This is a genomic window from Phyllobacterium myrsinacearum, assembly GCF_014138285.1.
GTDB classification, from domain to species: domain Bacteria; phylum Pseudomonadota; class Alphaproteobacteria; order Rhizobiales; family Rhizobiaceae; genus Phyllobacterium; species Phyllobacterium myrsinacearum_A.
In genome coordinates this window covers 1-115,343 of the sequence record NZ_JACGXN010000006.1, presented here as the reverse complement: position 1 = coordinate 115,343, position 115,343 = coordinate 1, and the positions used below count along the sequence as shown (strand labels likewise).

Below are 115,343 nucleotides of genomic sequence, written 5' to 3'. Positions count from 1 at the left end.
TCGCTTATCTCATGCGCTTCTTCGCCCTGGCCATGAAACCGGTCACAACGGCAATCGGGCAGCTGTCACGCGATCTCAATGAAGCGGCGGCCGTATCCGGTGCAGGTCCGCTGCGCCGTCTCATGACAATCACCGGGCCACTGACCGCCCCCGCTGCCGTCGCCGGAGCCTTGCTTGTCTTCATGAGCGCATTCAACGAATTGACGGTCTCCGCCCTGCTCTGGTCAAGCGGGCATGAAACACTCGGCGTCGTGCTGTTCAGCCTCGAAGAAGCCGGACTCGGCACACACGCGGCGGCCATTGCAGTAACGACCATTCTGATCGTCGTCGTACTTTTAGCCGTGCTTGATCGTCTCGGTAAAAGGCTGCCGCCCGGCGTCCTGCCCTGGCGATAGATCAGCCGGGGATGATCCAGGCGTCGGCAATGGCGACATGTACGGTTTTGCCGGGCTGCAGTGACGAGGCGCTGTCCAGCGTCAGGCGCTCGCCATTGGCGAGTTCAAGCCGGGTTTCATATACGGCACCGCGATAGGTGCTTTCCTGCACGTTGGCCGCAAGTCCGGCGTCCGCAAGGCTGAGGGCCTCCGGGCGCAACAGCAATGAGACGGCATCAGAGCCATTGGCTGTCCCCCGCGCTAAAAGGCGATAACCTGCCACATCCACAAGAGCCGACGACTCCTGCTTCTCTACAACGGTGCCGGAAACCGGTGTGCCGCGTCCGATAAAACCGGCCACGCGCCGATCAGCCGGGGAGTGATACACTTCCGTCGGCGACGCTATCTGCAGGATATTCCCCGCGCTCATCACCGCAATGCGGTCGGAAAGCGCCAGCGCTTCCGACTGATCGTGTGTGACATAGACAATAGTCGCGCGGGTGCGGCGGTGAATATCGCGGAAAGCCTCTATCATCGAGGCACGCAAATGCATATCAAGATTGGCAAGCGGTTCATCGAAAAGGATGATTTTCGCATCGGCAACCAGACAGCGCGCCAGCGCCACACGCTGCCGCTGACCGCCCGACAGTTCCTCGATACGCCGGTCAGCGAAGCCGCCGAGGCTAACGCTTTCCAGCACGGCCTCGACACGTTGGGCAATCTCGCCCTTGGCGATTTTGCGGGTCTTCAGGGGATAGGCTACGTTTTCAGCAACATTCATATGCGGCCACAGAGCATAGGACTGAAAGACAACACCGACACCGCGCTCCTCAGGCGTTTTCTGGCGATGCGCATCGGCGATCAGGTCCTCGCCGAAATGGATGGCACCGTTATCGGGTGCCTCAAAACCGGCAATGAGACGCAGGAGTGTGGTCTTGCCGCAACCGGAAGGTCCCAGCAGCGACGTGAACGAGCCTGCCGGAAAATCGATGGAGATATCTCTGAGAGCAACCGTCCCGCCGAAGCGCTTGGTGAGATTCTGGATGTGGATGTCGGTCATGCGCCGCTTTTACAATGCTTTTTCATGTTTGACACGGCCTATGCGCCAATCCCGTTACAACAATGTGACGGGGCAGCGGTTCCGCATAAAATCCTTTGCCGAATAAGGCCCTATCCGCCACCCGTCAAAATTCCCATCAAAACCCGTCAAAAAGAGTTGCACACCTCATTTCGCCGAACTAGTATATCAGGCGGAGGAGATTTCTCGTGGTAAAGATGACGCTTGAAGACGTCGCCCGAGAAGCCGGTGTCAGTCTTGCAACGGTTGATCGTGTTGTGAACGGGCGGAATGGTGTGCATGCGCGCACCATCGAGCGCGTCAACGCGGCTATCAAAATGCTCGGATTTCATCCGGATCAGCACGCATCGCGGCTTGCACGCGGACGCGACTACGATTTCCGGATTATCCTGCCGACCGGCGAAAACGAATTCATGCAGGCGCTCGATGCGGAGTTCCGTGCAACGCGCGAACGCCAGTTGCTGGAACGCGTGCGGCTCTCCATTCACTACGTTGATACCTTCGATGGCGAAGCCCTCGCACTCGCGCTTGAACGGCTCCCCTCGGGTATCGATGGCGTCGCCGTCGTCGCTCTGGACCATCCCGCAGTCACCGAAGCCATCAATGCGCTCGCCGACAGGGGCGTCGTTGTCCTGACGCTGGTTTCAGATGTGCCGAATTCGCGCCGTGCCCATTTTGTGGGAATCGACAATTACGCCGCCGGGCGCACCGCTGCATCGCTGATTGGCCGGTTCGTCGGACCACGCAGGGGCAAGGTCGGCATGATTGCCGGTTCACTGGCCCTGCGCGATCACGTGGAAAGGCAGTTCGGGTTCGAACAGGTCATTTCCCGCGAATACACCAATCTTGAAGTTCTGCCTGTCCGGGAAGCGCGCGACGAGAATGCGCGCGTGGAGACCGTCGCGCGATCGCTGCTGCGCGATCATTCCGATCTGGTCGCCATCTACAATGCCGGTGGTGGCCAGGCGGGGGTGCTCGCTGCGCTCGAAGCTACCGGCCGTGTATCCGACGTGATTTTTGTGGCGCATGAACTTACCGCGTCGACCCGCCGTCATCTGGTGCGCGGCACCGTGGACGCGCTCATCAATCAGGATGTCGGACACATGGCCCGCAGCACCGCGCGGATTCTCACCGCGCTGCGAGAAGGCCGCCCGATTGTGCCGGGTCAGGAACACATCCGCATCGATATTTTCCTCAGGGACAACATGCCCTGAACTGTGAACGGCGTGGCGTCTACCCGAGACGCCCACATGAATTGGAGGAGACGAGACATGAAGACGATCAAGGGACCAGCCATTTTTCTCGCGCAGTTTGCGGGTGATGCGGCACCGTTCAACTCATTCGAAGCGATATGCCGATGGGCAGCATCATTGGGCTACAAAGGCATCCAGATTCCTACCTGGGATGCGCGACTGTTCGATCTCAAGAAGGCTTCGGACTCCAAGACCTATTGCGATGAAGTAGCAGGCATTGCCCATTCGCATGGCCTTGCAATCACCGAGCTTTCGACCCATCTGCAGGGCCAGCTTGTCGCTGTTCATCCGGTTTATGACGAACTGATGGACGGTTTTGCCGTGCCCGAGGTGCATGGCAATCCCAAAGCGCGCCAGGAATGGGCGGTGGATCAGGTCAAGCGCGCCGCACGTGCCTCCAATCACCTTGGCCTGAAAGTCATGCCGACATTCTCGGGTGCATTGGCCTGGCCATTCCTCTATCCGTTTCCGCAGCGGCCGGCCGGCCTCGTGGAAGCGGCCTTCGATGAACTGGCCAAGCGCTGGACGCCGATCCTCAATTATCTCGACGAACAGGGTGTCGATGCGGCCTATGAAATCCATCCGGGCGAAGACCTGCATGACGGCATCACCTACGAGATGTTCCTGGAGCGCGTGAACAATCATCCCCGCGCCAATCTGCTCTATGATCCTTCGCACTTCGTGCTGCAGCAGCTCGACTATCTCGACTACATCGACATCTATCACGAGCGCATCAAGGCTTTTCACGTCAAGGATGCCGAGTTCAATCCGACAGGTCGTCAGGGCGTTTATGGCGGCTTCCAGCCCTGGGTAAATCGTGCCGGACGTTTCCGTTCGCTGGGTGACGGACAGGTGGATTTCGGTGCCGTGTTCTCAAAGTTGACGGCTTACGACTTTGACGGCTGGGCAGTGCTGGAATGGGAGTGCGCACTCAAACATCCCGAAGACGGTGCGCGTGAAGGTGCCGAATTCATCAACGCACATCTGATCCGCGTGACCGAAAGGGCATTCGATGACTTCGCTGGCGCAGGAACCGACGACGCGGCCAACCGCCGTCTCCTTGGTCTGGTATAAGAACGGAAGGAAGCGGCAATGGCTATTGAAGCAAGCAAACAAAAGGCAGCAACACGGCGCATTCGCATCGGCATGGTCGGAGGAGGGCAGGGTGCCTTCATTGGTGCCGTGCATCGTATCGCCATGCGCATCGACGACCAGTACGAACTCGTCGCCGGAGCACTCTCCTCCGATCCTGAACGTGCCAAGGCTTCGGCGAAGGAGCTCGGGATCGCGGAAGACCGTGCCTATGGTTCTTTCGAAGAAATGGCGAAAGCGGAAGCCAAGCGCCCGGATGGCATTGAGGCGGTGGCTATTGTTACGCCGAACCATATGCACGCCCCCGCTGCCAAGGCTTTTCTGAAGGCCGGGATCCATGTCATCTGCGACAAGCCGCTGACGACGACGGTCAAGGATGCCAAGGAATTGGTGGCGCTGGTGAAAAAGACCGGCAAGATTTTTGCCGTGACTCACAATTACACCGGATACCCCATGATCCGGCAGGCCCGCGCCATGGTTGAAAAGGGAGTGCTCGGCACAATCCGGCTGGTACAGGCCGAGTACCCACAGGACTGGTTAACCGAAAAAGCCGAGGACAGCGGGTCGAAGCAGGCGGAATGGCGTACGGACCCGAAGCGCTCGGGAGCTGGTGGAGCCATCGGCGATATCGGCACCCATGCCTATAATCTTGCCTGTTTCGTTTCCGGCCTGACACTGAAGCAGCTTTGCGCCGAACTCACCAGCTTCGTCGAAGGCCGAAAGCTCGATGATGACGTACAGATACTGATGCGCTTCGATGGCGGCGCAAAAGGTATGCTCTGGGCAAGTCAGGTGGCACCCGGTCACGAGAATGGCCTCAAACTGCGTGTCTATGGCACAAAGGGCGGGCTGGAATGGACGCAGGCCGATCCGAACTATCTCTGGTACACGCCGTTCGGCAAACCCAAACAATTGCTGACCCGCGGCGGAGCCGGTGCTTCACCGGAAGCCGCCCGCGTGACGCGCGTCCCCGGCGGCCACCCGGAAGGGTATCTCGAAGGGTTCGCCAACATCTATACGGAAGCCGCGCAGGCAATCATTGCTGCCCGGACAGGCAAGAAAACGCCAAAAGATGTAATCTATCCTACGGTCGAGGACGGTCTGATTGGTATGGAATTCATCGAAGCGGCTGTGAAGTCGTCGAAGGCTGGCGGCGTCTGGACGAAGGTATGATGGAAGTGTTGATTTCACCCCCCTCTGTCCTGTCGGACATCTCCCCCACAAGGGGGGAGATCACATCGGCATCAAGGATTTCTCGTAATTTCCAACATCGAAGTTTGGCTAACACGGTCATGAAGGCTGATCTCCCCCCTTGCGGGGGAGATGTCCGACAGGACAGAGGGGGGTAATGGAAAGATGACTTCACCCTCGGCCACGCAATCAACCCTGCTGCCGGTCCTGGAAGCCCGCGGCATCGCCAAGGCTTTTGGGCCGGTGGAAGTGCTCACCGATATCAGTCTCACCATCCAGCCCGGAGAGGTGCATGCGATCATCGGTGAGAATGGGGCGGGCAAATCCACGCTGATGAAGCTTTTGAGCGGCCATCTGCAGCCAACCCGTGGTTCGGTTGCAATGGACGGTGAAGATGTGACCCTCACAGGTCCTGTCGACGCCGAACATCGCGGTCTCGTGTTGGTGCATCAGGAAATCCTGCTGGCACCGCATTTGACGGTCGCGCAGAATATCTTCATGGGCCGCGAACTGAGGCGCGGTCTCATGGTCAACGACCGGGAGATGAACCGGCTGGCGGCGGAAGCGGTACGCAAGCTTGGCGCGGAGATCGACCCGACAACGACCGTATCGCGGCTTTCCATTGCCCGGCGGCAGCTCGTGCAGATCGCCCGCGCACTGCAGGTGCCGCACCGCGTGGTGATCTTCGATGAACCCACTGCATCTCTCACCCCGTATGAGACCGAAGCGTTGCTCAAGGTCATCCGCAACCTGCGCGACCAGAACGTTGCCGTGCTCTATATTTCTCACCGCCTGCCGGAGGTCGGCGCCATTGCCGATCGCATCACCGTGCTGCGCGACGGCAAGCTTATCGCGACACGCAATGCATCGGAATTGCAGCCTGTCGACATGGCCAAGCTGATGGTCGGGCGCGACATGTCAAAACTTTACCCTGAAAGGGAAGAGACGGCGACGCATGAGACCATTCTGGAAATCAGCAACTTTGATGTTTCAGGTTATGCCCGCGACGCATCTTTCACCCTGCGCAAGGGAGAAATCCTTGGCTTTGCCGGATTGATCGGCGCCGGACGGACCGAACTGCTCGAAGGCATTGTCGGACTGCGCCCCGGGCATGGACAAGTCAAATTGAACGGCAAGCCAGTCAGGTTTCATACGGTGCGAGACAGCATGGCGGCCGGGATCGTTTACCTGAGTGAAGACCGCAAGGGTAAGGGACTTCTTCTCGCGCAGAATCTGCGCACGAACCTCACCCTTGCCTCGCTCCAAAAATTCACCAAAGGACCCCTGATCGAACGCAAGCGCGAGGAACAGGGACTGGACAACGCCATTGCCGAATTCGACATCCGGGCGCGGCGGCGCGATCTGCTGGCGGGTCAGCTTTCCGGCGGCAACCAGCAAAAGCTGCTGCTGGCCAAAATGATGCTGCTGGATCCCAGTATCGTTATCATCGACGAGCCAACACGCGGCATTGATATCGGCACCAAGGAACAAATCTACAAATTCATCGCTGATCTCGCCAAATCAGGAAAATCGGTCATCGTCATCTCCTCCGAGATGCAGGAACTGATCGGCATCTGCCACCGCATCCTTGTCATGCGCTCATCGCGTATTGTCGGTGAGGTTGCCGGGGAGACGATGACGGAAGATGAAATCGTGGTCTACGCCACCGGCGTCAAAACAAACGAAGCAGAACTTTACGCAACGGGGTCCGCATGAGCGATACGCAACCAAACACCGACACGCGCGGCTTCGGCCGCAAGCTGGCGGATATCGACAAGACGGCAATTGCGCCATTTCTGGCACTTGCCGCGCTGTTTGTTCTGGGCGCTCTGGTCAATCCAAGCTTCATCGGTATCGACAATATACTGAACGTGCTGACCCGCTCGTCCTTCATTGCTATCATTGCGGTTGGTGCAACCTTCGTGATTTCCGCGGGCGGGCTTGATCTTTCGGTGGGCTCGATGGCTGCGCTTGTTGCGGGTGTCATGATCCTGTTCTTGAACTCGGCGGCAATCGACGGCAATTTCGCCATGCTGGCAGCCGGTGTTGTCATCGCCATTGGCGTCGGCGCGGGAGCCGGTCTGGTGAATGGTGCCGTCACGACCCTGGGGCGCATCGAGCCGTTCATCGTGACGCTTGGAACAATGGCCATCTATAGGTCCGTGACCGTGTGGCTGGCCAATGGCGGCTCGATAGCAATGAAATCCAGTGAAATGCGCAATCTGTTCCGGCCGGTCTATACGGGAACATTTCTCGGGTTGCCGATACCCGTATGGATTATCCTTGCCGTTGGCCTGCTGGGCGCTTTTATTCTCTACAAGACCTCATTTGGACGGCATGTGATCGCAGTCGGCTCCAATGAAGACGTGGCGCGTTATTCCGGCATCCACGTCAATCGTGTCCGCGCCATGACCTATGTCATTCAGGGCATCTGCGTGGCCATCGCGGTTGTCGTTTACGTGCCGCGACTTGGCGCCGCAACTACAACCACCGGTATGCTGTGGGAATTGCAGGCCATCACAGCGGTTGTCATTGGCGGCACAGCGCTGAAAGGCGGCGTCGGGCGCATCTGGGGCACGATCTGCGGTGCGTTCATGCTGGAGATCGTCGGCAATATCATGGTCCTGTCCAACTTCGTCAGCGAATACCTGATCGGAGCGGTGCAGGGCGTTATCATCATTATTGCGATGCTTGTGCAGAGGACGCTGCAACGCAAGGGATAGTCAAGTTTGGGAGGGGGGAACAAGGGCCACCCACCGACCGAGGAACAAGGGCCCGCACAACACTTGGGAGAGAATTATGCGTAAACTCATGTTGGGTCTTGCCGGGGCGTTGCTCGCTTCGAGCATGACCCTTGCTCACGCCGAGGACAAGAAAGTCAGCATTGCTGTCTCCATTCCGGCTGCCGACCATGGCTGGACGGGCGGCGTCGTCTATCACGCTGAACGTGCCGCAAAGATCCTTGAAGCCAATCATCCAGGCCTCAAGATCATCATCAAGACTTCACCGGATGGTGCTTCACAGGCCAATGCGCTGGAAGATCTGACCACGCAGGGCATCGATGCCCTGGTCACCCTGCCGCACAATTCCGACGAGTTGACCGACCCTATCCGTCAGGTCAAATCGAAGGGAGTTTTCGTCACCGTGGTTGACCGTGCGCTTTCCGATCCGACGATTCAGGATCTGTATGTCGCCGGCAACAATCCGGAACTCGGCCGCGTGGCTGGCAAATATTTGAAGGATAAGCTCGGCACGGGCGACGTTGTCGTCATCCGCGGTCTGCCGATTGTCATCGATGAAGAACGCCAGAAGGGCTTCGACGAAGCCATCGCCGGAAGCGGTATCAAGGTGCTCGACAAGCAGTTCGGCAACTGGTCGCGCGATGATGCCTTCAAGGTCATGCAGGACTATCTGACCAAGTTCCCGAAGATCGATGCCGTCTGGTGCCAGGATGACGACATGGCTGTCGGCGTACTCGAAGCCATCAGCCAGGCCAAGCGCACCGATATCAAGATGGTTATCGGCGGTGCAGGCATGAAGGACATGATCAAACGGGTCAGCGACGGCGACGCCATGACACCGATCAATGTTCTCTATCCGCCATCCATGATCGCGACGGCACTCGAACTGACAGTGGCCAATTTCTACGATCAGGTTCCGGTGCGCGGCAAATATATCCTTGATGCGACGTTGGTTACCAAGGAAAATGCCAAGGAATTTTACTTCCCGGATTCGCCTTTCTAAGGCGAACACCACCCAAAACCGGAAAAGGCCCTCACGGGCCTTTTTCTTTTGTGCATCACTCAAGAATTTCAAAACCAAACGTCAGGGCTGGCGCCGGGGAGGACTCTTGCCCCGACGCCGACCCTGTTTGCTGCAAGGGTAAGTATGGCGGGAGCAGCGGTCATGCTTCGGCCAAGTCTTGCTGCAAAATTCCTGTCACTGGTTCCGATTGCCTGAGGCAACCGGGTTGAGCGCAGTTTTCATGAACTTTTTCAAGCGCCAACTAACTTGACTCGTTGACTCCTCTTTATGTTGAGTAATAAATATGACCACACGAGTCAAGTTTGAATATCCGCTTCCGGACTGGTCCGGGGCGACAGCACGAAAAGGCTGGCCACAATGTCACGACGTCAAATCATCGATCTGCAGGTCCGGCTGCCAAGGTTGGCGCCCATCGCACGAGAGATCATGCCGATTTCTCAATCTGACATGCGCGTCTATGGCAGCGAAATCCTGTTCGATGGGTCCAATGAAGTGGGTATCGAACATGCCGGTTCGCTCTACCGCCTCAAAATCACCCGCCAGGGCAAGCTCATTCTCAACAAATAACGTATTGATAGGCATCCAGAGACCATGACTGATACGCACAAGCCAGAACCCCACGACATCCGGCAGGCACGGGCAGACAATCCCAAAATGCGCGAGCGTGATCTCGCACAGCAACTGGGTATCACCGAGGCTGATCTGGTTGCAGCCTTTTGCGGTCTCAATGTTATTCGCATCACGCCGCGCATCGAGACCTTCCTGACCGAGATACAGACTTTGGGCGAGGTCATGGCCCTGACACGCAACGAAAGCGCCGTACATGAAAAGATCGGCGTCTATGACAAGCCGATCGTCGGCAAGCATGCATCCATGCTGCTTGGCGAGCAGATCGACATGCGTCTGTTTCCCGATAGCTGGGCACATGGTTTCGCCGTTGAAAAGCAGGACGGCGAATTTACCCGCCGCAGCCTTCAATTCTTTGATGCGACCGGTGAGGCAATCCACAAAATTCATTTGCGCCCCGTCTCGGATCTCGATGCCTACCACGCGCTTGTTGCCAAGCTGCGTCTTGATGATCAGTCCCAAAGCATCGAACTGACAACTCTCCCGAAGCCCGAGGAGAAGACCGCGGAAATTCACGAGCTTGATGCGGACGGCCTGCGGGACCGTTGGACACAGATGAAGGACGTGCACGAGTTTTTCGGCATTCTACGCGCGCTGAAGATGACCCGTCATCAGGCAGTGCAGGTGATCGGACAGGACTATGCTTGGGCGCTGGATCGTGATGCGTTGACCGCCATGATGCACCATGCGGCGCAGGAGCAGATACCGATCATGTGCTTTGTCGGCAATCGTGGCTGCATCCAGATCCATTCCGGCCCGATCGCAAACATCAAGCCGATGGGACCATGGCTCAATATTCTCGATGAAACGTTTCACATGCATCTGCGTCTCGACCACATTGCTGAACTTTGGGCTGTGCGCAAACCTACCAAGGACGGCCATGTGACATCGCTCGAAGCCTATTGCGCTGAAGGCGAAATGATCATCCAGTTTTTTGGCAAGCGCTATGAAGGTTCAGGCGAACGGGAAGACTGGCGCCAGCTTGTTGAAAACCTGCCGCGCATCATGCGTTCGGCCGCTTAAGGAAATGAACATGTCTGTTAAACGCCAGAGCAAGCCGACGAGACTTCTTATTGCGACTTCGCTTGCCACGGTGATGGCATTGGTATCCCCGCAAGGCATGGCTTCTGCAGAAGAAATAACCGGACGCCTTCCCGATGCGGCCCGCGTGGTGTCCATTGGCGATTCCATTACTGAAATCGTCTATGCGCTGGGAGAAGAGGGGCACCTTGTCGGCCGCGACCAGACAAGTACCTACCCGGAAGCGGCGCAGAAGCTGCCAAACGTCGGCTATATGCGCGCGCTGTCCCCCGAAGGAGTCCTCTCCATCAATCCGACAGCGATCATCGCCGTTGAAGGCAGCGGCCCCAAGGAAACCATCGACGTCCTGAAGAAGGCCAGCGTGCCCTTCGTTTTCGTGCCGGAAGATTATACGGGCCAAAGCATCTCGGCGAAGATACGCGTGGTGGGGACGGCACTTGGGGTTGATGACAAGGCGGAAAAACTGGCCTCGCAGGTCGAGAAGGATCTGCTGGCGGCCGAAGACGCAACGAAAAACATCAAGAACCGCAAGCGAGTCCTGTTCGTCCTCAGCGCTCAGGGTGGCAAGATCATGGCGTCAGGCACCAAGACAGCGGCCAACGGCATCATTGCACTGGCCGGTGCCGATAATGCGATCACGGAATATCCCGGATACAAGGCCTTGACGGACGAGGCGATCATTACGGCCAAGCCCGATGTCATTCTGGTCATGGATCGCGGTGGTGACCATTCTTCCGACAATGCCGATCTTCTTGCCAATGCGGCGATTGCCGCAACACCTGCCGGCAAAGACAAGAAGATCATCCGCATGGGTGGTCAGTATCTGCTTGGTTTTGGCCCACGCGCACCCAAGGCAATCCACGAGCTGGCAGAAGCCATCTACGGCAATGAACTGAGCCAATGAGTGAGGCAATCTTGAGAAAGCCCGCCGTCCTTGCTTCCGCACAGGGCGGTAAGAAACCACGCCCTGATGGTGACCGGTCGGCACTCGCCCGGTCAGTGATCGCGTGCCTGTGCGTCGCGCTCATTGCCACCATCCTTTTCAGTCTTGCCTTCGGTGCCTCCGATGCTTCGGTTGTATCCGTCGTGAAGTCCCTGATCGCAGGATCCGATATCACAGACAATGCACTTTCGGTCCGTGACCGCATCATTATCTACGATATACGCCTACCCCGGGTCATCCTCGGCACCCTGATCGGCGCTTCACTGGCCGTATCGGGTGCGGTCATGCAGGGATTGTTTCGCAATCCGCTGGCTGATCCGGGTATCGTGGGCGTTTCCGCAGGTGCCGGGCTCGGTGCCGTCAGTGTCATTGTTCTGGGTGGAACGTTTCTCGCCCCTGTCATTGCGATATTCGGACTTTACGCGCTGCCGCTTGCCGCCTTTTTCGGCGCCCTGATCTTTACGCTCATCTTGTACCGTGTCGCAACACGGCGCGGGCAGACGTCCATCGCTACCATGCTCCTCGCTGGTATCGCGCTTGGTGCCATGGCCGCCGCCTATATCGGTGTGCTGGTCTACGTGGCCGACGACAAGCAATTGCGCGATCTCACTTTCTGGGGTCTCGGATCACTGGCGGGAGCAAATTGGGTCAAGATTGCAGCGTCGGGCCCGCTGATTGCGCTGGCCCTCATTATTTCGCCATTCCTTGCCCGCGGGCTGAATGGCCTGGCACTGGGCGAAGCATCGGCCAGCCATCTCGGTATTCCTGTTCAGCGCTTCAAACGCATCGCCATTGTCACGGTCGCTGCGGCCACCGGCGCATCGGTTGCGGTGAGTGGCGGCATCGGCTTTGTCGGTGTCGTCGTCCCGCATCTTCTGCGCCTCGTGATCGGTCCCGATCATCGCTATCTCCTGCCGGCGGCGGCTCTGCTCGGCGCCAGCCTGCTGCTGATTGCCGATGCGGTCAGCCGGACAATCGTTGCTCCATCCGAATTGCCGATCGGTATTGTCACGGCCGCCGTCGGTGCACCGTTCTTCCTGTGGATATTGCTGCGTCGCCGCGGCATTCTGGACCTCTGACCATGATCCGTGTTACCAATGTCTCCGTATCCCTCGGCCGAAGCAGAATTGTCGAGGACATATCCTTTGATGCAGAGGCAGGCGCATTCACTGTTATCGTCGGCCCTAACGGATCAGGCAAAACTACCCTCATGCGCGCGCTCTCGGGCGATCTGCCGTATGACGGGACAATCAGCATCAACGGCGCGCCCATCAACCGGTTGAAGCTTTGGCAGATGGCAACCATGCGGGCGATCCTGCCGCAATCCACTTCGCTGTCCTTTCCGTTTACCGTGCGTGAGATCGTCAAGCTGGGAATGACCAGCGGCCGTTCCGGCGCTTCGCGCCACAGTATGGATACGCTGCCTGACGAAGCACTCGAGCGTGTTGATCTTGACGGCTTCGGCGGACGTTTTTATCAGGAACTCTCCGGCGGCGAACAGCAGCGCGTGCAACTGGCGCGCGTTCTCTGTCAGGTCTGGCAACCGGTGCTGGACGGCCAGCCGCGTTTCCTCTTTCTCGATGAGCCGGTTTCGAGCCTCGACATCAAACATCAGCTTATCATCATGCAGATTGCCCGCGATTTTGCCGATCGCGGGGGCGGGGTCATCGCGATCCTACACGACCTTAACCTTACCTCCATGTTTGCCGACCGTATTGTGGTTATGCATGGGGGACGGGCTGATTCTGTGGGTACACCTATGGAAGTCTTGACGGATGACCGTATCTTGCGTGTTTATGAATGTGCGCTCAAGGTGGGTGGTCTGCCCGGCAAATCCGTACCGTTCGTTCTGCCGCAGTCCGCAGTACTCTGAGTAATTGAAGATATCGCCATCTACCTATTGACTGCAGATGACGATTTGATACTAAATATAGATGTTATGGTTCTACCGAGTCGCAAGACCGGGAGCTAAGAGGGAAGCCGGTGAGATGTCGTTGACATTGATGCCGGCGCTGCCCCCGCAACTGTAAACAGCGAGTTGTTGTCGACAATGCCACTGAAGCCCAGCTTCGGGAAGGCCGACACCAGCGCCGACCTGTGAGCCAGGAGACCTGCCATAACATGATGAACGTCCACGGGCGGGGTGTCCCGGTGTGTCGCTTGCAATGGTCAGCCGCAAGCTGACTCTCTCTTTGCACGCGTGCGCTCGACCTTTGCCCCCAACTTTTGGGGTATAAGCACATGTCTCTTTCTCTTGAAACCACCGGCATCGATGGACTTGCGCCCGTTCGTCCCGGCGAAACACAATCATCATTCACCGAGCCCGGCTATCGTGTCATTCGCCGCAATGGTTCGGTGACACTGTTCGACCCGCTGAAAATCACCGTTGCCCTGACCAAAGCCTTCCTCGCTGTTGAAGGCAATGTCGCCGCCGGCTCGCGCCGCGTGCATGATGTCGTCGAAGGCTTGACCTCCGACATTGTGACAACCTTGAAGCGCCGCAGCAGCGAAGGCCGCCTGTTCCACATCGAGGATGTGCAGGATCAGGTCGAGCTTGCCCTCATGCGCAGCGAAAACCACAAAGTTGCACGCGCCTATGTTCTCTATCGGGAAGAACGCGCGAGAGAACGAGCGAAGCTGGCGGAACCGGTGGCCAAAACCGGCCCGTCACTGAGCGTTACCCTACTCGACGGAACCAAAGCTCCTCTCGATGCGGTACGGCTTGCGCGCATCATCGACGAAGCCTGCGAAGGACTTGAGGGGGTGAGCGCCGCGCCGATCCTCAGCGAAACCCAGCGCAACCTTTATGATGGCATTACGCTCGACGAACTGTCGCTTGCACCCATTCTGGCAGCGCGCACCCTCGTTGAAACCGAACCGAACTACTCCTTCGTCACCGCCCGGTTGCTTCTGGACAAGCTGCGCCGAGAAGCCTTGAGCTTTGTCTTCGGCCGTCCTGAACAGGCGACCCAGCACGAAATGGCCGAGCGGTATGCCGATTATTTCCCGGCCTATGTAAAGGCTGGCATTGAAGCGGAATTGCTTGATCCGGAACTGGCCCGCTTCGATCTGCGGAAAATATCCGCAGCCCTGAAGCCGGAACGCGACCTGCAGTTTCAGTATCTCGGCCTGCAGACACTCTACGATCGTTATCTCCAGCAGACACGCGGTATCCGGTTCGAGTTGCCGCAGGCCTTCCTGATGCGCGTTGCCATGGGCCTCGCCACCCGCGAGATCGACCGGGAAGCACGCGCCGTCGAATTCTACGACCTGCTGTCGTCCTTTGACTTCATGGCATCCACACCGACATTGTTCAACTCAGGCACGCTGCGTCCGCAGCTGTCCTCCTGCTTCCTGACCACCGTTGCCGACGATCTCGATGGTATTTTCAAGGCGGTGAAGGACAACGCGCTTCTGGCAAAATATTCCGGCGGCCTTGGCAATGACTGGACGCCGGTGCGTGGTCTTGGCGCCCATATCAAGGGCACCAACGGTGAAAGCCAGGGTGTTGTTCCGTTCCTCAAAGTGGCCAATGATACGGCCATCGCCGTCAATCAGGGCGGCAAGCGCAAGGGCGCTGTCTGCGCCTATCTTGAGACCTGGCACGTCGACATCGAGGAGTTCCTCGATCTGCGCAAGAACACCGGTGACGACCGCCGCCGCACCCATGACATGAACACGGCCAATTGGGTGCCTGACCTGTTCATGAGCCGCGTGGAAAAGGACGAGCCATGGACCCTTTTCTCGCCCGACGAGACACCTGATCTGCATGATCTCTACGGCGCGGACTTCAAAATTGCCTACGAGGCCTATGAAGCCAAGGCTGCGCGTGGCGAAATGCGCGTCTCCCGCGTGGTGCGGGCTCTGGATCTCTGGCGCCGAATTCTCACCATGCTGTTCGAGACCGGCCACCCATGGGTCACGTTCAAGGACCCCTGCAATATCCGCTCGCCTCAGGGGCATGTTGGCGTAGTGCATTCTTCGAACCTGTGTACGGAAATTACCCTCAACACATCGAAGGATGAAGTTGCGGTGTGCAACCTCGGCTCGATCAATCTTGCCAACCACATTGCAGCCGAAGGTCTCGATCTTGAGCGTCTGGCGCGCACTGTGGCAACAGCCATGCGCATGCTCGACAATGTCATCGACATCAATTTCTACACTATTCCGGAAGCGCGCCATTCCAACCTGCGTCACCGTCCGGTCGGTCTCGGTTTGATGGGTTTCCAGGATGCATTGCAGGCATTGCGTATTCCCTACGCCTCCAACGAAGCCGTGGCTTTCGCCGATCTCAGCATGGAAGCCATTTCTTATCATGCCATTTCGGCGTCGGTTGACCTCGCCAGCGAACGCGGCAGCTATCCAAGTTTCGGCGGCTCGCTCTGGTCAAAAGGCATTCTCCCGATCGATTCCATCGAACTGCTTGATCAGGCCCGCACGGCAGCCGGTGCCAAGCTTTCGATGGACCGCAGCATTACCCTTGATTGGGAAGCCCTGCGCAAGAGAATGATGAAAACCGGAATGCGCAATTCCAACACCATGGCAATTGCACCCACCGCAACGATTTCGAATATTTGCGGTGTTGCCCAGTCCATCGAGCCCGCCTATCAGAATCTCTTCGTCAAATCCAATATGTCGGGTGACTTCACCGTCGTGAATGCGGCCCTCGTGCATGACCTGAAGAAGCGCGGCCTGTGGGACGAGGTGATGATTTCGGACCTGAAATATTTCGACGGTTCGGTTGGTGAAATCGACCGTATCCCGGACGACCTCAAGGCCCTCTATGCCACAGCGTTCGAAATCGACAGCGCATGGCTGATTGCCGCGGCCTCGCGCCGGCAGAAATGGATCGATCAAGCCCAGTCCCTCAATCTCTACATTGCAAACCCAAGCGGCAAGAAGCTCGACGAGCTTTATCGCCTCGCCTGGAACAGCGGCCTGAAGACGACCTACTACCTGCGCTCGCGCTCGGCCTCGCACGTAGAAAAGTCCACGTTGAAAGGCACCGATGGCAAACTCAATGCCGTCGCCGCCAAGCCGATTGCCGAACCGATCATTCTGTCGGAACCAGCCGGTAATGCCTGTTCGATCAATGATCCTGACTGTGAAGCCTGCCAGTAGAATTATGCACCCCCCTCTGCCCTGTCGGGCATCTCCCCCACAAGGGGGGAGATCACATCGATACCAGCCATCTCACTTGGTTTGGCAATAATGCCACCGGATGGAAATATTGATGAAGGCTGATCTCCCCCCTTGTGGGCGAGATGGGCGACAGCCCAGAGGGGGGTGCTCCAGTTCTCAACATCAATAACAACAAGGACTGACAACATGCTTGACTGGACCAACACCGAAGCTGCCGCCAACTCGGCACGCGCCATCCACCCCGCCCTTGCACCGGATCAGGCACCCGCCGCCGATGCCACGGGTCTTGGCGATATCGTACGCGGCGGTGGCCGTGTACGCGTCGATGACAAGGCGATGATCAACTCACGTGCCGACGTCAATCAGTTGCTGCCGCTCAAATATCACTGGGCCTGGGAGAAATACCTTAACGGCTGCAACAATCACTGGATGCCGACTGAGGTATCGATGCAGGCGGATATCGCCCTGTGGAAATCCAAGGATGGGCTGACTGATGACGAACGCCGCATGATCAAGCGCAATCTCGGTTTCTTCGCGGCATCCGAGTCACTTGTTGCCAACAATATTGTGCTGGCCATCTATCGGCACCTGACTAATCCGGAATGCCGCCAGTATTTGCTGCGTCAGGCTTTCGAAGAAGCCGTTCATACCCATACGTTCCAGTATATTGTCGAAAGCCTTGGCCTTGATGAGGGTGAGCTTTTCAACATGTACCGCGAAGTGCCTTCCATCACCGACAAGGCGGCATGGGCGCTCAAGCACACGCAGAACCTCGACAATCCCGACTTCAAAACCGGCACACCGGAGATGGACCAGCAATTTCTGCGTGATCTCGTGGCTTTCTACGTCATTTTCGAAGGCATGTGGTTCTATACGGGCTTTGCCCAGATCCTGTCGCTCGGCCGACGCAACAAGATGGTCGGCATTGCCGAACAGTATCAGTACATCCTGCGCGACGAGAGCATCCACATGAATTTCGGTATCGACGTGATCAACCAGATCCGTCACGAGAATCCGCATCTGTGGACGAAAGCCTTCACCGAAGAATTGCGCGGGATGATCCGGGATGCCGCAGAACTCGAGGCTTCCTACGGCCGCGATACGATGCCACGCGGTTTCCTCGGGCTGAATGCTGCCCTGTGTGAAACCTATATGCACTTCATCGCCAACCGCCGCTGTGCCCAGCTTGGCCTCGCCCAGGTTTTCCCTGATACGGACAATCCGTTCCCGTGGATGTCGGAAGCCATGGATCTGAAGAAGGAAAAGAACTTCTTCGAAACCCGGGTTATCGAGTACCAGAACGGTGGAGCGCTGGCATGGGATTGATGAACACGATGCCCGCTCCCGAAGACGTATTCGTCGCGTGGCTGATGCACCAGCCGAGGAATGCCGATCTTGTCGTTGCAGCCAGTGCCGAGGTTGCACGGCTGCAGTCCTATGCCAGCCATCCGGGTGCCAAACGACTGCATGACCTCTTTTGTGCACTGATCCGCGAGAAGAAAGCATCGGCCCGGCCGCAGAGCTCGCAGACCAAGCAATGAAACGGAAGGTTCTCATCATCGGCATCGGGGCTGGAAACCCCGATTACGTCACCATTCAGGCGGTCAATGCGCTCAATCAGGTCGATGTGTTTTTCATTCCGGACAAGGGTGCCCAGAAGGAACAGCTTGCGCGTATCCGCCGCGAGATTTGCGAGCGCTTTATCACTGACCACGACTACCGCATGGTCGATTTTGAAACGCCCGTCCGTCATAAGCCGTCTTCAACCTATCGCGCCAGTGTCGAAGATTGGCACGACAAGGTCGAGGCGACCTATGAGCATCTGCTGCTTGAGGAACTTGGTGACGGCGAGTGCGGGGCGTTTCTCGTCTGGGGTGATCCGTCACTCTATGACAGCACGCTGCGGATTCTCGATCGGCTCAATGCCAAGGGTGGCTTCGAGCTGGAATATGACGTGATACCGGGCATAACCGCCATTCAGGCGCTGACGGCGAAACACAAGGTCGTCCTCAACCGTATCGGCGAATCCATCACCATCACCACGGGTCGCAAGCTGGAGGAGGGGTTTCCCAACAATTCGGAAAGCATTGTCGTCATGCTCGATGGCGATGGCGCGTTCAAAAACATCAAGGAAGACGTCGACATCTATTGGGGTGCCTATGTCGGCACGGAAGACGAGATTCTTCTTTCCGGGCGGTTGCGTGATGTTGTCGATGAGATCGAACGGCTGCGCACTGTCGCACGGCAACAAAAAGGCTGGATCATGGATACGTATTTGTTGAAACGGCCCGACCAAAATTAGCGTATTGCAGGCGTCTTGGCTGCTCATGACAGGATGCCGCAGCTACGACAGAACGTGCCGCCAATAGAATTGATTTGTTGACATAAAGATATCTTTATGTGAGTTTATGCTTCTCATCCCAAGATGGCCAAGAGGCGTTTGAGTTATGAACATTGCAGTCGATAATCTGTTCGGTCCCATGGGCGCTCCACGGGATGGCTCGGAGGTGTTTGAAGCGCTGACCAAAGCGGCGCAGGAGCGCATCCTGATTCTCGACGGGGCCATGGGCACGCAGATTCAGGGCTTGAGCCTGAACGAGGATGATTTTCGCGGCGACCGCTTTACCGATTGCTCCTGTCACCTGCAGGGTAACAATGATCTTCTGATTCTGACGCAGCCCCAGGCTATCGAGGACATCCACTATGCCTATGCCATGGCTGGTGCAGACATTCTCGAAACCAACACGTTCTCGTCCACGACCATCGCCCAGGCTGATTACAGCATGGAAGAGGTCGTCTATGAGCTGAACCGCGATGGCGCACGTCTTGCCCGCCGCGCGGCGATCAAGGCCGAACAGAAGGATGGAAAACGCCGCTTCGTGGCCGGGGCACTCGGACCGACGAACCGCACTGCGTCCATTTCGCCTGACGTGAACAATCCCGGCTATCGGGCGGTCACCTTTGATGATCTGCGCATTGCCTATGCGGATCAGGTGCGCGGCCTGATGGACGGCGGGGCCGATATTATCCTGATCGAGACGATCTTCGACACGCTGAATGCCAAGGCGGCGGTGTTTGCTACGCAGGAAGTGTTCGAGGAAAAGGGCGTTACTTTGCCCATTATGATCTCCGGCACGATCACTGATCTCTCAGGCCGCACCTTGTCCGGGCAGACGCCGACGGCGTTCTGGCATTCCGTGCGCCATGCGGAGCCATTCACCATCGGCCTCAACTGTGCGCTCGGCGCCAATGCGATGCGCGCCCATCTGGCTGAAATCTCCAGTGTGGCCGACACGTTCGTCTGCGCCTATCCGAATGCCGGTCTTCCCAACGAATTCGGGCAGTATGACGAGACTCCCGAGGCCATGGCGGAACAGCTGGAAGGCTTTGCCAAGGAGGGGTTGCTGAATATCGTCGGCGGCTGTTGCGGTTCGACGCCGGATCATATCCGGGCGATTGCCGAAGCTGTCAGCAAATATCCGCCGCGCCAGATTCCGGAAATCTCCACGCATATGCGTCTGTCCGGCCTTGAGCCGTTCACGCTGACCAAGGACATTCCGTTCGTCAATGTCGGCGAGCGCACCAACATCACCGGTTCGGCCAAGTTCCGCAAGCTGATCACCGCAGGCGACTTTGCGACAGCGCTCGACGTCGCACGCGATCAGGTGGCCAATGGCGCGCAGATCATCGACATCAACATGGATGAAGGCCTGATCGACAGCGAAAAGGCGATGGTCGAGTTCCTCAACCTCATTGCCGCCGAGCCGGATATCGCCCGCGTACCCGTCATGATCGACAGTTCCAAGTGGGACGTCATCGAGGCCGGTTTGAAATGCGTACAGGGTAAGCCGCTCGTCAACTCCATCTCCATGAAGGAAGGCGAGGAAGCTTTCCTTCATCATGCCAAACGCGTCCGTGCTTATGGTGCCGCCGTCGTGGTCATGGCCTTCGATACGGAAGGGCAGGCTGACACGCTGGAGCGCAAGGTCGAGATCTGTACCCGCGCCTATGAGCTTCTGACCAAGGAGGCGGGTTTCCCGCCTGAGGATATTATCTTCGATCCGAATGTGTTTGCTGTTGCCACGGGTATCGAGGAACACAATGGCTATGGCGTTGCATTTATCGAGGCGACGCGTCAGATCACCGAAACGCTGCCGCATGTGCATATCTCCGGCGGCATCTCAAACCTGTCCTTCTCGTTCCGCGGCAATGAGCCCGTTCGTGAAGCCATGCATGCGGTATTTCTTTATCATGCGATCCAGGTCGGCATGGACATGGGCATCGTCAATGCCGGACAGCTGGCGGTCTATGAGTCCATTGATCCGGAATTGCGCGAGGCCTGCGAAGATGTCGTGCTCAACCGCCGCGACGACGGGACAGAACGGCTGCTGGATTTGGCCGAGCGCTACAAGGGATCAGCAGGCAAGGAAGCGCGTGAGCGCGATCTCGCCTGGCGCGAATGGAGCGTGGCGGACCGCATTTCCCACGCTCTGGTCAATGGTATCACCGAATTCATTGATGTTGACACGGAAGAGGCGAGGCTTGGTTCCGCTCGGCCGCTGCATGTGATCGAAGGCCCGCTGATGGCCGGCATGAATGTGGTCGGCGATCTCTTCGGTGCCGGCAAGATGTTCCTGCCGCAGGTGGTGAAATCTGCCCGCGTGATGAAACAGGCTGTGGCTTTGCTTCTGCCGCATATGGAAGCGGAAAAGCTTGCCAATGGCGGCACGGGCGAACGTGAAAGCGCCGGCAAGGTGCTGATGGCGACGGTCAAGGGTGACGTGCACGACATCGGCAAGAATATTGTTGGCGTCGTTCTCGCCTGCAACAATTACGAGATCATCGACCTCGGCGTCATGGTGCCTGCCACCAAGATCCTGCAGACTGCAAAAGAGCTCAATGTCGACATTATCGGCCTGTCCGGACTGATTACACCATCGCTCGATGAGATGGTGCATGTGGCATCCGAGATGGAGCGCGAAGGGTTCAACATTCCGCTGCTGATCGGCGGGGCCACGACAAGCCGCGTGCATACGGCGGTGAAGATCAACCCGCGCTATCACAAGGGGCAGACGGTCTATGTGACCGATGCGAGCCGTGCTGTCGGTGTCGTCTCCCAGCTTCTCTCGCCGGACACCAAGGGCGGCTTTGTCGATAACATCCGCAGCGAATACACCAAGGTGGCCGAGACCCATGCCCGCAACGAGGCCGACAAGCAGCGGCTGTCGCTGGAAAAGGCGCGGGCGAATGCACACAAGATCGACTGGTCGGGCTATGAACCACCGAAGCCATCGTTCTTGGGAACTCGGGTATTTGAAAATTACGACCTCGAGGAATTGTCGCGGTATATCGACTGGACACCGTTCTTCCAGACGTGGGAGTTGAAGGGCCGCTATCCGGCTATTCTACAGGATGAAAAGCAGGGCGAGGCAGCGCGGCAATTGTTTGCCGATGCACAGGCCATGCTGACCAAGATCATCGACGAGAAATGGTTCAATCCGAAAGCCATTATCGGTTTCTGGCCAGCCGGTACCGTTGGTGATGATATCTGTCTGTTCACCGACGAAACCCGCAAGAGTGAACTTGCAACCATGTACACGCTGCGCCAGCAGCTGTCGAAGCGTGATGGCCGTCCGAATGTCGCCCTGTCGGATTTCGTCGCGCCGGTGGCGAGCGGAAAACAGGATTACATCGGCGGTTTCGTTGTAACGGCAGGCATCGAGGAAATTGCCATTGCCGAACGGTTTGAACGGGCCAACGACGATTATTCGTCCATTCTGGTGAAGGCGCTTGCCGACCGGTTTGCGGAAGCATTTGCCGAATTGATGCACGAGAAAGTACGTAAGGAATTCTGGGGTTATGCTGCCGATGAGACCCTGAAGCCAGACGAACTGATCGGCGAGCCCTATCGCGGCATCCGTCCGGCACCCGGCTATCCGGCGCAGCCCGATCACACGGAAAAAGACACGCTGTTCAGCCTGCTTGACGCAGAAAAGCAGATCAACGTTCGCCTGACGGAGAGTTATGCCATGTGGCCGGGCTCGTCCGTTTCGGGCATCTATCTCGCCCATCCGGAATCCTACTATTTCGGCGTGGCCAAGGTGGAGCGCGATCAGGTCGAGGATTATTCCAAGCGCAAGGCGATGCCGATCGAAGAGGTCGAGCGCTGGCTTGGCCCCATCCTCAATTACGTTCCGGCCCCGCGGGTTCAGGCGGCAGAGTGAAGGTAATTGCGGGGAGGGGCTCCCAGCATGCGTTTGAACATGGTGGTAAAGGCGGGAACGCTGTTGTAGCCAAGATCAAGCGCAACACTTGTTACCGCCTCGCCTTCGGTCAGACGCGGCAAGGCTGACAGCAGACACGCCTGCTGCCGCCATGTCGAAAGGCTCAAGCCCGTTTCCTTGCGGAAGATGCGCGTGAAGGTGCGGCGGCTCATTCCCAACTGATCAGCCCAGCCATCGATATTGGTATGAGGCGAGGGGTCTTTCAGAAAACCCCGGCAAAGCGCCGCAAGCCGTGCATCCTCCGGGAAAGGCAGGCCCAGCGGGCGTTCTTCCAGATTGGGGATCTCGTGCAGGAGCAGCCCCATCATGAAGATCGTGCGCGGGCTCGTTTCCTGTTCCGCAGGCGAGGCCACGACTTCGCGGATCAATGTATCCATAAGGGGCGTCAGGGCCACCACATGCAGATGGCTCTTCAGCCCCTCGACGGCTTCAGGGCGGACATAGATGGAATGCATGGCGACATCACCATGCATATCGACCGCATGCCCGATCCCGGCCGGAAGCCACAAGGCATGGTGTGGCGGTACCATCCAGCGGCCGAATTTGGTCGTGACCATTACCACGCCGGTCATCGCGTGCAGCAACTGGGACAGGCTGTGACGATGCTCGGGGACATGACATCCGGAGGGATAATGTGCCAATCCGGCAACAACATCCCCCTTCGACTGCTCGAGCCACTCAAGCCGCTGCAGATGTACGCGCCCCAGCTCGGTGCCGTGGAAACTCATCTCGGGAAATTTCAAATACAGCATGGTTTGGCCCACTCGCGAAAGAAGTAGACCAAACCACGAAGGCAGGTTTCATGCAACAGGTATATCAGGGTGGCGAAGGGTGACGCGAAGCACGCAATCAAAGCCCTCATTCTCCGATGGAACGCCCGATATGACCGATACATCCTTACCTGCGCAGCGCTCATCCGCTGAAATAACTGCCTTCGGCATCATTTTTGCCGTGAGCTTCTGCCATCTGCTCAATGACATGATGCAGTCCATGCTCTCCGCCATCTATCCGATGCTCAAGACCAATTATGGACTTGATTTCAAGCAGATTGGCCTGCTGACCTTGACATTCCAGGTTACGGCTTCGCTGTTGCAGCCTGTGGTTGGAACCTATACCGACAAACGTCCGATGCCCTATTCCCTGCCGGTCGGTATGGGCTTTTCGCTCGTCGGCCTTGGTTTGCTGTCGATCGCCACGCACTATTCGATGCTGCTGATTGGCGCCGCCTTCATCGGCATTGGCTCTTCCATTTTCCATCCGGAATCTTCGCGTGTGGCGCGTCTGGCATCCGGTGGACGCCACGGCCTTGCCCAGTCTCTGTTTCAGGTCGGCGGCAATTTCGGTACGGCGCTCGGGCCTCTGCTCGCTGCCTTCATCATCCTGCCGCGCGGCCAGCAAAGCATTGCCTGGTTCTCGGCAGCAGCACTGATTGGCATGATCGTCCTGTATCAGGTCGGTAACTGGTATCAGCGCTACCGCGCCGCCAACTCGAAAAAACCGCCAGCCAGCCGCGCCCTGAAACTGCCGCGCCGCAAGGTGACGATGTCGCTGATCATTCTCACGCTGCTGGTTTTCAGCAAGAACATCTATCTGGCAAGCATATCCAGCTACTACACGTTCTATGTGATCCACAAATTCGGCATCACGGTGCAGCAGTCACAGCTGATGCTCTTCCTGTTCCTTGGTGCTGCTGCTGTCGGCATCATTGGCGGCGGGCTGGTCGGTGACAAGATCGGCGTCAAGACCGTCATCTGGTTCTCGATCCTTGGCGTACTGCCCTTCACGCTGTTGATGCCCTATGCAAACCTGTTCTGGACCGGTGTGCTGACCGTGTTCATCGGCCTCATCCTGTCTTCTGCATTCCCGGCCATCGTGGTGTTTGCTCAGGAACTGGTGCCGGGACGGGTTGGCATGATTGCGGGTATCTTCTTCGGCTTCGCTTTCGGCATGGCCGGCATAGCCGCCGCCGTTCTCGGTGTCGTCGCTGACAACAAGGGCATCGACTTTGTCTATATGATCTGCTCGTACCTGCCATTCCTTGGCCTGCTGACCATCTTCCTGCCGAGCATGCGTGAGGTGAAGGGTGAAAGTGCAGTAATGCCAGCCTAGGTATCCCTGCGATTGTTGCGGCGCTGCGACAGTTGCGGAAATAATGAGGCTTCAACCTTAGCGGGTCCGGATCGCAGATGATCCGGGCCCGTTTCCAATTGGTTCAATGATTTCAATTGGTAAAGATGATTTCTTTATTCATATTTTTTTACTTAGAGCAAAACCTTCTGGAAGCGTTCTAAATCATTGTAGTTGTGTGCTATTTCAGATCACTTTAAGTCAGATGCATGACTTTTCAACCGCGTATGAGCACCAAGATCAATGGTTTCTCGGTCGTGGGAGGGCTGCAACAGCGCTCCTGGGACGGCGTTGTGGCTGATCTTTTCAGCGTGGATTGTGCCCCGGATGCCAGTGGCCAGTACGAGGCCAGAGACCCGCGGCTTTTCATTGTTCTCGATGGTTTGAAGACAGGCAAGTTCAACGTACGGCTTGGCGCCGAGAGCAAGGATCTGGCCGGTGAGGGCGTCACCAATCCCATGTGCTATGTGCCCGCCGGAATGCCGCTCTGGGCACGGCTCGACAACGTGAAACACATCCGTCACATCGACCTGCACTTCAATGTGAAAAGCCTCGTCAAACGTTTTGGAGAGGACATCGACCTGACGGCCATCACGCGCCCGCGCCTGATGTTTTCCGATGCCCGGATCCTGTCGCTCGCCAATCTTCTCGCTGGCGAGTGTGCCAATAACGAACCGCTGCATCAGCTCTACGGTGAAAGCCTTGCGATCGCCGTGTTCTCTGTCCTGTTCGACATCAAGGCCAAGACCGAGCGCAAGCGCAGCCGGCTTGCGCCATGGCAATTGCGCCGTGCCACCGATTACATGGAAGCGCACTGGATGCAGACGATCCGTTTGCAGGAACTGGCAGAACTGACCGGATTGTCACAATCGCATTTCGGCCACGCCTTCAAGGCATCCACCGGAATGCCGCCACACCAGTGGCAGATGAGCATCCGCATCCGGCGTATCGAAGAGATGCTGCTGCGAACCAGCCACAGCCTCAACCACATCGCAGAACTGGCGGGCTTTGCCGATCAGGCGCATTTCACGCGCGTTTTCCGTCAGCATACGGGGCTCACTCCAGCGGCGTGGCAACGTTCACAGAAATAGCGTGAGAAGCCCGACAGGCGCCGGACTTTAGCCCAGAAACATTCAATGATCCGTGTTTTCAGACAAGACCCACTGATATAGTTGAGTTAAATATTCATAATATCTTTCAAGCGGCATGACGATACCTGCGCGGATGGGCGGCGTGCAGGACTATTGGATCATTTGGGGCAATACACAATGACAGTAAAGAACAAGGTCCGCTGGGCAGGTTTTCTCCTAGCCGGTACGGCACTCGGGCTCCTGCAGCCGGGCATCGCCATGGCGCAGGAACCCGTGCTTCTGAAAGAAATCGTCATCGACGGCGGCGGCACCGCGACCGGCCCGGTCAAGGGCTATGTCGCCAAAAAGACAACCGTGGGCTCAAAATCCGATATGGCGATTACCGCCATTCCACAGTCGGTTTCCGTGGTTGGCCAGCAAGAATTGCAGGATCGCGGCGTCAAGAAGGTTGACGAAGCCTTGCGCTATACAGCAGGCATCACCGCTTCGCCCTTCGGTGAAGACCCGGATACGGACTGGATTTTCATTCGCGGCTTCCAGGCCACCCAGACCGGCATCTTCCTCGATGGCCTGCCGCTTTTCGGCTACGGATTCGGCGGCTTCCAGCTTGATCCGTTCATGCTGGAGCGCGTTGAAGTTCTTAAAGGCCCTGCTTCCGTACTTTACGGCGGCGCCAATCCGGGCGGTATCGTCAACATGGTCAGCAAGCGCCCGGAAAAGGACCGCTTCGGCCGTATCGAAACCGGCGTCAACCAGTACGGCAATGCCTATCTCGGCGTGGATGTCGGCGACAAGATCGATGAAAATGGCGTGTGGACCTACCGCTTCACCGGACGGATTGCCGGGGGCGAGCAGCAGACGGATTTTGCCAAGGATTTCCGCGGCTCGGTGATGCCGCAGATCACATATGAACCGTCAGCTGACACAAAAATCAATGTCTTTGGTCAGTTCTCGGCGCTCGACCAGACCCACGCCGGCGGCGCGTTTCTGCCTTACGTTGGTACAGTTATTGACGCCCCATTCGGCAAGATCAGCCGCAAGGCCAATTTCACCGAGCCTGGTATCGATGACGGCACCAACCGCCAATACATGATCGGTTACGAAGCTGAACACACATTCGACAACGGCTGGAAGCTCAGCCAGAACGTTCGCTACGGCCATCAGAACAAGAAAGAAACCAGCCCTTATCCGTATGGTTACGTCGATCCCGCTTATCCCTATGGCGGTGGCCCGAACCCTACGACACCCGACAATCAATTGTATCGCATTGGCTTCAACCACGACACCAAGGTCGATACGTTTCTGATGGACAACCGGGCCGAGAAAGAATTCACGACCGGAGCCCTCGAACACAACTTCCTGTTTGGCGTCGACTACAAGTATTTCAAGATCGATCAGGTTCAAGCTTCGGGCGGCGCTACGCCAATCAGTGCGAACAATCCGGTCTATGGTACACCGCAGGGCCCGACCAGCGTGTACCTTGATCAGGTTCTGAAGATGAACCAGATTGGCGTCTATGCACAGGATCAAGTGCGGTTCGGCGATGGCTGGCTCGTCACCCTGAATGGCCGGTACGATTACGTCAGCATCAAGTCAGATTCGGCAGAAGGCCCGTTCTTTCCGCTGGGGCCAACCTACAACTATAACAAAAGCGCCGTGAGCGGCCGTGTCGGCCTCGGTTATGAGTTTTCCAATGGCATAACGCCCTATGTCAGTGCCGCAACATTTTTCAATCCTGTGATTGGCACCACCCTGGAAAAACCCCTGAAGCCGGAAGAGGGGTATCAGTTCGAAGCGGGTATCAAATACGCACCCGATTTCGTTGATGGTTTGCTGACTGCATCGGTTTTCCAGATCACCAAGCAAAATGCCCTTTCGCGCATTCCCGGCACCTTCATCGACACACAGTTGGGTGAGGTCACATCGACCGGGCTGGAACTGGAAGGTAAGGTCAATATCGACCAGAACTGGAAAGCTCTGGCGTCGCTGACTGTGCTCGATATGGATATAACCAAGGATGAAGATTCCGCATTGGTTGGTAACTGGCCGACAATCGTCCCTAAAGTGTCGGCATCGTTTTGGTTGGACTATACGGTTGACCAGGGTCCCTTGGAGGGCGTCAATCTCGGGGCAGGCGTCCGCTACCAAGGCGAATCCTATGCCAACAAGACCAATACACTGAAGGTTCCCGATGCCACATTGTTTGACGCGACAATCCGGTACGAGAAGGACACCTGGGGCGTTGCCCTCAATGTTACCAACCTTTTCGACAAAGCCTATGTGAAGGGATGCGACGGAGAGGCGGTCTGCGGCTACGGGGACGGCCGGACGATCACGCTGTCAGCCCATACCAAATGGTAGTCAAAAAACAGCTTTCATAAACACATGCTCATTCGGACACCCGCGATGCTTTAGCATTGCGGGTGTTTCGTTTGGCAGGCCCTGCTGACTTGTTTTGTCAGGAGGTGGTTTGAAAACCTGTTCCGATCACCATATAAGGAAAACAATTCTTCCAATGATGGTCGGGTCTCTTATTTCATTCCCCAGAGACGTCACGACTGAAAATTCCGTTCGGACAGGTCTCATGTCATCAGCCATATCGGTTTCCAATCTGCACAAAACCTATGATTCAGGTTTTGAGGCACTCAAGAACATCAATCTCGATATCCATCACGGCGAAATCTTCGCATTGCTTGGGCCAAACGGTGCGGGCAAGACAACGCTGATCAGCACCATCTGCGGCATCGTCAACCCGACATCGGGAACAATCCTCGCCGATGGCCACGATATCCAGAAAGAATACCGCGCTGCACGCACCAAGATCGGCCTTGTGCCGCAGGAACTGACAACGGATGCGTTTGAAACGGTATGGAACACGGTAAGTTTCAGCCGGGGCCTCTTCGGAAAGTCATCCAATCCCGCCCATATCGAGAAGATTCTGAAAGAGCTCTCGCTCTGGGACAAGAAAGACAACAAGATCATCACGCTGTCGGGCGGCATGAAACGCCGCGTCATGATTGCCAAGGCGCTCTCGCATGAACCGGAGATCCTGTTCCTTGACGAGCCGACCGCCGGCGTCGACGTCGAGCTGCGGCGTGACATGTGGAATGTGGTGCGCGCGCTGCGCGAGTCCGGTGTAACCATTATCCTGACGACCCACTACATCGAAGAAGCCGAACAGATGGCCGATCGCATCGGCGTCATTAACAAGGGCGAGATCATCCTTGTTGAGGAAAAGAGCGAACTGATGCGCTCACTGGGCAAGAAACAGCTTCGGTTGCAATTGCAGGAGGAGCGCAAGGCCGTGCCGGAGGCACTTGCCAAGTACGGGCTCGAACTGACACCCACCGGCTGCGAGCTGATCTACAGCTATGATGCGCACAAGGACAAAACCGGCATTGCCTCCCTGCTCAAGGATCTGGACAAGGCGGGCATAGGGTTCAACGATATTCAGACGAAGCAAAGTTCTCTTGAGGAAATCTTCGTCAATTTGGTGAGAGAACGCAAATGAACCTCCACGCTATCCGTGCAATCTACCTGTTCGAAATGCATCGCACCTGGCGCACGATCATGCAGAGCATCATCTCGCCTGTCATTTCGACCAGCCTGTATTTCGTCGTCTTCGGTTCGGCGATCGGCGGGCGAATTCCTGAAATCAACGGCGTCAGCTACGGCGCATTCATCGTGCCGGGGCTCGTCATGCTGTCGCTGCTGACGCAGAGCATTTCGAACGCATCCTTCGGCATCTACTTTCCCAAATTCACCGGAACGATCTACGAACTGCTGTCAGCACCCGTCTCCTATTTCGAGATCGTTGTTGCCTATGTCGGTGCGGCAGCGTCGAAATCGATCATTCTCGGCGTGATCATTCTGGCTACGGCCGCATTGTTCGTGCCGATGCGGATCGAACATCCGTTTGTGATGGTGCTGTTTCTGGTACTGACTGCCGTTACCTTCAGCCTGTTCGGCTTTATCATCGGCATATGGGCTGATGGCTTTGAAAAACTGCAGCTGGTGCCGTTGATGATCGTCACGCCGCTGACATTCTTGGGCGGAAGCTTCTATTCCATCGACATGCTTCCACCATTCTGGCGCACAGTCACCCTGTTCAACCCAGTGGTCTATCTCATCAGTGGCTTTCGCTGGAGCTTCTACAGTGTGTCAGATGTGCATATCGGAACCAGCCTTGGCATGACTGCCGTGTTCCTCGTTGTCTGCATTCTGATTGTTCGCTGGATGTTCAAGACGGGATACCGATTGAAGAGCTAGGCTACTCTTCCCAACGCTGAGATGGATCGCGATCATCAGTCGTATGATTGCGCTCCTCCGAGCAGAGAAAATCGGCGGAGGTTTCTTCCGGCTTCACTGCGGGAAATATGTCATCGCCCCGGACAGCATGGTAAGCCTTGCTCGCCATTGGCGATCGTTCTTCAAACAACACCTTGACTGCAGGACTTGGCATTTCCCGGGCCTCACACGTTACGCTCTACCAGAGTTGAGCATGATGTCGGAAAAACTGGCCTCGAGTCGAGTCCTTTCACCGGCCCCAAAGCCCGTAGATGACCAGAGCAACGAACAGGGTCACAAAGGCTGCAAACGCAATATGCAGTTTTACGAGAAGGCTCTTGGTTCCTGAAATGCGAAGATGCAACGGCCGGGTCTTCTCCGGACGGGCGCGCAGGCGCATCCGCGCCAGTATATCGTCCAAGGCCTTGCAACCATCGAGTTCATCCTCATGGGAGGCTATAAACCGGAACAGGGCTGCATCAAAAAGCAGATAGCCGGTGAGGAACAGCGTGATCAGGCCGCCAATCATCATGAGGGGCCATAACCCGGCAAACAGAGCGCCGCCCTTGTCGGCAATGATTGAAGTGCCGACCATGAGAATACAGGTCAGCACGCCATAGGTTACCGCCCTCTGTCTCAGATGATGAGCGAACTCTGCCGCATCTTCCTCCATTGGCACCTCTTTTCCGGCTTGAAACAAACAGCCGCAGCCATCGTATTCTATGACTATATATGATTAGCCACAATCGGCATGTTCCAGGAACAACACTCGAAAATGTGTCAGGAAGCAGCGTCAGGATCTTGATCTTATAGCGTAAAGCGGCGGAACACTCCTTGCAGGGCAAACGCAGTGGCTATGGCAATTCCGCCGGCGATCGCCACGGGAACTGCGGCCATCGTCCAGCCACCGCGGTCCACAAGACTGCCAACAACCACTGGTCCGATCATCTGGCCAAGATTGCTGCCCTGCATCACGAGACCAACTGACATTGCTGCGAGGTGTGGTTCAGGCACCGCTCTTGGCGCCGCACCCATCATGGCCGACGGCAAACAACCACCCACACCTGAAAAGATGACGCAAAGACCAAAGATCACCCATGTAGGCGCCGGAAGGATGAACACGGCGATACCCGTGACTGTCATGACAGCGCTTGCACCGGCAAGCAGCAGCGCGCGGGGTACGCCCCGGCGCAACGCGACGCCAGCACCGATATTGCCGGCGATATTAGCGGCGATGGCAAACGCACTCATCACGCCTGCCGTTGCATGCGACACACCGATCCGTTCAACCAGCAAAACCGGCAGGAAACTGAACAGCGCAAAGAATTGCAGGCCATACATGGCGAACATCAGCGCGAGAAGCAGCGGGCCGGCCGACGTAAGGGTTTTGCGGGCATTTTCTGCAATGATCGCAAACGTTGCCGGGGCACTCTGCGATCTCTCCCGGGGTACCAGAATGTGGACAAGAACCGCAAAAAGGCTAGCAACGGCCGCATTGGCAAACCAGAAAACGCGCCAGCCATCAATGGCAATGCCGAGCAGAAGCGCCAGTGCCATTCCAGCCGGCATGTAGCAGCTCCAGAATGCGAAGACGAGGTCGCGATCCTGTTTGGTTGCAACGCGATTGAGGATGGCTGACCCTGAAATCACCACCAGAAGCAACCCGGTTCCTTCCAATATCCGAGCAGCGAGCAGGATGCCGAATGTCTCGGTAGAAGCGCCGATCGCGCTCCCTGCCGCGATGGCGAACAACCCGGCAACAAGCAGATTCCTGTCGCCAAAACGGGTCGTGGCGGCACCTACGGGGATGCCGCCCACAACGGCGAGGAGGGCGAAAATCGACATGACCCATCCGGCCTGCTGAAGATTGAGATGAAAATCAGTGCGCAAGGCAGGAATGGCAATAGCGGCTTTCCCCACCTGAAGCGCTGCAACAACGCCGCTTGCAATGACAAGGATTGTCGAAAGGCGATTGGTTCTGGCGATGGGAAGGCTGGCAGTGTCAATTTCTGTCACGGTGCATATCCAAAGTTGATATCCGTTGGATATTGTCACGGTCGCTTCATCGATGATATTGACAAAATATGAGATGATATGATCGATTTAATCGATCATGCTCGATGCACTGACTCTGGACCAGATGCGTATGTTCATTGCCGTCACCGAGACGGGGAGTTTTCGCGCAGCCTCAACTCAACTGTCCCGCGTACAATCTGCCATCAGTCATTCGATAGGCGGTATGGAAACGCAGCTTGGTGTCATGCTGTTTGACCGCTCCGGCCATCGCCCCGTTTTGACGTCGGAAGGACAGGCGTTGCTCGCCGATATTCGGGCCATCCTGTTGAAGGTCGATACAATGCGAGCCCGCGCCCGCGGATTGGGCGAGGGACTGGAACTCGGCATCTCCATCGCACTTGACCCGCAGTTTCCCGTCGAGCTTGCAGCCCATGCATTGAAGACGATGCAGGATGCCTATCCCTCGGTTGGAGTGCGATTGACAATCGCCCCTATGGGAACCCCCATCGCAGCCCTGCGTGAACGCCGCTGCACTATTGCCATTATGGCATTTGACATGCCGGATCCGATGATTGAACTGGAAGAACTGGCTTTTCTCTGGCGTGTTGCTGTGGTTTCGCCTCATCACCCCTTGGCAATACGCGCGGCGCAGGGACCTGTCATCACTGCTGCAGAACTGGCTGATCACGTTCAAATCGTTGGCGAAGACCCGTCGCATCTGACACAGGGACGTGATTTTCATGTGCTTTCGCCACGAACCTGGCGGGTCAGCGACAACGACACCAAGCGGGTGCTCATCCTGAAAGGCATCGGTTGGGGTAACCTTCCCATCTGGCTGGTTAAACAGGATCTGAAGGAAGGACGGCTGGTGCGGGTGCCCACCGCCGAATATGGCCGGAATGGCGAAACGGTGTTGCGCGCCTATATAGCGCACCGCTGCGATGAACCGTTGGGACCGGCCTCACGGCTGTTCCGAAAATCCCTTGTCGAACAGGTAAAGCTGGGGAAGATCGCCCGGCCCTGAACTTTCATTGCGCCCCATTGCTTCTGGAAAACATGATTCGAGCTGACCATCGTGGTTGTACATACAGCCTTTCTGCACTAGGTGCTAACCACAGACGCAATTAATCTTTGAGGGTAATACAACGCTCTACCCTTGCTGGTGCCCAATTTTCGCAGCACCACAGAGCGCAATGATGGCCGACAGGTCCAACTGCTCGGGTTTCTTTTGCCTGAGCGGACGTAAGAAAAAGAAAAGGAAACTAACAAAATGCCAGGATTCCGTTTTGCCATTGCGGCTGTCATGACCGTGTTCATGGCCCTGATGATTTCAGCTTGTTCGGACAGCGAAGCCACTCAACGCAAGGCATTCATCGACTTTCTGCAGACACGCATCGTCGACAAGAAGGGCGTGAGCGTGCCGCAGCTGACGGCGGAAGAGACAAAGTCCCTTGGCAATTATGCAGGCCAGTACAAGATAATCACTGATTTTCATGCAGCCATGAACGAAAAGATCAGCAAGCCAATGGAAGCCCTTACTGCCAAAGGCGCAATTACCTCCATTGATGACGCCATGAACCGCAAGGAGGACATCAAAACCGCCTATGCCGGATTGAGCGCCCTGCGCACGACCATGGATGAAGAGCAGACCACCGCTGACAAAGCCCATGCCGCATTAAAGCAGCCGGAAGACCTCAAGCCCGTCTTCGACAAGGCCTATGAGAAGACCGTCAGCAATCTCGCCAACACCTATAAGGAAATCTTTCCGGCCACGAGCGCGACCTTTGACATTCTCCTGAAGGTCGTCGATTTCGTCGATCAGCATAAGGACAAGATAACAATTTCCGGCTCGATGTTTGAGGTATCTGATCCCACAGTTCAGGCACAGTTGAACACCCTGCTTGAACAGGTCAATGCCAAGGGACAGGCGATGGCCGAAGCGCAGAAAAAAATGCGGGCGGCAATCTACGGCAATTAACCAACCCGACCACGGGCGGCGACGGGGGCAATGTCAACAACCTCGTCGCCTGATATCAGCACGATGCTGTCGAACAGGTTTGACACGACACAGGCATGATTGGGGATGATGCGTACCCGGTCGCCGATTTGCGGCTTCGATGCACAAGCCGATACATCGATCGTCCCATGCTCCTCGCTGAGCGACGTGATGACAGCATCGGGAAACTCGACGATCCGTCCAAACCCTTCCATCCCGAAAGTATCGCTTGAAAGCGATTTTGAACCGGCATCGATGACCGCGCGGTTTTCCGTCGGGCGGCTGACAACCGTTGCGAGAACGGTGAGGGCGCAATCGTCCCAGGTACCTACGTTCTTTGCGACCTGAAACCGGTCCATATAGATATAGGTGCCAGGCCGGTGTTCCGTAGCTGCCGTCACCTCATGGGCACGCCACATGTCAGGTGAGCCGCCATTCGAGATGATGCGCGGGTCAAGCCCGGCATCGATGCCCTTCTGCTTCGCTGTGGCCAGCCAGGTCTGATTCTCCGATACAGCACCCGCTTTCGGATAGGTCATGAACCCCGCAAAGGTAAGGCCATCAGCGGCATCGATCGCCTTCGCCAGTGCAACCGCGTCATCCGGTGTCTGCACACCGCAACGCCCCATGCCCGTGTCACATTCAACCAGAACCTCGAGCGGCTTCGGCGAGCCCGCAAATGCAGCCGCAAGTCCGTTTACCGTCGCCGCACTGTCAGCCGTCACGGCGATCTTGATCCGGTCGTTCAGGGTAACAAGCCGGTCGAGCTTGGCTTTCCCGATGATATTGTAGGGAATGAAGATGTCGGTCAGACCGGCATCGGCCATGACTTCGGCCTCGCCCAGTTTCTGGCACGTGATTCCGACGGCACCGAGTTCGACCTGCCGCTTGGCAAAGCGCGGCAGTTTGTGTGTCTTGATATGCGGGCGTACCGCCAGCCCATGTGCATCGGCGTAGGTCTGGAAACGCTGCAGATTGGCGTCGGCCCGGTCCACATCGATAAGGACGGCAGGCGTATCAAGGTCGGACAATTTCAATTCTCAATCTCCAAGCGGAAGGTTCGGAGCATCGCTTTTTTGCATGCCCTGAAGGTTCTTGATGCGGCGCATGCGTTCCACCGCAGGTGCACCAATTTTCTCTGCCACACTCATGGCCAGCATATCGGTGAGGGCAAGCAGGGCGTAGCGGGCGGGCGAGGGCCGGTAGACATTCGTGCCCTCCTCAATATGAAAAGGCAAGATCAGCTGCGCCGCCGCCGCCAAAGAAGAATTGGCAGCCGTAAAAGCAATTGTTTTCGCCCCGTAACGTCCCGCAATGGTCACGGCATCGATGACTGGCTTGACCTCACCGGACAGCGAATACGCGACAATAACCGTATCCTTGTTGCTGGTCGCCGCGGTCATCTGCTGCATTTCGCCGTCAATATGCGCGGCGGCGGGAAGGCCCAGTCTGAACAAGCGGTTTTCGAGCTCGGTCGCTGCCATGGATGAAGCACCGCCTGATCCATAGGCGCGAACCATGCCCGCGCCGGCAACGATAGTGGCGGCTTGATCAAGATCAGCTCGGTTTATCAGGCCTGTCACGGTCTCGATAGCGTTCATGGCACTGCTGGCGATGATGGAGGGAACGCCATTGCCGGTAGAAGCATCTGCCGGATTGACCGAGATGAACCGCCCGGCAATCGCCAGGGACTGTGCGAGGCCAACTTTGAAATCGCGCGTGCCTTCGAAGCCGAGCATGCGGCAGAAACGGGTAATCGTCGGCTCGCTGACACCCGCCTTTTCCGCCAGCCGTTCGATCGAAGCATGGGTGGCAAAATCCGCATCTTCCAGTACGGCCGCAGCCACCCTTTGATCGGAGCGCTGGCCATTCTCGGCGATTTCACGCAGCCGGGCAACGATATCAAAATGCGGCGAAGCCATTTCAGATCCGGTTTCCGGTTTTCCCGTCAAAGACATGAACCTTGCCAGGATCGACCGTCAGCAACATCTGGCTACCCGGTTCCGGAGCGATGCGATCACGGAAGACAGCGCGAACGTCCACGCCTGCAATCGTGCCAAAGAGGTGCGTTTCCGAGCCTGTGGGTTCAACCACTGCGACTTTATAGGGGAAACCCTGACCGCTCGCCGCCAGACGATAATGCTCGGGACGGATGCCCACTTCAATCGGCTGGCCCGAAGCAGCGGTCGTATCACCCACCGGGATCGTGAAACCCTCTGCTGTCCGCATACGCACAACCCCGTCACCACGTTCCAATATACCCGGAATGAAGCTCATCGCGGGGGATCCAAGAAACCCGGCAACGAACTTATTGGCTGGACCGTCATACAGTTCGAGCGGCGAACCGATCTGTTCGATGCGGCCGCCATTCATCACGACGATCCGGTCGGCCATGGTCATGGCTTCAATCTGGTCATGCGTTACATAGACGATGGTTGTCTTGAGTTGCTGATGCAACGCCTTGATCTCCGTGCGCATCTGCACACGCAACTTGGCGTCGAGATTGGAAAGCGGCTCGTCAAAAAGGAAAAGATCCGGCTCGCGCACGATGGTGCGGCCCATTGCGACACGCTGGCGCTGACCACCTGAGAGCTGGCGCGGCAGACGGTCGAGATAATCGTGCAGATTCAGTGTTTCTGCTGCCTTGTTCACCTTGGCGTCGATCACACTTCCGGCCTCACGCCGGATTTTCGGACCAAAGCCGATATTCTTGCGCGTCGTCATATGCGGAAACAGCGCATAGCTCTGGAAGACCATGGAAATATTGCGCTGCTGCGGTGCAAGGCCATTGGTCAGGCGATCGCCAATCCATAACTCACCCGAAGAAATGTCATCGAGACCGGCAATCATGCGGAGCAGCGTGGACTTGCCGCAGCCGGACGGGCCGATGAGGACGAGAAACTCACCATCACGCACGTCAAGATCGATGCCGTGCAGGACACTCATCGCGCCGTAAGACTTGACGAGCTGTTTGATCTGGAGGCCGGCCATGTCAGTTTTCTCCCACAAGAACGTCGTTGATGAAGCGCAGATTGCCTGACGTCAACCCGGCATCCACAGCCAGCGCTGTGCCAGTTATGCCCGAGGCCGCTGATGACGAGAGAAACAGGGCGGCATTTGCCACTTCTTCCGGTGTTACCATGCGGCCAAGCGGATAGTGCGGCAGGACTTTCGCCAGCAGTTCCGGCTGGTCGGCCAGACGATGATCCCATGCGGGTGTTCGTACCGAGCCGGGACAGACTGCATTGGCGCGGATGCCATAGCGCCCACGCTCTACCGCAAGTGCTTTCACATAAGAGATCAGCCCGGCCTTGGCTGCCGAATAGGCGGGATTGCCGAAATGCGAGAGCCCATTGACCGAGGATATGAACACGATGTTGCCGCTGCCGCGCTTGGCCATGGCCTTAACGACCGGAGTCGTCACATGAAATGCGCCATTCAGATTGATTGCAATCTCGCGATCCCAGACATCGCCATCCACCTGATCCAGCGTTTCGCCACGGGTAAATCCGGCATTGTTGATCAGCACATCCGGCGCGCCTGACGTTTTGATAAAGTCGCCAATGACCTTTGCAATGGCAGTGCGGTCCGTCAGTTCAAAGACAAGGCGATGGGCAAGGGGCAAGGCTTCAAGCGCAATGCCCGTCTGGTCGGCACCCGAGACAATGGCCCCGGCGGCGTTGAATGCTGCGATCAGCGCTTGACCGATCCCGCCTCCGGCTCCGGTAATCAGAACCTGCTTGCCTTTGAGACCGAAAAAATCATGCAAATTGGGTAGGGTCATCGCTCGTTCATCTGTTCCCGTATCATTGGCCCGTTATCACGGACGACATTCTGCGGATTCGACCGCTTGCTATTCAGCTAATGGCGATGTGTGAAAAAAAGCAACATAAAAATACATTAAATCGCTGCAAAATTCGCTTGCATGAAATTAAATTACATTTGAAGATAGAAGGGCTGGTTGAAAGAAGCGGCTTCCCGAAGGGCATGAGTATGCCCGCCGAAGACGGTTCACGAACACAACAAACGCCGCTCGAACGCGACGATAACAAGGGGAATGACAATGACGTTCAAACAGAAACTATGCCTGCTTGCCGGAGCAAGCCTCGTTGCTTTCAGCAGCAGCGCCTTTGCCGACAGCACTGTGCGAGTCACCATCGCCGAATACAGCAAGGGTACAGGCCCTTATTTCCAGGAAGCTGCCAAGGCGTTCGAAGCCGCCAATCCTGACGTCAAAGTCCAGATCGAAGTTGTGCCGTGGGACAGCCTGCAGCAGAAACTGACCACAGATATCTCCGCCGGCGCCAATGCCGATCTTTCGATCATCGGGACGCGCTGGCTGCTCGATTATGTGTCGGAGGGTATCGTTGCGCCACTCGATGAGCACATCAAACCTGAGTTCAAGGCCCGCTTTATCGATACGTTCCTTACGCCTTCCGTCATGAACGGGAAGGTCTATGGCCTGCCGATCGCCGCTTCGGCGCGTGCGATGTATTACAACAAGGATATTTTCGCCAAGGCCGGCATCAGCACGCCACCGGCAACCTGGGCCGACTTCAAGACCGATGCGGAAAAGATCAAGAAGCTCGGCGGCGAGACCTATGGTTTCGGTCTGCAGGGCAAGGAAATCGAGACCGACGTCTATTTCTACTACGGCATGTGGTCGAACGGCGGTGAGATCGTCAAGGACGGCAAATCAGGTCTCGATTCAAAGGCAGCAATCGAGACAGCCAAGCTTTACAAGAGCTTCATCGATGAGGGTCTGACCCAGCCGGGCGTGACTTCCTATTCCCGTGAAGATGTGCAGAACCTGTTCAAGCAGGGCAAGGTCGCGACGGTCATCACCGCACCGTTCCTGTCCGGCCAGATCAAGACTGAAGCGCCCAAACTGAACTACGGTGTAGCGCCTATTCCTGCAGGTCCGAACGGCGACAAGGGTACCTATGGCGTCACCGACTCCATTGTCCTGTTCGAGAATTCCAAGAATAAGGAAGCCGCCTGGAAGTTCCTAGATTTCATCTTCACCGCCGAACAGCGCACCAAGTTCGACAAGATCGAAGGCTTCCTGCCAGTGAACGCGGAAGAAGCGAAAGATCCTTACTTCGCGGACAATGCCGATCTGAAGGTCTTCACGTCGCTTCTGCCGAATGCACGTTTTGCACCTGTTATTCCGGGCTGGGAAGATATCGCCAAGACGACCTCCAATGCCGTGCAGAAAATCTATCTTGGCCAGGGCGAAGCCGAGGCAACATTGAAAGATGCTGCTGCCAAGATCAACGCAACGCTGAAGTAAGCCAACCGGGAGAGCGGGCGTGTCCGCTCTCCCATTCCGCTCTTCAAAAGCCATACTCTCCGGTCAAGGAACGCACGCATATGCAACGGGCAACAGCCCCCTATTTTCTCATCCTGCCGAGCTTTGTTCTGGCAGCCGCCATCATTCTGTGGCCGCTGAAAGAAATTGTCTCGCTCTCGCTGCATGATGTGAACCGCTTCGGCATGCTGCGCGACTTTGTCGGGCTCGAGCATTTCCGTGTGCTTTTCGCTGATCCAGACTTTATCGCCGCCACCTGGCGCACTTTGATCTGGACTGTCTGCGTCGTACTTGGCACCTTGATTGTATCCGTACCGATTGCGCTGATCCTTAATGAAGATTTCTACGGTCGGGGCATTGCCCGCATTTTGATCATGCTGCCTTGGGCGATTTCACTGAGCATGACCGCCGTTGTGTGGCGTTGGGCTTTGAACGGCGAAAGCGGCATGCTGAACTCAGCCCTGCGCGATCTCGGGCTGATCAACAGCAACATCCAGTGGCTTGCCGAAGCCTCCACCGCCTTTCCCATGCAGATCCTGATCGGCATTCTCGTTTCAATGCCCTTTACCGTCACAATCTTTCTCGGCGGACTGTCCTCGGTTCCTGATGATCTCTACGAGGCTGCGGCCACCGAAGGCGCAGGGCGCTGGGATCAGTTTCGCCTGATCACGCTCCCTTTGTTGCGACCGTTTATCAATATCGCCTTCGTATTGAACACGATTTACGTCTTCAATTCATTCCCCATCATCTGGGTAACCACACAGGGCGGGCCAGCAAACTCAACGCATATTCTGGTCACCTACCTCTACGAGCTTGGCTTCCGGCTCGGCCGGTTGGGTGATGCAGCCGCCGTATCATTGATCATGTTTGTCATCCTTCTGGTTTTTACCCTGATCTATGTGCGGCTGGCCATGCGTGAGGAGAAGGCATGATGAACAGCAAGCTCAAGCGCTCGATCCTTTTCTGGCTTTTCCTCTCGCCCATTGTTGTCGTCATTCTTTTTCCCTATGCGGTTATGACCATCACTTCGTTCAAGTCGGCAACAGAAGTGCTGAACCCCACCTGGTGGCCGGAAGAACTGCACTGGCAGAATTTTTCCGAGATGTGGCAGACGTCAGGCATTGCGTCGGCACTCGCCAATTCACTCTATGTGTCAGCGCTGTCGACCTTGCTAACAATTGCCGTCTCCATTCCCGCTGCCTACGCCCTCAGCCGCTACCAGTTCGCGGGCCGCAATGCATACCGGCAATTTCTGCTCGTCTCGCAGATGCTGTCACCGATCGTGCTGGTCATCGGCCTGTTCCGGCTGGTGGCCAATGTCGGGATGATCGACAACCTGAATGTGCTCGTCATCATCTACACGGGCTTCAACATCGCTTTTTGCGTGTGGATGCTGCAAAGCTATTTCTCAACCATACCGCGCGATCTCGAAGAAGCAGCATGGATGGAAGGGGCAAACCGCTGGCGCACGCTGCGCAGCGTCTTCCTGCCGCTTGCAGTCCCGGCAATGGTGGTTACCGCCATCTTCACGTTCATCAACGCCTGGAACGAGTTTGTCATCGCACTCACCATGCTGCGCAAGGAAGAGAATTACACATTGCCTATCCGTGTGCTCTCGCTCGTTGCCGGCCGCTACACGGTCGACTGGCACTATGTGATGGCTGCGGCATTTGTTGCATCTGTCCCGGTAGCCATTCTCTTCGCATGGTTGCAGCGCTATCTGGTGCGCGGCCTTTCCATCGGCGCCGTCAAATAATCAACTACAGGAATTGAACATCATGACAAAACAGCATTTTGGATCCGCACATGTGCCGCTGTCACCGGCAGTTCGCGCCGGAGATTTCATCTACATTTCAGGTCAGGTCCCGGTCGGTGCCGATGGCACCGTCATTATCGGAGGGATTGAAGCGCAGACCAAACAGGTGATGGAGAATATCAAGACAGCGCTCGCTCTTGCGGGAGCAGAACTGTCAGATGTGGTGAAGACCTTCGTCATTCTCGAAGATGCACGCGAGTTCGCCGCGTTCAACAAGACCTACGCGACCTATTTCCCGCAGAATCCTCCGGCGCGCACGACGATTGAATCGCGCCTGATGATTGACATCAAGATTGAAATCGAAGCCATCGCCTACAAGCCCCTCTGATCCACAAAGAACAGGCATTTCCATGCGCATTTTCACCGCATCCCTCGCGACGGAAACCAACACATTCTCGCCGGTTCCCACGGACCGGGCCAGTTTTGAAATGGCATTCTATGCGGCACCCGGCGAACATCCGGATACTCCGACGCTCTGCTCGGCACCCATGGTGGTTCTGCGTCGTCGCGCGCGGGAAGAGGGCTTTGAGCTGGTTGAGGGCACTGCCACGTGGGCAGAACCGGGTGGCCTGCTGCAGAAACAGGCCTATGAAGAACTGCGCGATGAAATCCTTGACCAACTGAAAACAGCCTTGCCGGTTGATGGCGTGATCCTTGGTCTGCACGGGGCGATGGTCGCCCAGGGCTATGATGATTGCGAAGGTGATCTTCTCGAACGTATCCGGTCGATCGTCGGTCCCGACGTGCTTATTGCGTCGGAACTTGACCCGCACAGCCATTTGACCCGCAAGCGGGTGCAGAACTCCAACATTCTCGCAGCCTTTCTCGAATTTCCGCATACGGATTTCTACGAGCGCGGTGAACACGTGGTCGATCTTGCACTTCGGACGCTAAGAGGCGAAATCAAACCGGTTATTTCTACCTTTGATTGTCGGATGATCGGCGTCTATCCGACCAGCCGCGAGCCGATGCGCTCCTTCATCGATCGCATTCAGGCGATGCAGGGTCATCTCAATATTCTCTCCATCTCCTTGATCCATGGCTTCATGGCTGGTGATGTGCCCGAGCTTGGCACGCAGGTTATGGTTGTCACCGACAATGATGCGTCGCGTGGTGCGGCATTGGCTGAATCGCTGGGCATGGAAATTTTTGCCATGCGCGGCCGCACCGCCATGCCGATGCTCGATACGGAAGCAGGCCTCGACAAGGCTGTGGCCCTGGCTGCGAAGAAGACCGGAAAGCCGGTCGTGGTTGCCGACGTCTGGGACAATCCGGGCGGCGGTGTTGCCGGTGACGGCACCCTGATCCTGCGCCGCATCATCGAGCGCGGTATCGGCAATGTTGCCGTGGCGACAATCTGGGACCCGATTGCCGTCACGTTCTGTCTCGCCGCCGGTGAGGGCGCACGGATTCAGTTGCGCTTTGGTGGCAAGGCCGGCCCGGATGGCGGCGCACCGATCGATGCACAGGTTGAGGTTTTAAAAGCCGTCCAGGAAGGCTGGCAGAGTTTTGGCAAGAGCCGGGTAACCCTCGGACCGGCTGCCGTCATCCGTCTTGAAGGCACTGATATCGAGGTCATCCTCAATACCAACCGGACCCAGACATTTGAACCGGACATTTTTTCCAATCTTGGCATCGAGCCTGCTTCCAAGGATATCCTGCTGGTCAAATCGACCAATCATTTCCATGCGGGTTTCGAGCCGGTCGCCGCCGAGATCATCTATATCGATGCGGGCGCGCCTTATCCGTCCAACCCGAAGAAGACCGATTACCGGAAATTGACCCGCGAAATCTGGCCACGGGTCGAAATGCCATTCTGACCAACATGCAACCTGCTACTACCGTCCCTGCCGGTAGTAGGCTTCCAGCGCCGACAACCCCGCTTTCAGTTCTTTGGCGCCGCGTTCGCCGAGTCTGGCAAAAAGCTCTGTCTCATAGTTGTGGGCCATCGTGGCAAGGAGCTGATACGCCTTGCGTCCGGCGGGTGTCAGCTCCAGATGCTCCGTGCGGCGGTCGGCTTCATCACGCTTGCGCTTGAGCCAATGACGCTGCTCCAGTGAAAACACCGCGCGGCTGACTTTCGTCTTGTGCATGGACGAATGCGCGCCGATAGCCGTGGCCGACAATGCCCCGAACTGGCCGAGTGTTGCCAGTGTGCGCCACTCCGGTCGCGTCAGGCCGTATTCATCGCGATACTGGCTGGCAAAACGCCGGCTGATCGCCTCCGCAGCTTTGTTCAGCCGGTAGGGTATGAAATCCTCCAGCACCAGCGGCGGCGCAGCCTCCTCATTCTGTTTCCCAGTCATTTGAACTCCTTTGCCGTTGATAGTTACAAAAAAGATCGTCACAAATGCAACTAAATAGATCGGTTGCATTTTGCACCTGCATCTTCGAATGATCGGGAGGATTGATCATGACCCTTCACTACATGCCGGGCTTCGGCAATGATTTTGAAACCGAGTCTCTCACCGGCGCACTGCCGCAGGGCCAGAATTCGCCGCAGCGCTGTGCCTATGGCCTCTATGCGGAACAGCTGTCCGGGTCCCCCTTCACTGCACCGCGCGGCATCAACGAGCGGTCCTGGCTTTACCGTATCCGTCCTTCCGTCAAGCATTCGGGACGGTTCACACCGGCAGTACGGAAAGACTGGAAGACCGCTCCCAATCTCGACGATCACGAACTCCCTATCGGCCAGTTGCGCTGGAACCCGACACCCATGCCATCAGAACCGGTAAATTTCATCGATGGCATCCATACCATGACGACGGCTGGCGACGTGCACGGTCAGGTCGGCATGGCTGCCCATGTCTATGCGTTCAACCGTGACATGGAGGATGATTATTTCTTCAATGCCGATGGCGAAATGCTGCTGGTGCCGGAAAAGGGCCGTCTGCGGGTGTTCACGGAGATGGGTATCATCGAGATCGAGCCTTCGGAAATCTGCATCATCCCGCGCGGTATGGTGTTCAAGGTTGCTGCGCTTGATGGTGAAGCTCGCGGCTATATCTGCGAGAACTACGGCGCAAAATTCGCGCTGCCGGATCGCGGGCCGATCGGTGCCAACTGTCTGGCCAATCCACGCGATTTCAAGACGCCGGTTGCAGCCTATGAAGACAAGGAAACGCCGTGCCGTCTGCATGTGAAATGGTGCGGCAAGTTCTATGAGACGGGCCTCGGCCATTCACCACTCGATGTGGTCGCCTGGCACGGCAATTACGCACCGTACAAATACGATCTGCGCACCTTTTCCCCCGTAGGCGCCATTCTCTTTGACCATCCCGATCCGTCGATCTTTACCGTGCTGACGGCGCCTTCGGGCGAAGAGGGAACAGCCAACGTGGATTTCGTCATTTTCCCGCCACGCTGGCTCGTTGCCGAACACAGTTTCCGTCCGCCATGGTACCATCGCAATATCATGTCCGAATTCATGGGATTGGTTTATGGTCAGTATGACGCCAAGGAGGAGGGGTTCATTCCCGGAGGCATGAGCCTGCACAATATGATGCTGCCGCACGGACCGGATACGATGGGCTTCAACAAGGCATCGACCGTGGAACTCAAGCCGCACAAGCTGGAGAACACCTTGGCTTTCATGTTTGAAACCCGTTTTCCGCAGCATCTGACACGATTTGCGGCCGAACTGGAATCGCTGCAGGACAATTATGCCGATTGCTGGACGGACCTGAAAAAGCGGTTCAATGGAACACCTGAAGGAGACTGGTCCGAATGAAACTTGCATCTTTGAACAACGGGACACGGGACGGCAAACTCGTCATCGTATCCAGGGATTTGACCCACTTCACCGATGCATCGTTTCTCACACCTACCTTGCAATCGGCTCTCGATAACTGGGCGCGCATTGCCCCGCATCTGGAAGCTTTGGCCGAGAGCCTCGACCACGGCTCTGTTCCCTCGGAGCGCTTTCATGAACATGAGGCGCTGTCGCCATTGCCACGTGCCTTTCAGTGGGCAGATGGATCGGCTTACGTCAACCACGTCGAGCTGGTACGCAAGGCTCGCGGGGCGGAAATGCCTGCAAGCTTCTGGACCGATCCGCTGATCTATCAGGGCGGCTCTGACAGTTTCCTCAGCCCCCGCGCATCGATCGTCATGGCCGATGAAGCCTACGGCATCGACATGGAAGGTGAAGTGGCTGTCATTATCGACGATGTACCCATGGGTGCGACGCCAGATCAGGCGCGTGAGGCGATCCGTCTCATCATGCTCGTCAACGATGTCAGCCTGCGTGGACTGATCCCGGCTGAACTTGCCAAAGGTTTCGGCTTCTTCCAGTCAAAACCCTCTTCCGCCTTCTCCCCCGTTGCCGTCACCCCGGATGAACTGGGCGACGCATGGGATGGCGGCAAGGTGCACCTGCCGCTCAGCGTCGACTACAATGGCAAGCCCTTCGGCCGCGCCAATGCCGGGGTCGACATGACCTTTGATTTCCCCGCGCTCATTGCCCACGCTGCGAAAACCCGTCCGCTGTCAGCAGGCGCAATCATTGGTTCCGGCACCGTTTCCAACAAGCTGGACGGCGGACCGGGCAAACCCGTCGCGGAAGGTGGAGCAGGTTATTCCTGCATCGCCGAGATCCGCATGATCGAGACGATCAATCATGGCGCGCCAAAGACGGCATTCATGAAGTTTGGCGACACGGTGCGCATCGAGATGAAGGATCGTGCCGGCCACTCCGTTTTCGGTGCCATCGAGCAACAGGTGATGCGCTATGAAGCGGACAATGAGCGATGAGCGGGCTCATCCTCTTTGACTATTGGCGCTCATCGTCAAGCTACCGGGTGCGGATAGCGCTGCAAAGCCTCAAGCTGGAATACGAAACTGTTCCGGTCAACTTGCTGAAGGGTGAACACAAACAACCGGATAATCTGAGCCGCAACCCACAAGGCCTCGTTCCGACCTTGGCCATGGACGGCCGGATGATGACCCAGTCTCTGGCCATAATCGAGTATCTGGACGAGATTTATCCTGATGCGGTATTTCTCCCGCCCGATCCTGCAGGCAGGCAGCGCGTACGCGCGCTCGCCTATGCCATTGCCATGGAGACACATCCGGTCTGCAACATGAACGTTGTTACGCATGTCATGGATATCACCGGGGACGGCGATGCAGCGCGCAGCGCCTGGATGCAGAAATTTATCGCGGAAGGGCTGGAGGCCTTCGAAAGGCTCTTGGACAACTCGGATACCGGCAAGTTCTGCCACGGCGACAGACCGGGCATGGCCGATTTCTGCCTGGTTCCGCAGGTTTACAATGCACGCCGCTGGGGTGCTGATATCTCGGGATTGAAACGGGTGAATGCCATCTCCAGGCGCTGTGAAAAACTCAAGGCTTTCTCAGCCGCCCATCCGGATAAAGCCAAACCTGAAGGCTAAAGACCTCTCTTGGGGCTTGGCCTCTCCGGCCATATGCGGGCCACGTCGCTTTTTAGGGCAGCAATTCCCTCAAAAGCATCCTCTATGTTCATGTTCAGAACATCAGCGGCATGGCGAAGTTCTTCCGCGTCCTGAAGTCTGTTCACGACCCACACGAGTTTGCGTTTGATGTCCTGGCCATAGGCCTTTGTAGTCTTTTGGACAGCCGCATCGGGAATGGACCCATAGCCTCTGATCAACATTCCAAGATCAATCGCATCACGATAAGCAATCGACCGGTCCTGGCAGCGATCCGCATTCGCCAGGAGCTTTTCAGCGAACATATCCGCAGGGACCAATGTGGGAACACCGAGTTGATCGTCCAGATGGCCCTGCACCTCAATGCGGGCTTCACGGATAATTTCAAACTTGATGGTCTGACCTTGCAACAGCAAGGCAGTCCGCAAGCCATATTGATCAATCTTGAAGGTGCGCAAGGATTCAACCGGTTTCGGGAAAAACGCGCGAATTCCCTTCTCCACTGCGGCTGAACGCAGTTCACGGTATCCATCCGCATCGGAACAGAGAAAATCAACATCCAGGGATTGCCGGTATTCACCAAGCTTGAGAACGATCGCCGTACCACCACCAAACCAGCAATGATTGGCAAACAGGAACGCATGATCCATCAGCCCAAGTGCTTCAATGATGACGCGATGTTCCTGCCTCTTGAATTCCCGCATAACTTTCCGATCACGTTTTTCCCTCCTGCACTATGCAGGAACCGCGATGGATGGAAAAGTCAGGAAATCAGCAATACACCATTACCGAAAACCCGCGTCAGCTCCCGAATGAGCTTTGCTTCACGGGTGGTCAGGTGCTCGGCATCGACGAAACGCCAATTGCGCTCATACAGTTCAAACACTTCTTCAGCGGGAATTGGACGCGCAACGTCCCTGTTCCACGCGAGCAATTTCAGCTCGGGAAAATCGGCAGGAACGATAGGGGCTACAAAAGCTGCAGTCATCATGCACTCAATATAATGCACAATGAGCCCAATTTATAGCCCGCCCCATTGTACGTTATTCCGCGGCAGCGACCTTGATAACACCACGGCGGATCTGGTCTTCTTCGATTGACTCGAACAGAGCGCGGAAATTGCCCTCGCCAAAGCCTTCGTCACCCTTGCGCTGGATGAATTCGAAGAAAATCGGCCCAATGACGGTCTTGGAGAAAATCTGCAGCAGAATTTTTGTCATGCCGCCATCGATTACGCCTTCGCCGTCAATGAGAATGCCATGCTTCTTCATCCGGTCGATCGGTTCGTCGTGGCCATGCACGCGCTCATGCGACATGTCATAATAGGTCTCTGGTGGGCCTGGCATGAATTTGAGACCATTGGCGTCCAGTTTGTCCGTCGCGTCGTAAATCGCCTCCGTGCCGACGGCGATATGCTGGATACCTTCACCCTTGTACTTGCGCAGATATTCCTCGATCTGGCTCTTGTCATCCGTGGATTCATTCAGCGGAATGCGGATTTTGCCACAGGGGGAGGTGATGGCACGCGAAACGAGGCCCGTCAGCTTGCCGGCAATGTCGAAAAAGTGAATCTGCTTGAAGCCGAACAGTTCCCGATAGAACGCCCACCACTTGTCCATATTGCCGCGATAGACATTATGGGTCAGGTGATCGAGATAATAGAAACCGACGCCCTCAGGCTTGGGGTCATGCTCGCCCAGCCACTCGAACTCGTCTTCATAGACCGAGCCTTTCTCGCCATACTTTTCAATGAAATAGAGCATCGATCCGCCAATACCGACAATGGCCGGAACGTCGAGTGTCTTGTCATCGCCTGTATAGGGCGTCGCACCTTTGGCAACAGCATGATCGAAGGCATGCTTGGCATCCACCACGCGCCAGGCCATGGACGGCGCGCACGGGCCATGTTCACCGACGAATTTCATCGCATGCGAATTGGGTTCAGCATTGAGGATGTAATTGATGTCACCCTGGCGCCACAACGTTATGTTCTTGCTGCGATGCCGTGCAACGGGCTTGTAGCCCATGCGCGTGAAGAGTTCTTCCAGCTTTTCCGGTTCCGGATGCGAGAACTCGACAAACTCAAAACCATCAGTCCCGGCGGGATTATCCTTGCTGATCGTGGCTACCGGTGCGTCGTGCGGAAATGGGCCTATGACATCCTCCTCTGGCTCCCACCATTATCGCGCAAACGGGATGCAAAGTGCTTGCATTTAAACGCTCTGCATGGGCATAATTTGCATACTTTGTGCATATAAATGTAAAAGAGAGCATGAATGGAGCATCTTGACGTGTTTGACCGCAAAATACTGTCTTCACTGCAGGAGGACGGGCGACTCACGAACAACGAACTTTCCGAGCGGATCAATTTATCGGCTTCCCAATGCTCCCGCCGCCGCTCGCGCCTCGAGGAGGAGGGGTTCATTCGCGGTTACAGGGCGGAAATTGATCGCGAAAAGCTCGGCCTTGGCATTGTCAACATCATCTCCGTCACGCTTGCTACCCACAACAGGGACAATGCGCGCCGCTTTTCCGATCTTATCTCAAAACTGCCGCAGGTGATGGAAGCCCATGCCCTCACCGGGGAGATGGATTATTTCATCAAGGTGGTCACACCGGATCTGCGCGCGCTTTCGGCGTTCGTCAATGAAGTGCTCCTGCCACATGAATCCGTGCAGAACGTCAAAACCGCCATCGTGCTGGACACGCTGAAGGAAGATGGAAAGCTGCCGATTTGACTCTTCACGACAATCCTCAATTAAAGCTTTATAAATAGAACGGATTATTATACTGATATAAGTATGATATTTCGTACACAATGGAGATTACCATGCAGCGTGTTGAAGCCTCTGTGGTGGTGACCGTATCGGACCTGAAAAAAAGTCCGACCGCCATCATGAATGAGGCACAGGGTGAAGCCATCGCCGTCCTCAATCATAATCGCGTCATGGCCTATATGGTCCCGGCTGAGGTTTACGAAGCCATGCTTGATCGACTGGACGATATCCATCTGGCCGAAATCATCAAATCCCGTTCGGATGAAAAGGGCACTCCGGTCGACATCGATGACCTTTAAGCTCGAATTTCTCCCATCTGCGCGCAAGGAATGGGATAAGCTGGGAGCAACCGTACGTCAGCAACTGGTTAAGAAGCTGAGAGAAAGACTGGAACTTCCTCGTATATCCAGCGCTGCCCTACATGGCATGCCCGATCATTACAAGATCAAGCTTCGACAAGCGGGGTACCGGCTCGTTTATCGTGTAGATGACGAAACTATCACCGTACTCGTTGTTGCCGTCGGGAAACGGGAACGCGGCGAAGTCTATGAACGCGCCAGAAAGCGCTAGAGTATTTCAAGGATACAGCGTCTTGCGCAGCATGGGGTAAACCCTGGCATGGCCGAGCATATAGGCCTTGAGGCTGTTGCTGTCGAACAATCCATGGAAGGCCCTGCCCAGAATGTTCAGCCCGCCGGTATAGGCGCCAAAGGCTGGCATGATCATGCGCGTGTGATCCGTGACGAAGCAGCGTCGCTGTACCGCCTGACCGCGCCTTACCACCTTTGCCGCCGGATGCAGATGTCCGGCGATTTCGCCCCGCGATGCGGTCTTTGAAGGTTCGTGACGGAACACCAATGCGCCAAAGGCCAGCTCGGTATAGGTTTCGCCGGGCAGGTCCGCCGGATGATCAGGATCATGATTGCCTGTTATCCAGATCCAGTCACGGCCATGCATCAAGGCCGCCAGCTGATCGGCATAGATCGCGGGCAGGCGCGCCGCCGCATCGCCATCGTGAAAACTGTCACCGAGGCTGATGACGCATGCGGGTTGATAGCGGGCGATGCTCGCCGACAATGCTTTCAATGTGGAGGCGGTGTCATAGGGCGGCAGCATCATGCCGCGCCGGGCGAAGGATGAACCTTTTTCGAAATGCAGGTCCGAGACGATCAGAATACGATCGGTTTCCAGATAAAGCGCACCGGACGGATCACAAATAGCCGCATGGCCGGCAATATCGGTCTCGACCGCGCCGTGCAGCATTGTCCGCGTTGCGTGAACCGCCAGATTCATTTCCGCTCCATCATCTCGCGGGTCAGTTCATCAGCAATCTCTTCGAGCAGCGTTTCATGCGCTTCTCCCGGAACACGCTCCTTGCCGATCTCCATCATCACAGGCACGGCGAGCGGTGATATCCGGTCGAGCTCCTTGTGGATGATGTGACCCTTGATTCGTGCCAGCATATCGGCAAGACGGCGAATGTCGAGAAGCCCGGTGGCCGCATCGGCCCGCGTGGCCTGAATGAGAATGTGATCGGGCTCATGCGTGCGCAGAACATCATAGATGAGATCCGTCGAGACGGTCACCTGCCGCCCGGTCTTTTCCTGACCGGGGTGGCGTTTCTCGACAAGTCCGGAGATCAGCGCGCAATTGCGGAATGTACGCTTGAGCATCCAGCTTTCGGACAGCCACGCCTCCAGATCATCGCCCAGCATGTCCTCATCGAAAAACTCGGAAAGCGGCAGCTCGCCCTTTCTGGACATGCGGCCCATGTCGCGCAGGCCCCAGATCGACAAAGCGTAATCCGTGGCGACAAAGCCGAGAGGCCGGGCCTTGGCCCGTTCGAGCCGCCGGGTCAGCAGCATGCCAAGTGTCTGATGCGCAAGCCGCCCTTCAAAGGGGTAGATCACCATGTAATAGCGTTCACCGCGCGGGAATGTTTCGACCAGCAGGCTGCCGGGATCGGGTAGCACCGATTTTTCCGCCTGGATTCTCAGCCAGTCACTGACCTGATCGGGCAGGGCACCCCAGCGATCCGGATCGGCAAGCATGGAGCGCACCTGATCAGCAAGATATGTGCTCAGCGGGAACTTTCCGCCCGCATAGGCGGGTATCTTTGCATCAAACCCTTCCGCATTGGAAACAAGACATTCATTCTCGCGAATGCCTTCAAAGCGCAGCACCCGCCCTGAAAAGAAGAACGTATCACCCGGGGACAGGGCCTCCAGAAACGACTCTTCCACTTTTCCAAGCACCGGACCGCCACGCGCATTGCCGCCCTTGCCGCGCTGGCGGGTCAGGCGAACGTTGAGACTGGGAGCTTCAATGATTGTGCCAATATTCAGCCTGTACTGCTGAGCTACGCGCGGGTGCGTCACGCGCCATGTGCCATCCGCAGTTTGGCGGATTTTGGCAAAGCGTTCATAGCTTTTCAGGGCATAACCACCCGTGGCGACGAAATCGATAATCCGGTGAAACGTTTCACGCGGCAAGCCCGCATAGGGCAGGGCCGTCGTAATCTCTTCGAAAAGAGCATCCTCATGAAACGGTTCAGCGCAAGCCATGCCCAGAACGTGCTGGGCAAGCACATCCAGTGAACCATCACCGAGAGGCGGCGTATCCTGGGCGCCAAGATAATTGGCATCCAGTGCCGCCTGACATTCCATCACCTCGAAACGGTTGGCCGGAACAAGGATCGCGCGCGAGGGCTCGTCCATCCGGTGGTTGGAACGACCAATACGTTGCGCCAATCGGCTCGCGCCCTTCGGTGCACCGACATGAATGACGAGATCGACGTCGCCCCAGTCGATGCCGAGATCGAGGGTCGAGGTGGCGACGACCGCCCGCAGCGCATTGCTGGCCATGGCCTCTTCAACCTTGCGCCGCTTGCTGACATCCAGCGAACCGTGATGCAACGCGATCGGCAGATTATCGTCGTTTGCCATCCACAGGTCGTGGAACAGACGCTCCGCCTGACTGCGGGTATTGACGAAAATCAGCGTCGTCTGGTGCCGTTTGATCGCTTCATAGATGCCCGGCAACGCATAAACGGCCGAATGCCCGGCCCAGGGAATACGGTCTGACGTTTCAAGAATGGTGATATGGGGTTTGGCACCACCCTCCACCTTGACAAGGCTGGCCATGAGCCCGCCCTCCAGCTGCGGCAGTAACCAGCGCCGCAAGGCGTCCGGATCGGCAACGGTCGCGGAAAGACCGATGGTTTGCAGGCCCGGCTGCAAAATACGCAGCCGCGCCAGTCCCAGCGACAGGAGGTGTCCGCGTTTGGATGTGACAAGCGAATGCAACTCATCGAAGATGACATAGCGCAGATCCGAGAAGAACCGCCCGGCATCCTTGTTGGCGATCAAAAGGGCAAGCTGCTCCGGCGTGGTCAGAAGAATATCGGGGGGAACAAGCTTCTGGCGCTGCCGCTTATAGGCCGGTGTATCCCCGGTACGTGTTTCGATGGTGATGTCGAGCCCGATTTCCTCGATGGGTCTGGCAAGATTGCGTTCGATGTCAACGGTCAGCGCCTTGAGCGGTGAGATATAGAGCGTGTGAACGCCCCGGCTGGCATTGTTGCTCTTGCCGCGTGTGGCCAGATCGACCAGCGCCGGTAGAAAGCCAGCCAATGTCTTGCCCGCACCCGTCGGCGCAATGAGCAGGGCCGAATGGCCCTGTTGCGCTTCTTCAAGCAATTCCAGCTGATGCGCACGGGGAGCCCAACCCTTGGCCTGAAACCAGTCCAGGAAAGGTTTTGGCAGGAGAGAACTGCCGTCGGAGAAAAGGGGCTTGGTCTTGATGCTCACAGGAGCGAATGTAATGGCGTGGAATGAAAGCGCCAAGTTTTCTTTCGCGGTTTCGGCATTTGCGTGGAGCCAAATGCTGCCTATCTTCGTTGGTGCAGAAAGGTGGAGTGAACAATGCTGACCCGTCCCGAGGCGCTTTTGCGATCAACACCAGCAGGTCTCTATTCTCCCGCAGGGGATTTCCATATCGATCCCGTCAGTCCGGTCGAGCGCGCTCTGATAACGCATGGCCATGCGGATCACGCGAGATCCGGCCACCAACACGTCATGGCAACGCAGCAGACACTCGATATCATGGGGATACGCTATGGCGACGATTTTGCCGGAACGACGCAGACGGCAGAGCTCGGAACTGTCAGCGAGATCAATGGTATAAAGGTTAGTTTTCATCCTGCGGGCCACGTGCTTGGCTCAGCCCAGATTGCTGTCGAGAAAGACGGCATGCGCATCGTCTGCTCCGGTGACTATAAACGCGCACCCGATCCAACCTGCATCGGTTTTGAACCCGTTCCCTGTGATGTGTTCATTACGGAAGCAACCTTCGCTTTGCCGGTATTTCGTCATCCCGACGCCCGGGACGAAATTGCCAAGCTGATGAAATCCATCGAACAGTTTCCGGAGCGCTCGCACCTCGTGGGCGCCTATGCACTGGGCAAGGCGCAACGGGTTATCCGCATGTTGCGGGATGCAGGCTATGACAGGACAATCTACATCCACGGCGCCCTGACAAAGCTCTGTGAATATTACGAGTCACAGGGCATCGATCTTGGACCATTGTCCCCGGCGACACTTGAAACCGGTACGCCGCAGGATTTTGCCGGTAGCGTCGTCGTCGGGCCGCCGTCTTCGTTTCAGGACCGCTGGGCTCGGCGTTTTCCCGATCCTGTTTCATGCTTTGCCTCGGGCTGGATGCGTATTCGCCAGCGTGCGCGCCAGCAGGGGGTGGAGCTGCCAATCATTCTATCCGATCATTGCGACTGGGATGAGCTTACAAGCACGATCAATGAACTGGCCCCCTCCCAGGTCTGGGTGACCCACGGGCGCGAGGAGGCGCTCGTCAGATGGTGCGATCTCAATGGTTTTGCCGCCCGGCCGCTGCATCTGGTCGGCTATGAAGACGAGGGGAACTGATGCGGGAATTCGCGGCCCTACTCGACAGGCTTGTGCTCACGCCGCAACGCAACGGCAAGATCACGCTGCTCGTTGATTATTTCAGGCAGACGCCGGACCCGGACCGCGGCCTTGCCCTTGCGGCCATCACGCGCGATCTCGACATCGCCAATGTCAAACCGGCCATGCTGCGTGGTCTCGTCGCCGAGCGCATGGACGAGCAGCTCTTTGCTTATTCCTATGACTATGTCGGCGATCTCGCCGAGACGATTTCCCTGGTCTGGTCAGCGAAGGAACCGTCGCGCGCCAACGCCATCCCCACCCTTGGTGATGTTGTCGCCTCGCTGTCGCGCGCGTCACGCAGCGATGCGATCAGGCTCGTGGAAAAATGGCTCGACCAGCTCGATGCTTCCGCCCGCTATGCCTTGCTGAAGCTGGTGACCGGCGGCCTGCGCATCGGCGTTTCCGCCCGGCTGGCCAAGCAGGCACTCGCAGAGTTCGGCAAAGTCGATGTCACCGAGATCGAAGAGCTTTGGCACGGATTGAAGCCGCCCTATCAATCCCTGTTCGCCTGGCTTGAAGGAAAGGCCGAAAAGCCGGTAAGTCTCGCGGCAGCCCCATTTCGGCCTGTCATGCTTTCGACCCCACTCGAAGAGCCGGACTACGCGAAGATCATTGCAGAAGATTATGCGGCAGAGTGGAAGTGGGACGGCATCCGCGTGCAGTTGACCGCGGAAGCCGGCCAGCATCGCATCTATTCGCGTACGGGCGACGATATCTCCCATGCCTTCCCCGATATTGCCGACGCCATGCTTTTCGAGGGAACGCTGGACGGCGAACTGCTCGTTGCCCGCAGCCTGGACGAGACCATCGAAATCGGTGCCTTCGGCGATTTGCAGCAGCGTCTCAACCGGAAAGTTGTCTCGGCCAAACAGATGGAGAGCCATCCGGCATTCGTGCGGCTTTACGATCTGCTGATTGACGGCGATGAAGACATCCGGGCATTGCCTTTTGCTGAACGGAGGCAAAGGCTTGAGCGCTTTGTCTCCGATCTCGATTCCACTCGTTTCGATCTGTCGCCGCTCGTGCCGTACACCACGTTCGACGACCTTGTCGCAATGCGTCAGAACCCACCGCATCCTGTGATCGAAGGGCTGATGCTGAAACGGCGCGATTCTGCTTACGTGCCTGGACGACCAAAAGGGCCGTGGTTCAAGTGGAAACGCGATCCCTTTACCATCGACGCTGTTCTTGTCTATGCCCAGCGCGGCCACGGCAAGCGTTCCAGCTTCTATTCGGATTACACATTTGCCGTCTGGACCGGCCCGGAAGATGATCCGCATCTTGTTCCGGTCGGAAAGGCTTATTTCGGCTTTACCGATGAGGAGTTGAAACAGCTCGATGCCTATGTGCGCAACAACACCACCGAACGCTTCGGCCCGGTGCGCTCGGTGCGGGCAGAGCCGAACCACGGTCTTGTGCTGGAAGTGGCTTTTGAGGGATTGAACCGGTCAAAACGGCACAAGTCCGGTGTTGCCATGCGCTTTCCCCGCATCTCCCGCCTGCGCTGGGACAAGCCGCCGATCGAGGCGGACAGGCTGGAAACTCTGGAAGCCCTGCTGCGCGATTCCGATCCCGTCGATTGATCCATACTGGAGAGAAGGGCGTATAAGGCTGGAAAAGGATCTTTCATGCTCAAATACGCCATCGCCTACATCTCGACTGCCGTACTGTTCCTTGTTGTCGATTTCGTATGGCTCAGCACCATGGCAACCAGCTTCTACCGCAGCCGGATTCCAGATGTCATGGCAACTGAAGTCAATTATCCTGCCGCGATCGCATTCTACCTGATCTTTGTCGCCGGTATCGTGATCTTTGCGGTCAGCCCCGCATTGGAGAACGGCCGCTGGACAACGGCTCTCATCTATGGGGCGCTTTTCGGCTTCATGGCCTATGCAACCTATGACCTGACCAATCAAGCGACGCTCAAACAATGGTCCACGGCGGTGACGATTGTCGATATGGGCTGGGGCACGTTCATATCAGCCCTATCGGCAACAACGAGCTTCCTGTTCACACAGTGGCTATTGGTAAAATTTCAATAGGTTAAGTGCTGTTTTATCATCTCATTTCTGAGGTGGCATGGGAAAGAAAATGCTCGTGCGACGCTGATAGTCCCGGAACGCCCGACCACGTGAAGCCAGCATATGGTCTTCAAGAGGTGGCACACCCGAGACATGGCGCAACAGCACATACATCAGAACGGGCGCTGCAAGCGTCAGCCAGCCATGTACGTAATCACCATCGAAATCCGCCGCGATCAGCACATAGGACACCCATCCGAGCCATTCGAAGAAGTAGTTCGGATGGCGTGACCAGCGCCAGAGGCCAGTCTCGCATATCTTGCCGTGATTGGCGGGATGGCGTGCAAACTGCCGTAGCTGCCAGTCGGCAATCGCCTCCCCTGTGAGAGCTATCACCATAATGCCAAGCCCAAGATAATCCGGGAATTCCAATTCGATGTCTGGTCGGGCCGCAGCAATGTAGACACTGATAACAAGAATAATACCTGCGAATGCCTGGCTTTGCAGAAAGAAGAACATCCTCGCGTTAGCCGCGCTGCCCCATTCCTTGCGCAACCGGGCATAGCGCGGATCATCGCTGCTTCTGAGCGTACGTGACAGAATATGCCCGCCCAACCGCAGCGACCAGAGTGCGAGCAGGACGACGACCAGCCATTTGCGTGATGGCGAGACCATATCGTTCGACATCAGGATGGAAACTGTCCCGATAATACCCACACCGAACGACCAGAAGGTATCAGCCCATCCATTGTTGCCGGTCAGGCGCTGCACCAGAAAGGCACACGCCATGACGAAGCAAAAGGCAACAGCCGCAATTACAAGAATGACCACTGCTGTCATGCACTTTACCTGTTGCTCATTGGAAAATTTGGCTGATGTTCAGAAGGCGGGACGGTTGCAGCATACAGGATTTTTTGATTCAGCAAATCACAACGAAGTCAGAACCCATTTTTGTCCGGCCGTCCGAGAATGAAATTTGCCGTGTCATTTAGCGTCGGTGCGATGAACCGGAGGGGCGACCCCATTGCGCCGATAATGCCGATATGGCCCACTCCCGGATAGAGCTTCACGTCAACCTGCGAACCAACGGCGCGAAGCTTCTTTGCAAGCGCGATGCTGTTGCTTGGATAGACGACATCATCGCTCTGCCCATGCAACAGCAGCACCGACGGGTTGCCGGAGCGAACCTGATTGACGGGTTGCGTTGCTTCGGGTGTTCGGGCCGGGCTGAAAATATCGGCCACCGTCTTATCGTCGAAGGGCAGAAAATCGTAAGGCCCGGAAATGCCGACAAATCCTTTCAGAGCGCGCTGCGGATTGAGTTTTTCCCGGTTGAGCCACTGTCTGTCGAGCGCCAGCATGGCGGCAATGTATGCGCCAGCCGAATGCCCGATGACAAAAATCTTGTCGGGATCGCCGCCATAGGTTCTTGCGTGATCCCTGGACCAGCGCACGACCGCAGCACCGTCCTGCACAAAGGCGGGATACCGGACAGCGGGATAAAGCCGGTAATCGGGTACAATCGTCACGATACCTTTGGCGGCGAGCGCCGAGGCAACAAATGCATAGGTGGCCTTGTCACCATTCTGCCAAGTTCCGCCATAGAAGAAGATTGCGACCGGTGCGGCCCTGACATTTTTGGGAACATAGACATCCAGCGTCTGTCTCTTGTCCGCACCATAGGCAATGTTCCGCGTGACCAGCGCACCACCTGATGATGTGGTGATATCCAGCAATTTCCCGGCCGAACATCCGGCAAGGGCAATCAGCATGAACAGCAGCGTCAACAGACGGGATAGTGTGCGCACGTTAAAACCCGAGCAGTGGCTGAACGAGACGACCGAGCAGGCTTTTCAGCTGCAGGCGGCCATCCACGGCGGCGAGACAAATACATTCCTCTTCAGGGCCAGCGGCGGGCTCATGTTCAAGGCTGGCATCGGCAACAATAAGATCGCCCGGAAAGTAGTCGCCCTGTGCATCGTGCAGCGAGCCTTTGAGCACCAGCGTATATTCAACACCATTGTGGGTGTGTTCGGGCAGAACCATGCCGGGCTTTGAACGCAGCAGCATGGGCCGGTTGCGGCGGGCTCCTCCCTTGCCGATGGAGCTCCATTGCACACCAGGTGCCAGAAATTTCCATTTGCCGATATCATACTGCTGCAACGGAGACGGCAGGACGAGGCCGTCCGGCATGTCAGCCAGATGCCGGACAGGCGGCAGAACCTGTGTTGGGGATGATGCATCAAGCCGCGCAAGAACCTTCTCCAGCGCATCCGGGGCCAGTTCCACAACGGGGGCCTGTTCGAGCATGACACCTCCAGCGGCTTCGAACTGATGCACCCGCTCGGCACTTTCGGGACACAGCGACAGATGCGCCGCGACGACGAGTGCCGGTCCTTGTGCAAGCTTACCCGAGACATAGGCCATCAGAATTTCATCGGAGGGGCGACGGTTCATATCAATTATTCCTCGCCCAACAGATTTCTGAGATGCTGCATCGCCAGCCGCAGCCGCGATTTAACTGTTCCCAGCGGCAAATCCAATGCCCGGGCAATCTCACTGTGGGGCTTGTCATCAAAATAGTGCAGATGAATGACGTTCCTCTGATCCGTCGACAGTTTCTGCATCGCTGCGCGAACCCGCGTTTCGCTTTCCAGCCGCAGCAGCTCGTCTGACGGAGAAGGTTCAGGCTCGGGCTCATGCTCTTCCATGAGATGCACCGCAGGGTAACGCTCACGCCGGATGGCATCGACCCGCAAATTGCGGGCGATGGTGAAAATCCAGGTCGAAGCCGATGCCTTGGCGGGATCGAACAGATGAGCCTTGCGCCAGAGCGTCAGCATGGTTTCCTGTGCCAGTTCCTCCGCTGGACCGGGTGCCATGCCACCACGCATGAAAAATCCTTTGATGCGTGGTGCGTAATAACCAAAAAGGTCGGCAAAGGCCACCTTGTCGCCGTTCTGTGCGATATGAAGAATCATTGCGGAATAATCGGCCGGCTCAGTCATTGCCGGAACAGAACGTCTGATTGCCGGCTCTCTTTTGCCGCGCGAAAGCAGGCCGCGCCCAATGCGTTGCCATGTCCTGTGGAAATCGCCGAGAGTGAAGGTTCCGAGGTCATTCATACCGCTCAGTACGCACATACTCCGTAATCGGATCAGTGCCGAAACTAATCATGATCCAACTCCGTATTTCCACCGTATGCACTGATGTTGAAAGAAACAACGGCTGATCACCCTGATCCCGGTTGTTTCCACATGATGGACACGGGAGAACATCGTTGAAAATTGCCGTTATAGGATCGGGTATTTCGGGCATGTCGGCCGCGTGGCTTCTTTCCCAGAACCATGAAGTGACCGTATTCGAACGTGAAGCACGCGTGGGCGGTCACAGCAATACTTTCCTTGTCGATCAGAAAGGCAAGAAACCTATTCCCGTCGACACCGGTTTCATCGTTTTCAATGAAAATACCTATCCGAATCTCATCGCTCTGTTCGATCATCTCGGCGTTGAAACAGCAGCGTCGGACATGTCGTTTGCGGTATCCCTTGACGGCGGGAAACTGGAATATTCCGGCACGGGTTTCAGCGGCCTGTTTGCCCAGCAACGAAACCTGTTCAATCCCCGTTTCTGGATGATGCTGCGCGATCTGCTGCGTTTCTATCGTGAGACACCGGCACATGCGGGCAAGCTTGGCCTGCTCGGCCTGGGTGATTTTCTGGAACGGGAGGGATATGGGCGCGCCTTCCGCGATGACCATCTTCTTCCTATGGCGGCAGCTATCTGGTCAGCACCGGCGTCGACCCTGCTGGAGTATCCTGCGGAGGCTTTCATCCGCTTTTGCGACAATCATGGCCTGCTGAAGCTTGCCAACCGGCCGCTCTGGCGCACGGTCAGGGGTGGCAGCCGTGCCTATGTCGACCGCCTGACAGCGCGATATGGGGACCGGATCCGGACGGGTTGTGCAGCCGCATCCATCCGGCGGGGCAAGGGCAACGCCGCTGTCACGGACATCCACGGAACAACACACGTTTTCGATCATGTCGTCTTGGCCAGTCATGCCGATGAATCACTGGCGCTCCTGTCTGACCCGACCCCCATGGAAGCAAATCTTCTTTCGGCCTTCCGCTATTCGGTGAACCGGGCCGTCCTGCATGAAGATGAAACCCTCATGCCCAAACGGCGCGCTGTCTGGTCCAGCTGGAACTATCTGGGGCAACGCCGCGAAGCCAGCACCGGCAACCAACTCTGTGTCACCTATTGGATGAACCGATTGCAGCCGCTCGACACCGACCGTCAGTTCTTTGTCACGCTCAATCCGCAGTATCAGCCCGACCCGCAAAAAATTCTTCATACGGAGACCTATACCCACCCGATTTTCGACGGCGTCGCGATGCAGGCACAAAGACAACTCTGGCAGATGCAGGGCCAGCACAACACGTGGTACTGCGGCGCATATTTTGGTGCGGGATTCCATGAGGACGGATTGCAGTCGGGCCTCGCGGTGGCGGAAGATCTCGGCGGCTTGCGCAGACCGTGGAATATTGTCGATGAATCCGGGCGCATCTATCGTCAAAACCGCCCCGAGCCAGGAAAGGTTGCAGCATGAGTGCATTCCTCTCGGCAATTTACACGGGCAGGGTTACGCACAGGCGCATGCGTCCCAAGCGGCATTTTCTGCGTTACCGCATGTTCTACATGCTGCTTGATATAGACGAGATAAAAGGCATTGCGCTGACCAACCGGTGGTTCTCGCACAACCGTTTCAATCTCTTCAGTTTCTTCGACCGGGATCACGGTTCGAAGTTTGACGCTGCTGCAGGATGTTCTGACCTGCGCGCATATGTTGAAAACCATCTGCGCGAGGCGAGGATGGTACCCGATGGAGGGCCGATCAAGCTGATGACAATGCCCAGAATACTGGGCTACGTCTTCAACCCCCTGAGCGTCTATTTCTGCCATGACGTCAATGGCACATTGAAGGCCCTGATCTACGAGGTGAACAATACGTTCGGCCAGCGTCACAGCTACGTATTTCAGCTGGATGATACGGACGACGGCAAACCGCTGCATCAGGAATGCCGGAAGGAGTTTTACGTCTCACCTTTCATGGACATGGCGCTGGATTATGATTTCACCATCACGCGGCCATCCAGCAGTGCATCTGTCGTCATCAATGCCAGCGATCAGGATGGATTGATCATCGCAACAGCCTTTGCAGGACAACGGCGCGAATTCAGCGACTGGAATTTGTTGAAACTGTTTTTCGGCTATCCCTTGCTGACACTCAAGGTCATTGCAGGCATCCATTGGGAAGCTCTATGGATCCGGGTGAAGGGTGTTCGCATCAAACCCCGGCCGCAAACACCCATTCAAACCCGGACAATTATTCCGCAACGGACAAAAAGTGATATCCAGTTCTCAAAATGACCGATGCCCATGGCTGAACAGCAATCGTTGACATCAGATGCTCCTGTTGTTCTCCTGTTCAGGCATGACCTGCGGGTGAACGATAACAGGGCTCTCTACGCAGCGGCACAAACGGGAAAACCCGTCATACCCGTATTCATTCTGGATGAGCACAGTGACGACGTGCGGCCCGTCGGCGGAGCGCGGAGATGGTGGCTGCATCATTCGCTGACAGCACTCGAAACATCATTGAAAGCCCTTGGTGCCACGCTTCTTCTCAAACGCGGTGCAACACAGAATATTGTTGACCGGCTGCTGGATGAAACTGCTGCCGATATGGTTTTATGGAACAGGCGCTACGATCCTCCGGGCGTCGACACAGACAGGAACCTCAAATCTGAACTTGGCCGCCGCGGTCTTACTGCCGAAAGTTTTGACGGGCACCTCCTGCATGAACCATATCTGTTCAAGACGGGAACCGGCGGCTTTTATCGGGTATACTCACCCTTTTGGCGCGCATTCAGTGCAGGCCCCGACCCGCGTGACCCGGTATCCGCACCGGATGGCCTGAAACCCTATGACGGGCCGACAACCTCCGATCGCCTGAAAGATTGGCAGCTTCTGCCTGAGAACCCCGATTGGGCAAAGGGATTTGCCGCGGACTGGACTCCCGGCGAGCGGGGCGCGCAGGACAAGCTGGCGGCGTTTCTTGACGATGCCATTGGTTATTACGGGAATGATCGCGACAAACCGGCTGTTGAAGCCACCTCGCGGCTTTCTCCGCATCTTGCCCATGGCGAGATTACACCCTTCCAGATATGGCATGCCTTGAAAGCGCCTGATCTCGCCGCTGAAGGGCAGGGCACCGACAAATTCCGCAAGGAAATCGGCTGGCGGGAATTCTCGTACCATCTCCTGTTCAACAATCCCCATCTTGCGACCAGAAATTACAACGCCTCTTTCGACGAGTTTCCCTGGCAGAACAAGGCCGACGACCTGCAGGCGTGGCAACGCGGTCTGACAGGTTATCCGATCGTCGATGCAGGCATGCGGCAACTCTGGCAAACCGGCTGGATGCACAACCGCGTCCGCATGATCACCGCATCATTTCTGATCAAGCATCTGCGTATCGACTGGCGCAAAGGCGAGGCCTGGTTCTGGGATACGCTTGTAGATGCCGATCCGGCCAGCAATGCAACCAGTTGGCAATGGGTCGCCGGATCGGGGGCGGACGCCGCTCCTTACTTCCGCATTTTCAACCCCATGTTGCAGGGAGACAAGTTTGATCCCATGGGACACTACGTCAGGGCGTTCGTTCCGGAATTGAAAAATCTCCCGGATAAATTCCTGCACGTGCCGTGGCTTGCACCCGAGAACATTCTAATGGAAGCAGGCGTTGTTCTGGGTGGCAATTACCCCCACCCGCTGGTGGACCATCAGGCCGCGAGACAGCAGGCGCTGATCGCCTACGCGCGTATCCGGAAGGGGTCGGAAGCGTTCTAAAGGTCAAAGTTAAAATTTGTGAAAAACCTGAATGCGGACACCGCGACGCGGTCTGAGCGCCGATTCTGGATCAAAAAATGGCGAGAATTGGCCCAGTGGTCCACATCGTGCACAATTTTTTTGACGTTTCCGTAAAATTGGCCTGTGGTCCAAACAGCCTGAAAACGCTGCTCATTCCTACTCTTAACTCGATTTAGCATATTTCGTCGACTCGCATAATTCGCATAATTCGGAAAATCGACGGCTTGCGTTTGGCCAAATTTTGGCTTTTGTTCATGCCTTCATAATTCTTCAAAGGGGAAGGACTAAAAAATGTCATTTATGAAACTCAACCTCCGTGCGGCACTGCTGCTTGGATCGCTGATGATCGGCGCAAGCCCTGCACTGGCAGAAGCCGTGCTGCATCGCGGCAACAGCGGTGAACCGCAGACCCTTGATCAGTCGCAAACCTCCATCGATATCGAAGCATTCATCGTCAAGGACCTCTACGAAGGCCTGACGATCTATGATGCCAACGGCAAGATTGTTCCTGGTACCGCTGAAAGCTGGAAAGTATCCGATGACGGCACAGTCTATACATTCAAGCTGCGCGACAATGCCAATTGGTCCGATGGCACGCCGGTAACATCCGAAGATTTCGTCTTCTCGATGCGCCGCGTCGAGGACCCCAAGACCGCAGCTGGCTACGCCAACATTCTCTATCCGATCAAGAATGCTGAAAAGGTCAACAAGGGCACCGCCAAGATCGAAGAACTCGGCGTGAAGGCAGTGGATGCCAAGACGCTGGAAATCACGCTCGAACGTCCGACTCCTTTCTTCATCGAGCTGCTGTCGCACCAGACCGCATTGCCGATCAACAAGGCCAGCTTTGAAAAGAATGGTGCCGATTTCGTCAAACCGGGCAAACTGGTGGGCAATGGCGCGTTCAAGCTGCTTGAGCATGTGCCGAACGACCATCTGACCGTTGCCAAGAACGAGCATTACTGGGATGCAGGCAACGTCAAGCTGGACAAGGTCATCTTCTATCCCCTGGAAGATCAGGCAGCCGCCGTCCGACGATACGAAGCAGGTGAACTGGACCTCGTCTATAACTTCTCCTCCGACCAGATCGAGCGCATGCGCGCAGCCAATCCCAAGCAGGTCCACGTGACCCCGGCATTGGCAACCTATTATTATCCCTTCGACACCCGCACAGCGCCTTTTGACGATGTACGTGTGCGCCGTGCCCTCTCGATGGCCGTCGATCGCGACTTCCTTGCCAAGGACATTTACAACGGCACCAAATTGCCGGTCTATTCCCTTGTTCCGACAGGAATGGAAAACTATGGCGAGCCCTCCAAGGCCGATTTTGCTGACAAATCCCAGCTCGACCGTGAAGACGAAGCACTCAAGCTGATGAAGGAAGCGGGTTACGGCGAAGGCGGCAAGCCTTTGAGCATCGAAATCCGCTACAACACCAACCCGAACCACGAGCGTGTGGCGACGGCTGTTGCGGATATGTGGAAGAAGACCTTCGGCGCCAATGTGACGCTGATGAATCTCGATATCTCCTCGCACTACGCCTATCTTCAGGAAGGCGGCAAGTTCAACGTCGCCCGTGCAGGCTGGACCGCCGATTATGCGGATCCGGAAAACTTCCTCAACCTCAATGTCAGCACCAACAAGACCTTCAACTATGGCCATTATTCCAACCCGGAATTCGATGCCCTGATGAAGAAGTCCTACGATGAACGTAATCCGGCGGAACGCTCGAAGATCCTGCATGCAGCAGAAGCGCTCATCATGCGCGACCAGCCGATCGCACCGCTGATGAATGACGCGAACCTCTGGCTCGTGGCCGACAAGGTCAAGGGCTGGGGCGACAACGCCAACAACGAGCATCTGAGCAAATATCTCAGCGTTGAATAGCAAAGTCTGACGCGCAATCTGCACCCGCAGGTTGCGCGTCTCTCATTTGCCCGGCTCGTTATGTGCCTTTTCTCCGATCGCAAATTCAAAAACCTGATCCATCCGACACTATCCTTTCACCGGATAGTGAACGGACAGACATTGCCATTTCATACCGATCACTGACCATTAAACGGTGAGGAGACAAACAGATGACGTTTGTGAAGTTCAATTTTACCGCCGCATTGCTTGCCGGATCGCTTTTATTGGCAAGCCCGGCGCTCGCCGAAGCGGTTCTGCATCGCGGCAACAGCGGCGAACCGCAGACACTTGATCCGTCACAGACCTCGCTTGAAATCGAGGCATTTATCCTCAAAGACCTTTACGAAGGCCTGACCAGCTATGATCCGGCTGGCAAGATTGTACCGGGCGCAGCGGAAAGCTGGACCGTATCCGACGACGGCACGGTCTATACCTTCAAGATCCGCGCCAACGCCAACTGGTCTGACGGGTCGCCTGTCACCGCGGATGACTTCATTTTCTCGTTCAAGCGTGTTGAAGAGCCGAAGACAGCCGCAGGCTATGCCAATATGCTCTATCCCATCAAGAATGCGGAAAAGATCAACAAGGGCGAACTTCCTGTCGATCAGATGGGCATGAAAGCGCTCGATGCCAAGACGCTCGAAATTACCCTGGAACGCGCGACACCGTTCTTCGTGGAGTTGCTGGCGCACCAGACCGCATTGCCGGTGAACAAGGCAAGTCTCGAAAAGAACGGAGCCGAGTTCATCAAGCCCGGCAAACTCGTCTCCAACGGTGCATTCGAACTTGTCGAACACGTACAGAACGATCATCTCACCGCTGCCAAGAACCCGGACTACTGGGGCGCCGCCGATGTGAAACTCGACAAGGTGATCTTCTACCCGACCGAGGATCAGGCGGCGGCCGTGCGCCGCTTCGAGGCCAAGGAAATGGACCTCGTCTACAACTTTTCGGCCGACCAGATCGAACGCCTGCGCGCATCCATGGGCGATCAGGTGCGCATTACCCCGGCACTGTCGACCTATTTCTATTCCTTCGATACCCGTGTCGAACCATTCAGCGATGTGCGCGTCCGCCGGGCGCTGTCGATGGCCATCGATCGCGACTTCCTGTCGAAGGAAATTTACAAAGGCGCGCAGATTCCGACCTATTCCCTCGTGCCGCTTGGTATTGCCAATTATGGCGAACCAGCCAAGTCCGACTTCGCAGACATGTCGCAGCTTGATCGCGAAGACAAGGCACTCGAACTGATGAAGGAGGCGGGTTATGGCGAGGGGGGCAAGCCGCTCAACATTGAAATCCGCTACAACACCAATCCCAATCACGAACGCGTCGCGATCGCCGTTGCCGATATGTGGAAGAAGACGTTCGGCGCCAATGTCACCTTGCTGCAGAACGACATCAGTGCCCACTACGCTTATCTGAAAGAGGGCGGGAAGTTCAACGTGGCGCGCGCCGGCTGGACGGCGGATTATGCCGATGCCGAGAACTTCATGGTCATCAATCTGAGCACGAACACGACGTTCAACTATGGCCGCTGGAACAATCCGGAATTCGATGCCCTGGTCAAGAAATCCTATGACGAAAAGGACCCGGCAGCCCGTTCCAAGATCCTGCATGAGGCCGAAGCACTGGTCCTGCGCGATCAGCCGGTCGCTCCGATGATGAACTTCGGACAACTCTGGCTGGTGTCCAACCGGGTCAAGGGTTGGAAGGACAACGGTACCAATGATCATTTGAGCAAGTATCTGAGCCTTGAACAGTAACCGCATTCACGCTGCCCTGTGCGCAACGTGTTTGGATCAATAAGGGAAAGGACGGTAATGATGTCTGTGAAATTCAATCTACGCACCGCGCTCCTGCTTGGCACGCTGATGCTTATCGCGAGTCCAGCCCTTGCTGAGGCGGTTCTGCAACGGGGCAATTCCGGTGAACCCAACACGCTGGATCAATCCCAGACATCCATTGATATCGAAGCTTTCATCGTCAAAGATCTGTATGAGGGTCTGACGATCTACGACGCCAGCGGCAAGATCGTGCCGGGAACAGCGGAAAGCTGGAAAGTTTCCGACGATGGCACCGTTTACACCTTCAAGCTGCGTGACAAGGCAAACTGGTCTGACGGCACGCCCGTCACCGCAGAGGATTTCGTCTTCTCTTATCGCCGCATCGAAGACCCGAAGACAGCTGCCAAATATGCTAATATCCTTTACCCCATCAAGAATGCCGACAAGATCAACAAGGGTGAACTACCCGTTGACCAGCTCGGCGTGAAAGCCGTTGATGCGAAGACGCTCGAGGTCACTCTGGAGCGCGCAACACCATTCCTTCTGGAACTGCTGGCACACCAAACCGCGCTTCCGGTGAATAAGGCAAGTTTGGAGAAAAACGGCGCGGATTTCGTCAAGCCGGGCAAACTTGTCAGCAACGGCGCCTTCAAGTTGCTTGAACACGTGCCGAACGATCATCTGACCGCTGGCAAGAATCCGGAATACTGGGATGCTGCCAGCGTCAAGTTGGATAAAGTAGTTTTCTATCCGACTGAGGATGATGCGGCCGCGCTCAGACGTTTTGAAGCCAAGGAAATGGATATCGTCTTCAATTTCTCGGCGGATCAGATCGCGCGCTTGCGCAAGTCCTTTGGAGAACAGGTTCATATTTCACCCCGTCTCGGGACCTATTATTACGCTTTTGACTCGCGCACCGAGCCCTTTAACGATGTGCGCGTACGCAATGCGCTGTCCATGGCCATCGATCGCGATTTTCTTGCCAATGAAATCTACAGTGGCGCGCAATTACCGGCATATTCAGTCGTAGCTCCGGGTATTGCCAGCTACGGCGAACCTGAAAAGCCGGCTTTTGCCAGCATGTCCCAGCTTGATCGCGACGATAAGGCAGTCGCTCTGATGAAAGAGGCCGGATACGGCGAGGGCGGCAAGCCACTGAACATTGAAATCCGTTACAACACCAATGCCAACCATGAGCGCATCGCCACTGCTGTCGCTGACAATTGGAAGAAGGCATTCGGCGCCAATGTCACCCTGATGAATCTCGATGTGTCATCTCACTACGCCTACCTGCAGGAGGGCGGCAAGTTCAACGTCGCCCGGGCGGGTTGGATCGCCGACTATGCCGATGCAGAAACCTTTCTGGCGCTCGACATGAGCACCAACAAGACCTTCAATTACGGACACTATAACAACCCGGAATATGATGCGCTGATGAAGCAATCCTATGACGAGCGCGATCCGGTGGCTCGTTCCAAGATCATGCACCAGGCAGAAGCCCTGCTGGCGCGTGATCAACCGGTCACCACACTGATGAACAGTGCCAATCTTTGGCTTATCGCCAGCAAAGTCAAAGGCTGGGTCGATAATGCCCCCAACGAACACCTGAGCAAATATCTGAGCCTTGCGGAACAATGATCCATTTGAATGCAACGGTACAATAGAGTGAGTAGGTGCAGCTGCTGCGGAAGCTGCACAGAAGAGAGAGTACATCTCCATGTTTCATTTCGTCCTTCGCCGACTGGCGAGTGCAGTGCCGACATTGTTTATTGTCGTCACCATTTCGTTCTTCCTGATGCGGTTTGCACCGGGCGGTCCCTTCAACCTTGAAAGACCGCTGCCGCCGGCGACGATGGAAAACCTGATGAAGGCCTACCATCTCGACCAGCCGCTCTGGAACCAGTATCTGCAATATCTCAAGAATGCAGTGACCGGCGATTTCGGCCCGAGCTATATCTACAAGGACAACACAATTGCCGAACTGATCGGCAAAGGTTTGCCGTATTCGGTCGAGCTTGGCTTTTATGCCTTGCTGCTTGCGCTCGTCGGCGGCGTCACCGTCGGTACAATCGCAGCGTTGCGGCAAAACAGTTTCCTCGATTTTCTGATCATGTCCGTCGCAACAATCGGGGTGACCGTCCCCAATTTCGTTGTCGGTCCCGTACTCACATTGATCTTTGCAGTGTTGCTGTCACTCCTGCCCGCAGGCGGTTGGGGTGATGGCTCCTGGCGCTTTCTTATATTGCCGATGATCGCCTTGGCACTGCCGCAGCTGGCCGTCTTTGCCCGCCTCACACGCGGCTCCATGATTGAGGGCCTGCATACGGATCACATTCGCACGGCACGTGCCTATGGATTGCCGCCAAGAACAGTCGTCATCACCCATGCGATGCGCGGGGCCCTTCTGCCGGTTGTTTCCTATCTTGCGCCCTGCGCCGCCGCCTTGCTGACCGGCTCGGCTGTGGTCGAAACTATCTTCACCATCCCGGGTGTCGGCCGTTATTTCGTGCTGGGTGCCATCAATCGCGATTATACGCTTGTGATGGGAACCGTCGTTCTCGTGGCGATTTTCGTTATCGTTTTCAATCTTGTGGTCGATATTCTGTACGGCCTTCTTGATCCGAGGGTTCGCCATGACTGATATATCCGCAACAATCATTCCACCCGAGGAAAGCAAGGGACGCAGCCTGTTCCAGCTGGCGACAATTCGCTTCCGCCGCAATCGTGCGGCGATGGCTGGTTGTGTCGTGCTGTTCCTGATCACCATCTTTTCGTTCTTCGGACCGTATTTCATCAATCACACCTATGATCAGGTATTTCCGTCCTACGTGACGATCCCGCCAAGTCTTGAGGCCTTGCCCAAGACCGATACGCTCGGCGACGTCATGGCTGGCGTTGCAAGCCGCGCCAAGGTGGAACTGAAAGAGTTTGCCGTTGACGGCAACACGTTTACGGCAACCGTTCATTCGGATCAGACCATCGATCCGCGCACGACCCGCTATTTCGACCGGGCAAACGAGTTCGACGATACCAAGGTCACCGCCACGGAAGATGACGGCAAAACCCTGAAGCTCTCGGGAAATGTCAATCGCGAGTATTTCTTCTTCGGCACAGATGCCAACGGCCGTGACATGCTGGCCCGCATCATGCTGGGTGGCCAGATTTCGCTGGCTGTCGGCTTTCTTGCCAGTCTTGTTTCTCTGGCCGTCGGTGTCACCTACGGCGCCATTTCCGGCTACATCGGCGGACGCGTCGACAATGTGATGATGCGTCTCATCGAAATTCTCTACTCACTGCCCTTCGTTTTCCTTGTCGTGGTCCTCGTCGTTTTCTTCGGTCGAAGTTTTATCCTGATCTTTCTGGTGATCGGTGCGGTTGAATGGCTTGATATGGCGCGTATCGTTCGCGGTCAGACCCTTGCGCTCAAGCGCCGCGAATTCATCGGGGCAGCGCAGGCTCTGGGTTTGACCGACTGGCAGATCATCCGCCGCCATATCATTCCCAATACGATTGGCCCCGTCATCGTCTTTGTCACGGTCGTGGTTCCGAAAGTCATCCTTCTGGAAAGCTTCCTGTCCTTCCTCGGTCTCGGTGTTCAGGCGCCACTGACCAGCTGGGGCGCTTTGATTTCCGAAGGCGCAAACAAGATGCAATCCGCACCGTGGCTGCTGATTTTCCCTGCCATTTTCTTTGTCATCACCCTGTTTTCCCTGAACTTCATCGGGGATGGCTTACGTGATGCACTCGATCCAAAGGACCGCTAAAATGACGGACAACAAGGATTATGTATTGTCCGTACGCGGACTGAAAGTCGATTTCACCACGCCTGATGGCGATGTGAATGCCGTCAAGGGCATTGATCTCGATGTCCTGCCGGGAGAGACCCTGGCCGTGGTTGGCGAATCCGGCTCTGGCAAGAGCCAGACCATGATGGGTATCATGGGTCTGCTCGCCCAGAACGGCCGTGTGACTGGCTCCGCCAAATATCGCGGCAAGGAACTGGTCGGCCTGCCCACCAAGGCGCTCAATCAGGTCCGCGGCTCGAAGATCACCATGATCTTTCAGGAGCCGATGACGTCGCTCGATCCGCTCTACACCATAGGCCGGCAGATCGCCGAACCCATCGTTCATCACAAGGGCATCAGCTTCAAGCAGGCCAAGATCCGCGTGCTTGAGCTCCTGAAACTTGTCGGCATTCCCGAACCGGAACGACGCATCAACAGCTATCCGCATGAAATGTCCGGCGGCCAGCGCCAGCGCGTCATGATCGCCATGGCGCTTGCCAACGAACCTGATCTTCTGATTGCCGATGAGCCGACCACCGCGCTCGACGTGACGATTCAGGCACAGATCCTCGACCTCCTGCGTGATTTGCAGAAGCGATTCGGCATGGCCATCGTGCTGATCACGCACGATCTTGGTGTGGTGAAACACTTTGCCGAGCGTGTGGTTGTCATGCGGCGCGGCGAGGTCGTGGAAAAAGGGACGATCAAGGACATCTTCGAAAATCCCAAGGAAGATTACACCAAGATGCTTCTGGCCGCAGAGCCCAGCGGGAGCAAATTAGCACCCGACGATAATGCACCGATCATGCTGGAAGGGCGCAATGTAACAGTCGATTTTGCTATCGGCGGCGGTTTCTTCTCCAGTGCACATACCCGTTTCCGGGCGGTAGACGGTGTCACGGTCCGGCTCAAGGAACGGCAAACCATCGGCATTGTCGGTGAATCCGGTTCCGGAAAGTCGACACTCGGCCGGGCGCTTCTGCGACTTTTGCCGAGCAATGGCCAGTATCATTTTGAAAACAAGAACATTTCCAGCTTTGATCGCGCCGCCATGCGGCCACTTCGCCGGGAGTTGCAGCTGGTGTTCCAGGATCCCTATGGCTCGCTTTCGCCGCGCCAGACAGTGGGTGAAATCATCACCGAAGGTTTGCTTATTCATGAGGCGCAACTCTCTCGCTCCGACCGCGACAAGCGTGCCGTAGCCGCATTGAAGGAAGTGGGGCTCGATCCGGCCGCGCGCAATCGCTATCCGCATGAGTTTTCCGGCGGGCAGCGCCAGCGTATTGCCATCGCGCGTGCGATGATCCTAAAGCCGAAAGTGGTCATTCTGGATGAACCGACCTCGGCGCTCGACCGGTCGGTGCAGGGGCAGGTCATTGAACTCCTGCGCGACCTGCAAGCCAAGCATGACCTATCGTATATCTTCATCAGTCACGATCTCGCTGTTATCAAGGCGATGTCCGACTATGTGATCGTGATGAAAAGCGGAAAGATCGTCGAAGAAGGTCAAACCGATGATATTTTCGATGCCCCGCAGCACGATTATACGAAGACGCTGATCGGCGCTGCATTCGATTTGGACTAAGGTCTTGCTTTTGTGGTGAGACGCCATTCTGTAAATGTTTGCGCATGTCGACACATTCGCGGAATTATGGAATGGCGTTTTCCATAGAAGATACGCGCACTGAAGCCGCCGTAAGATGGTTGGCAAAATTACAAAACATGAGCCTTACTGACGTGGTTCCGTAACGCGATTGAAAATGAGCGTAATCGTATGAGGAATGATGTTCCGTTACCTGAAAGATGAGCAGCCCTTTCAGAGCTGTACCGATCCTATCCAGAAATAGAAATCAGGCTGACAAGGTATTCCTCGATGGCCTGTCAGGGGACACAACGAGCAGTTGACGAACGATGCGTCATCAACTGTTTCTGCCTATTAAGGCTTGAACCAAATCGATCTCGTTAAAGCTCCGACCGCCAGGGCGGGTTTGCGCCAGCGCGCGATACCGTCACTGCTGCCGCCTTGACGCCTAGCAGCAGAGCATCGCGGATCTGATTTTCGGTCAACGATGTCAGTCCGGTTTTGACCAGAAGACCCGCCTCCTGCAGTGATGTGAGAACACCGGCGGTAAAGGTATCGCCAGCGCCGACCGTATCGACAACCGCAACCCTCTGCGCCGCGACGTGCACGGCCAGTTCGGACGTATAGCCGGTCACGCCATCGGCACCATGGGTGACGAGAATGAGCTTCGGTCCATGCTGCGATGCCGGGACAACCCAGCGGCGGGCAATCTCTTCCATAGCACCGCTTTCACCGAACCAGCGCATATCCTCGTCGGAAATCTTGACGATATCGCTCATGGCGATCATGCGGCGCATGCGGGCCAGATGCTTTTCCTTGTCGGGGATAAAGCCCGGCCGGATATTGGGATCGAGAACAATGACCCGCTTTTCGTGCTCGCGCGCCATCAGCGCTTCGTAGGTCGAGCCGCAGGGTTCCGGAATGAGGCTGATCGCGCCAAACTGCAATGTCGTGACATTATCATCCAGCGCAGGCAGATCGCCAATAGCAAGCGAACGGCCGGCGCTGTTCTCGTCGTAGAAGATATAGCTGGCCTGGCCATCGGTCAGCCGCACGAAGGCAAGTGTGGTGGGCTGGGGCGAAATGTGGGCATAGCGGGTGCCGACATGGTTGGCAGCCAGACTGTCCCGCAGCATCTGCCCGAAGAAATCCGAAGAAACGCCAGAATAGAATTCTGTCGGAACGCCGAGGCGGCCCAGAGCGATGGCTGTATTGAAAACTGCACCGCCGACATAGGGTGCAAAAGCCGGTTCTCCCGCCTCGCTCGTGCGCGGCAACATGTCGATCAGTGCTTCACCACAACATAGGATCATTTGTCAGTTTCTTTCGATGGATAGATGACGCCCTTGCGGACGATGATATTGCCATAAAGTCTCGGTTCGCTCGTCGCGATGATCGTGTGGGCGTTTTTCACCCGTGTGTAGAACGCATCGCCGACCAGCGGCAAGAGCGAAAATCCAGGAGCGCGGCGCGCACAAACTTCGGCCATTTCCTCATGTACCGGATCAAGAAGATCGGGGTTCCCGTTCACCGTGGCACGGAACAGCGCCTGCGGGACAAAATCGTCAACTGGCATCACCTGCAGGATAGCGTCGAGAATAGGAATCAACGGCAGGCCATCGGCGCGGATCAGCCTTCGGGCATGTTCGAGCGCCGGATAATTTCCATCGACAAGCGCGATCTCGTCGCCATGCCCCATTGAGCGCAAGGTCGCGAGAAGCTCCGGGCCCAGAATGGGCGGAATACCAATCAGCACGTTCAATCAACCTTTCTGAATATTTTCTGCCCGATAAGGAAGCGGTCCGACAGGGCAAGGCTGGCAGCGCCCAGGGCCCGGGCGTGAATGCCGACTGAGCCTTCGGTAATGGCGGGCAACTCGATCCCCTCAAGATCAAACGTTCCGACGTGTTTGCGCACCGCATCGACAATCCGCATACGCACCGATGCCGGCATCCAGCCATCGATAACAGCTGCTTCAAAATCCACCACCGACGCTGCAGCGATCACCGCCTGCGCAATGGCTTTGGCGGAGCGGTCAATCCAGCCATCGAGTTCGTCACCCATGAGCCCCCAATCGTCGGGGGAGGTCCACAGGGGGGAGGGGTCACGGCCAAGGCCGGTAACGATGCGCTCCAATGCAGTAATTGAAGCAATGTCGATCAGCTGTTGTGTTGTCCCGTCGGGACCCGGCACGGGCATGGAGCCCAATGCGCCGGCATTGCCGGTACGCCCCGCATAGAGACTGCCATTGATGACGATACCGCCGCCGATGAACGATCCGATGTAAAAGTACACGAAATCGTTGAGGTCTTTCGTCTCGCCAAAGACAAGTTCCGCACCGCAGGCCGCTGTGATGTCGTTCTGCAAGTAGACCGGGAAATCGCAGATCGCGGCGATGGATGCCTTGATATCGGATTGGCGCCATTGATCGAGAATTTCCTGCGGTGCGCCGACCGTATCGGCCCATTTCCACAATTCAAACGGCGCAGCAATGCCAAGGCCGGCCACCTTCAAACGCTGCTTTTCGTCAAGTCCATCCAGCATTCCCGCTATGCCTTCTCTGGTGAAGGCCACCACTGAGTCCGGTGTTGGATAGGGGTAAGGCATATGGCGCATGGACCGGATACGCCCGACGAAATCGATCAGCACAAGGTCTGCGCTGCGCCGTCCGATCTTGAGGCCAAGGAAGAAGGCACCTTCCGGATTGAGAGACATGGGGATCAGTGGCTGGCCGATCCGGCCGCGCAAGGGCTCTTCGCGTGAAAGGAGCTCATCGGCCTCCAGCATGCGCATGATGATCGAGATCGTCTGCGCGGAAAGACCTGTCATCCGCGCAATGGCGGTCTTCGCAAGACTGCCATGTTGACGCAACAGCGAAAGCACGACCCGCTCATTGTGATCGCGCATGCCGCTCTGGTTTGTTCCCTGATGGAGCGGCGGCCGTGTTCCTCCCGGACCGTGGCGCTCCGATAGTCTGATGCCCAAAAGGACGTCCTCCCTGATATCGGCGCGACAATGGAACCATCAGGCAAACCTGTCAATAATAAATAAGAGTGATTTATTAATGTTGACAGGCCGACGAGGCTGGTATTTCCTAAGCGCAGCACTTGGCCGGGAGGATAACTGTCCGAGATGTTCATGCGAAAGTAGGGCTGCCCATCGGCGGCGCGTTGCAATACGATCAAACTCTGGGAGGTAATGACATGCGCAAAAGCATTTATCTGAAATCAACCATTCTTGGTGCCGCCGTTGTGGCAATCACGGCCTTTGCGGTTCCGGCACAGGCTGCAGGCGTCGGTGCCTGCCTCATCACCAAAACGGACACCAATCCATTCTTCGTAAAGATGAAGGAAGGTGCCGTTGCCAAGGCAAAAGAACTGGGTGTTGAGCTCAAAACCTATGCCGGCAAGATCGACGGCGACAGCGAAAGCCAGGTGGCTGCGATCGAAACCTGCATCGCCGACGGTGCCAAGGGCATCCTGATCACGGCGTCCGACACGGCCGGCATTGTTTCTTCGGTCAAGCAGGCGCGCGATGCGGGCGTTCTGGTCATTGCGCTCGACACGCCGCTTGATCCCGTCGATGCCGCAGACGCAACATTTGCCACGGACAATCTTCTGGCCGGTGAACTCATCGGAAAATGGGCCGCAGGTACATTGGGCGACAAAGCCAAGGATGCGAAGGTGGCATTCCTCGATCTGACACCGTCCCAGCCGTCCGTCGACGTTCTGCGTGACCAGGGCTTCATGAAGGGCTTCGGCATTGATGTTGTTGATATCAACAAGATTGGCGACGAAAAAGATCCGCGCATTGTCGGCCACGACATCACCAACGGCAATGAAGAAGGTGGTCGCAAGGCCATGGAAAACCTTCTGCAGAAGGATCCGGGGATCAATGTCGTTCACACGATCAACGAGCCTGCTGCAGCCGGTGCCTATGAAGCGCTGAAGGCATTCGGCAAGGAAAAGGACGTGCTGATTGTTTCCATCGACGGCGGTTGCCCAGGCGTGAAAAACGTCGAGGCCGGTGTCATCGGCGCAACTTCACAGCAATATCCTTTGATGATGGCTGCCCTCGGTATTGAAGCCATCAAGAAATTCGCTGACACCGGCGAGAAGCCAAAGCCGACAGAAGGCAAGAACTTCTTTGACACAGGCGTTTCCCTGGTCACCGACAAGCCAGTCAAAGGTGTCGAATCCATCGACGTGAAAAGCGGCCTTGCCAAGTGCTGGGGCTGATTGCGTCCTGATTTGACAGAAAAGCAAGCAGGCAAGGAGAGGACGGTGTAAAACCGGCCTCTCCAGACTGCGCAAATTTCGGGGAGCCCACCCATGACCGAAACAAATCCGGCATCACAACCCAAGCAGGAATTCGAGAGCGTGCTGACGCAAAGCGCGACAGCCGTCGCCAATTTCGACAGCGAGCGGAAAAACCTTGTCGAACGGACACGCCACTTTCTTCACTCAAGCCCGGCAGCTGTTCCGCTGATCGTGCTGGTGCTGTCGCTCGTCGTTTTCGCCGTCATCGTCGGTTCGCGTTTCTTCACACCCTTTGCCCTGTCGCTCATTCTGCAACAGGTCGCCATTGTCGGCATCGTCGGCGCGGCTCAGACATTGGTGATCCTGACCGCGGGTATTGACCTTTCCGTCGGAGCGATCATGGTTCTCACCTCCGTCGTCATGGGGCAATTCACTTTCCGTTATGGATTGCCGGTCGAACTTTCCATCCTGTGCGGCGTCGCACTCGGCGGCCTGTGCGGCCTGATCAACGGCATCCTGATCGCCTATGTAAAACTGCCTCCCTTCATCGTCACACTCGGCACCTGGCAGATTTTTCTGGCAACGACTTATATCTACTCCGCCAATGAAACGATCCGCGCACAGGACATTGAAACAAATGCCCGCATGCTCCAGTTCTTTGGCGAGAAAATCCAGATCGGCAGTGCCACTTTCACCTATGGCGTATTTGCCATGATCCTTTTGATCGCTGTTCTCTGGTATGTGCTGAACCACACGGCCTGGGGCCGCCATCTCTATGCGATCGGTGACGATCCGGAAGCCGCCGAACTGGCGGGCGTCAGAACCAAACGTGTTCTGATTTCCGTTTATGTGCTGGCGGGTTTCATCTGCGCATTGGCAGGCTGGGCACAGATCGGCCGCAACGGCTCCGTATCACCGCAGGTTGGTCAGTTCGCCAATATCGAATCCATCACCGCGGTGGTTATCGGCGGCATGTCTCTCTTCGGCGGTCGCGGCTCAATCCTCGGCATGCTCTTCGGCGCGCTCATCGTTGGCGTCTTCTCGTTCGGCATGCGCATGTATGGCACCGACGTTCAATGGACCTATCTGATGATCGGCGTCCTGATCATTACGGCCGTTGCAATCGATCAGTGGATCAGAAAGGTAGCAGGCTGATGACTAAGGAACCCATTCTGACGGCCCGCGGTCTGGTCAAGCGTTATGGCCGTGTTACCGCTCTCGATCATGCTGATTTCGATCTCTATGCCGGCGAAGTCCTCGCCGTCATTGGTGATAACGGCGCGGGAAAATCCTCGCTGATCAAGGCAATCTCGGGTGCTGTTCATCCCGACGAAGGCGAAATCAAACTTGACGGCAAGCCGATCAATTTCCGCTCGCCCATGGAAGCGCGCGACGCCGGGATCGAAACCGTCTACCAGAATCTTGCGCTGTCACCGGCTCTTTCGATTGCCGACAATATGTTTCTCGGACGCGAAATCAGGAAACCGGGGATTCTGGGCAGCTGGCTGCGCATGCTTGATCGCAAAGCTATGGAGAAGCAGGCACGCGACAAACTCACCGAACTTGGCCTGATGACCATTCAGAACATCAGCCAGGCGGTCGAAACCTTGTCGGGCGGTCAGCGGCAGGGTGTCGCCGTGGCACGTGCGGCAGCATTCGGCTCCAAGGTCGTGATCATGGACGAGCCGACGGCGGCGCTCGGCGTCAAGGAGTCACGCCGGGTTCTGGAACTCATCCAGGATGTGAAAAAGCGCGGATTGCCGATTGTGCTGATCTCCCACAACATGCCACATGTATTTGAAGTGGCGGACCGCATCCACATCCACCGGCTTGGCAAACGCCTTTGCGTCATCAACCCAAAGGAATATACCATGTCGGATGCCGTGGCATTCATGACGGGCGCCAAGGAGCCACCCGCCAGTCTTGTTGCATGAAGGACAAAATTAAAAAAATGAAACGCTCAGAAGTCAATGCGATCATCCGTGAAAGCGACAAATTCATCCGCTCCTTCGGCTATGTCATGCCGCCTTTCGCCTATTGGTCGCCGGAAGAGCTCAAGACCCGCACGTCAAGTGATTCCAAGGCCATTCTTGATGCCAGACTCGGCTGGGATATTACCGACTATGGCCAGGGCAAGTTCGATGAACTTGGCCTGTTCCTCTTCACCACCCGCAATGGCAATCAGGAAGACCTGAAAAAGGGCGGCGGTATGCTCTATGCGGAAAAGATCATGATCTCGCGTGAAAAGCAGCTTTCGCCGATGCATCGCCATATCGTCAAGGCCGAGGATATCATCAACCGCGGCGGCGGTACGCTCGTGCTGGAACTGTTCAACTCGAATGCCGATGGCAGTGTTGACGAGAAGACCGATGTGGAAGTGGCAACGGACGGTCGGATTGTCAGGCAGAAAGCTGGTGGTCTGCTGAAGCTGCAGCCGGGCGAAAGCGTTACGCTCCTGCCGGGAAACTGGCATGCATTCTGGGGCGAGGGCGGTGACGTTCTGATCGGCGAAGTTTCCACGGTCAATGACGACCTCACGGACAATATCTTCCGCGAACCAATCGGCCGCTTTTCTTCCATCGAAGAAGACGAAGCACCCGTACATCTTCTTGTTTCCGATTATGACAAATGGCTTGCCTGAACCGTCTGACGATTTTGGCAACGGGCAGCATTCAATGATGATAGCGATCGATGATCTGGTCACGGCCATTCTGGCCCGCGCCACCAAAACCAAACGTTTGATCGTTGCTATTGCCGGCCCCCCCGGGGCCGGCAAATCCACCGTTTCTGCCGCCATTTGCGCGGCGATCAATGCCAGAGAAAATGATGCAGCGGTCGTGGTTCCCATGGATGGGTTCCATCTCGACAATGCCATTCTCGATGCCCGCGATCAGCGCAAGCGCAAGGGATCACCACCCACATTTGACTGTGCCGGTTTTGAAGTCCTGCTGAAGCGGCTGCTCGCAGGGGAAAATGACGTGATCATCCCGCTTTTTGACCGCAAGCTTGATCTGGCTAGAGCTGGTGCAGCCGTAGTGAGCGGTGATCAGCATATTCTTCTGGTCGAGGGAAATTATCTCCTCCTGGACCAATCGCCTTGGGACAGGCTGGCACCGCTCTTCGATATGACGGTGTTCCTGCAGGTGGACCGTATCGAACTGGAAAACCGTCTGGTGCAAAGATGGCTTGGCTTCGGTTACAATGTCGGCTCGGCACAGCAGCGCGCCCTCTCGAACGATATTCCCAATGCCGACCTCGTGCTGTCCGGTTCACGCCCCGCCGATTACACGGTCCTCAATTAGGACCGTCATCTTGATGTAACAGGGAAAGGTCATGAGCTGTCTTTTCCCGGGCAGTTGTACCCGCCATATACAGACGCGATGATGAACAGCCTTTATCCAGAAACTGAACCCTACGATCATGGCATGCTTGCTGTGGGCGATGGCAATGAAATCCATTGGGAATCGTGCGGCAATCCGCAGGGTATTCCCGTCCTTGTCCTTCACGGTGGCCCGGGTTCGGGCTCTTCAGCAAGCGCACGGCGTTTCTTCGATCCGGGTCGTTACCGCGTCATCCTGTTCGACCAGCGGGGTTGCGGCCTCAGTACACCCCATGCGAGCGATCCGCAGACGGATATGTCTGTCAATACCACAGCACATTTGCTGAGAGATATCGAATGTTTACGCAAGCATCTTGATGTAACGAATTGGCTCCTTTTCGGCATATCATGGGGCTGTACGCTCGGGCTTGCCTATGCCGAAACACATCCGGGTCGTGTTCTGGCTTTGGTGGTCGCTGGCGTGACTACCACTCGACGATCCGAGATCGACTGGCTTTATCGCGATATTGCCCCGCTGTTTCCCGTACAATGGGAATGTTTCCGGCGAGGAGCTGAACAGGATAGCCAGCGGCATATCTCCGGTGCGTGGTTCGACAAGCTCACCATGAGGGGGATTGCTGTTTTGCAGAAGCAAGACCTCCCTCATGGTGAGCTTGTCGAACCACGCACTCAATCGATGCAGGCTGAGTTTGCCAAAACTACCCATGAGCCGGATGACGATCTCATCGCTTCCTATCATTACCTCTTGAACGATGCTGATCCAGTCATCCGTTTGAAAGCCGCGCGGGACTGGCATGCATGGGAAGCCGCATCCATCCTTGTTGGTCCCAAGGCAGCACTCTCGCCAAAGTGGTCAGATGATCGCTTTATTCTGGCGCGCGCCCGGATCATCACCCATTACTTCCATCACAATGCGTGGCTGGAAGACAGGCGTTTATTAAACAATGCCAATAGATTGAAAGGGATTCCTGGCGTGATGGTGCAGGGACGCTTCGATCTTGAAGCCCCACTCGTCACGGCATGGGAACTCTCAAAGGTCTGGCCGGATGGCGAGCTTGTCATTGTGCCCAATGCTGGCCATTCACCGGGAAGTCCGGGCATGACGGACGCCATTGTGTCCGCAACGGACAGATTGGCGCGAACGCTCGGCAGTTGATCAGAAGAGAACGGGGCCGACATGATGCCGGCCCCATTGTCTGTGTCAGAACTTCACCGTCAAGTCCGCTTTGATGGCATTGTCGTTGTTCTCGCTGGAAAACTGACCGTTATAGGCGAGACCAAGGGTAGTGTTCTTACCAATGCCGACGTCGAAACCAGCTTCCACAGCGAGAGCATCCTCGGCAATGGGCAGTCCCTCGATGGTGAAGGGCTGGCCACCGGCGAAGGCCAGCGTTTGCTCCGGGGTGACATCGCCGAATGCGTGGTTCCAGCCCAGCATACCGCGCGCGGTGACAATCATGCTTTCACTGAGTGCAAAGTCACGCGACACACGCAGGCCGAGCGTCGTGGTTGTTACATCGCTCGAGTTTGACAGAACAGAGAGATTGCTGATCCCGCCATTTTCCTGAAAGCCATCGGACTTCAGGTGTACATACCGGGCTCCGGCAAAAGGCTCGAATGCCGCGTAGGACGTATCGATGCGGTAGCCGAGTTCCCCGAAGACCTGCACTGTCTTGGCATCATAGGAAACGTCGCGGCCCTCTGCAGTACCACCAAACGCTTGACGACGTTTCGTGTCTATCTCGTGCTGGGCAAGCGTGACACCCAGGCGAAGGCCGAGCGCATCCCACTGACGGCCACCGTAGACGCCGACCTGATAGCTATCGACCGACGCCTTGTCGCCACTGCTGCGCAATGACGTGTTGCTATAGCCGGCCAGAAGACCAAACCGCCAGACATCCGCGATCACACCATCGAGACCCGTCACAAAGCCACCGGTATCCCTGTTGTAACCGGATGCATTACCACCACCGTCGGCATGAGCCCAGGCACCATAGGCCTGCCCCCACAGCGCTGTCGAGGACGGCACGGGCTCAACCGCAGCAAAAGCATCTCCCTTTTTCGCCTTTTCATCCGGCCCGTAGGCCAGAGGTGCCATTGTCGCCTGCGGCTTCACAGCCACGCCGCCAAATGCTGCGCGCACCCGGTCTGTTGCCGCCTGACTGATGAACTGGCCGTCCTGCATGAGGACACCGTTCAATGTTGCATGGATTTCGCCGGTGAGGGACTGATACGCTCCAGGGAGATTGTCAAACACTGTTGATGCAAGAATAGTATCGTAGAGCGAATTGCTTGCACCCAAGTCATTTATAGCCTTACCGACCGCTTTCTGGTTTCGCGTCGTACCCAGATCATCAAATCCACGACCGTTGCGCCCCAGAGTGACAGTTACATCATTCGATGCATAAGCCAGAGATGGGTCAAAGAACAAATACGTTGTGGTGACCTTATCGAATTTGCCATTGAAGCCGTTTGTCGAGGACAGAACGGTATAGCCACGACCGGAAATGGGTGCACCACCACTTTTTCCCGCTTCCGGTGTTACGACCACCACACCGCCAAGCAGGTTTGTGGCACCCTTAACGACCAAGCGATCGGCATCGGTGCCATTGACCTCGATATGCAAGGTACTGCCCGCGTTGAACGTTGCATTGCCATCCGCAGTCAAGGTGCCGACTGAATTACCAGGTGAAACGATACCGCCATTATTGACGACGAGCGAACCAGCATTCGGATCGTTGGGGTCAAGATGGCCCACATGACCAACACCGCCGAGCGTGCCACCGGAGTTGACTATGGTCTTCGACGTGATTGAGCCATCTACTGCCAACAAGCCACCATTGATGATCGTATCGCCAGTATAGGTATTGGCGCCTGTCAGTTTCAATGCGCCCGCCCCGGTCTTGGTCAATCCACCGTCGTAGGCAGAAGGATCGGCAAGCTTGGCGGTCAGGGTCGGCACCAGTGCCTGGTAGGCATCGAATTCGGCAAGGGCACTGGCGATGCGGTCATTGGTGATCGTTACGCGGATCGTTTCGATGCTCGCCGCAGGGGTGTCTTTGAATGCCACGAATTGCGGCGCCCGCGGGATCGAAGTATTTGGCGATGTATTCACAAAAGCGTTCCACAGGGCCGTCGCCGTGGGGTTAGCCAGCATTGCATCATTGGCCGCATTGTACACGTCATTAGCGGCTTTCAACTCGTCGGGAGTGAGAGGAGGATTCTGCTTAAGCGTGATGATGTCGAGTGCCGCATACCGCTTGGTCACAAGATCAATCGCTGCGGGGACACCGCTGGACGGGTATTCCGATGTAACCGTGCTCCGGATTTTCTCCTTGCTTGCTTCCGTGACACCGTTTTCCCAACCCTCGCTGACCTTCTTTGCCTCCCAGTCAGCGATGGTCTGCGCATCTTCTTTCTTGCGCTGCGTCAGCGCTTCGCTGGAAATGTCATTGCTCCAAGTATCGTTGATACCCGCACCGAGCGTGGCATTGAAGCGGGTCATGAATTGACCGGGGCCGTTCATGGCCTTGTCGAGATTGATCAAACCCCAGCCATAGACACTGTCAACGCCAGCAGCGCCAAGATCAGTAGACGTTGTCTTGAGAATTTCGTTGACTTCGCCATTGGCGAGATAAGAAAAGCGCTGTTTCAGGACCGTAAAGGCACCGGCCGCGAAGGGCCCTGCCATGGATGTTCCGCTGAGTTCGGTATAGTCGGGTGTTAACCTGCTGTCGTCAACGACATCCCCCGGCTTAAGACCCGTAATATCTCCGACGGGTACACTGCTGTAAATCTGTGTTCCCGGCGCCCCGACGCAGAAATATTTGGAGTATCCGCAAATACTCGAGAAACTGCTTCTGGAAAAACCTTGCGGATTCTTGTCGTCTGCAACGACACTCATTGTCGTCAGCCAGTTCTTTTCGACATCCGGCACGAAGGCTGCCAGTCCCGCCAGTGAATCCGGTTCGAGGCCGCCGTCATTGCCCGCCGAGAACTCCACGACAATACCGCTGCGGGCGGCCTTGAGGGCACCGCTATAGGCGCCACCTTCGGGCTTAGCGAGAATTGCGTTGATCTCCTGGAATTGTTTGTAGGCCTCCTGATAAGACCAGGAGGAACTTGAAAGACCGACCCCCCAACTGTCCGTAACGACATTGACGCCGCTGTTGATCATGGCATCCCAAGCCTTGCCATAGACCGCGCCATCGTTGCCCAACACAACGCCGTCCTCAGGACCTGCATCATAATTGTTCGCAGCAAATATCTGGGTATCAAAGGCGATCCCCATCATTCCCTTGCCATCCCGGTTGGCCGCTGCAATACCGGCTACGTGCGTGCCGTGTGATGAAATCTCACCATAACCATCGATAAATTGCTTGCCGTCGGCAACGAAAGGATCACCGGCTTTAACAGGAATATAGGGATCCGTATAAAGGCGCGTACCAGTCGTGGTAATGAAGGTCAGCTTGCCGGGGCCAGCGAATTCCGGATGACCTGCCCAGACGGGCTGGTCAATAACACCGAGTTTCCCACCCTTGCCAGTAAAGCCCATGGCATAGGCGGTTTCCGCATGAATGGCTTTTAACCCGACATTGCCATTGAACTCCGGATCTTTGAGCCAGCTTTGCTTGGCGGCTTCCAGATCGTTTGTTCGCGTACCATCCGCGTTGAAATACTTGGGAAGTTGCTGCGCCAGCGCGCCCGTCGCGAGGGCCGTTGTGGAGATGAGTATCGTTGTAAAAGCTGCGGTTTTGAGATGTTTGCGAAAGCGGGAGAGGTGACAATTACGCACGGATACAACCGCGCTGATGTCGCAAAAAGACATATACAAATCCTCCGGTATTGTGACCAACTAATACGAAAGTAGGAGGAGACTGAAATTTTTAACTGTGCCAGGTCAAGCCGCCGTCGACCGATTGTGAATTTTTTGTGTTGATTTCTTGAAAATTAAGGCAAGAAGGCCAATTTCAATCGGTTAAATGCGACATTTATTCCGCTGCAAAAACAAATGGTTACGCACGCGGTGAGAGTTGTGTTGCCATATTTGCCATAATTGCAGTGGCGGCCGCCCGGGTAATGCCGGCCCAAGACGTCAGAATCTCCGGGGTAATCCGGTAGACGGGACCAGTCACAGAGATGCCTGCAACGAAATGTCGGTTATGGGAATGTATCGGCGCCGCAACGCAACAGATATCCGCTTCGTGTTCCTCGCGGTCATAGGCGTTGCCTTCCGTCCGGATCTGCTTGATTTCCGCAAGCAGGGCCTTGGCATCCGGCAGTGTGTTTGACGTAAAACGCTGAAACGCAATTTGTGCAATGCGCGCGTTGAGTTCATCGTCGGGCAGGGCAGATAAGGCTGCCTTGCCGACACCGGTACAATAGACCGGCGCCGTATTACCGATTTGCGAATACATGCGCACGCTCTGGCGGCTCTCCACCTTGTCGAGATAGATCACCTCGATACCCCGTAAAACACCCAGATGAACCGTTTCACCGGTCTGTTCGTGCAGTTTCTGCAGGTGGGGTTCGGCAATGGAGCGGAACTGGTTGCTGGACCACGCCTTGGAAGCCAGTTGGAGCAGTCGAAGGCCGAGACCATAGGAGTGGTCCCGGTTTATGTCGAGCAGCCCTTCTTCCATCAGGTTTGATATCTGCCGGTGCAGCGTACCGCGAGGCTGATCGGACAGCTTGAGTACATCCGTGAAACGAAGGGGCGCCGATGACGAAGCGACAATGTTGAGAACCTCCAGGGCTTTACCCAAGGTACCTGTTGAGTTTTCCTTCGCCTTGTCCATTGATTGACATCCACCTCTTGACTTTCAGCACTGTAAAGTGACAATTCTATATAGTCAAATTGTGTTCCGTATAATGGAACTTACAGCGAGATACCAAGCATGATGCCCTCCGCCATATTTCCCGATCTGAAAGACCGGTCCGTTCTCATTACCGGGGGAGGATCCGGCATCGGCGCTGCCCTTACCGAAGGATTTATACGGCAAGGTTCGCGCGTCGCTTTCGTTGATATTGCCGACGATGTCTCACAGGCGCTCGTGGAGCGTCTGGACGGGGAGTACGGCAACAGACCGCTTTACCTCAACACGGATCTGCGGGATGTCGAAGCGCTCCGCACCGCCGTGGCCGGTGCCATAGCGGCCCATGGTCCTGTGACCGTGCTCGTTAACAATGCCGCTTGGGACGACAGGCATGATATTGACGATGTGACGGTGGAATATTGGGACAAGAACCAGTCCATCAACCTACGTCCGCAGTTTTTTGCCGCGCAAGCGGTCGCTCCTGGCATGCGGCAATCGGGAGGTGGTTCCATTGTCAATTTCACCTCCACATCCTTCATGATCAATCAGGGGAACTTTCCCTCCTATACGGCTGCAAAGGCTGGGATTATCGGCCTCACCAAGGGCCTTGCCGGTCGGCTGGGACCAGAGAACATCCGCGTTAATGCGATAGCACCGGGCTGGGTTATCACCGAACGCCAACGCGAACTCTGGGTAACCGATGACAGCCTGAAATCCCATATCGACAAGCAGGTTCTGAAGGAGGAAATCCAGCCCGGAGACATGGTCGGCCCCTGCCTGTTTCTCGCCTCAGATGCCGCCCGAATGCTCACCGCCCAGACATTGATTGTCGATGGAGGCTATCTGTGACCGCTGCTGCTGCCTATGCCGTGGCGGATTGGGGTACGAGCCGCTTCCGTCTCTGGCTTCTCGACGAGAAGGGTGATGTTGTCGCCGAACGGCGTTCCGACGACGGTCTCGACATATCACGGGCACGGGGTTTTGCCGAAACGCTCGAAACCCATCTGACTGGACTTCAAGCCCCTGCCGATATGCCTGTTATCATCTGCGGTATGGCCGGTTCGCGCCAAGGATGGGTAGAGGCCAACTATGTGCCGGTACCGGCAGATCTGACGGCCATCCTTTCGGGAACCGTCAGGATTGAAGGTATCAGCCGCGATGTGCGGATCATCCCTGGCCTCTCACAATCAGGCAGCGCGCCCAATGTCATGCGCGGCGAGGAGACACAGCTGCTCGGCGCGATGCTCGCTCGCAACCTGCGCAGCGGTCTTGTCGCGATGCCGGGCACCCACTCAAAATGGGTGGAACTGGAGGAGGGGAGAGCAAAATCCTTCTCGACCTATCTGACCGGAGAGCTTTATGCATTGCTGGCCGGGCATTCAATCCTGCGCCATTCCATTGGCAATGCCACGGAAACAGTGGCACCCGACCATCCGCAATTCGCCGCAGGACTGGAGCTGATGCTGGAGGGCAACCGGCGCATGCTGGGTGAGCTCTTTGGCATCCGGGCCGCAATGTTGCTGGAAAATCTTGCGCCAGAAGGCGCGGCATCGCGGCTTTCCGGCCTTCTGATCGGGACCGAGATTGCAGGCGCCAGAGAAAAATATGGCACCACCACCAAAATCGCACTTGTCGCCTCTGGCGCCATGGCTGCGCTCTACGCCAAGGCACTGACCGTAGCCGGACTTGGGTTCGACATTGTTGATGCGGATGACGCCGTCCGCAAAGGGCTGTTTGTTGCCGCATCGAAACTCTGGCCAGCCGCCACACAAGGATAATTCCAATGACACAATCGTCCGCTCCCTGGCCCAAGCTCAAGCGTGATCTGATCGCCATTCTGCGCGGCGTCAAGCCCGATGAAGTATTGGCCATTGGCGAGGAACTGGTCGAAGCAGGCATCGACGTCATCGAGGTGCCACTAAACTCGCCCGAACCGTTCCAGTCCATCGAGCTTTTGGCAAAAAGACTGCCGTCCCATGTGCTGATCGGTGCCGGTACCGTCCTCGATCCTGCCGACGTTACACGCCTTGATGCGGCCGGTGGACGGCTGATGATCAGCCCAAACGTCGATGCTGCCGTACTGGCCGCTGCTGCCCGGGCCGGTATGGTCACCATGCCCGGCGTTTTCACGCCGACAGAAGCGCTCGCCGCCTTGAAAGCAGGCGCCTCGGGTCTCAAATTCTTCCCGGCAAGCGTCTTGGGACCGGACGGCATCAAGGCCATCAGCGCCATCCTGCCGAAGGGCACAGTCATTGGAGCTGTCGGCGGCGTGGATGAGAACGGCTTTGCCGCCTATTCCAAGGTTGGAGTTCGCACGTTCGGTTTGGGTTCAAGCCTTTACAAGGTCGGCGCCTCGGCATCTCATGTCGGCGAGCGGGCGAGGGCTACTGTAGAAGCCTACGATGGTATATTCCCCACCGGAGCTTGATCATGGATCAACCGAAGATCAGCATCTTTCACGAGGTGCCGTGTGAGCTGGGTGAGGGCCCCGGCTACGATCCGCTGACCAAGACTGTCTGGTGGTTCGACATCGTTACAGGTCGGCTTTTTGAAAAACCCCGCACGGGAGGGCAGGTTGCAATCCATCCGCTCGGTCAGATGGCGAGCGCGCTTGCGGTAATCGATGCGGACCGCCAACTGATCTCGACGGAAACCGGCTTGTTCATCCGCGACCGCACGACCGGACACACGGTCATGCATCAGCCCATCGAGGCGGATAATCCATTGACACGCTCCAATGATGCACGCGTCCATCCGGCAGGCGCCTTCTGGATCGGGACGATGGGCAAGAAAGCAGAAAAGAGTGCCGGATCGATCTACTGGTACAGGGAAGGGCAATTGCGCACGCTCTTCACCAATATCTCGATAACGAACTCCATCTGCTTCTCGCCGGATGGTCGTATCGGGTATTTTGCTGACACCGGCAGGAACATCATCTGGCGTGTTGATGCGGATCCCGAAACCGGTTTGCCTCTAGGCGAGCCCGCCGTGTTCTATCAGCACAGGGATACCGGTGGCATCGATGGTTCCGTGGTGGATCACGATGGCAATCTCTGGAATGCCTGTTGGGGGCGCTCGCATATCGACATCTATTCTCCCGATGGCCAGCGCATCCGATCCATTGCGACACCTGTGAAGCAGCCCTCCTGTCCGGCCTTCATCGACGAAGGTTCTGCCAGCTTGATCGTAACGACTGCGTACCACGACATGACCGAAGCCGAGCAAAAATCCGATCCCGACGCCGGCAAGACATTCCTGATCGAATTGGCAGGTCGGGGACGTTTCGATCCTCCCGTCAGGCTGTAAATCTTTCAGGAACCATTTTTCCTGCCTCCCGTTGTTCTCTGGAATGGTCATCCGCCGTCTGTGCGGATGAACTGAGCCATTGAATGGATGGAATATCGCGTCGGCAGAAAACGAATGACGCCGTTTTCATCCATAATCAGGAGGTTGAAATGGGTTTCTTCTCAAAAGACATCAAGACAATGGACGATCTGTTCGTTCATACCCTTCGCGATATCTATTATGCGGAGAACCAGATTGTGCAAGCCTTGCCGGAAATGATTGACAGGGCCTCTGATCAACAACTGAAGGATGGCTTTGAACGACATTTGCAGGAAACACACGTACAGATTGAACGCCTCGAAGACGTGTTCAGACTCCATGGAGTTAAGGTGTGCGGAGTCAATTGTCCGGCGATCGATGGCATACTGGAGGAAGCCGATGATGTCAGCGGCGAAGTTGACGATGATCAGGTGCTTGATGCCGCGCTCATCGCATCAGCTCAGGCCATTAAGCACTATGAAATGACCCGTTACGGCTCATTGGTCGCATGGGCTAAGCGGTTGGACCGGAATGATTGCGCCGCACTTCTGGAACAAAACCTTCAGGAAGAAATCAAGACCGACAAAGCACTGACAAGCCTGGCAGAAACCCATGTGAATGCGGCCGCCGCTTGATCTGCCATGTGACAAAGCCCGGACGCTGACTGTGTGCGACTTTATCTATTGAAAGGAGAAGAGGAGATGACCAGAAGAATAGATGCGGAAGACGCCAGACAAGCCAAGACCGGATACCCCGTTCTTGCCGTTCTCGTGGTATCACTTGGTTTGGCTTTCCTTGTATGGCTTGCAGTTGAAGTCTACGGGCAGTGGATTTCCTGATCCACGAAAAATCTGACAAAACCATGTGAAGTGGTACCCTTAGGTCTTGCGTTTGGGCTTCGCGTTTTCTTTTTCCAGATTTTCCTTGAGACGGAACGCGACGATCCTGCGTATGAGGTCAAGCGGCATGGTCTCGTCGAGCTTGAACCTGATGGTCGATTTGCTCACCTCGTAAGGCGCAAATTCCTTTTTGAAAACCTCAAAGACCTCAAAGGCCGGAAACGACAACGATACGTGTTGCGTGTAAGCTGAATAATAAATCAGCATGCCGTGGAATTTGAATGCGGGTATCTGGTAGCTGATGACTTCTTCCGCTTCCGGAGCTGCATTCCTGATTGCCCTTCGCACTTCCTCTAGAACAGCGCGTGCGCTTTCGGGCAGTGATTGAAGATACTCTTCTACGGTACCAAACCTGGCTTTCTCCTCAACCATATCCCCTCCATGGATTGGAAAAGACGATCTTGTATCCGTCGATCTCCGGTAATTTTAAAACCCTGTTCAAGGTTAAATCACGTCTCCGGTGATGTCCATCATGCAACACTTGGTATGAACCGGTGACGAACGCAAGCAAATCGACCCGCAACTCAACTTGTAGTAGTTGACAATAACCTCAAAGCTGCCAATCAGACGGGAACGTTAACCATGTTCTTCATCAAGCCGCGAGATATCACCTCCATGGACAAGCTGGATTTGCATCAAGACGAAATAGACGCATTCGATCTTGCTCCGATTTCGCTCTGGCTGGAAGATTTCAGCGAAGTTCGAAAACTCTTCGATTCCCTGCGTGGGGCAGGGGTTGAGGATATCGTTGCCTATCTCAGGGAAGATGAAAACCGCATCCGTGAATGTGCGCGGCTGATCCGGGTGCAAAAAGTCAACAAGAAGACACTCTCGCTTTTTGAAGCCTCCGATCTCCATGAGCTCGTCGCCAATCTGGGCGCTATTTTTCGCGATGACATGCTGCACACACACGTGCAGGAACTCGCTCAGCTTTGGGAAGGCAAAGGCGAGTTCTCCAGCAATACCGTGAACTATACGCTGTCCGGCAAGCGGCTCGATATCCAGCTGCGCGGCACTGTATTGCCGGGGCATGAAGCATCTTGGGGAAAAGTGCTCATCTCCATCGAGAACGTCACCGACCGGGAAGACGCCAGAAGACAACACGCGGCAAGCCAGCAATATGCCGAAGGACTATTCGAGCACTCTCCGGTCTCCCTGTGGGTCGAGGATTTCAGCAAGATCAAGAAACGCCTCGATGGGCTTCGGGAACGTGGTATTGAGGATTTCCGGATTTTCACCGATGTTCACCCCGAGTTCGTCCAGCAATGCGCCAGCGAAATTCGTGTCATTGACGTCAATCGCGAAACGCTCAAGCTTTTCCAGGCACCGGACGCGATGACATTGCTGCGCCGCTTGCCCGACGTCTTCAAGGATGAGATGAACGTGCATTTCCGCGAACAGCTGATCGATCTGTGGAACGGCAAGCTGTTTCATCAACGTGAGACGGTCAATTACGCGCTTGATGGTTCAGAACGCCACGTGTTGCTGCAATTCTCGGTTTTGCCTGGACATGAGACTGACTGGTCACTGGTACAGATATCGCTCACCGATATTACCGCTCGAAAGAAAGCCGAAGCCTATCTGGAATATCTCGGCAAACACGACGTGCTGACGCGGTTACACAATCGTGCGTTCTACGTGGATGAGCTCAACAGGCTCGAGCGGCGGGAATTTTTTCCCGTTTCCATCGTCATACTCGATCTCAATGGGCTCAAAACCACCAATGATCAATGGGGCCATGGTGTTGGTGACGGCCTTCTGCGCCGGGCGGGCGAAATACTCAGTGAGGCGGTAAAGCCGCCGCACTACGCTGCACGCATTGGCGGTGATGAATTCGCCGTTCTCCTACCCGCTGTTGATGAGGCCGGGGCTGTGACAATCGTCGAGGAAATCACCAGCCTGATTGAAATCAACAACCAGTACTATTCCAATATTCCGCTCAGCTTCTCGATTGGCTGGGCCACAAGCGCCGCTGGTGAAAAGCTGGAAGCGGTTGCCAAGCGCGCCGATCTTGCGATGTATCAGGACAAACGCCTGCGTTACTCGACGGGCGAAACCGCATGGCGCAACAACACGCCGTCGACTGAACCAAGCTGATCAGGTGCTATTTAGAGGTAATCTCCGCATTGTGGCGATACAAGACAGTTCCATAACAACTCTTATGCAACTTTGATGTATGGGTTGGGTGGGTTCAAGGATGAAGTGCGACTCTGACACCACGCTCCGCAAATGTCTGGGCTTCAAAACACCCGCCATGGCGTCCTGACCGTTTTACCCTCAGATACCCTCGCCGTGCGTGTGCCCCTCGTGGGTCAAGGTGGCGATGAAGCGCTTCGTGCGCTCCTGCTTTGGCTGGGTGAATATGTCGTGCGACGTACCGGTTTCAACAATGACGCCACCGTCGAGCACAATGGCCTGATTGGCGATGCGCGAGGCGAGGCGCAGATCGTGCGTCGCCATGACCATAGTCGTCCCTTCGCGCGCGAGCTGGGCCAGCACGTCGACGACCTCGCCGGAAAGTTCCGGATCGAGCGCCGATGTCGGCTCGTCACAGAGCAGGATTCTGGGTGACGGGGCAAGCGCACGTGCAATCGCTACACGCTGTTGTTGCCCGCCGGAAAGCGTTGACGGCCACACCTCTGCCTTGTGCGCAAGCCCAACCTTCTCGAGCAGTGCCATAGCCCGCTCCCGCGCCCGCTCCTTCGGCCATTTCAAGACCGTCGTCAGGCCCTCAGTCACGTTTTCGATGACGGTACGATGCGGAAACAGCTGAAAATTCTGGAACACCATACCCGAATGCCGCCGCACGAGCTGGATGGACTTGGTCGTCACCTTGACACCAGGCTGGAAATCCAGCCTGTCACCATCGATCTCAACAGAGCCAGATGTTGGAATTTCCAGGAGATTCATGCAGCGCAGCAGCGTACTCTTGCCACCGCCGGATGGACCGACAAGCGCCATGACCGAACCTTCCGCGATGCTCAGCGACACATTCTTGAGGACCGTCAGATCACCGAAACGCTTTTCGATATTCTTCAGTTCAATCATCATGACCGTGCCTCCAGAAATCCGCCATAACGATTGAGACGCTGTTCGAGCCGCGCTTGCAGCGAAGAGAGAACCGAGCTCAGGATCAGATAGATGATTGCTGCTTCCACATAGAGGATCAACGGCTCGTAGGTGGTGGCAACAATGCGTTGTGCTGCCTGAAACATCTCCGGTACGGTAATGGCGGCAGCCAGCGATGTGTCCTTGACGAGGGAGATGAACGTGTTTGACAGCGGCGGTACAGCGACGCGCGCGGCTTGCGGCAGGATCGTGCGGCGCATGGCCTGAGACCAGGTCATACCGATGGAATAAGCTGCCTCCCACTGCCCGCGCGGTACGGATGAAATAACGGCACGCAGGATCTCCGACGTATAGGCGCCAATATTGAGAGTGAAGCCGATCAAGGCAGCTGTAAAGGCATCGAGCACGATACCCACACTGGGGAGTCCATAGAAAATCAGGAACAGCTGCACCAGCAGCGGCGTGCCGCGGATGATCCAGACGTAGAACTTGACGATGGCAACAAAGGGCCATGCGGCAAAGAGGCGGACGAGCGCTGCAATCAGACCGACGGTCAGCCCGAGCACAAAGGACAGCAGCGTCAGCGGAATGGTGAAAATCAGCCCGGCCCAGAGCAATGGACCAAGCGATTCAAGCATCAGTGTCAGCCAATGGGACAAGGCTGCGTCTCCCTCAAAACACAAAGGCAGGGAGTATCATCTCCCTGCCCTGTTAGAGCGTACTTTTTTCTGGGCGTAAACAGCCTTACTTCGAAACGTCCTGGCCGAAATACTTGTCGGCGATCTGCTTGTACGTCCCGTCAGCCTTGATGGTCTCAAGCGCCTTGTTGATGGCTGCAAGCAGATCAGGCTCGCCCTTGCGGATGATGATGCCCGAGAAATCAGCATCGTCCTGTGTTGCAGCGATCTTTACATTCGCGTCAGGCTTGTGTTTCTTGAAATCAAGAAAGGACAGGCTGTCATTGACGGTGGCGTCGGCGCGGCCGCTGAGCAGCAGCTGGATCGACTGGTCAAAACCATCGGTGCCCACGAGTTCAGCACCATTGCTCTGGGCAATCTTGCCGAAATTGCTGGACAGAGACTGCGCAGACTTCTTGCCCTTCAGATCAGCAAAGGACTTGATATCCGTGTTGTCACCCTTGGTGATCAGCACGGCCTTGGAAGCAATGTAGGGCTCGGAGAAATCATACTTCGCCTTGCGCGCTTCGGTGATACCAACCTGATTGATAACAGTGTCATAACGCTTGGCGTCAAGACCGGCAATCAGACCATCCCACTTGCCTTCGAGGAACTCAGCCTTGACACCGAGGTTCTTGGCAATGGCTTCGCCGATTTCCACATCAAAGCCGACCAGCTTGCCTCCCGTGTCGTGATAGGTGAACGGCGCATAGGTGCCTTCGGTGCCGATCTTTAGCACGCCAGCAGTCTTGATCTGTTCAAGGTTGGACTGTGCCTGTGCCTGGGTTTGCGTCGGAACGATAGCGAGAGCCTGCAGAGCACCAACGACGAGTAGGGATTTGAGCCAATTCATTTCTTTGTTTCCATCCAGAGTTTCCAAGCCTTTCGGCGAATGATTGGAAAATGTCACTTTGTCTTGAGCATGCATAGGCACTATTCGCTGCCATCAGACGCGAATTCGTGAATTTAATACCACAAATACCCAATATAAAGAAAAATAATTCCTCGCACCCGACGGTGAGAAACCAGTGATTCAGCGTCAGGCCGCCGGATTGATCCTTTGCCCGGTAGCCGGATTGAAAACATGCACGTCACCCGGCTTGATTCCGATGTTCATCGTGTCTCCCGGCTTCCGATCTGTACGGCCCATTGCATAGATGCAAACCTGCACATCAGACAGGCTAGTATAGAACTGGGTCGACAGGCCCAACGGCTCGATGACGACGATCTTGACCTTCAACGCATCCGAACTCCCAACCTCGATATTTTCGGGCCGTATGCCAATGGTAACTCGCTCACCATCTTCGATGGGCAGTTTTCCATCCAGAGCAATCGTCTGGCCATCACTCAGCTGTGCTTCGACTTTGGCCTCACTGCGGTTGACCACAGCAGGCAGGAAGTTCATGCCGGGTGATCCGATGAAGCCAGCAACAAACAGATTGGCCGGATGGTCGTAGAGTTCGAGCGGTGTCCCCACCTGCTGGATCACACCATCATGCATCACCACGATACGGTCAGCCATGGTCATGGCTTCAACCTGATCATGGGTGACATAGACAGATGTTGTCTTCAATTGCTGGTGCAACGCCTTGATCTCGGTGCGCATGTGAACGCGCAGCTTGGCATCAAGGTTGGACAACGGCTCGTCGAAGAGAAACACTTGGGGATCGCGCACAATCGCACGGCCCATGGCAACGCGCTGACGCTGACCGCCTGATAACTGGCGCGGCAGGCGCTGCAGGAAGACATCAAGACCGAGCCGCTTGGCGGCCGCACCGACGCGATCGAAAACCAGATCCTTGGCGGTTTTGCGCAACAGCAGGCTGAAGCCCATGTTGGATGCCACGTCCATATGCGGATAGAGCGCGTAGGACTGGAAAACCATGGCGATATCGCGATCTTTCGGCGCGACGTCATTGACGACGCGCTCGCCGATGCGGATTTCGCCCGCCGATATTTCCTCCAGCCCGGCAATCATGCGCAGCAATGTCGACTTGCCGCATCCGGATGGACCGACGAGTACAACGAATTCGCCATCGGCAATGGAAAGATCCACAGCTGAGAGCACATTCATCGCGCCATAGTTTTTCTGAACATTGGTAATGGTGACGGAAGCCATGAGCTTATCTCTTTCGATTATCCCTTGACGGCACCGGCGGTCAGGCCGGTCACGAGGTAGCGTTGCAAGAAGCCGAAGAACAGGCAGGCCGGTATCAGCGCCAGCACCGAGGCGGCCATCATCTGTCCCCAGTCGACGGCAAACTTTCCGATGAAGGTCAGCAGTCCGACGGCGAAGGTTTTCTGGCTGTCACTGCTGATCAGCATGAGCGCGAACAGCAACTCACTCCACGCTGCCGTGAAAACGAAACCAAGGGTTGCACCCATACCCGGCAGGGTGAGCGGAATGATGACGCGGCGCAGCGCCTGACTGCGGCTGCATCCATCGATCATCGCCGCCTCTTCCAGATCTTTTGGAATGCCGTCAAAGAACGACTGCATGAGGAAGGTGGCGAATGCGATGTTGAACGCCGTGTAGATGATGATCAGCCCGGTCAGGCTGTTGGTAAGCCCAAGCTCACCCATGATGCGGTAGATCGGCGGAATGACCATCACCAACGGGAAAGTCTGCGTGAGCAGCAGGGTCACAGCCACGGTGGTTTTGCCACGGAATGAAAAACGCGACATGGCATAACCCGCCGCTGACGCAATGATGGTAACCAGCACCGCAGTCACCACAGAAACGATGACACTGTTGAGGAAATAACGCGGGAAGTCCGTCGCGCGCAAAACGGTTTTGTAGTTCTCCCATGTCGCCGACGAGGGCCAGAGCGTGATACCTTCGGAATACAGCAATGATTGCGGTGTCACCGAAATCTTCAGCGTCCAGAACAATGGAAACAGCGCGAAAATCACATAGGCGGCGACGGCGCCATAAAGACCGATGCCTCCAAGAATACGCGCTTTGCGGGAACGACCGGCGATCATGAGAGTCCTTTCCGGCCATATTGGCCGTATTCTGTTTCTCGTCTGGTGAGGCAATCCGCGCGGAAGGTGGCAAGGCCGATGTGGTTCATCGGACGAAGCCGCCTGACAAAGCGGGTGCCCGCCAGACGGAAACCCGAAGGGACGGGGCCTGTTGCGCCAATTCCGGCGCAAAGCCACTCGCCCGCACGAAAAGTGCGGGTCTTCCTGTCTTTGCTTGATCTTGTCACAACATGCCTCCGTCAGAATAGGTCAATATGGCTGGAAAGGACTCTAAGAGTACCTCACAAGGGAGCGGCGAATGCGGATCAGCACAACCGCATAGAGAATGAGAAGCGCCAGAAGCAGTACGGCAACGGCCGAAGCGTACCCCTTATCCAGGGTCTTGAAGGCGCTGACATAGATATAGGTCGCGACCGTATTGGTTGAACCGGCGGGGCCACCCTCGGTCATGACGTAGATGAGATCGGCGAATGTGGCGATCCAGATCGTGCGTAGCATGACTGTGATGGCGATGGTCGGCGCGAGGAAAGGCAGTGTCACCTTGACGAAACGCTGCCATGGGTTGGCACCATCGATCGCCGCGGCTTCATGCAGTTCCGAGGGGATGGATTTCAGCGCCGCCAACAGCGTAATGGCGAAGAACGGGACACCGAACCAGACGTTAGCGATAATCGGGCCCCACATCGCGGTAGCCGGATCAGACAGGATATTGGTGGGCTCGGACTTGAGGCCAAGTGCAAAAAGCCAATGCGGCAACGGCCCTACAATGGGGTTGAAAAGCCAGGCCCATGTCAGGCCGGACAAAAACGACGGGACTGCCCATGGCAGGAAAACAATCGCCTGCACGACTTTCTTGCCAAAGAACGGACGATCCAGGAGGAGCGCCAGTCCCAACCCGAGAAAAAACTGGAGAAACAGGCTGGCGACGGTCCACCACAGTGTATTCATCAAGGCCTGACCGAGGACCGGATCGGACAATAACGCTCTGTACTGGGCCAGCCCGACATATTCCGATTTGAACGCAGAGAATTTGCGGAAGGAATAGCTGACCCCGAAAATCAGCGGAACCACCAGAACGACAAGCAGCAGGACAAGTGCAGGACTGAGATAAAGCCACGGCTCAAAGGCTGCACTGAAGCGGCGCTTGCTGCTTGCCCTTCTCTCCTGTTGCGGTGTCAAAGCCGCTGTTGATTGCATTGCCATTTTTCTGGCCCCTCTTTTGCAAATAGCTCCCTGCCCCTCGCCACCGAATTCCCGGATTGGCGAAAGTCATGAGAAAAATGCTCCGGCGCATGGACGCCGGAGCACTCAGTCAGATTACTTCTTGTTCTTGGCCATCCAGGCCTGCTGCTGTTCTGTGAGGAACGCAGACCATTCATCCGCAACCTGCTTTGCGGTCTTTTGACCGAGCAATACTTCCTGGAAGTTTTTCACCGATACGGAATCGTAGAAGTTGCCGAGGTTTTCCAGATGGGTCGGCGGCGTCACGAACTCGAACCTCTTCGGATCACTCAGCTCCTGGAACCAGCCCTTGAAGCTTTCCGAACCGAAATAAGGATCCTTGTCCGCACCGTTGTGGATCGGCAATACTCCGACATTCTTGGCGAATTCCAGATTGTCCGCCGGCGCGAGCAATGTGCCCATCAGCTTCCAGGCATCATCCTTGACCTTGGAGTTGGCGAACATCGCCCATCCGGCATAACCGAGGGTTGGATAGGACTTGCCGCTTGGTCCGGTCGGCATCGGTGCAACGCCGAAATCCTCCGTCTTCATCTTCTCGGCAATGCCGATCAATGCATCGGGGTCCTGATCCAGCATGGCGCAGGTGCCGGAATAGAAACCGGTGACGATTTCATTGAAGCCCCAGCTGACACTGTCCTTCGGCGCATAGCCCTTCTTGTAGATATCCGCCAGCATTTCGAGACCCTTGACCGAACCCGGTTCGTTCAGGGTCGCCGTGCCATCGGCGTTGAAATAGGCGCCCTTGCCATTGGCAATGTTCATGAACATCTGGACGCCATTGAAGCCGCCGGGACCACCGCGCAGGCAGTAGCCATACTTGCCCTTGATCGCGGAAATCTTCTTGTTGGCTTCCATGAACTCATCAAGCGTCTTCGGTGCTTCCTTGAGCCCGGCTTCGGCAAACAGCTTCTTGTTCCAGAACATGGCCCGGACATAATACCCGTAAGGGATCATGTACTGCTTGTTGTCGACTACGGACCCGAACTGCTTGGCGCGTTCGCCAAGCGTGCCGCCGTCTTTCCATTTCGCGACATAGGCTCCAAGATCCTCCAACTGACCGTTGTTGGCATAGAGGCCAAGCCAGCGTTCGGGCATCTCCACGATGTCAGGCGTATCGCCTGCCTGAACCATGGTCAGGAATTTTTCGAAAGCCTGTCCCCACGGCAACGAGACCAACTCGACCTTGATACCGGGATTTGCCTGCTCAAAGCCCGCAATCTGCTTCTTGAGCAGTTCGGTGCGTGGCGGACTGGTGATCACTTCGACCATCTTGATGGTCGTGTCAGCAAAGGCCGACGATACGGTCAAGGCCAATGCGGCCATCGCACCGGCAAGAAATGTTCCCATTCTTTTTTGCATTTTATGCTCCCACTTAGTTTTCTGATTAGCGTTTGGCTTTTTCCAGGGCGTTCACAAGGTCGGCCCAGAGCTCCTCTACATTTTCAAGTCCCACATGCAGACGGATTGTGCGCGGGCTGACACCGAAGCGCCCGATCGAATTGGCATCCGGCGTCTGCTGCAACGAAGCCATTGCCGGAACGACCAGGCTCTCGTGACCACCCCAACTGACGCCGATACGAAACAGCTTCAGCGCATCGACAAACGTCGGCACGTCGATATCCTCGGTCACTTCGAAGGAAAACAGACCGGTATAACCGGTCAGAGTCGCCTTGCCCGGATGATTGGAATAGGCCGGGTGAATGACCCGCTCGACGTCGCCGCGCCCTTTCAGACGTTCGGCGATGGTGAGGCCGCTCTTCATGTGGTGCGGCAGGCGCAATGTCAGCGTCCGCAGGCCCCTCAACAATAGCCATGCCTCGAAAGGCGAGAGTTTGGCACCGAGATAGGAATAAGTGCGGCCGTTGATGCGGTCGATCATTTCGCGCGAACCAGCAACCACGCCCGCCACGGTGTCGCTGTGGCCACCGAGATATTTCGATGCGGAATGCAAAACAAGATCAATGCCATGGCTGATCGGTTTCTGGAACAGCGGCGTCGCATAGGAATTGTCGATAGTGGTGACGATACCGTGCTGCTTGGCCAATTGCGCATAATGCGCAATGTCCTGCAACTCGAACATCATGGAACTGGGGCTTTCGAGATAGAGCAGTTTGGCACCGGGAAGTGCTGCGGCTACCGCATCTGGATCGGACCCATCGACATAATCAACCTTGATACCGAGATGCGGCAGCAGGCGTTCAAACAGCCGGTAGGCATCACCGTAGCAGTTGCGCACGGCAACGATCCTGTCACCTGCCCCGACAAAAGCCAGAACAGTGGCGCTGATCGCACCCATGCCGCTGGAAAAAGCCCGGGCGGCTTCCGCGCCTTCAAGCGCTGCAATCTTGCCTTCAAACTCCATGACTGTCGGATTGTCGCCACGCGAATAGATCGGCTGGCGTTTGCGACCGGCAAACGTATCCGCCATGTCGGCATAGTTTTCGAAGGTGAACAGTGATGTCTGATAGATCGGCGGCACAACTGACCCACCGGGAAACGGGTCGTCATGCGCAAGCAATGTTGCCGCCTGTGCCATCAGGTCCTGATCATAGAAAAAGGGATTGTCGTTCATGTCTTGCTCTGCTTCTGGAGATTTGCGGCACCGCGCTTGAGATCATCTTCAACGGTGGCGATCAGCTTCAATGCTTCGGCACGCGCGCCAACGGGGTCACGGGCTGCGATGCAATTGAACAGGGTGCGGTGATAGGGGAAGCTGGCATGACCAAAGTCGCGTACGCCAAGCGGATGTTCCCAGAACCTGTGAAACATCTCGTACATCGCAGCAATGATCTGCTCGAACAGCGGGTTTCCTGATGTGCGGAAGACGGCGAGATGGAAATCCCAATCTTCTTCTGAAGACATGCCTTCCCGCGCATGAAAGGCCTCTTCCATGACGATCAGCTTTTTTTCGATAAAAGCGATATCCTCGTCGCTGGCGCGCTCCGCGCAAAGAACAGCGGCTTCGGCTTCCAGTCCACGCCGTATTTCAAGCGTATGCATCAAGCTACGGAAATCGTTGCCGGACGGCAATGTCAGCGGCATATGCAGCATATTGCGGGTGACAGCGGCACGCAGATAGGTACCACTGCCCTGCCGCCGCTCGACAAGTCCGAGTTCCTGCCAGCGCGTCAATGCTTCACGCACGGTCGTCCGGCTGACTTTCAGATATTCCGCCAGCACGCGTTCGGTCGGCAAGCGATCACCGGGCTTAAGGCCCTCGCTGGCAACGAAATCCACCAATGCGTTCAGCACCGCGTCATCACGCGATGAAGTCTGCACGGGTGATAGGATCGGGTTGATCACGAAATGCCTTGCATAATTGGTTGGACCATTGTGCCAATCCAGCATGAAAACAAAGTCGTGTCAAATGGCGGTCCGGCCTTTTTCAATGGAAATAGTAGAAAACCGTGACGAGTAAGATTACCCGTCCCGAAATTCGAGACTGCATCCGCTCAATTGTCCGGAAGGACACGATGCCGCCGGGTTCAAGAAAACCATGGAGATAGCAATCAATAAAAATAACGCAACACCAATATGTTGTCGGCGTTGCGTCACTAAATACTTCAGGAACGATCCGGGCGATTACACCATCCCTTGGCTGTCAAATTCGACGGGCCCAAAAAAGGAAGTGCCCGTGATCTCATCAGGCAGCAGCATCTCATTGTGAGCACGGCCCGGCCGGATCATCGGGAAACAGTTGGCAAGTTTGGCCACCCGGCAGTCGAACAGGACCGGCCGTTTAACATCAATCATCTCTTGTATCGCATCATCGAGATCTCCTGGATTGTCACACCGCATACCAACGGCGCCAAAGGCTTCGGCCATCTTCACGAAGTCGGGCAAAGCCTCCGAATAGGAATGAGAGAGACGGTTCCCGTGCAGAATCTGCTGTGATTGCCGAACCAATCCCATATGTTCGTTATTGAGTATGAACACCTTGATGGGTGCGTCGTATTGAATTGCCGTCGACAATTCCTTCATGCTCATCTGCACGGATGCATCCCCGGCAATGTCGATCACGAGACTTGTAGGATGGGCGATCTGCACACCAATTGCGGCAGGCAAACCATATCCCATTGTACCGAGTCCGCCCGATGTCATCCAATGATTGGGGTTCTCGACACCATAGAACTGTGCTGCCCACATCTGATGTTGCCCCACTTCCGTTGTGATGTAGGTGTCGCGATCTTTGGTCAGCGCATAAAGACGCTCGAGAGCATATTGCGGCATGATGGTTGCAGGATCCATTGCGTAGGAGAAGGAATTGCGTGCTCGCCATTGATCGATCCTCTCCCACCAGCTTCGCAGACGCCCCTGATCCGGTGGAACCGGTAGAGCTCGCCAGAGGCGCAGCATATCTTTCAAGGCACTTCCTACATCACCTTGAATCGCAATGTCTGCGGTGACGATCTTGTTGAGAGAGGAAGGATCAATATCGATATGAATTTTCTTCGATCTTGGTGAAAAGCCATCGAGGCGTGACGTTACCCGATCATCGAAACGCGCACCGATGCACAGCATGATATCGCATTCGTGCATAGCCATGTTCGCTTCATAGGAACCATGCAGGCCCAGCATCTTCAGCCAGTTTGGCCCCGATGCCGGGTAGGCTCCGAGCCCCATAAGGGTCGAGGTGATGGGAAAGCCGGTCAAATCGACAAATTCCCGCAGCAGCGCCGACGCCGCAGGTCCGGAACCGATCACGCCTCCACCGGTATAAATGACCGGCCTGCGCGCCTTCGCCAGGAGATCCAATGCCGCGCCTATTCGCGTATCATAACCTTCAATTCTGGGTTGATAACTCTTCGTCTCACTCACATCAGAGGGGGCCGTGTAATACCCGCTGGCAAGGAGAATATCTTTAGGCATATCCACGAGCACCGGCCCTGGCCGTCCCGAGCGCGCAATGCGGAATGCCTCATGGATAGTAGAGGCCAGCTCGTTGACATCCGTGACAAGCCAATTGTGCTTCGTGCATGGCCGAGTGATGCCAACCGTATCGCACTCCTGAAAGGCATCGGAGCCTATCAGCGTTGTCGCCACTTGCCCCGACAGGCAAACGATTGGAACAGAATCCATCAACGCATCCTGCAGGGGCGTAACGGAATTGGTAACGCCCGGCCCCGAGGTGACCAGCATAACGCCAACCTTCCCCGTCGAGCGGGCATAGCCTTCAGCCGCATGACCTGCGCCCTGCTCATGGCGAACAAGTATGTGTTTGATATCGCTCTGCTGGAAAATTTCGTCATAGATGGGCAATACCGCCGCCCCCGGATACCCAAATATATGCTCGACTGCATTATCGCGCAATGCCCTGATAACAATCTCTGCCCCGGTCATGGGAGTCCGTGCGGATTCAATAGTGTGTTTGCCTGTCATGACAGTTCCTTGTTGCAATGGTTGAAAAGGATCATATTGACGGGGCGGCCAGTGAAATTTGGGCGTAAAAAAGGCCCCGTCAGGAGCCTGTTTGCCGCGCATGGGTGCTAACGCCGGATGGTCAAACCATCCTGCCCATGCGCGATCGCACCACCACGAGAACCATTGCAATTTTCATAATCAAATTCACTAGCTTGTATCCGGCTGATCGTCAACGCTGCTTCAAGAGCAGCGGTGGCAGCCCGGTCCGGTTCTTGCCGTCACACACATCCATGTTCCCAACCGTTTGAAGCCAGCCAATAACAATATCCGGCCAATGGCCGACGCGTACCCTCGTTCATGGAAAAATCGCTGCGCCGACCGGCCCTGCATGCGCTCCCCGTCCCTGTGCACAACAGTTTCGAACACTCTTGTCAAAACTGAAATATTAGAATATTTATATTTCACTCGCATTAATGCTTGCGAAACGCCACGAGAAATCCGTCAATAAGAGTGGACAGAATTGCCAAAGGCGGCCGCGACGACCGCAGAACCAAAGGATAGATGGCATGCTCACAGATGACGGAAAAGCCAACGATGTCGACAGGAAGCGCGATCGGACGCATCCGCTTTCATCGTCCCAGACCGCCTATGTGCAGCAACGTGCAGCAACCCCGCGCGCAGCGACGCACATTTACAAGGAACTGCTGGAGGAGATTATCTCACTCCGGCGCAAGCCAATGGAGCCGATTTCAGAAAAGGAAATCGCTGCCCATTTCGGTGTCAGCCGTACGCCTGTCCATCAGGCCGTTTTGCGGCTCGCTGATGACGGTCTGATTGATATTTTCCCGCAATCCGGAACGTTTGTCGCCCGCATTCCACGGCGTGCGCTCTACGAAGCCATCCTCATTCGTAAATCGCTGGAAGAAACAACGGTGAAGCTTGCAGCCGAGCAGGCCGATACGACGGATATCAAGCGTCTCGAAGCCAGCATTACTGATCTCGCATTGGCCGAAGCCGTGCCTGACAACGAACTGTTTCACCAGGCGGATACAAGCTTTCATCTTCAGATCAATGCCATCGCCGGTTTCCCCGGCATCTGGAACGTCATCCAGCAGGTCAAAATGCAGATCGACCGGTACCGGCGTCTGACTTTGCCGCAGCGGGGACGTCTGACACGGGTAATTGTCGAGCACGAGGCGATTCTTGACGGCATTCGCCGGCACGACACGGCCCACGCTGTCGAGGCAATGGGATTCCATCTTGGCCAGATGCTCAATGAAGTGAAGGAAATGCGAAACATCAATCCGAGCTATTTCATTGACGATGAATAGCCAATTTCGAACGTCATTCAGCAAAATGAACAAAGGTAAGACATGAAAATCGAAGTCAGACAGGTTTCCCATCCAGATGCCGTTCGTGCCTATGGTACAGACGATCTGCGCCGCCACTTTCTGATTGAAAGCATTTTCGAAACGGACGAAATCGTTCTTACCTATAGCCATATCGATCGCTTGGTCATCGGCGGCGCCCTGCCTGCAACAAAACCAATCCATCTAAGTGCTCCGACGCCGATCGGACAGGAATTTTTCCTCGCACAACGGGAACTGGGCGTGATCAACATCGGTGGAGCAGGCCGCATATCGCTCGATGGCACTGCTCATGAACTTGCACCGAGAGATTGTCTCTACATCGGTAAAGGTGTGATCGACGTCGTGTTCGAGAGTATCGACACGGCAAATCCGGCCAAGTTCTATCTTCTCTCGACACCGGCCCACGCCGCCCATCCGAGCATGCTTATCAAGCCGGAGCAGGCCAAGCAGGTGAAGTTGGGTGATCAACTTACATCAAACAAGCGCACCATCTTCCAGTACATTCATCCCGATGTCTGCGACAGCTGCCAGCTGGTCATGGGTCTGACCCAGCTTGATCCCGGCAATATGTGGAACACCATGCCTTCGCACACCCACGACCGTCGGTCCGAGGCCTATCTCTACTTCGATCTCGCCAACGATCAGCGTGTGTTCCACATGATGGGTGACCCATCCGAAACGCGTCATCTTGTCGTCGCCAATGAACAGGCGATTATATCGCCCGGCTGGTCAATCCATTCCGGCGTCGGCACCTCCAACTACGCGTTCATCTGGGCCATGGGGGGCGATAACAAAAGCTTCACGGATATGGATCATATCCCCATTAGTGCGCTGCGGTGATTGTTGTGACGCATCTTTTTGATCTTTCAGACAAAATTGCCATTGTTACAGGTGCAAATACCGGCATTGGACAGGGTATCGCAGTGGCACTTGCCGAAGCTGGAGCCTCGATTGCGGCTGTTGGCCGGTCATCCATGGATGAAACCCGTTCTCTCGTCGAAAAAGCAGGCGCCCGCTTCCATGAAATAAGGGCGGATCTCGGCACGATCGCCCCGGTCGCCTCAATCATCGAGGAAACACAGAAAGCCTTCGGTGGGCTGGATATTCTGGTCAACAATGCCGGTATCATCCGCCGAAATGACGCTGTTGATTTTACCGAAGCTGATTGGGATGCCGTCATGGACACCAATCTCAAATCGGCTTTTTTCCTTGCACAAGCTGCCGGCCGACACATGATTGCCGCCGGACGGGGCAAGATCATCAATATTGCCTCTCTTCTGTCCTTTCAGGGCGGCATCCGCATTCCGTCCTATACCGCTTCCAAGAGCGGGCTTGCCGGAATTACCAGGCTCTTGGCATGCGAATGGGCGGCAAAGGGTGTCAACGTCAACGCTATCGCTCCCGGTTACTTCGTCACCAACAATACGACAGCCCTCAGGGAAGATCAGGATCGAAGCGCTCAGATTCTTGCCAGAATACCCGCTGGCCGCTGGGGTGATCCCTCGGATATTGGCGGCGCGGCGGTATTTTTAGCCTCGAAAGCCTCGGATTACGTCCACGGCACGGTGCTGCCCGTCGATGGCGGCTGGCTTGCGCGATAGAGTGAGATAAGCGCCATGAATTACCAGTTCGATTTCGAGGCCCTTCTCCCCTACTGGCAAAGCTTTCTTCAGGGCGCGATAACAACAATCCAGATGACCATCGTCGCGGTGGCCATCGGACTTGTCATCGGGGTTCTCTGTGCAATTGCCCGGCGCAGTGCCTATCCATGGCTGCGTCTCGTCGTCGGCATCTACATCGAGATTGTTCGCAACACGCCGTTCATCGTCCAGATATTCTTCATATTCTTCGGATTATCGTCCATGGGCCTGACCATGCCGGTCTTTTTTGCATCGGTTTTTGCCATGGTAATCAACGTCGGAGCTTATACAGCTGAAATCGTGCGGGCCGGTATGGAGGCTGTGCATCCAAGCCAGATTGAAGCGGCGGAAGCACTCGGCCTGTCCCGGTTCCAGATCTACCGCGATATCATTCTCATGCCCTCGATTGAACGCGTCTATCCGGCACTGACCAGCCAATTCATCCTTATGATGCTTTCCACCTCGATCACCTCACAAATATCAGCGGAAGAACTGACGGGTGTTGCCAACAACATCCAGTCCTACACGTTCCGCTCATTTGAAACCTATATCGTCATCGCTGCGATCTATCTGGTCATCACCTATCTGCTTCGTTTTGGATTTCACGCAATAGCCCTCGCCATATTCCCGCGTCGCCGCCGGCTTGGCACACCATTGTGAGGAAGCATCCATGACCGACGGTTTCACTACAAATCATCTCTTCTATCTGCTGCAGGGGCTTGTCTGGACTGTCGTCCTCTCCGCACTCGCCTTTGCACTCGGTGGCGTTGCAGGATTCTTCGTCATGCTCGCCCGCACTTCGCCCATACGCTGGCTGCGGCGGTTGTCTCTCATTTATGTACAGATCATCCAGGGAACGCCTCTGCTGATCCTGATGTTCGTCATCTATTTCGGCCTCGGTGTCATCGGTATCGAACTTCCACCGCTTATGGCTGCCGGTGTCGGCATGATGATCTACTCAAGTGCCTATCTCGGCGAGATCTGGCGCGGATGCGTCGAATCCGTACCACGAACCCAATTTGAAGCAGCCGAATGTCTCGCTCTAACACGATGGCAAGTACTGATAGACGTGATCCTGCCGCAGGCCATGCGCATCGCGACCCCGCCGACAGTCGGATTCATGGTGCAGCTCGTCAAGAATACATCGCTGGCATCGGTTGTGGGCTTCGTCGAGCTCACCCGCGCCGCACAGGTCATCAACAATTCGCTGTTCCAGCCGTTTCTCATTTTCGGTATCGCGGCCGCTTTCTATTTCTGCGTCTGTTACCCCCTATCGGTCTGGAGCCGTTCTCTCGAGAGGAAACTGAATGTCGGCCGCCGTTAAACTCCATGAAGTGATCAAGCGGTTTGGAACCGTCGAAGTGCTCAAAGGCGTATCTTTTGATGTTGCACCGGGTGAAGTGGTGGCACTCATCGGCCAGTCGGGTTCAGGCAAGAGCACGGCCCTGCGCTGTATCAACCGCCTTGAAACAATTCAGGGCGGAACGATTGAAGTCTGCGGACACCGAGTGGAGTCACCGGATCTCAACATTCGCGCGCTGCGCCAGGACGTGGGAATGGTGTTCCAGAGCTACAATCTGTTTCCACACATGAACGTGGCGGAGAACATCATGCTTGCTCTGCGCCGCGTCAAGAATATTGGTCGCGCCGAAGCGATGGAGACAGCGAAATCGGTTCTTGCAAAGGTCGGTCTTATCCAGAAAATCGATGCCTATCCCGAGCAATTGTCTGGCGGCCAGCAACAGCGTGTGGCGATTGCCCGTTCGCTCGCCATGCAGCCCAAGGTCATGCTCTTTGACGAGGTGACCTCGGCGTTGGATCCGCAACTGACGGGTGAAGTCCTGCGTGTGATGGAAGATCTGGCCAAGGGTGGAATGACCATGATCGTCGTAACCCACGAAATGGCCTTCGCGCGCAAGGTTGCAAGCCGCGTCATCTATATGAACACCGGCCGGGTCTGGGAGACTGGTACCGGTGACATGCTTGTGCGGCCGGAAACACAAGAATTGAAGGAGTTCTTGGCGAACGGCCTCTGAAACCAATCCGGCATAGCCGGTGGGACTTGAATCAACTGGGAGAGAGAACATGAAAATGATAATGAAAGTGGCCGTAGCAGCCACAGCAGCACTCATGATAGCCGCAACTGCTGCGCAGGCCGATGTCCTTGAAAATATTAAGAAATCCGGAAAAATACGCATCGCCGTCGCGATGGGCAGCCCGGAATATTCCTATGTCGATGGCGATCTCAAAGCCACAGGGTCCGACGTCGAGACCGCGCGCCTGATTGCCAAAGATCTTGGCGTGAAACTGGATCTTGTCGAGATTACCAATGCCGCGCGTGTACCGACCGTGCAAACGGGAAAGGCTGATCTGGTTGTCTCCGCCCTTGGTATTACCGAAGAGCGCAAGAAGGCGATCGATTATTCCGTACCCTACGCCACACTCAGCCTGATCGTCGCGGCGCCTAAAGACGTCGAGATCAAGAATTATGCGGATCTCGCTGGCAAGCGCATTGGTGTTACCCGTGCGACAACGAACGACATGGATATCACCCAGAATGCCCCCGGCGCGCAAATTGTGCGTTTTGAGGACGATGCGACACTGATCACTGCAGCTGTAACCGGTCAGCTCGACATCATCTCCAGTCAGTCCGCTGTACTTGGCGGTCTGAACAAGAAACGCACGACCAATCCGCTCGAACTGAAGTTCACTCAGAAGGAAACCAATCTCGGTATCGCTCTTCCCAAGGGTGAAAAGCCGCTGCAGGACTGGTTGAACAGCTGGGTAAAGACCAATTTCGCCAATGGAACGCTGCGGACTGTCTTCAAGGAGTTCCACAACCGCGATTTGCCTGACGATCTGACTTCTCGTTGATCTCAGGCCCGAAAACACTAGATCAGGGGTGCTCGCGCGCCCCTTTTCGCTTTCCACATCTATGCTCTCCCCTCACCGTTGAGCGCCTTGATCACTGGGATGACCGAATACTGGCCAATTTCGGCTCTGTCGGTTAGCGCGCGCAGATATCCTCCGGGCGAACGGATTTCTCCTGCCCGTTCCAATATCGCAGCAATTGTGATGGAAGCGTTGATATCACCCATCGTTTCGCGCGCTCTTTCCCAGGCATCGGGTGAAATACCGAGCATGGAACGGACCAAAGCCGCTGTCTGCATCAAATCGCGCCAATCCTCGATATCATTGCGGGCATAGTCACGAATTTGCGGGCAGGCCTCCAATACAGCGCCCAGCGGCAAAGCTGACGCCTTCATCGTCCCGGTTGGCAAATCACCCGGCACGGCATCCCGATGCTGAACCCGTTTCAGTTTGGCGTCCAGCAACCGCTGGCGCATTTTTGTCATTGCCTGGCTGCGTCCGGCTTCTGCCTTGTCATCTCTTCCCCTGTCAGCAACCCCGCTGTTTGCAAATTCTGGTGCTGCCGTTTGTTTCTGGCTTTTTTCGGAAGCCCTTTCAAAATGGTGGTCTATATTTGAATTCTGAATATGGTGCTCAGAAGAAGAGTCAGTGCCGCTCATTTCTTCGTTTGAAAGTGTATCAAGATAGGCTTTTTCAACCTTGCTCCGAAGCGCTGCGAGGCTGTCTCGCCGTACTTTCATTGTCTCCAATGGCAGATGCCTGCTTACCCGCCCCGAGAGGGCTGCCAGTTCGTCCGCATAGGCTTCCCAGTCACCCAGACGCTCCTCGCTCAATCCTGCGTCAATGGTCTTGGATACATCGCGCAAGTGAATAGTGATTTCGCTGCGAACACGGTGAATAGCCCGCTCCATGTCCCGCGCAGCCGCCGCATGTTCCCTGATTTCGTCACTGCGCAGCGCGAGTGGCGACAAATCAAAGCCGAATGCGTGCTCGATTTCCCCACCTTCCCCACGCCTGGCATAGCGCTTGCCATTCGGGCTATCCCGCCGGATGATCAATCCGGCTTCCACAAGCGCGGCAAGGTGCCGGCGAATGGTCGCAGAGGACATGCCACGCGTACGCATGGACAGTTCCGCATTGGACGGAAACACGACCACAGGCGTGCTACCATCCAGCAAAGTCTCGGGATAGAAGCTCAGAAGCGCTTCCAGTACGGCTATAGTGCGATCCGACAGGAAGAATGCAGCGCGCGCCTGCGTCAGTTCACGCAAAAGCGCCCATTTCTCCGGGTGATTGGCATCAGTTCCCGCCAGTTTTTCGCGGGCACGCGCTGTCTTTTCCTGCACTGCGAACATGGCATGCGACAGCGATCGCCCGCCAAATGGCGTCGTTGCAAAACGATCAGTCATTTTCTCTACCTCAAATTGAGGCAAGGGAAAGGTGTTGCCGGAACGCGTCCGACTCTTGACAAGTCAGGTAGGAAGTGATTCTCTAAAATTGCTACATTGAAGAGGGCTTCCGGAGCGGTAACGTTCTGGGGGCCTTTTTTCTTGCCGTTGTTCCTTCTCTCTGTTCTTTCCGTTCAACGCTTACACAAAACCAGAATTACGCATGTCTCAGGCTTTTCGTTCGCTCCTGTAGCGCTGCAAAAGCCCGTTTAACTCGCCGGCCACATACTCCACGAACGCTTCGGGAACCGTGTCGGCAAAACTGATCGACCGCTCCTTTTTGGTGTTCAGAAGCTTGGCGATGAAATCACCGTTGCTGTCACGTATTTCCCTTGCATCAGCAGGATCGACCTTGGCTGCTGCCGTTACAGCAGGCTTGTTGAGATTCAGCAGATGTTCGAACACCGCCTCAAAACGGCCGTCGCTGCCCTGCAATCTGAAATGATCCTGTTGAACGACCCCTTGAACCGCCTCACGGCCTTCGGGTTTTCTCAACATATCGGCAAGTCTCACCCAACGCGGCCGACCGATTTTGGGTGCTGGGCCGATTGCCTGCAAAATCGGCTTCGGGATGGCGTCCACGACTTGCAGATAGCGGGTCATCTCCGCCTTATGCAAAGCCAGGGCATCCTGCACCACCGACCGGCTGAAGCCCCGATCGATGAGATTGCGGGCAAAGAATGCACGCTCGATGAACGAGAGATCACGGCGCTCGGCATTCTCTTTGCCCTGTGCCACCACAAGCTGGGCATCGCTCAACTCACGGACGATCGCCTGCACCGGCAGCTTGAGCTCTGCGGCAGCCCGCAAGCGGCGATGACCATATGCCGTCTGATAGTATCCCCGCCGCTCCGGATGCGGTCGAACAAGGATCGGAACCTGCTGGCCATTCAGCTTAATGCTTTCCACCAACTCCCGGAAGGTTTCATCCAAGCCGAAATCATGACTCAAACGATCTTCAACAAAAGAATATTCAATAAGCTGGGGATCAATCTCGATGACCCGTTCCGCTCCCTCGAGACTTTCTCTAATCTTGCGGGCATCCTCCAGCTCACGCGAGATACCGCCGAGCGACAGGCCCATAGCCTTGATGGCCCCAGACGCCGTGCGCTGCTTTGGCTGCTCACTCGGCAGGCTGTCTTCCAACGGAGCCGGATTGACCGGTTTAGGCTCCGGCTGGGGGACCGTATCCACCGTGCCGAACAACGCCTTGAGTTGATCCCTGCGATTTTTATCTGTCATCTCTTACCTCACACAGGCCGATTCCAGGCCCTGAAGATCAGGCTCTGGATTTCGGCGTTGACGGAGGACAGCGATTCGATGGCCCGGTCATAGGTCGCCCGGGTAAAACTGTCGCGCGAAACTTCATACAGCGTCTGCTTGGTGAGACCGGCATCGGAAAATGCCGTTGATTTGACCACGGCCGATGTCAAGACGCGATCACCAAACAGCGAACGCAAGAAACCAGCAATCTGCTGCTGCGGTGCATCGTTGGGCTCAAAGCGCGTAATGAGATAGCGCATGAAATCGAAGTTGAGTTCACCGCCTGCCTCGCGCACGACTGCCAGAAGATCAGCTGTCATGAACAGAAACTGGCTCATGGACGCTACATCGAGCATCTGCGGATGCACGGTAACAAGAACGGATGTGGCGGCGCACAGCGCGGAAAGCGTCAGAAAACCCAGCTGAGGCGGGCAATCGATGACAACGACATCGTAATCGTCCGAGATCGTGTCGAGCGCTGCCTGTACCCGGGCAAAGAACAGCTGCTGTTCGATGCTCTGTTGCGCACCATGCTGGCGGTCCGCAAGCATCTGCGGCGTGGTGTGTTCAAATTCCTGCAATTCGAGGTTGCCCGGAATAAGGTCAAGCCCATCGAAATAAGTCTTGCGGATGATGTCGCGCATCAGACGCCGTTCACCATCGTAGCGAATGGCACCGTAAAGCGTGTCATTCCCCGTCAGATCGAGTTCCGGCTGGTAGCCAAAAAGCGCCGACATCGATGCCTGAGGATCAAGATCAACTGCCAGGACGCGAAAACCTGACATGGCCAAATGCTGGGCCAGATGAGCGCTTGTTGTGGTCTTGCCCGAGCCGCCCTTGAAGTTCGTGACCGCGATCACCTGCATATGCTCGTTGGCGGAAGGATCGCGATGGGGGAGATAAGTCTTGGCTTTGGGTCCGCCGGCATCGGCGAGATGATGGCGCAGCGCATTGATTTCAGCGAGTGAATAAAGCCGGCGTCCGTTTGCACCAGTTTCCGGCTGGGGCCCCTCACCCGCGATGGAGAGCTGGCGCAGATAGCCGTCTGAAACACCGATGAGCTTTGCAGCTTCGCCGCTCGTGAATTTGCGCAGGGTCTTTTGTGCGGTAGGTGGAAACAAGCGGTTACGCATGGCCTGCAATTGTGCCGACAGCATTTCTGCGTCCGCAGCGATGGCGCGATCAGCGGTCAGGGCAGCGGATGGCTGTGGCACTGCCGCCAGTTGCGTTCCATCCGGTTGAGTTGTCTGTACCGCATTCATCATAGTTACGTATTAATCCCGTGCGCCTGTTCAAAAGAATCGCATCAGCGCAGGGTTAAGATGCGCCGATTCGATTGAAATACCAAAAGGGTAACGCTGGTTGGTAGTTTAACGCCGTTAAACAGCACTAACATTCAGATTTACGTGTAACGCTTATTTCGCAGGATACCCCTTAAAACCGTAAGCAAACTGCTAAAAGAACTGAGTCGCGTCAAGCAGTTTATAGTTAACGCAAATTAACCATTAAGGCAGGCGGCAGGTGTGCCTGATACACATGATGCTGCCGGCTGATATGATCATCGTCCACAAATCACGTAAAGCGCTCCAATATATTGTTGGGCCAATCTGGGAGAGTTTCAACCATGCATTTCGGGAGGATTGAGGCATGTCCCTCGCAGCGAATGCGATGTCACTGAAGGATCCTGGCATTGTTAATCAGAGGATGGATTGCTCCGTCCTGCGGCACTATCAGCAACATCTGCTCCGATAGTGTTCTGGTCAGGATCATCTCTTCGGTCGAGACCAATGCTTCAGGCTGTCGCTCCATCGAAAACCTCAAAACCCGTGTCAACAACTGCGGGAGCTGGGGGACGTAGCCGCGATTCAAACGCCTTCTCGACGGCCGTGCGCCCGATCAAAAACCTGTTTGACCGAATGGTGGAAAGTGGTTGGGGTAACTCCCGCCCGATATCCAGTCCATTGAAGCCAAAGATCGCCAATTGATCAGGCATGCTTATTCCTGCGCCCAGACAATAAAATGCGCCCCCCACGGCCATGTCATCGTTGGAATAAATAACGACGTCGAGTCCCGGAGCCTCGGCACGAATTCGTGCCGTCATTTCCCGTCCCACGCCAACCGAGCTTGGTGCTTCCGCAATTGCATGAGCCTCAATCGCAAGCCCTGAGTCACTCAGGGCCTGGACAATCCCTTCATATCTCAGATGCGCGCGTCGATCTGCATTCCAGTCGTGGCCAACATATCCGAAATGGCGGTATCCCCGTGCGACAAGATGCTTTCCGGTCACATACCCCGCGCGTCGATGCGACATGCCTACAGCAATATCGATGGGAACGGCGTCAATATCCATCATTTCCACGATCCGGATATCACTCTGAACCAGCATCCGGCGTGTAGCATCCGTGTGGTCAAAACCAGCGATGAGAATCGCCGCCGGTTTCCACGCGAGGAGACCGCGTACGACATCCTCTTCCAAATCGACATCATATTCTGTCGTGCTGATAACGGGCTGGTAGTCCCCCTGTTTCAATCCGGCATGGATGCCCTGCAGCACTTCCGGAAAAACGATATTCGACAATGAAGGGATCACCACGCCTACCAGATGGGAATTGAGAGAAGCCAAGGACCCGGCAATACGGTTAGGCACATATCCGGTGGCACGAACGGCCTCCATAACCTTCAGCCTTGTTGCCTCCGAAACGGACCCGTCCTTACGCATGATCCGCGATACGGTCGATTCTCCAACGCCTGCATGACGCGCCACTTCTTTGAGGGTGATCTTACTCTTTTTCTCAGGTAAGCGCTGTCGATGTTGCAAGGGTTCATATCTCCATTTCGGACAAGCATGTGAGGCAAATCATATACTTATTCTCTATTGGACACTACGATGGGGCTTCACGCCCGTTAAGAGCAAATTCGACCCGCGCCCGATGGAGCCGCGAGGCGTTGCAATCAGCGAGGTTTATCCGGCATCCACGGTCTCGATTGCATTTCAATCCAGCTTGACGTCTTTGCACCACGAATGCTCCTGCTGGAATCCCAGCACCTCTCGCGCCTTGCGATTAGTTTCCGTTGTGATCAAGCATGTTTTTCGACCCACATGCGATCGGCTTTGACGAGCGCATTGGCGGTGACGAGAAGCTTGCGCATAACCGCGAC

At 56.1% G+C, this 115,343-nt stretch carries 106 protein-coding genes and 1 riboswitch (1 of these 107 running past the window's edge); of the genes, 67 read left to right on the top strand and 39 right to left on the bottom strand.

Annotated elements, in window-relative coordinates; translation table 11 throughout:
* Positions 1 to 395, top strand: partial view of an ABC transporter permease gene (locus FHW16_RS18140; RefSeq protein WP_348643903.1) — the 3' portion only. Its footprint begins 1,357 nt before the window's first position; the window shows 395 of its 1,752 coding nt (coding positions 1,358-1,752); its start codon lies beyond the left edge, outside the window; its stop codon occupies positions 393 to 395.
* Between the two features lies 1 nt (position 396).
* Here FHW16_RS18140 and FHW16_RS18135 read toward each other — a convergent pair whose 3' ends face one another.
* Positions 397 to 1,434, bottom strand: a complete 1,038-nt coding sequence (locus FHW16_RS18135; protein WP_182550678.1) for an ABC transporter ATP-binding protein — start codon at positions 1,432 to 1,434, stop codon at positions 397 to 399.
* Positions 1,435 to 1,649: 215 nt separating this feature from the next.
* Here FHW16_RS18135 and FHW16_RS18130 point away from each other — a divergent pair, with 215 nt between their 5' ends.
* The 16 genes from FHW16_RS18130 (at position 1,650) to metH (ending at position 22,730) form a co-directional block, all read left to right on the top strand.
* Positions 1,650 to 2,666 carry a LacI family DNA-binding transcriptional regulator gene (locus FHW16_RS18130; protein ID WP_210278195.1) on the top strand — a complete coding sequence of 339 codons (1,017 nt, stop codon included), beginning with the start codon at positions 1,650 to 1,652 and terminating at the stop codon, positions 2,664 to 2,666.
* 57 nt (positions 2,667 to 2,723) lie between these two features.
* The gene (locus tag FHW16_RS18125) at positions 2,724 to 3,779 is read left to right on the top strand and encodes a sugar phosphate isomerase/epimerase family protein (protein WP_182550676.1); all 1,056 of its coding nucleotides are present in this window, start codon (positions 2,724 to 2,726) and stop codon (positions 3,777 to 3,779) included.
* Positions 3,780 to 3,797: 18 nt separating this feature from the next.
* Positions 3,798 to 4,970, top strand: coding sequence for a Gfo/Idh/MocA family protein (locus tag FHW16_RS18120; protein ID WP_182550675.1), 1,173 nt, complete (start codon positions 3,798 to 3,800; stop codon positions 4,968 to 4,970).
* A gap of 183 nt (positions 4,971 to 5,153) precedes the next feature.
* Positions 5,154 to 6,704, top strand: a complete 1,551-nt coding sequence (locus FHW16_RS18115; protein WP_182550674.1) for a sugar ABC transporter ATP-binding protein — start codon at positions 5,154 to 5,156, stop codon at positions 6,702 to 6,704.
* The gene (locus FHW16_RS18110; protein ID WP_182550673.1) at positions 6,701 to 7,711 is read left to right on the top strand and encodes an ABC transporter permease; all 1,011 of its coding nucleotides are present in this window, start codon (positions 6,701 to 6,703) and stop codon (positions 7,709 to 7,711) included. The genes FHW16_RS18115 and FHW16_RS18110 overlap by 4 nt, the downstream gene beginning before the upstream one ends.
* Before the next feature lie 76 nt (positions 7,712 to 7,787).
* Entirely contained in the window at positions 7,788 to 8,732 is a 945-nt protein-coding gene (locus tag FHW16_RS18105; RefSeq protein ID WP_182550672.1) for an ABC transporter substrate-binding protein, read from the top strand.
* A 447-nt stretch (positions 8,733 to 9,179) separates the two neighbouring features.
* Positions 9,180 to 9,320 carry a hemin uptake protein HemP gene (hemP, locus tag FHW16_RS18100; protein WP_246711849.1) on the top strand — a complete coding sequence of 47 codons (141 nt, stop codon included), beginning with the start codon at positions 9,180 to 9,182 and terminating at the stop codon, positions 9,318 to 9,320.
* A 24-nt stretch (positions 9,321 to 9,344) separates the two neighbouring features.
* Positions 9,345 to 10,403 carry a hemin-degrading factor gene (locus tag FHW16_RS18095; RefSeq protein ID WP_182550670.1) on the top strand — a complete coding sequence of 353 codons (1,059 nt, stop codon included), beginning with the start codon at positions 9,345 to 9,347 and terminating at the stop codon, positions 10,401 to 10,403.
* A gap of 10 nt (positions 10,404 to 10,413) precedes the next feature.
* On the top strand, positions 10,414 to 11,325 hold the full coding sequence (locus tag FHW16_RS18090) for a heme/hemin ABC transporter substrate-binding protein (RefSeq protein ID WP_432652051.1): 912 nt from the start codon (positions 10,414 to 10,416) through the stop codon (positions 11,323 to 11,325).
* Positions 11,322 to 12,443: a FecCD family ABC transporter permease gene (locus tag FHW16_RS18085; RefSeq protein ID WP_182550668.1), complete on the top strand. Its 1,122-nt coding sequence runs from the start codon at positions 11,322 to 11,324 to the stop codon at positions 12,441 to 12,443. Before FHW16_RS18090 ends, FHW16_RS18085 begins: the two co-directional genes overlap by 4 nt.
* 2 nt (positions 12,444 to 12,445) lie before the next feature.
* Positions 12,446 to 13,237 carry a heme ABC transporter ATP-binding protein gene (locus tag FHW16_RS18080; protein ID WP_182550667.1) on the top strand — a complete coding sequence of 264 codons (792 nt, stop codon included), beginning with the start codon at positions 12,446 to 12,448 and terminating at the stop codon, positions 13,235 to 13,237.
* 50 nt (positions 13,238 to 13,287) lie between these two features.
* Positions 13,288 to 13,497: riboswitch (cobalamin riboswitch) on the top strand.
* Between the two features lie 108 nt (positions 13,498 to 13,605).
* Complete coding sequence (locus tag FHW16_RS18075; protein WP_182550666.1) at positions 13,606 to 16,485, top strand: ribonucleoside-diphosphate reductase subunit alpha; 2,880 nt, start codon at positions 13,606 to 13,608, stop codon at positions 16,483 to 16,485.
* A 207-nt stretch (positions 16,486 to 16,692) separates the two neighbouring features.
* Positions 16,693 to 17,832 carry a ribonucleotide-diphosphate reductase subunit beta gene (locus tag FHW16_RS18070; RefSeq protein WP_182550665.1) on the top strand — a complete coding sequence of 380 codons (1,140 nt, stop codon included), beginning with the start codon at positions 16,693 to 16,695 and terminating at the stop codon, positions 17,830 to 17,832.
* On the top strand, positions 17,823 to 18,047 hold the full coding sequence (locus FHW16_RS18065) for a hypothetical protein (RefSeq protein WP_182550664.1): 225 nt from the start codon (positions 17,823 to 17,825) through the stop codon (positions 18,045 to 18,047). Before FHW16_RS18070 ends, FHW16_RS18065 begins: the two co-directional genes overlap by 10 nt.
* The gene (gene cobF / locus FHW16_RS18060) at positions 18,044 to 18,808 is read left to right on the top strand and encodes a precorrin-6A synthase (deacetylating) (protein ID WP_182550663.1); all 765 of its coding nucleotides are present in this window, start codon (positions 18,044 to 18,046) and stop codon (positions 18,806 to 18,808) included. Before FHW16_RS18065 ends, cobF begins: the two co-directional genes overlap by 4 nt.
* A gap of 145 nt (positions 18,809 to 18,953) precedes the next feature.
* Positions 18,954 to 22,730 (top strand): methionine synthase, encoded by a 3,777-nt coding sequence (gene metH / locus FHW16_RS18055; RefSeq protein WP_182550662.1) that lies wholly within the window; start codon positions 18,954 to 18,956, stop codon positions 22,728 to 22,730.
* On the opposite strand, the gene FHW16_RS18050 is transcribed toward metH, so the two are convergent.
* Positions 22,715 to 23,542, bottom strand: a complete 828-nt coding sequence (locus tag FHW16_RS18050) for an AraC family transcriptional regulator (protein WP_246711836.1) — start codon at positions 23,540 to 23,542, stop codon at positions 22,715 to 22,717. The two genes, metH and FHW16_RS18050, sit on opposite strands and share 16 nt — an antisense overlap.
* 130 nt (positions 23,543 to 23,672) lie before the next feature.
* Here FHW16_RS18050 and FHW16_RS18045 point away from each other — a divergent pair, with 130 nt between their 5' ends.
* The 5 genes from FHW16_RS18045 (at position 23,673) to FHW16_RS18025 (ending at position 30,277) form a co-directional block, all read left to right on the top strand.
* Positions 23,673 to 24,899 (top strand): MFS transporter, encoded by a 1,227-nt coding sequence (locus FHW16_RS18045; RefSeq protein ID WP_182550661.1) that lies wholly within the window; start codon positions 23,673 to 23,675, stop codon positions 24,897 to 24,899.
* Positions 24,900 to 25,126: 227 nt separating this feature from the next.
* Complete coding sequence (locus tag FHW16_RS18040) at positions 25,127 to 26,008, top strand: helix-turn-helix domain-containing protein (RefSeq protein WP_182550660.1); 882 nt, start codon at positions 25,127 to 25,129, stop codon at positions 26,006 to 26,008.
* Between the two features lie 177 nt (positions 26,009 to 26,185).
* Positions 26,186 to 28,369, top strand: coding sequence for a TonB-dependent siderophore receptor (locus FHW16_RS18035; protein WP_182550659.1), 2,184 nt, complete (start codon positions 26,186 to 26,188; stop codon positions 28,367 to 28,369).
* Positions 28,370 to 28,592: 223 nt separating this feature from the next.
* Positions 28,593 to 29,519 carry an ABC transporter ATP-binding protein gene (locus tag FHW16_RS18030; protein ID WP_182550658.1) on the top strand — a complete coding sequence of 309 codons (927 nt, stop codon included), beginning with the start codon at positions 28,593 to 28,595 and terminating at the stop codon, positions 29,517 to 29,519.
* A complete protein-coding gene (locus FHW16_RS18025; RefSeq protein WP_182550657.1) occupies positions 29,516 to 30,277 on the top strand; it encodes an ABC transporter permease in 762 nt (253 codons plus the stop codon). Before FHW16_RS18030 ends, FHW16_RS18025 begins: the two co-directional genes overlap by 4 nt.
* Before the next feature lies 1 nt (position 30,278).
* Here FHW16_RS18025 and FHW16_RS18020 read toward each other — a convergent pair whose 3' ends face one another.
* The 3 genes from FHW16_RS18020 to FHW16_RS18010 form a co-directional block, all read right to left on the bottom strand.
* On the bottom strand, positions 30,279 to 30,470 hold the full coding sequence (locus FHW16_RS18020; RefSeq protein WP_182550656.1) for a hypothetical protein: 192 nt from the start codon (positions 30,468 to 30,470) through the stop codon (positions 30,279 to 30,281).
* A 75-nt stretch (positions 30,471 to 30,545) separates the two neighbouring features.
* On the bottom strand, positions 30,546 to 30,968 hold the full coding sequence (locus FHW16_RS18015) for a hypothetical protein (protein ID WP_182550655.1): 423 nt from the start codon (positions 30,966 to 30,968) through the stop codon (positions 30,546 to 30,548).
* Between the two features lie 134 nt (positions 30,969 to 31,102).
* Positions 31,103 to 32,311: an MFS transporter gene (locus FHW16_RS18010; RefSeq protein ID WP_210278190.1), complete on the bottom strand. Its 1,209-nt coding sequence runs from the start codon at positions 32,309 to 32,311 to the stop codon at positions 31,103 to 31,105.
* Between the two features lie 97 nt (positions 32,312 to 32,408).
* Between FHW16_RS18010 and FHW16_RS18005 the strand changes: the two genes are divergently transcribed.
* Positions 32,409 to 33,335 carry a LysR family transcriptional regulator gene (locus tag FHW16_RS18005; protein WP_182550654.1) on the top strand — a complete coding sequence of 309 codons (927 nt, stop codon included), beginning with the start codon at positions 32,409 to 32,411 and terminating at the stop codon, positions 33,333 to 33,335.
* 246 nt (positions 33,336 to 33,581) lie between these two features.
* Positions 33,582 to 34,289 (top strand): DUF3053 family protein, encoded by a 708-nt coding sequence (locus FHW16_RS18000; RefSeq protein WP_182550653.1) that lies wholly within the window; start codon positions 33,582 to 33,584, stop codon positions 34,287 to 34,289.
* Here the strand turns inward: FHW16_RS18000 and FHW16_RS17995 are convergent.
* The 4 genes from FHW16_RS17995 to FHW16_RS17980 are packed head-to-tail and all read right to left on the bottom strand — an operon-like array spanning position 34,286 to position 38,091.
* A complete protein-coding gene (locus tag FHW16_RS17995) occupies positions 34,286 to 35,344 on the bottom strand; it encodes a D-TA family PLP-dependent enzyme (protein WP_182550652.1) in 1,059 nt (352 codons plus the stop codon). The genes FHW16_RS18000 and FHW16_RS17995 overlap by 4 nt on opposite strands.
* 3 nt (positions 35,345 to 35,347) lie before the next feature.
* The gene (locus FHW16_RS17990) at positions 35,348 to 36,229 is read right to left on the bottom strand and encodes a MurR/RpiR family transcriptional regulator (protein WP_182550651.1); all 882 of its coding nucleotides are present in this window, start codon (positions 36,227 to 36,229) and stop codon (positions 35,348 to 35,350) included.
* Position 36,230: 1 nt separating this feature from the next.
* The gene (locus FHW16_RS17985) at positions 36,231 to 37,298 is read right to left on the bottom strand and encodes an ABC transporter ATP-binding protein (protein ID WP_182550650.1); all 1,068 of its coding nucleotides are present in this window, start codon (positions 37,296 to 37,298) and stop codon (positions 36,231 to 36,233) included.
* Between the two features lies 1 nt (position 37,299).
* On the bottom strand, positions 37,300 to 38,091 hold the full coding sequence (locus tag FHW16_RS17980; protein ID WP_182550649.1) for an SDR family oxidoreductase: 792 nt from the start codon (positions 38,089 to 38,091) through the stop codon (positions 37,300 to 37,302).
* 279 nt (positions 38,092 to 38,370) lie between these two features.
* Here FHW16_RS17980 and FHW16_RS17975 point away from each other — a divergent pair, with 279 nt between their 5' ends.
* From FHW16_RS17975 to FHW16_RS17955, 5 genes are all read left to right on the top strand, one after another.
* Positions 38,371 to 39,600, top strand: a complete 1,230-nt coding sequence (locus FHW16_RS17975; protein WP_432652050.1) for an ABC transporter substrate-binding protein — start codon at positions 38,371 to 38,373, stop codon at positions 39,598 to 39,600.
* Positions 39,601 to 39,680: 80 nt separating this feature from the next.
* Positions 39,681 to 40,550, top strand: coding sequence for a carbohydrate ABC transporter permease (locus FHW16_RS17970; protein ID WP_182550647.1), 870 nt, complete (start codon positions 39,681 to 39,683; stop codon positions 40,548 to 40,550).
* Positions 40,547 to 41,374 carry a carbohydrate ABC transporter permease gene (locus FHW16_RS17965; RefSeq protein WP_182550646.1) on the top strand — a complete coding sequence of 276 codons (828 nt, stop codon included), beginning with the start codon at positions 40,547 to 40,549 and terminating at the stop codon, positions 41,372 to 41,374. The genes FHW16_RS17970 and FHW16_RS17965 overlap by 4 nt, the downstream gene beginning before the upstream one ends.
* A 19-nt stretch (positions 41,375 to 41,393) precedes the next feature.
* Positions 41,394 to 41,762, top strand: coding sequence for a Rid family hydrolase (locus tag FHW16_RS17960; protein ID WP_182550850.1), 369 nt, complete (start codon positions 41,394 to 41,396; stop codon positions 41,760 to 41,762).
* A 22-nt stretch (positions 41,763 to 41,784) separates the two neighbouring features.
* Positions 41,785 to 43,254, top strand: coding sequence for a M81 family metallopeptidase (locus tag FHW16_RS17955; protein WP_182550645.1), 1,470 nt, complete (start codon positions 41,785 to 41,787; stop codon positions 43,252 to 43,254).
* Between the two features lie 18 nt (positions 43,255 to 43,272).
* Here the strand turns inward: FHW16_RS17955 and FHW16_RS17950 are convergent, their stop codons facing one another.
* Positions 43,273 to 43,740, bottom strand: coding sequence for a MarR family winged helix-turn-helix transcriptional regulator (locus FHW16_RS17950; protein WP_182550644.1), 468 nt, complete (start codon positions 43,738 to 43,740; stop codon positions 43,273 to 43,275).
* A 107-nt stretch (positions 43,741 to 43,847) separates the two neighbouring features.
* Between FHW16_RS17950 and hmgA the strand changes: the two genes are divergently transcribed.
* The 3 genes from hmgA to maiA are packed head-to-tail and all read left to right on the top strand — an operon-like array spanning position 43,848 to position 46,827.
* Positions 43,848 to 45,164: a homogentisate 1,2-dioxygenase gene (hmgA, locus tag FHW16_RS17945; protein WP_182550643.1), complete on the top strand. Its 1,317-nt coding sequence runs from the start codon at positions 43,848 to 43,850 to the stop codon at positions 45,162 to 45,164.
* A complete protein-coding gene (locus FHW16_RS17940) occupies positions 45,161 to 46,186 on the top strand; it encodes a fumarylacetoacetate hydrolase family protein (protein WP_182550642.1) in 1,026 nt (341 codons plus the stop codon). Before hmgA ends, FHW16_RS17940 begins: the two co-directional genes overlap by 4 nt.
* Entirely contained in the window at positions 46,183 to 46,827 is a 645-nt protein-coding gene (maiA, locus tag FHW16_RS17935; RefSeq protein WP_182550641.1) for a maleylacetoacetate isomerase, read from the top strand. Before FHW16_RS17940 ends, maiA begins: the two co-directional genes overlap by 4 nt.
* On the opposite strand, the gene FHW16_RS17930 is transcribed toward maiA, so the two are convergent.
* From FHW16_RS17930 to hppD, 3 genes are read right to left on the bottom strand one after another with little or no spacing between them, the layout of a single operon-like run.
* Complete coding sequence (locus FHW16_RS17930) at positions 46,824 to 47,549, bottom strand: nucleotidyl transferase AbiEii/AbiGii toxin family protein (RefSeq protein ID WP_182550640.1); 726 nt, start codon at positions 47,547 to 47,549, stop codon at positions 46,824 to 46,826. The genes maiA and FHW16_RS17930 overlap by 4 nt on opposite strands.
* Before the next feature lie 59 nt (positions 47,550 to 47,608).
* Positions 47,609 to 47,833 carry a hypothetical protein gene (locus tag FHW16_RS17925; protein ID WP_182550639.1) on the bottom strand — a complete coding sequence of 75 codons (225 nt, stop codon included), beginning with the start codon at positions 47,831 to 47,833 and terminating at the stop codon, positions 47,609 to 47,611.
* Between the two features lie 55 nt (positions 47,834 to 47,888).
* Entirely contained in the window at positions 47,889 to 49,001 is a 1,113-nt protein-coding gene (hppD, locus tag FHW16_RS17920; protein WP_182550849.1) for a 4-hydroxyphenylpyruvate dioxygenase, read from the bottom strand.
* Between the two features lie 120 nt (positions 49,002 to 49,121).
* On the opposite strand from hppD, the gene FHW16_RS17915 reads away from it, so the two are divergent.
* From FHW16_RS17915 to FHW16_RS17905, 3 genes are all read left to right on the top strand, one after another.
* Entirely contained in the window at positions 49,122 to 49,583 is a 462-nt protein-coding gene (locus tag FHW16_RS17915) for an Lrp/AsnC family transcriptional regulator (protein ID WP_182550638.1), read from the top strand.
* 92 nt (positions 49,584 to 49,675) lie between these two features.
* The gene (locus FHW16_RS17910) at positions 49,676 to 49,921 is read left to right on the top strand and encodes a type II toxin-antitoxin system Phd/YefM family antitoxin (RefSeq protein ID WP_182550637.1); all 246 of its coding nucleotides are present in this window, start codon (positions 49,676 to 49,678) and stop codon (positions 49,919 to 49,921) included.
* Complete coding sequence (locus FHW16_RS17905; protein ID WP_182550636.1) at positions 49,911 to 50,192, top strand: type II toxin-antitoxin system RelE family toxin; 282 nt, start codon at positions 49,911 to 49,913, stop codon at positions 50,190 to 50,192. Before FHW16_RS17910 ends, FHW16_RS17905 begins: the two co-directional genes overlap by 11 nt.
* Positions 50,193 to 50,198: 6 nt before the next feature.
* Here FHW16_RS17905 and pdeM read toward each other — a convergent pair whose 3' ends face one another.
* On the bottom strand, positions 50,199 to 50,885 hold the full coding sequence (gene pdeM / locus FHW16_RS17900) for a ligase-associated DNA damage response endonuclease PdeM (protein ID WP_246711846.1): 687 nt from the start codon (positions 50,883 to 50,885) through the stop codon (positions 50,199 to 50,201).
* A gap of 26 nt (positions 50,886 to 50,911) precedes the next feature.
* A complete protein-coding gene (locus tag FHW16_RS17895) occupies positions 50,912 to 53,431 on the bottom strand; it encodes a ligase-associated DNA damage response DEXH box helicase (RefSeq protein WP_182550848.1) in 2,520 nt (839 codons plus the stop codon).
* 114 nt (positions 53,432 to 53,545) lie between these two features.
* Between FHW16_RS17895 and FHW16_RS17890 the strand changes: the two genes are divergently transcribed.
* Genes FHW16_RS17890 through FHW16_RS17880 form a run of 3 tightly spaced genes read left to right on the top strand, consistent with a single transcriptional unit; the run spans position 53,546 to position 56,646 of the window.
* Positions 53,546 to 54,562 (top strand): ligase-associated DNA damage response exonuclease, encoded by a 1,017-nt coding sequence (locus FHW16_RS17890; protein ID WP_182550634.1) that lies wholly within the window; start codon positions 53,546 to 53,548, stop codon positions 54,560 to 54,562.
* A complete protein-coding gene (locus tag FHW16_RS17885; protein WP_182550633.1) occupies positions 54,562 to 56,187 on the top strand; it encodes a cisplatin damage response ATP-dependent DNA ligase in 1,626 nt (541 codons plus the stop codon). Before FHW16_RS17890 ends, FHW16_RS17885 begins: the two co-directional genes overlap by 1 nt.
* A 45-nt stretch (positions 56,188 to 56,232) precedes the next feature.
* Positions 56,233 to 56,646: a DUF2177 family protein gene (locus FHW16_RS17880; protein ID WP_182550632.1), complete on the top strand. Its 414-nt coding sequence runs from the start codon at positions 56,233 to 56,235 to the stop codon at positions 56,644 to 56,646.
* 21 nt (positions 56,647 to 56,667) lie between these two features.
* Here FHW16_RS17880 and FHW16_RS17875 read toward each other — a convergent pair whose 3' ends face one another.
* The 4 genes from FHW16_RS17875 to FHW16_RS17860 form a co-directional block, all read right to left on the bottom strand.
* Entirely contained in the window at positions 56,668 to 57,465 is a 798-nt protein-coding gene (locus tag FHW16_RS17875; RefSeq protein ID WP_182550631.1) for a DUF1295 domain-containing protein, read from the bottom strand.
* Between the two features lie 98 nt (positions 57,466 to 57,563).
* Positions 57,564 to 58,433 carry an alpha/beta hydrolase fold domain-containing protein gene (locus FHW16_RS17870; protein WP_182550630.1) on the bottom strand — a complete coding sequence of 290 codons (870 nt, stop codon included), beginning with the start codon at positions 58,431 to 58,433 and terminating at the stop codon, positions 57,564 to 57,566.
* A 1-nt stretch (position 58,434) separates the two neighbouring features.
* The gene (locus tag FHW16_RS17865) at positions 58,435 to 59,082 is read right to left on the bottom strand and encodes a ChrR family anti-sigma-E factor (RefSeq protein WP_182550629.1); all 648 of its coding nucleotides are present in this window, start codon (positions 59,080 to 59,082) and stop codon (positions 58,435 to 58,437) included.
* Positions 59,083 to 59,087: 5 nt separating this feature from the next.
* Positions 59,088 to 59,750, bottom strand: coding sequence for a sigma-70 family RNA polymerase sigma factor (locus FHW16_RS17860; RefSeq protein ID WP_210278188.1), 663 nt, complete (start codon positions 59,748 to 59,750; stop codon positions 59,088 to 59,090).
* 155 nt (positions 59,751 to 59,905) lie between these two features.
* On the opposite strand from FHW16_RS17860, the gene FHW16_RS17855 reads away from it, so the two are divergent.
* The 9 genes from FHW16_RS17855 (at position 59,906) to FHW16_RS17815 (ending at position 72,623) form a co-directional block, all read left to right on the top strand.
* Complete coding sequence (locus FHW16_RS17855; protein ID WP_182550628.1) at positions 59,906 to 61,234, top strand: NAD(P)/FAD-dependent oxidoreductase; 1,329 nt, start codon at positions 59,906 to 59,908, stop codon at positions 61,232 to 61,234.
* Positions 61,231 to 62,055, top strand: a complete 825-nt coding sequence (locus FHW16_RS17850; RefSeq protein ID WP_182550627.1) for a DUF1365 domain-containing protein — start codon at positions 61,231 to 61,233, stop codon at positions 62,053 to 62,055. The genes FHW16_RS17855 and FHW16_RS17850 overlap by 4 nt, the downstream gene beginning before the upstream one ends.
* A 3-nt stretch (positions 62,056 to 62,058) precedes the next feature.
* Positions 62,059 to 63,537 carry a cryptochrome/photolyase family protein gene (locus FHW16_RS17845; RefSeq protein ID WP_182550626.1) on the top strand — a complete coding sequence of 493 codons (1,479 nt, stop codon included), beginning with the start codon at positions 62,059 to 62,061 and terminating at the stop codon, positions 63,535 to 63,537.
* Between the two features lie 312 nt (positions 63,538 to 63,849).
* Entirely contained in the window at positions 63,850 to 65,445 is a 1,596-nt protein-coding gene (locus FHW16_RS17840; RefSeq protein ID WP_182550625.1) for a peptide ABC transporter substrate-binding protein, read from the top strand.
* Between the two features lie 191 nt (positions 65,446 to 65,636).
* Entirely contained in the window at positions 65,637 to 67,232 is a 1,596-nt protein-coding gene (locus tag FHW16_RS17835; RefSeq protein ID WP_182550624.1) for a peptide ABC transporter substrate-binding protein, read from the top strand.
* Between the two features lie 57 nt (positions 67,233 to 67,289).
* Entirely contained in the window at positions 67,290 to 68,891 is a 1,602-nt protein-coding gene (locus FHW16_RS17830) for a peptide ABC transporter substrate-binding protein (RefSeq protein ID WP_182550623.1), read from the top strand.
* A gap of 79 nt (positions 68,892 to 68,970) precedes the next feature.
* Positions 68,971 to 69,894: an oligopeptide ABC transporter permease OppB gene (oppB, locus tag FHW16_RS17825; protein ID WP_182550622.1), complete on the top strand. Its 924-nt coding sequence runs from the start codon at positions 68,971 to 68,973 to the stop codon at positions 69,892 to 69,894.
* Positions 69,887 to 71,017 (top strand): ABC transporter permease subunit, encoded by a 1,131-nt coding sequence (locus FHW16_RS17820; protein ID WP_182550621.1) that lies wholly within the window; start codon positions 69,887 to 69,889, stop codon positions 71,015 to 71,017. The genes oppB and FHW16_RS17820 overlap by 8 nt, the downstream gene beginning before the upstream one ends.
* A 1-nt stretch (position 71,018) precedes the next feature.
* Positions 71,019 to 72,623 (top strand): ABC transporter ATP-binding protein, encoded by a 1,605-nt coding sequence (locus FHW16_RS17815; protein WP_182550620.1) that lies wholly within the window; start codon positions 71,019 to 71,021, stop codon positions 72,621 to 72,623.
* A gap of 377 nt (positions 72,624 to 73,000) precedes the next feature.
* On the opposite strand, the gene FHW16_RS17810 is transcribed toward FHW16_RS17815, so the two are convergent.
* The 3 genes from FHW16_RS17810 to FHW16_RS17800 are packed head-to-tail and all read right to left on the bottom strand — an operon-like array spanning position 73,001 to position 75,527.
* The gene (locus FHW16_RS17810; protein WP_182550619.1) at positions 73,001 to 73,933 is read right to left on the bottom strand and encodes a carbohydrate kinase family protein; all 933 of its coding nucleotides are present in this window, start codon (positions 73,931 to 73,933) and stop codon (positions 73,001 to 73,003) included.
* A complete protein-coding gene (locus tag FHW16_RS17805; protein ID WP_182550846.1) occupies positions 73,930 to 74,376 on the bottom strand; it encodes an RbsD/FucU domain-containing protein in 447 nt (148 codons plus the stop codon). Before FHW16_RS17805 ends, FHW16_RS17810 begins: the two co-directional genes overlap by 4 nt.
* Positions 74,377 to 74,378: 2 nt before the next feature.
* The gene (locus tag FHW16_RS17800; protein WP_182550845.1) at positions 74,379 to 75,527 is read right to left on the bottom strand and encodes an ROK family transcriptional regulator; all 1,149 of its coding nucleotides are present in this window, start codon (positions 75,525 to 75,527) and stop codon (positions 74,379 to 74,381) included.
* A gap of 314 nt (positions 75,528 to 75,841) precedes the next feature.
* Here FHW16_RS17800 and FHW16_RS17795 point away from each other — a divergent pair, with 314 nt between their 5' ends.
* The 6 genes from FHW16_RS17795 to FHW16_RS17770 all read left to right on the top strand — a co-directional run bounded on the left by FHW16_RS17795 (position 75,842) and on the right by FHW16_RS17770 (position 81,375).
* Positions 75,842 to 76,858, top strand: coding sequence for a sugar ABC transporter substrate-binding protein (locus FHW16_RS17795; RefSeq protein WP_182550844.1), 1,017 nt, complete (start codon positions 75,842 to 75,844; stop codon positions 76,856 to 76,858).
* A 93-nt stretch (positions 76,859 to 76,951) separates the two neighbouring features.
* Complete coding sequence (locus FHW16_RS17790; protein WP_182550617.1) at positions 76,952 to 78,034, top strand: ABC transporter permease; 1,083 nt, start codon at positions 76,952 to 76,954, stop codon at positions 78,032 to 78,034.
* The gene (locus FHW16_RS17785) at positions 78,034 to 78,813 is read left to right on the top strand and encodes an ATP-binding cassette domain-containing protein (RefSeq protein WP_182550615.1); all 780 of its coding nucleotides are present in this window, start codon (positions 78,034 to 78,036) and stop codon (positions 78,811 to 78,813) included. The genes FHW16_RS17790 and FHW16_RS17785 overlap by 1 nt, the downstream gene beginning before the upstream one ends.
* 17 nt (positions 78,814 to 78,830) lie before the next feature.
* A complete protein-coding gene (locus FHW16_RS17780; protein ID WP_182550613.1) occupies positions 78,831 to 79,520 on the top strand; it encodes a D-lyxose/D-mannose family sugar isomerase in 690 nt (229 codons plus the stop codon).
* A gap of 37 nt (positions 79,521 to 79,557) precedes the next feature.
* On the top strand, positions 79,558 to 80,181 hold the full coding sequence (locus FHW16_RS17775) for a nucleoside/nucleotide kinase family protein (protein WP_182550843.1): 624 nt from the start codon (positions 79,558 to 79,560) through the stop codon (positions 80,179 to 80,181).
* 81 nt (positions 80,182 to 80,262) lie between these two features.
* Positions 80,263 to 81,375 carry an alpha/beta fold hydrolase gene (locus FHW16_RS17770; protein ID WP_182550611.1) on the top strand — a complete coding sequence of 371 codons (1,113 nt, stop codon included), beginning with the start codon at positions 80,263 to 80,265 and terminating at the stop codon, positions 81,373 to 81,375.
* A 45-nt stretch (positions 81,376 to 81,420) separates the two neighbouring features.
* Here the strand turns inward: FHW16_RS17770 and FHW16_RS29095 are convergent, their stop codons facing one another.
* Positions 81,421 to 85,047: an autotransporter domain-containing protein gene (locus FHW16_RS29095; RefSeq protein ID WP_182550609.1), complete on the bottom strand. Its 3,627-nt coding sequence runs from the start codon at positions 85,045 to 85,047 to the stop codon at positions 81,421 to 81,423.
* Between the two features lie 187 nt (positions 85,048 to 85,234).
* Entirely contained in the window at positions 85,235 to 86,017 is a 783-nt protein-coding gene (locus FHW16_RS17760; RefSeq protein ID WP_182550607.1) for an IclR family transcriptional regulator, read from the bottom strand.
* 99 nt (positions 86,018 to 86,116) lie between these two features.
* Here FHW16_RS17760 and FHW16_RS17755 point away from each other — a divergent pair, with 99 nt between their 5' ends.
* The 6 genes from FHW16_RS17755 to FHW16_RS17730 all read left to right on the top strand — a co-directional run bounded on the left by FHW16_RS17755 (position 86,117) and on the right by FHW16_RS17730 (position 90,198).
* On the top strand, positions 86,117 to 86,884 hold the full coding sequence (locus FHW16_RS17755) for an SDR family NAD(P)-dependent oxidoreductase (RefSeq protein WP_182550605.1): 768 nt from the start codon (positions 86,117 to 86,119) through the stop codon (positions 86,882 to 86,884).
* Positions 86,881 to 87,813 (top strand): 2-dehydro-3-deoxygalactonokinase, encoded by a 933-nt coding sequence (locus FHW16_RS17750; protein WP_182550603.1) that lies wholly within the window; start codon positions 86,881 to 86,883, stop codon positions 87,811 to 87,813. Before FHW16_RS17755 ends, FHW16_RS17750 begins: the two co-directional genes overlap by 4 nt.
* 5 nt (positions 87,814 to 87,818) lie before the next feature.
* The gene (locus FHW16_RS17745; protein ID WP_182550601.1) at positions 87,819 to 88,463 is read left to right on the top strand and encodes a 2-dehydro-3-deoxy-6-phosphogalactonate aldolase; all 645 of its coding nucleotides are present in this window, start codon (positions 87,819 to 87,821) and stop codon (positions 88,461 to 88,463) included.
* 2 nt (positions 88,464 to 88,465) lie between these two features.
* Positions 88,466 to 89,341, top strand: a complete 876-nt coding sequence (locus FHW16_RS17740) for an SMP-30/gluconolactonase/LRE family protein (protein WP_182550600.1) — start codon at positions 88,466 to 88,468, stop codon at positions 89,339 to 89,341.
* Positions 89,342 to 89,490: 149 nt separating this feature from the next.
* Positions 89,491 to 89,994 (top strand): ferritin-like domain-containing protein, encoded by a 504-nt coding sequence (locus FHW16_RS17735; RefSeq protein WP_182550598.1) that lies wholly within the window; start codon positions 89,491 to 89,493, stop codon positions 89,992 to 89,994.
* 66 nt (positions 89,995 to 90,060) lie between these two features.
* Positions 90,061 to 90,198 carry a hypothetical protein gene (locus tag FHW16_RS17730; RefSeq protein WP_182550596.1) on the top strand — a complete coding sequence of 46 codons (138 nt, stop codon included), beginning with the start codon at positions 90,061 to 90,063 and terminating at the stop codon, positions 90,196 to 90,198.
* Between the two features lie 39 nt (positions 90,199 to 90,237).
* Here FHW16_RS17730 and FHW16_RS17725 read toward each other — a convergent pair whose 3' ends face one another.
* Entirely contained in the window at positions 90,238 to 90,630 is a 393-nt protein-coding gene (locus FHW16_RS17725) for an iron chaperone (protein ID WP_182550595.1), read from the bottom strand.
* A gap of 210 nt (positions 90,631 to 90,840) precedes the next feature.
* Here FHW16_RS17725 and FHW16_RS17720 point away from each other — a divergent pair, with 210 nt between their 5' ends.
* Positions 90,841 to 92,355 carry a diguanylate cyclase domain-containing protein gene (locus FHW16_RS17720; protein ID WP_432652049.1) on the top strand — a complete coding sequence of 505 codons (1,515 nt, stop codon included), beginning with the start codon at positions 90,841 to 90,843 and terminating at the stop codon, positions 92,353 to 92,355.
* Between the two features lie 180 nt (positions 92,356 to 92,535).
* On the opposite strand, the gene FHW16_RS17715 is transcribed toward FHW16_RS17720, so the two are convergent.
* The 10 genes from FHW16_RS17715 to FHW16_RS17670 form a co-directional block, all read right to left on the bottom strand.
* Positions 92,536 to 93,306, bottom strand: a complete 771-nt coding sequence (locus tag FHW16_RS17715) for an amino acid ABC transporter ATP-binding protein (RefSeq protein WP_182550841.1) — start codon at positions 93,304 to 93,306, stop codon at positions 92,536 to 92,538.
* The gene (locus tag FHW16_RS17710) at positions 93,306 to 93,986 is read right to left on the bottom strand and encodes an ABC transporter permease subunit (RefSeq protein WP_182550594.1); all 681 of its coding nucleotides are present in this window, start codon (positions 93,984 to 93,986) and stop codon (positions 93,306 to 93,308) included. Before FHW16_RS17710 ends, FHW16_RS17715 begins: the two co-directional genes overlap by 1 nt.
* 85 nt (positions 93,987 to 94,071) lie before the next feature.
* Positions 94,072 to 94,857 (bottom strand): amino acid ABC transporter substrate-binding protein, encoded by a 786-nt coding sequence (locus FHW16_RS17705; protein ID WP_182550592.1) that lies wholly within the window; start codon positions 94,855 to 94,857, stop codon positions 94,072 to 94,074.
* A gap of 186 nt (positions 94,858 to 95,043) precedes the next feature.
* Positions 95,044 to 96,123, bottom strand: a complete 1,080-nt coding sequence (locus tag FHW16_RS17700) for an ABC transporter ATP-binding protein (RefSeq protein WP_182550590.1) — start codon at positions 96,121 to 96,123, stop codon at positions 95,044 to 95,046.
* A 17-nt stretch (positions 96,124 to 96,140) separates the two neighbouring features.
* Positions 96,141 to 96,989 carry a carbohydrate ABC transporter permease gene (locus FHW16_RS17695; RefSeq protein ID WP_182550589.1) on the bottom strand — a complete coding sequence of 283 codons (849 nt, stop codon included), beginning with the start codon at positions 96,987 to 96,989 and terminating at the stop codon, positions 96,141 to 96,143.
* Positions 96,990 to 97,259: 270 nt separating this feature from the next.
* Positions 97,260 to 98,192 carry a carbohydrate ABC transporter permease gene (locus FHW16_RS17690; RefSeq protein ID WP_210278184.1) on the bottom strand — a complete coding sequence of 311 codons (933 nt, stop codon included), beginning with the start codon at positions 98,190 to 98,192 and terminating at the stop codon, positions 97,260 to 97,262.
* A gap of 114 nt (positions 98,193 to 98,306) precedes the next feature.
* Positions 98,307 to 99,590 (bottom strand): ABC transporter substrate-binding protein, encoded by a 1,284-nt coding sequence (locus tag FHW16_RS17685; protein ID WP_182550587.1) that lies wholly within the window; start codon positions 99,588 to 99,590, stop codon positions 98,307 to 98,309.
* 25 nt (positions 99,591 to 99,615) lie between these two features.
* Positions 99,616 to 100,803: a PLP-dependent transferase gene (locus tag FHW16_RS17680; protein WP_182550585.1), complete on the bottom strand. Its 1,188-nt coding sequence runs from the start codon at positions 100,801 to 100,803 to the stop codon at positions 99,616 to 99,618.
* Positions 100,800 to 101,579: a FadR/GntR family transcriptional regulator gene (locus FHW16_RS17675; protein WP_182550584.1), complete on the bottom strand. Its 780-nt coding sequence runs from the start codon at positions 101,577 to 101,579 to the stop codon at positions 100,800 to 100,802. Before FHW16_RS17675 ends, FHW16_RS17680 begins: the two co-directional genes overlap by 4 nt.
* 234 nt (positions 101,580 to 101,813) lie before the next feature.
* The gene (locus tag FHW16_RS17670) at positions 101,814 to 103,610 is read right to left on the bottom strand and encodes an acetolactate synthase 3 large subunit (RefSeq protein WP_281410130.1); all 1,797 of its coding nucleotides are present in this window, start codon (positions 103,608 to 103,610) and stop codon (positions 101,814 to 101,816) included.
* Positions 103,611 to 104,158: 548 nt separating this feature from the next.
* Between FHW16_RS17670 and FHW16_RS17665 the strand changes: the two genes are divergently transcribed.
* Genes FHW16_RS17665 through FHW16_RS17635 form a run of 7 tightly spaced genes read left to right on the top strand, consistent with a single transcriptional unit; the run spans position 104,159 to position 109,476 of the window.
* Positions 104,159 to 104,923, top strand: coding sequence for a GntR family transcriptional regulator (locus tag FHW16_RS17665; RefSeq protein WP_182550582.1), 765 nt, complete (start codon positions 104,159 to 104,161; stop codon positions 104,921 to 104,923).
* A 42-nt stretch (positions 104,924 to 104,965) separates the two neighbouring features.
* Complete coding sequence (gene kduI, locus FHW16_RS17660) at positions 104,966 to 105,802, top strand: 5-dehydro-4-deoxy-D-glucuronate isomerase (RefSeq protein ID WP_182550580.1); 837 nt, start codon at positions 104,966 to 104,968, stop codon at positions 105,800 to 105,802.
* A gap of 5 nt (positions 105,803 to 105,807) precedes the next feature.
* Positions 105,808 to 106,563 carry a 2-dehydro-3-deoxy-D-gluconate 5-dehydrogenase KduD gene (gene kduD / locus FHW16_RS17655; RefSeq protein ID WP_432652048.1) on the top strand — a complete coding sequence of 252 codons (756 nt, stop codon included), beginning with the start codon at positions 105,808 to 105,810 and terminating at the stop codon, positions 106,561 to 106,563.
* A gap of 15 nt (positions 106,564 to 106,578) precedes the next feature.
* Positions 106,579 to 107,262, top strand: a complete 684-nt coding sequence (locus FHW16_RS17650; protein WP_182550577.1) for an amino acid ABC transporter permease — start codon at positions 106,579 to 106,581, stop codon at positions 107,260 to 107,262.
* A 10-nt stretch (positions 107,263 to 107,272) separates the two neighbouring features.
* Positions 107,273 to 107,926, top strand: a complete 654-nt coding sequence (locus tag FHW16_RS17645; protein ID WP_182550576.1) for an amino acid ABC transporter permease — start codon at positions 107,273 to 107,275, stop codon at positions 107,924 to 107,926.
* Complete coding sequence (locus FHW16_RS17640) at positions 107,910 to 108,638, top strand: amino acid ABC transporter ATP-binding protein (protein WP_182550575.1); 729 nt, start codon at positions 107,910 to 107,912, stop codon at positions 108,636 to 108,638. The genes FHW16_RS17645 and FHW16_RS17640 overlap by 17 nt, the downstream gene beginning before the upstream one ends.
* A 49-nt stretch (positions 108,639 to 108,687) precedes the next feature.
* Entirely contained in the window at positions 108,688 to 109,476 is a 789-nt protein-coding gene (locus FHW16_RS17635) for a transporter substrate-binding domain-containing protein (RefSeq protein WP_182550574.1), read from the top strand.
* Between the two features lie 59 nt (positions 109,477 to 109,535).
* On the opposite strand, the gene repC is transcribed toward FHW16_RS17635, so the two are convergent.
* The 4 genes from repC to FHW16_RS17615 all read right to left on the bottom strand — a co-directional run bounded on the left by repC (position 109,536) and on the right by FHW16_RS17615 (position 115,002).
* Complete coding sequence (repC, locus tag FHW16_RS17630; protein WP_182550572.1) at positions 109,536 to 110,882, bottom strand: plasmid replication protein RepC; 1,347 nt, start codon at positions 110,880 to 110,882, stop codon at positions 109,536 to 109,538.
* 207 nt (positions 110,883 to 111,089) lie between these two features.
* Positions 111,090 to 112,163, bottom strand: coding sequence for a plasmid partitioning protein RepB (gene repB, locus FHW16_RS17625; protein ID WP_182550571.1), 1,074 nt, complete (start codon positions 112,161 to 112,163; stop codon positions 111,090 to 111,092).
* A gap of 8 nt (positions 112,164 to 112,171) precedes the next feature.
* On the bottom strand, positions 112,172 to 113,449 hold the full coding sequence (gene repA / locus FHW16_RS17620; RefSeq protein WP_432652047.1) for a plasmid partitioning protein RepA: 1,278 nt from the start codon (positions 113,447 to 113,449) through the stop codon (positions 112,172 to 112,174).
* 527 nt (positions 113,450 to 113,976) lie between these two features.
* Positions 113,977 to 115,002: a LacI family DNA-binding transcriptional regulator gene (locus FHW16_RS17615; RefSeq protein WP_246711833.1), complete on the bottom strand. Its 1,026-nt coding sequence runs from the start codon at positions 115,000 to 115,002 to the stop codon at positions 113,977 to 113,979.
* Between the last annotated feature and the right edge of the window lie 341 nt (positions 115,003 to 115,343).

Bases quoted from the DNA above. Each gene is read 5' to 3' on its own strand.
- FHW16_RS18090 (WP_432652051.1), top strand. From the start codon at position 10,414: ATGTCTGTTAAACGCCAGAGCAAGCCGACGAGACTTCTTATTGCGACT.
- FHW16_RS18120 (WP_182550675.1), top strand. From the start codon at position 3,798: ATGGCTATTGAAGCAAGCAAACAAAAGGCAGCAACACGGCGCATTCGC.
- FHW16_RS17675 (WP_182550584.1), bottom strand. From the start codon at position 101,579: ATGCTGGATTGGCACAATGGTCCAACCAATTATGCAAGGCATTTCGTG.
- FHW16_RS18065 (WP_182550664.1), top strand. From the start codon at position 17,823: ATGGGATTGATGAACACGATGCCCGCTCCCGAAGACGTATTCGTCGCG.
- FHW16_RS17685 (WP_182550587.1), bottom strand. From the start codon at position 99,590: ATGCAAAAAAGAATGGGAACATTTCTTGCCGGTGCGATGGCCGCATTG.
- FHW16_RS17930 (WP_182550640.1), bottom strand. From the start codon at position 47,549: ATGCGGGAATTCAAGAGGCAGGAACATCGCGTCATCATTGAAGCACTT.
- hmgA (WP_182550643.1), top strand. From the start codon at position 43,848: ATGACCCTTCACTACATGCCGGGCTTCGGCAATGATTTTGAAACCGAG.
- FHW16_RS17740 (WP_182550600.1), top strand. From the start codon at position 88,466: ATGGATCAACCGAAGATCAGCATCTTTCACGAGGTGCCGTGTGAGCTG.
- pdeM (WP_246711846.1), bottom strand. From the start codon at position 50,885: ATGCTGCACGGCGCGGTCGAGACCGATATTGCCGGCCATGCGGCTATT.
- FHW16_RS17770 (WP_182550611.1), top strand. From the start codon at position 80,263: ATGAACAGCCTTTATCCAGAAACTGAACCCTACGATCATGGCATGCTT.
- FHW16_RS17690 (WP_210278184.1), bottom strand. From the start codon at position 98,192: ATGGCAATGCAATCAACAGCGGCTTTGACACCGCAACAGGAGAGAAGG.
- FHW16_RS17730 (WP_182550596.1), top strand. From the start codon at position 90,061: ATGACCAGAAGAATAGATGCGGAAGACGCCAGACAAGCCAAGACCGGA.
- FHW16_RS17735 (WP_182550598.1), top strand. From the start codon at position 89,491: ATGGGTTTCTTCTCAAAAGACATCAAGACAATGGACGATCTGTTCGTT.
- FHW16_RS17755 (WP_182550605.1), top strand. From the start codon at position 86,117: ATGATGCCCTCCGCCATATTTCCCGATCTGAAAGACCGGTCCGTTCTC.
- kduI (WP_182550580.1), top strand. From the start codon at position 104,966: ATGAAAATCGAAGTCAGACAGGTTTCCCATCCAGATGCCGTTCGTGCC.
- FHW16_RS17815 (WP_182550620.1), top strand. From the start codon at position 71,019: ATGACGGACAACAAGGATTATGTATTGTCCGTACGCGGACTGAAAGTC.
- FHW16_RS17830 (WP_182550623.1), top strand. From the start codon at position 67,290: ATGATGTCTGTGAAATTCAATCTACGCACCGCGCTCCTGCTTGGCACG.
- FHW16_RS18005 (WP_182550654.1), top strand. From the start codon at position 32,409: ATGCTCGATGCACTGACTCTGGACCAGATGCGTATGTTCATTGCCGTC.
- FHW16_RS17890 (WP_182550634.1), top strand. From the start codon at position 53,546: ATGCTGACCCGTCCCGAGGCGCTTTTGCGATCAACACCAGCAGGTCTC.
- FHW16_RS18080 (WP_182550667.1), top strand. From the start codon at position 12,446: ATGATCCGTGTTACCAATGTCTCCGTATCCCTCGGCCGAAGCAGAATT.
- FHW16_RS18040 (WP_182550660.1), top strand. From the start codon at position 25,127: ATGACTTTTCAACCGCGTATGAGCACCAAGATCAATGGTTTCTCGGTC.
- FHW16_RS18000 (WP_182550653.1), top strand. From the start codon at position 33,582: ATGCCAGGATTCCGTTTTGCCATTGCGGCTGTCATGACCGTGTTCATG.
- FHW16_RS18115 (WP_182550674.1), top strand. From the start codon at position 5,154: ATGACTTCACCCTCGGCCACGCAATCAACCCTGCTGCCGGTCCTGGAA.
- oppB (WP_182550622.1), top strand. From the start codon at position 68,971: ATGTTTCATTTCGTCCTTCGCCGACTGGCGAGTGCAGTGCCGACATTG.
- FHW16_RS18110 (WP_182550673.1), top strand. From the start codon at position 6,701: ATGAGCGATACGCAACCAAACACCGACACGCGCGGCTTCGGCCGCAAG.
- FHW16_RS17775 (WP_182550843.1), top strand. From the start codon at position 79,558: ATGATAGCGATCGATGATCTGGTCACGGCCATTCTGGCCCGCGCCACC.
- FHW16_RS17915 (WP_182550638.1), top strand. From the start codon at position 49,122: ATGGAGCATCTTGACGTGTTTGACCGCAAAATACTGTCTTCACTGCAG.
- FHW16_RS17965 (WP_182550646.1), top strand. From the start codon at position 40,547: ATGATGAACAGCAAGCTCAAGCGCTCGATCCTTTTCTGGCTTTTCCTC.
- maiA (WP_182550641.1), top strand. From the start codon at position 46,183: ATGAGCGGGCTCATCCTCTTTGACTATTGGCGCTCATCGTCAAGCTAC.
- FHW16_RS17640 (WP_182550575.1), top strand. From the start codon at position 107,910: ATGTCGGCCGCCGTTAAACTCCATGAAGTGATCAAGCGGTTTGGAACC.
- FHW16_RS17880 (WP_182550632.1), top strand. From the start codon at position 56,233: ATGCTCAAATACGCCATCGCCTACATCTCGACTGCCGTACTGTTCCTT.
- repB (WP_182550571.1), bottom strand. From the start codon at position 112,163: ATGACAGATAAAAATCGCAGGGATCAACTCAAGGCGTTGTTCGGCACG.
- FHW16_RS17950 (WP_182550644.1), bottom strand. From the start codon at position 43,740: ATGACTGGGAAACAGAATGAGGAGGCTGCGCCGCCGCTGGTGCTGGAG.
- FHW16_RS17705 (WP_182550592.1), bottom strand. From the start codon at position 94,857: ATGAATTGGCTCAAATCCCTACTCGTCGTTGGTGCTCTGCAGGCTCTC.
- FHW16_RS17745 (WP_182550601.1), top strand. From the start codon at position 87,819: ATGACACAATCGTCCGCTCCCTGGCCCAAGCTCAAGCGTGATCTGATC.
- FHW16_RS17800 (WP_182550845.1), bottom strand. From the start codon at position 75,527: ATGCGCGATCACAATGAGCGGGTCGTGCTTTCGCTGTTGCGTCAACAT.
- FHW16_RS18020 (WP_182550656.1), bottom strand. From the start codon at position 30,470: ATGCCAAGTCCTGCAGTCAAGGTGTTGTTTGAAGAACGATCGCCAATG.
- cobF (WP_182550663.1), top strand. From the start codon at position 18,044: ATGAAACGGAAGGTTCTCATCATCGGCATCGGGGCTGGAAACCCCGAT.
- FHW16_RS17970 (WP_182550647.1), top strand. From the start codon at position 39,681: ATGCAACGGGCAACAGCCCCCTATTTTCTCATCCTGCCGAGCTTTGTT.
- FHW16_RS17790 (WP_182550617.1), top strand. From the start codon at position 76,952: ATGACCGAAACAAATCCGGCATCACAACCCAAGCAGGAATTCGAGAGC.
- FHW16_RS18130 (WP_210278195.1), top strand. From the start codon at position 1,650: ATGACGCTTGAAGACGTCGCCCGAGAAGCCGGTGTCAGTCTTGCAACG.
- FHW16_RS17910 (WP_182550637.1), top strand. From the start codon at position 49,676: ATGCAGCGTGTTGAAGCCTCTGTGGTGGTGACCGTATCGGACCTGAAA.
- FHW16_RS18085 (WP_182550668.1), top strand. From the start codon at position 11,322: ATGAGTGAGGCAATCTTGAGAAAGCCCGCCGTCCTTGCTTCCGCACAG.
- repC (WP_182550572.1), bottom strand. From the start codon at position 110,882: ATGACTGATCGTTTTGCAACGACGCCATTTGGCGGGCGATCGCTGTCG.
- FHW16_RS17810 (WP_182550619.1), bottom strand. From the start codon at position 73,933: ATGATCCTATGTTGTGGTGAAGCACTGATCGACATGTTGCCGCGCACG.
- FHW16_RS17905 (WP_182550636.1), top strand. From the start codon at position 49,911: ATGACCTTTAAGCTCGAATTTCTCCCATCTGCGCGCAAGGAATGGGAT.
- repA (WP_432652047.1), bottom strand. From the start codon at position 113,449: ATGATGAATGCGGTACAGACAACTCAACCGGATGGAACGCAACTGGCG.
- FHW16_RS18015 (WP_182550655.1), bottom strand. From the start codon at position 30,968: ATGGAGGAAGATGCGGCAGAGTTCGCTCATCATCTGAGACAGAGGGCG.
- FHW16_RS17850 (WP_182550627.1), top strand. From the start codon at position 61,231: ATGAGTGCATTCCTCTCGGCAATTTACACGGGCAGGGTTACGCACAGG.
- FHW16_RS17665 (WP_182550582.1), top strand. From the start codon at position 104,159: ATGCTCACAGATGACGGAAAAGCCAACGATGTCGACAGGAAGCGCGAT.
- FHW16_RS17780 (WP_182550613.1), top strand. From the start codon at position 78,831: ATGAAACGCTCAGAAGTCAATGCGATCATCCGTGAAAGCGACAAATTC.
- FHW16_RS17860 (WP_210278188.1), bottom strand. From the start codon at position 59,750: ATGAATGACCTCGGAACCTTCACTCTCGGCGATTTCCACAGGACATGG.
- FHW16_RS18045 (WP_182550661.1), top strand. From the start codon at position 23,673: ATGACCGATACATCCTTACCTGCGCAGCGCTCATCCGCTGAAATAACT.
- FHW16_RS18030 (WP_182550658.1), top strand. From the start codon at position 28,593: ATGTCATCAGCCATATCGGTTTCCAATCTGCACAAAACCTATGATTCA.
- FHW16_RS17715 (WP_182550841.1), bottom strand. From the start codon at position 93,306: ATGATTGAACTGAAGAATATCGAAAAGCGTTTCGGTGATCTGACGGTC.
- FHW16_RS17980 (WP_182550649.1), bottom strand. From the start codon at position 38,091: ATGACCCTACCCAATTTGCATGATTTTTTCGGTCTCAAAGGCAAGCAG.
- FHW16_RS17760 (WP_182550607.1), bottom strand. From the start codon at position 86,017: ATGGACAAGGCGAAGGAAAACTCAACAGGTACCTTGGGTAAAGCCCTG.
- FHW16_RS18050 (WP_246711836.1), bottom strand. From the start codon at position 23,542: ATGCTGTATTTGAAATTTCCCGAGATGAGTTTCCACGGCACCGAGCTG.
- FHW16_RS17725 (WP_182550595.1), bottom strand. From the start codon at position 90,630: ATGGTTGAGGAGAAAGCCAGGTTTGGTACCGTAGAAGAGTATCTTCAA.
- FHW16_RS17925 (WP_182550639.1), bottom strand. From the start codon at position 47,833: ATGACTGCAGCTTTTGTAGCCCCTATCGTTCCTGCCGATTTTCCCGAG.
- FHW16_RS17635 (WP_182550574.1), top strand. From the start codon at position 108,688: ATGAAAATGATAATGAAAGTGGCCGTAGCAGCCACAGCAGCACTCATG.
- FHW16_RS17835 (WP_182550624.1), top strand. From the start codon at position 65,637: ATGACGTTTGTGAAGTTCAATTTTACCGCCGCATTGCTTGCCGGATCG.
- FHW16_RS18070 (WP_182550665.1), top strand. From the start codon at position 16,693: ATGCTTGACTGGACCAACACCGAAGCTGCCGCCAACTCGGCACGCGCC.
- FHW16_RS17975 (WP_432652050.1), top strand. From the start codon at position 38,371: ATGACGTTCAAACAGAAACTATGCCTGCTTGCCGGAGCAAGCCTCGTT.
- FHW16_RS17700 (WP_182550590.1), bottom strand. From the start codon at position 96,123: ATGGCTTCCGTCACCATTACCAATGTTCAGAAAAACTATGGCGCGATG.
- FHW16_RS17985 (WP_182550650.1), bottom strand. From the start codon at position 37,298: ATGGCCGGCCTCCAGATCAAACAGCTCGTCAAGTCTTACGGCGCGATG.
- FHW16_RS17645 (WP_182550576.1), top strand. From the start codon at position 107,273: ATGACCGACGGTTTCACTACAAATCATCTCTTCTATCTGCTGCAGGGG.
- FHW16_RS17940 (WP_182550642.1), top strand. From the start codon at position 45,161: ATGAAACTTGCATCTTTGAACAACGGGACACGGGACGGCAAACTCGTC.
- FHW16_RS18105 (WP_182550672.1), top strand. From the start codon at position 7,788: ATGCGTAAACTCATGTTGGGTCTTGCCGGGGCGTTGCTCGCTTCGAGC.
- FHW16_RS17720 (WP_432652049.1), top strand. From the start codon at position 90,841: ATGTTCTTCATCAAGCCGCGAGATATCACCTCCATGGACAAGCTGGAT.
- FHW16_RS17695 (WP_182550589.1), bottom strand. From the start codon at position 96,989: ATGATCGCCGGTCGTTCCCGCAAAGCGCGTATTCTTGGAGGCATCGGT.
- FHW16_RS18125 (WP_182550676.1), top strand. From the start codon at position 2,724: ATGAAGACGATCAAGGGACCAGCCATTTTTCTCGCGCAGTTTGCGGGT.
- FHW16_RS17670 (WP_281410130.1), bottom strand. From the start codon at position 103,610: ATGACAGGCAAACACACTATTGAATCCGCACGGACTCCCATGACCGGG.
- FHW16_RS17650 (WP_182550577.1), top strand. From the start codon at position 106,579: ATGAATTACCAGTTCGATTTCGAGGCCCTTCTCCCCTACTGGCAAAGC.
- FHW16_RS17680 (WP_182550585.1), bottom strand. From the start codon at position 100,803: ATGAACGACAATCCCTTTTTCTATGATCAGGACCTGATGGCACAGGCG.
- FHW16_RS17990 (WP_182550651.1), bottom strand. From the start codon at position 36,229: ATGGCTTCGCCGCATTTTGATATCGTTGCCCGGCTGCGTGAAATCGCC.
- FHW16_RS18075 (WP_182550666.1), top strand. From the start codon at position 13,606: ATGTCTCTTTCTCTTGAAACCACCGGCATCGATGGACTTGCGCCCGTT.
- FHW16_RS29095 (WP_182550609.1), bottom strand. From the start codon at position 85,047: ATGTCTTTTTGCGACATCAGCGCGGTTGTATCCGTGCGTAATTGTCAC.
- FHW16_RS18135 (WP_182550678.1), bottom strand. From the start codon at position 1,434: ATGACCGACATCCACATCCAGAATCTCACCAAGCGCTTCGGCGGGACG.
- FHW16_RS17865 (WP_182550629.1), bottom strand. From the start codon at position 59,082: ATGAACCGTCGCCCCTCCGATGAAATTCTGATGGCCTATGTCTCGGGT.
- FHW16_RS17955 (WP_182550645.1), top strand. From the start codon at position 41,785: ATGCGCATTTTCACCGCATCCCTCGCGACGGAAACCAACACATTCTCG.
- metH (WP_182550662.1), top strand. From the start codon at position 18,954: ATGAACATTGCAGTCGATAATCTGTTCGGTCCCATGGGCGCTCCACGG.
- FHW16_RS17885 (WP_182550633.1), top strand. From the start codon at position 54,562: ATGCGGGAATTCGCGGCCCTACTCGACAGGCTTGTGCTCACGCCGCAA.
- FHW16_RS18095 (WP_182550670.1), top strand. From the start codon at position 9,345: ATGACTGATACGCACAAGCCAGAACCCCACGACATCCGGCAGGCACGG.
- FHW16_RS18035 (WP_182550659.1), top strand. From the start codon at position 26,186: ATGACAGTAAAGAACAAGGTCCGCTGGGCAGGTTTTCTCCTAGCCGGT.
- hemP (WP_246711849.1), top strand. From the start codon at position 9,180: ATGCCGATTTCTCAATCTGACATGCGCGTCTATGGCAGCGAAATCCTG.
- FHW16_RS17875 (WP_182550631.1), bottom strand. From the start codon at position 57,465: ATGACAGCAGTGGTCATTCTTGTAATTGCGGCTGTTGCCTTTTGCTTC.
- FHW16_RS17785 (WP_182550615.1), top strand. From the start codon at position 78,034: ATGACTAAGGAACCCATTCTGACGGCCCGCGGTCTGGTCAAGCGTTAT.
- FHW16_RS18025 (WP_182550657.1), top strand. From the start codon at position 29,516: ATGAACCTCCACGCTATCCGTGCAATCTACCTGTTCGAAATGCATCGC.
- FHW16_RS17820 (WP_182550621.1), top strand. From the start codon at position 69,887: ATGACTGATATATCCGCAACAATCATTCCACCCGAGGAAAGCAAGGGA.
- FHW16_RS17845 (WP_182550626.1), top strand. From the start codon at position 62,059: ATGCCCATGGCTGAACAGCAATCGTTGACATCAGATGCTCCTGTTGTT.
- FHW16_RS17840 (WP_182550625.1), top strand. From the start codon at position 63,850: ATGTCATTTATGAAACTCAACCTCCGTGCGGCACTGCTGCTTGGATCG.